This window comes from Rhizobium sp. J15 (assembly GCF_002531825.1).
Taxonomy (GTDB): Bacteria; Pseudomonadota; Alphaproteobacteria; order Rhizobiales; family Rhizobiaceae; genus Rhizobium.
Genome location: NZ_NWSX01000001.1, coordinates 57,020 through 171,370 on the forward strand (window position 1 = coordinate 57,020; position 114,351 = coordinate 171,370).

The 114,351-nt window shown below is 61.3% G+C and carries 107 protein-coding genes, 3 pseudogenes and 1 riboswitch; of the genes and pseudogenes, 62 read left to right on the forward strand and 48 right to left on the reverse strand.

From position 1 onward, the window contains the following. Positions 1 to 91: 91 nt before the first annotated feature. Together CO670_RS00275 and CO670_RS00280 are read left to right on the forward strand one after the other, a co-directional pair. Positions 92 to 958: a sigma-70 family RNA polymerase sigma factor gene (locus CO670_RS00275; protein ID WP_097588440.1), complete on the forward strand. Its 867-nt coding sequence runs from the start codon at positions 92 to 94 to the stop codon at positions 956 to 958. A gap of 244 nt (positions 959 to 1,202) precedes the next feature. After that, positions 1,203 to 2,411, forward strand: coding sequence for an amidohydrolase/deacetylase family metallohydrolase (locus tag CO670_RS00280; protein WP_088689955.1), 1,209 nt, complete (start codon positions 1,203 to 1,205; stop codon positions 2,409 to 2,411). 20 nt (positions 2,412 to 2,431) lie between these two features. Here the strand turns inward: CO670_RS00280 and CO670_RS00285 are convergent, their stop codons facing one another. Beyond that, complete coding sequence (locus CO670_RS00285) at positions 2,432 to 3,271, reverse strand: IclR family transcriptional regulator (protein WP_245314402.1); 840 nt, start codon at positions 3,269 to 3,271, stop codon at positions 2,432 to 2,434. Between the two features lie 192 nt (positions 3,272 to 3,463). On the opposite strand from CO670_RS00285, the gene CO670_RS00290 reads away from it, so the two are divergent. After that, positions 3,464 to 4,321 carry an SDR family oxidoreductase gene (locus CO670_RS00290; protein ID WP_097588441.1) on the forward strand — a complete coding sequence of 286 codons (858 nt, stop codon included), beginning with the start codon at positions 3,464 to 3,466 and terminating at the stop codon, positions 4,319 to 4,321. Positions 4,322 to 4,411: 90 nt separating this feature from the next. On the opposite strand, the gene CO670_RS00295 is transcribed toward CO670_RS00290, so the two are convergent. Further along, positions 4,412 to 8,023, reverse strand: coding sequence for a hydantoinase B/oxoprolinase family protein (locus tag CO670_RS00295; RefSeq protein WP_097588442.1), 3,612 nt, complete (start codon positions 8,021 to 8,023; stop codon positions 4,412 to 4,414). Between the two features lie 85 nt (positions 8,024 to 8,108). On the opposite strand from CO670_RS00295, the gene CO670_RS00300 reads away from it, so the two are divergent. Continuing rightward, positions 8,109 to 8,636, forward strand: coding sequence for a winged helix DNA-binding protein (locus tag CO670_RS00300; RefSeq protein ID WP_097588443.1), 528 nt, complete (start codon positions 8,109 to 8,111; stop codon positions 8,634 to 8,636). A gap of 52 nt (positions 8,637 to 8,688) precedes the next feature. Here the strand turns inward: CO670_RS00300 and CO670_RS00305 are convergent, their stop codons facing one another. After that, positions 8,689 to 8,904: a hypothetical protein gene (locus tag CO670_RS00305; RefSeq protein ID WP_097588444.1), complete on the reverse strand. Its 216-nt coding sequence runs from the start codon at positions 8,902 to 8,904 to the stop codon at positions 8,689 to 8,691. Between the two features lie 128 nt (positions 8,905 to 9,032). Here CO670_RS00305 and CO670_RS00310 point away from each other — a divergent pair, with 128 nt between their 5' ends. Both CO670_RS00310 and CO670_RS00315 read left to right on the forward strand, forming a co-directional pair. Next, entirely contained in the window at positions 9,033 to 9,656 is a 624-nt protein-coding gene (locus tag CO670_RS00310; RefSeq protein ID WP_097588445.1) for a TetR/AcrR family transcriptional regulator, read from the forward strand. Between the two features lie 73 nt (positions 9,657 to 9,729). Further along, entirely contained in the window at positions 9,730 to 9,927 is a 198-nt protein-coding gene (locus CO670_RS00315; RefSeq protein ID WP_097588446.1) for a hypothetical protein, read from the forward strand. A 32-nt stretch (positions 9,928 to 9,959) separates the two neighbouring features. Here CO670_RS00315 and CO670_RS00320 read toward each other — a convergent pair whose 3' ends face one another. Together CO670_RS00320 and CO670_RS00325 are read right to left on the reverse strand one after the other, a co-directional pair. Beyond that, entirely contained in the window at positions 9,960 to 10,397 is a 438-nt protein-coding gene (locus CO670_RS00320) for a DUF1810 domain-containing protein (protein WP_097588447.1), read from the reverse strand. 91 nt (positions 10,398 to 10,488) lie between these two features. Beyond that, positions 10,489 to 10,767 (reverse strand): hypothetical protein, encoded by a 279-nt coding sequence (locus tag CO670_RS00325; protein WP_088689948.1) that lies wholly within the window; start codon positions 10,765 to 10,767, stop codon positions 10,489 to 10,491. A gap of 273 nt (positions 10,768 to 11,040) precedes the next feature. Between CO670_RS00325 and CO670_RS00330 the strand changes: the two genes are divergently transcribed. Beyond that, positions 11,041 to 12,411 carry an amidase gene (locus CO670_RS00330; RefSeq protein WP_097588448.1) on the forward strand — a complete coding sequence of 457 codons (1,371 nt, stop codon included), beginning with the start codon at positions 11,041 to 11,043 and terminating at the stop codon, positions 12,409 to 12,411. Positions 12,412 to 12,477: 66 nt separating this feature from the next. Continuing rightward, entirely contained in the window at positions 12,478 to 13,338 is an 861-nt protein-coding gene (locus CO670_RS00335; protein WP_097588449.1) for a TIM barrel protein, read from the forward strand. A 15-nt stretch (positions 13,339 to 13,353) separates the two neighbouring features. Here CO670_RS00335 and betC read toward each other — a convergent pair whose 3' ends face one another. Next, complete coding sequence (betC, locus tag CO670_RS00340) at positions 13,354 to 14,868, reverse strand: choline-sulfatase (protein ID WP_097588450.1); 1,515 nt, start codon at positions 14,866 to 14,868, stop codon at positions 13,354 to 13,356. 115 nt (positions 14,869 to 14,983) lie between these two features. Here betC and CO670_RS00345 point away from each other — a divergent pair. The 3 genes and pseudogenes from CO670_RS00345 to CO670_RS00355 form a co-directional block, all read left to right on the forward strand. Continuing rightward, positions 14,984 to 15,235, forward strand: a pseudogene (locus CO670_RS00345) (LysR family transcriptional regulator); the annotation flags it as partial. Between the two features lie 104 nt (positions 15,236 to 15,339). Then, on the forward strand, positions 15,340 to 15,540 hold the full coding sequence (locus CO670_RS00350) for a hypothetical protein (RefSeq protein ID WP_097588451.1): 201 nt from the start codon (positions 15,340 to 15,342) through the stop codon (positions 15,538 to 15,540). 61 nt (positions 15,541 to 15,601) lie between these two features. Next, positions 15,602 to 16,396, forward strand: coding sequence for an aldolase/citrate lyase family protein (locus CO670_RS00355; RefSeq protein WP_097588452.1), 795 nt, complete (start codon positions 15,602 to 15,604; stop codon positions 16,394 to 16,396). 6 nt (positions 16,397 to 16,402) lie between these two features. Here the strand turns inward: CO670_RS00355 and CO670_RS00360 are convergent, their stop codons facing one another. Then, positions 16,403 to 17,080 (reverse strand): hypothetical protein, encoded by a 678-nt coding sequence (locus CO670_RS00360; protein ID WP_097588453.1) that lies wholly within the window; start codon positions 17,078 to 17,080, stop codon positions 16,403 to 16,405. Positions 17,081 to 17,320: 240 nt separating this feature from the next. Between CO670_RS00360 and CO670_RS00365 the strand changes: the two genes are divergently transcribed. Continuing rightward, complete coding sequence (locus CO670_RS00365; protein ID WP_097588454.1) at positions 17,321 to 17,758, forward strand: VOC family protein; 438 nt, start codon at positions 17,321 to 17,323, stop codon at positions 17,756 to 17,758. Positions 17,759 to 17,776: 18 nt separating this feature from the next. Here the strand turns inward: CO670_RS00365 and CO670_RS00370 are convergent, their stop codons facing one another. The 12 genes from CO670_RS00370 to CO670_RS00425 all read right to left on the reverse strand — a co-directional run bounded on the left by CO670_RS00370 (position 17,777) and on the right by CO670_RS00425 (position 30,242). Beyond that, a complete protein-coding gene (locus tag CO670_RS00370; protein WP_097588455.1) occupies positions 17,777 to 18,676 on the reverse strand; it encodes an ATP-binding cassette domain-containing protein in 900 nt (299 codons plus the stop codon). After that, positions 18,673 to 19,476: an ABC transporter ATP-binding protein gene (locus CO670_RS00375; RefSeq protein ID WP_097588456.1), complete on the reverse strand. Its 804-nt coding sequence runs from the start codon at positions 19,474 to 19,476 to the stop codon at positions 18,673 to 18,675. The genes CO670_RS00370 and CO670_RS00375 overlap by 4 nt, the downstream gene beginning before the upstream one ends. Beyond that, on the reverse strand, positions 19,473 to 20,351 hold the full coding sequence (locus CO670_RS00380) for an ABC transporter permease (RefSeq protein ID WP_097588457.1): 879 nt from the start codon (positions 20,349 to 20,351) through the stop codon (positions 19,473 to 19,475). The genes CO670_RS00375 and CO670_RS00380 overlap by 4 nt, the downstream gene beginning before the upstream one ends. A gap of 1 nt (position 20,352) precedes the next feature. Then, positions 20,353 to 21,330 carry an ABC transporter permease gene (locus CO670_RS00385; RefSeq protein ID WP_097588458.1) on the reverse strand — a complete coding sequence of 326 codons (978 nt, stop codon included), beginning with the start codon at positions 21,328 to 21,330 and terminating at the stop codon, positions 20,353 to 20,355. A gap of 57 nt (positions 21,331 to 21,387) precedes the next feature. Continuing rightward, complete coding sequence (locus tag CO670_RS00390; protein ID WP_097588459.1) at positions 21,388 to 23,034, reverse strand: ABC transporter substrate-binding protein; 1,647 nt, start codon at positions 23,032 to 23,034, stop codon at positions 21,388 to 21,390. A 44-nt stretch (positions 23,035 to 23,078) separates the two neighbouring features. Further along, positions 23,079 to 24,101, reverse strand: a complete 1,023-nt coding sequence (locus CO670_RS00395) for a glycoside hydrolase family 3 N-terminal domain-containing protein (protein ID WP_097588460.1) — start codon at positions 24,099 to 24,101, stop codon at positions 23,079 to 23,081. Between the two features lie 24 nt (positions 24,102 to 24,125). Then, complete coding sequence (locus CO670_RS00400; protein ID WP_097588461.1) at positions 24,126 to 24,605, reverse strand: GNAT family N-acetyltransferase; 480 nt, start codon at positions 24,603 to 24,605, stop codon at positions 24,126 to 24,128. A gap of 227 nt (positions 24,606 to 24,832) precedes the next feature. Then, the gene (thiD, locus tag CO670_RS00405; protein ID WP_097588462.1) at positions 24,833 to 25,642 is read right to left on the reverse strand and encodes a bifunctional hydroxymethylpyrimidine kinase/phosphomethylpyrimidine kinase; all 810 of its coding nucleotides are present in this window, start codon (positions 25,640 to 25,642) and stop codon (positions 24,833 to 24,835) included. Further along, a complete protein-coding gene (gene thiE / locus CO670_RS00410) occupies positions 25,639 to 26,274 on the reverse strand; it encodes a thiamine phosphate synthase (protein WP_097588463.1) in 636 nt (211 codons plus the stop codon). Before thiE ends, thiD begins: the two co-directional genes overlap by 4 nt. Continuing rightward, positions 26,271 to 27,047 (reverse strand): hydroxyethylthiazole kinase, encoded by a 777-nt coding sequence (gene thiM / locus CO670_RS00415; protein WP_176538852.1) that lies wholly within the window; start codon positions 27,045 to 27,047, stop codon positions 26,271 to 26,273. The genes thiE and thiM overlap by 4 nt, the downstream gene beginning before the upstream one ends. 76 nt (positions 27,048 to 27,123) lie before the next feature. Next, a riboswitch (TPP riboswitch) is annotated at positions 27,124 to 27,220 on the reverse strand. Between the two features lie 86 nt (positions 27,221 to 27,306). Further along, complete coding sequence (locus CO670_RS00420) at positions 27,307 to 28,632, reverse strand: hypothetical protein (protein WP_097588465.1); 1,326 nt, start codon at positions 28,630 to 28,632, stop codon at positions 27,307 to 27,309. 8 nt (positions 28,633 to 28,640) lie between these two features. Next, entirely contained in the window at positions 28,641 to 30,242 is a 1,602-nt protein-coding gene (locus CO670_RS00425; RefSeq protein ID WP_245425719.1) for a S8 family peptidase, read from the reverse strand. A 580-nt stretch (positions 30,243 to 30,822) separates the two neighbouring features. Between CO670_RS00425 and CO670_RS00430 the strand changes: the two genes are divergently transcribed. From CO670_RS00430 to CO670_RS00480, 12 genes are all read left to right on the forward strand, one after another. After that, complete coding sequence (locus tag CO670_RS00430) at positions 30,823 to 31,446, forward strand: invasion associated locus B family protein (protein WP_097588467.1); 624 nt, start codon at positions 30,823 to 30,825, stop codon at positions 31,444 to 31,446. A gap of 13 nt (positions 31,447 to 31,459) precedes the next feature. After that, positions 31,460 to 33,181 (forward strand): ShlB/FhaC/HecB family hemolysin secretion/activation protein, encoded by a 1,722-nt coding sequence (locus tag CO670_RS00435; RefSeq protein WP_097588468.1) that lies wholly within the window; start codon positions 31,460 to 31,462, stop codon positions 33,179 to 33,181. A 13-nt stretch (positions 33,182 to 33,194) separates the two neighbouring features. After that, positions 33,195 to 33,662, forward strand: a complete 468-nt coding sequence (locus CO670_RS00440; RefSeq protein WP_097588469.1) for a hypothetical protein — start codon at positions 33,195 to 33,197, stop codon at positions 33,660 to 33,662. 45 nt (positions 33,663 to 33,707) lie between these two features. Beyond that, the gene (locus tag CO670_RS00445) at positions 33,708 to 34,259 is read left to right on the forward strand and encodes a hypothetical protein (RefSeq protein ID WP_097588470.1); all 552 of its coding nucleotides are present in this window, start codon (positions 33,708 to 33,710) and stop codon (positions 34,257 to 34,259) included. A gap of 97 nt (positions 34,260 to 34,356) precedes the next feature. Next, the gene (locus tag CO670_RS00450; RefSeq protein WP_245425720.1) at positions 34,357 to 43,200 is read left to right on the forward strand and encodes a hemagglutinin repeat-containing protein; all 8,844 of its coding nucleotides are present in this window, start codon (positions 34,357 to 34,359) and stop codon (positions 43,198 to 43,200) included. A gap of 10 nt (positions 43,201 to 43,210) precedes the next feature. Next, entirely contained in the window at positions 43,211 to 43,618 is a 408-nt protein-coding gene (locus tag CO670_RS33220; protein ID WP_097588471.1) for a hypothetical protein, read from the forward strand. Positions 43,619 to 43,727: 109 nt separating this feature from the next. Further along, positions 43,728 to 44,195: a hypothetical protein gene (locus CO670_RS32420; RefSeq protein WP_141502205.1), complete on the forward strand. Its 468-nt coding sequence runs from the start codon at positions 43,728 to 43,730 to the stop codon at positions 44,193 to 44,195. Beyond that, positions 44,189 to 44,323 (forward strand): hypothetical protein, encoded by a 135-nt coding sequence (locus CO670_RS33605; protein WP_280951309.1) that lies wholly within the window; start codon positions 44,189 to 44,191, stop codon positions 44,321 to 44,323. The genes CO670_RS32420 and CO670_RS33605 overlap by 7 nt, the downstream gene beginning before the upstream one ends. A gap of 59 nt (positions 44,324 to 44,382) precedes the next feature. After that, positions 44,383 to 45,039, forward strand: coding sequence for a hypothetical protein (locus CO670_RS00465; protein WP_210202679.1), 657 nt, complete (start codon positions 44,383 to 44,385; stop codon positions 45,037 to 45,039). A gap of 155 nt (positions 45,040 to 45,194) precedes the next feature. Beyond that, complete coding sequence (locus CO670_RS00470) at positions 45,195 to 45,599, forward strand: hypothetical protein (protein WP_141502207.1); 405 nt, start codon at positions 45,195 to 45,197, stop codon at positions 45,597 to 45,599. Between the two features lie 9 nt (positions 45,600 to 45,608). Continuing rightward, positions 45,609 to 46,283 (forward strand): hypothetical protein, encoded by a 675-nt coding sequence (locus CO670_RS00475; protein ID WP_176538840.1) that lies wholly within the window; start codon positions 45,609 to 45,611, stop codon positions 46,281 to 46,283. 140 nt (positions 46,284 to 46,423) lie between these two features. Then, positions 46,424 to 46,888 carry a hypothetical protein gene (locus CO670_RS00480; protein WP_097588474.1) on the forward strand — a complete coding sequence of 155 codons (465 nt, stop codon included), beginning with the start codon at positions 46,424 to 46,426 and terminating at the stop codon, positions 46,886 to 46,888. A gap of 64 nt (positions 46,889 to 46,952) precedes the next feature. On the opposite strand, the pseudogene CO670_RS00485 reads toward CO670_RS00480, so the two are convergent. Next, positions 46,953 to 47,093, reverse strand: a pseudogene (locus CO670_RS00485) (DUF1349 domain-containing protein); the annotation flags it as partial. Between the two features lie 20 nt (positions 47,094 to 47,113). Here CO670_RS00485 and CO670_RS00490 point away from each other — a divergent pair. From CO670_RS00490 to CO670_RS00500, 3 genes are all read left to right on the forward strand, one after another. Continuing rightward, complete coding sequence (locus CO670_RS00490; protein WP_245425722.1) at positions 47,114 to 48,052, forward strand: hypothetical protein; 939 nt, start codon at positions 47,114 to 47,116, stop codon at positions 48,050 to 48,052. 166 nt (positions 48,053 to 48,218) lie between these two features. Further along, positions 48,219 to 48,470, forward strand: coding sequence for a MafI family immunity protein (locus CO670_RS00495; protein ID WP_097588475.1), 252 nt, complete (start codon positions 48,219 to 48,221; stop codon positions 48,468 to 48,470). Between the two features lie 22 nt (positions 48,471 to 48,492). Next, entirely contained in the window at positions 48,493 to 48,807 is a 315-nt protein-coding gene (locus tag CO670_RS00500) for a colicin (protein WP_097588476.1), read from the forward strand. A gap of 68 nt (positions 48,808 to 48,875) precedes the next feature. Here the strand turns inward: CO670_RS00500 and CO670_RS00505 are convergent, their stop codons facing one another. Next, positions 48,876 to 49,460 carry a DUF1349 domain-containing protein gene (locus tag CO670_RS00505; protein WP_097588477.1) on the reverse strand — a complete coding sequence of 195 codons (585 nt, stop codon included), beginning with the start codon at positions 49,458 to 49,460 and terminating at the stop codon, positions 48,876 to 48,878. 230 nt (positions 49,461 to 49,690) lie between these two features. Between CO670_RS00505 and CO670_RS00510 the strand changes: the two genes are divergently transcribed. From CO670_RS00510 to aspA, 12 genes are all read left to right on the forward strand, one after another. Next, positions 49,691 to 51,217 carry an ABC transporter substrate-binding protein gene (locus CO670_RS00510; protein WP_097588478.1) on the forward strand — a complete coding sequence of 509 codons (1,527 nt, stop codon included), beginning with the start codon at positions 49,691 to 49,693 and terminating at the stop codon, positions 51,215 to 51,217. Between the two features lie 83 nt (positions 51,218 to 51,300). After that, positions 51,301 to 52,242: an ABC transporter permease gene (locus CO670_RS00515; protein WP_176538841.1), complete on the forward strand. Its 942-nt coding sequence runs from the start codon at positions 51,301 to 51,303 to the stop codon at positions 52,240 to 52,242. Further along, the gene (locus CO670_RS00520; RefSeq protein WP_088683663.1) at positions 52,242 to 53,111 is read left to right on the forward strand and encodes an ABC transporter permease; all 870 of its coding nucleotides are present in this window, start codon (positions 52,242 to 52,244) and stop codon (positions 53,109 to 53,111) included. The genes CO670_RS00515 and CO670_RS00520 overlap by 1 nt, the downstream gene beginning before the upstream one ends. A 48-nt stretch (positions 53,112 to 53,159) precedes the next feature. Next, positions 53,160 to 53,675: a RidA family protein gene (locus tag CO670_RS00525; protein WP_097588479.1), complete on the forward strand. Its 516-nt coding sequence runs from the start codon at positions 53,160 to 53,162 to the stop codon at positions 53,673 to 53,675. Positions 53,676 to 53,746: 71 nt separating this feature from the next. Beyond that, positions 53,747 to 54,943 (forward strand): aminotransferase class V-fold PLP-dependent enzyme, encoded by a 1,197-nt coding sequence (locus tag CO670_RS00530; protein WP_097588480.1) that lies wholly within the window; start codon positions 53,747 to 53,749, stop codon positions 54,941 to 54,943. 18 nt (positions 54,944 to 54,961) lie between these two features. Continuing rightward, a complete protein-coding gene (locus tag CO670_RS00535; protein ID WP_097588481.1) occupies positions 54,962 to 56,800 on the forward strand; it encodes an ABC transporter ATP-binding protein in 1,839 nt (612 codons plus the stop codon). 79 nt (positions 56,801 to 56,879) lie between these two features. Then, positions 56,880 to 57,701, forward strand: coding sequence for a bifunctional allantoicase/(S)-ureidoglycine aminohydrolase (locus CO670_RS00540; protein ID WP_097588482.1), 822 nt, complete (start codon positions 56,880 to 56,882; stop codon positions 57,699 to 57,701). 85 nt (positions 57,702 to 57,786) lie between these two features. Continuing rightward, positions 57,787 to 58,497, forward strand: coding sequence for an FCD domain-containing protein (locus tag CO670_RS00545; protein WP_097588728.1), 711 nt, complete (start codon positions 57,787 to 57,789; stop codon positions 58,495 to 58,497). Between the two features lie 60 nt (positions 58,498 to 58,557). Then, positions 58,558 to 59,265 carry a FadR/GntR family transcriptional regulator gene (locus tag CO670_RS00550; protein ID WP_097588483.1) on the forward strand — a complete coding sequence of 236 codons (708 nt, stop codon included), beginning with the start codon at positions 58,558 to 58,560 and terminating at the stop codon, positions 59,263 to 59,265. A 276-nt stretch (positions 59,266 to 59,541) separates the two neighbouring features. Next, entirely contained in the window at positions 59,542 to 61,014 is a 1,473-nt protein-coding gene (locus CO670_RS00555) for an amino acid permease (protein ID WP_176538842.1), read from the forward strand. 70 nt (positions 61,015 to 61,084) lie between these two features. Continuing rightward, the gene (locus tag CO670_RS00560) at positions 61,085 to 62,185 is read left to right on the forward strand and encodes an asparaginase (protein ID WP_097588485.1); all 1,101 of its coding nucleotides are present in this window, start codon (positions 61,085 to 61,087) and stop codon (positions 62,183 to 62,185) included. Positions 62,186 to 62,286: 101 nt separating this feature from the next. Then, positions 62,287 to 63,714 carry an aspartate ammonia-lyase gene (gene aspA / locus CO670_RS00565; protein WP_097588486.1) on the forward strand — a complete coding sequence of 476 codons (1,428 nt, stop codon included), beginning with the start codon at positions 62,287 to 62,289 and terminating at the stop codon, positions 63,712 to 63,714. A 46-nt stretch (positions 63,715 to 63,760) separates the two neighbouring features. Here aspA and CO670_RS00570 read toward each other — a convergent pair whose 3' ends face one another. Then, positions 63,761 to 64,690 carry a TauD/TfdA family dioxygenase gene (locus CO670_RS00570; RefSeq protein ID WP_097588487.1) on the reverse strand — a complete coding sequence of 310 codons (930 nt, stop codon included), beginning with the start codon at positions 64,688 to 64,690 and terminating at the stop codon, positions 63,761 to 63,763. A 298-nt stretch (positions 64,691 to 64,988) separates the two neighbouring features. On the opposite strand from CO670_RS00570, the gene CO670_RS00575 reads away from it, so the two are divergent. Continuing rightward, entirely contained in the window at positions 64,989 to 65,396 is a 408-nt protein-coding gene (locus CO670_RS00575; RefSeq protein ID WP_097588488.1) for a carboxymuconolactone decarboxylase family protein, read from the forward strand. Positions 65,397 to 65,659: 263 nt separating this feature from the next. On the opposite strand, the gene CO670_RS00580 is transcribed toward CO670_RS00575, so the two are convergent. After that, positions 65,660 to 66,259: a TetR/AcrR family transcriptional regulator gene (locus tag CO670_RS00580; protein ID WP_097588489.1), complete on the reverse strand. Its 600-nt coding sequence runs from the start codon at positions 66,257 to 66,259 to the stop codon at positions 65,660 to 65,662. A gap of 103 nt (positions 66,260 to 66,362) precedes the next feature. On the opposite strand from CO670_RS00580, the gene CO670_RS00585 reads away from it, so the two are divergent. Continuing rightward, positions 66,363 to 67,421: a saccharopine dehydrogenase NADP-binding domain-containing protein gene (locus CO670_RS00585; RefSeq protein WP_097588490.1), complete on the forward strand. Its 1,059-nt coding sequence runs from the start codon at positions 66,363 to 66,365 to the stop codon at positions 67,419 to 67,421. Positions 67,422 to 67,602: 181 nt separating this feature from the next. Here the strand turns inward: CO670_RS00585 and yghX are convergent, their stop codons facing one another. Continuing rightward, on the reverse strand, positions 67,603 to 68,490 hold the full coding sequence (gene yghX, locus CO670_RS00590; protein ID WP_097588491.1) for a YghX family hydrolase: 888 nt from the start codon (positions 68,488 to 68,490) through the stop codon (positions 67,603 to 67,605). 320 nt (positions 68,491 to 68,810) lie between these two features. Between yghX and CO670_RS00595 the strand changes: the two genes are divergently transcribed. From CO670_RS00595 to ugpC, 5 genes are all read left to right on the forward strand, one after another. Then, a complete protein-coding gene (locus CO670_RS00595) occupies positions 68,811 to 69,968 on the forward strand; it encodes a Gfo/Idh/MocA family oxidoreductase (protein WP_097588729.1) in 1,158 nt (385 codons plus the stop codon). Between the two features lie 13 nt (positions 69,969 to 69,981). Then, on the forward strand, positions 69,982 to 70,866 hold the full coding sequence (locus tag CO670_RS00600; protein ID WP_011428222.1) for a sugar ABC transporter permease: 885 nt from the start codon (positions 69,982 to 69,984) through the stop codon (positions 70,864 to 70,866). Further along, positions 70,863 to 71,720 (forward strand): carbohydrate ABC transporter permease, encoded by an 858-nt coding sequence (locus CO670_RS00605; protein ID WP_097588492.1) that lies wholly within the window; start codon positions 70,863 to 70,865, stop codon positions 71,718 to 71,720. The genes CO670_RS00600 and CO670_RS00605 overlap by 4 nt, the downstream gene beginning before the upstream one ends. Positions 71,721 to 71,794: 74 nt before the next feature. Further along, the gene (locus CO670_RS00610) at positions 71,795 to 73,000 is read left to right on the forward strand and encodes an extracellular solute-binding protein (protein WP_012490666.1); all 1,206 of its coding nucleotides are present in this window, start codon (positions 71,795 to 71,797) and stop codon (positions 72,998 to 73,000) included. A 91-nt stretch (positions 73,001 to 73,091) separates the two neighbouring features. Continuing rightward, positions 73,092 to 74,225 (forward strand): sn-glycerol-3-phosphate ABC transporter ATP-binding protein UgpC, encoded by a 1,134-nt coding sequence (ugpC, locus tag CO670_RS00615; RefSeq protein ID WP_097588493.1) that lies wholly within the window; start codon positions 73,092 to 73,094, stop codon positions 74,223 to 74,225. 107 nt (positions 74,226 to 74,332) lie between these two features. Here the strand turns inward: ugpC and CO670_RS00620 are convergent, their stop codons facing one another. From CO670_RS00620 to CO670_RS33230, 5 genes are all read right to left on the reverse strand, one after another. After that, the gene (locus CO670_RS00620) at positions 74,333 to 75,241 is read right to left on the reverse strand and encodes an FRG domain-containing protein (RefSeq protein WP_210202680.1); all 909 of its coding nucleotides are present in this window, start codon (positions 75,239 to 75,241) and stop codon (positions 74,333 to 74,335) included. 38 nt (positions 75,242 to 75,279) lie between these two features. Continuing rightward, complete coding sequence (locus CO670_RS33225) at positions 75,280 to 75,702, reverse strand: hypothetical protein (RefSeq protein WP_210202681.1); 423 nt, start codon at positions 75,700 to 75,702, stop codon at positions 75,280 to 75,282. Positions 75,703 to 75,919: 217 nt separating this feature from the next. Then, the gene (locus CO670_RS00625; protein WP_097588494.1) at positions 75,920 to 77,410 is read right to left on the reverse strand and encodes a hypothetical protein; all 1,491 of its coding nucleotides are present in this window, start codon (positions 77,408 to 77,410) and stop codon (positions 75,920 to 75,922) included. Between the two features lie 83 nt (positions 77,411 to 77,493). After that, positions 77,494 to 77,745, reverse strand: coding sequence for a protein L (locus CO670_RS00630; RefSeq protein WP_097588495.1), 252 nt, complete (start codon positions 77,743 to 77,745; stop codon positions 77,494 to 77,496). A gap of 8 nt (positions 77,746 to 77,753) precedes the next feature. Next, positions 77,754 to 77,939 (reverse strand): hypothetical protein, encoded by a 186-nt coding sequence (locus tag CO670_RS33230; RefSeq protein WP_097588496.1) that lies wholly within the window; start codon positions 77,937 to 77,939, stop codon positions 77,754 to 77,756. 269 nt (positions 77,940 to 78,208) lie between these two features. On the opposite strand from CO670_RS33230, the gene CO670_RS00640 reads away from it, so the two are divergent. Beyond that, complete coding sequence (locus CO670_RS00640) at positions 78,209 to 79,267, forward strand: DNA sulfur modification protein DndB (RefSeq protein WP_097588497.1); 1,059 nt, start codon at positions 78,209 to 78,211, stop codon at positions 79,265 to 79,267. Between the two features lie 375 nt (positions 79,268 to 79,642). Here the strand turns inward: CO670_RS00640 and CO670_RS00645 are convergent. After that, positions 79,643 to 79,846: pseudogene (locus CO670_RS00645) on the reverse strand (D-TA family PLP-dependent enzyme); the annotation flags it as partial. Between the two features lie 32 nt (positions 79,847 to 79,878). Continuing rightward, positions 79,879 to 80,778, reverse strand: coding sequence for an AraC family transcriptional regulator (locus CO670_RS00650; protein WP_097588498.1), 900 nt, complete (start codon positions 80,776 to 80,778; stop codon positions 79,879 to 79,881). Between the two features lie 169 nt (positions 80,779 to 80,947). Here CO670_RS00650 and CO670_RS00655 point away from each other — a divergent pair, with 169 nt between their 5' ends. The 3 genes from CO670_RS00655 to CO670_RS00665 are packed head-to-tail and all read left to right on the forward strand — an operon-like array spanning position 80,948 to position 83,100. After that, a complete protein-coding gene (locus CO670_RS00655) occupies positions 80,948 to 81,706 on the forward strand; it encodes an SDR family oxidoreductase (protein ID WP_097588499.1) in 759 nt (252 codons plus the stop codon). A gap of 50 nt (positions 81,707 to 81,756) precedes the next feature. After that, on the forward strand, positions 81,757 to 82,431 hold the full coding sequence (locus CO670_RS00660) for a glutathione S-transferase family protein (RefSeq protein ID WP_097588500.1): 675 nt from the start codon (positions 81,757 to 81,759) through the stop codon (positions 82,429 to 82,431). Positions 82,432 to 82,485: 54 nt separating this feature from the next. Further along, positions 82,486 to 83,100 (forward strand): cysteine hydrolase, encoded by a 615-nt coding sequence (locus CO670_RS00665; RefSeq protein WP_097588501.1) that lies wholly within the window; start codon positions 82,486 to 82,488, stop codon positions 83,098 to 83,100. 47 nt (positions 83,101 to 83,147) lie between these two features. Here CO670_RS00665 and CO670_RS00670 read toward each other — a convergent pair whose 3' ends face one another. The 6 genes from CO670_RS00670 to CO670_RS00695 all read right to left on the reverse strand — a co-directional run bounded on the left by CO670_RS00670 (position 83,148) and on the right by CO670_RS00695 (position 88,295). Further along, complete coding sequence (locus CO670_RS00670) at positions 83,148 to 83,690, reverse strand: hypothetical protein (protein WP_176538843.1); 543 nt, start codon at positions 83,688 to 83,690, stop codon at positions 83,148 to 83,150. Between the two features lie 53 nt (positions 83,691 to 83,743). Continuing rightward, positions 83,744 to 84,202, reverse strand: coding sequence for a cupin domain-containing protein (locus CO670_RS00675; RefSeq protein WP_097588502.1), 459 nt, complete (start codon positions 84,200 to 84,202; stop codon positions 83,744 to 83,746). A 43-nt stretch (positions 84,203 to 84,245) separates the two neighbouring features. Then, positions 84,246 to 84,848: a TetR/AcrR family transcriptional regulator gene (locus CO670_RS00680; RefSeq protein WP_097588503.1), complete on the reverse strand. Its 603-nt coding sequence runs from the start codon at positions 84,846 to 84,848 to the stop codon at positions 84,246 to 84,248. Positions 84,849 to 85,205: 357 nt separating this feature from the next. Next, the gene (locus CO670_RS00685; RefSeq protein WP_097588504.1) at positions 85,206 to 86,306 is read right to left on the reverse strand and encodes a D-TA family PLP-dependent enzyme; all 1,101 of its coding nucleotides are present in this window, start codon (positions 86,304 to 86,306) and stop codon (positions 85,206 to 85,208) included. After that, complete coding sequence (locus CO670_RS00690; protein WP_097588505.1) at positions 86,307 to 87,782, reverse strand: M81 family metallopeptidase; 1,476 nt, start codon at positions 87,780 to 87,782, stop codon at positions 86,307 to 86,309. It abuts the gene before it with no gap. A 30-nt stretch (positions 87,783 to 87,812) separates the two neighbouring features. Next, the gene (locus CO670_RS00695) at positions 87,813 to 88,295 is read right to left on the reverse strand and encodes a hypothetical protein (RefSeq protein ID WP_097588506.1); all 483 of its coding nucleotides are present in this window, start codon (positions 88,293 to 88,295) and stop codon (positions 87,813 to 87,815) included. Between the two features lie 111 nt (positions 88,296 to 88,406). Here CO670_RS00695 and CO670_RS00700 point away from each other — a divergent pair, with 111 nt between their 5' ends. The 5 genes from CO670_RS00700 (at position 88,407) to CO670_RS00720 (ending at position 92,996) form a co-directional block, all read left to right on the forward strand. Beyond that, positions 88,407 to 88,793 carry a RidA family protein gene (locus CO670_RS00700; RefSeq protein ID WP_088683638.1) on the forward strand — a complete coding sequence of 129 codons (387 nt, stop codon included), beginning with the start codon at positions 88,407 to 88,409 and terminating at the stop codon, positions 88,791 to 88,793. A 22-nt stretch (positions 88,794 to 88,815) separates the two neighbouring features. After that, positions 88,816 to 89,679, forward strand: coding sequence for a MurR/RpiR family transcriptional regulator (locus CO670_RS00705; RefSeq protein WP_097588507.1), 864 nt, complete (start codon positions 88,816 to 88,818; stop codon positions 89,677 to 89,679). Between the two features lie 25 nt (positions 89,680 to 89,704). After that, a complete protein-coding gene (locus CO670_RS00710) occupies positions 89,705 to 90,481 on the forward strand; it encodes an SDR family oxidoreductase (protein WP_097588508.1) in 777 nt (258 codons plus the stop codon). A gap of 15 nt (positions 90,482 to 90,496) precedes the next feature. Then, positions 90,497 to 91,717 (forward strand): MFS transporter, encoded by a 1,221-nt coding sequence (locus CO670_RS00715; RefSeq protein ID WP_097588509.1) that lies wholly within the window; start codon positions 90,497 to 90,499, stop codon positions 91,715 to 91,717. Between the two features lie 76 nt (positions 91,718 to 91,793). Next, positions 91,794 to 92,996, forward strand: a complete 1,203-nt coding sequence (locus CO670_RS00720) for an ROK family transcriptional regulator (RefSeq protein ID WP_097588510.1) — start codon at positions 91,794 to 91,796, stop codon at positions 92,994 to 92,996. 56 nt (positions 92,997 to 93,052) lie between these two features. Here CO670_RS00720 and CO670_RS00725 read toward each other — a convergent pair whose 3' ends face one another. Continuing rightward, a complete protein-coding gene (locus CO670_RS00725; protein ID WP_097588511.1) occupies positions 93,053 to 94,192 on the reverse strand; it encodes an aminotransferase class V-fold PLP-dependent enzyme in 1,140 nt (379 codons plus the stop codon). A 116-nt stretch (positions 94,193 to 94,308) separates the two neighbouring features. On the opposite strand from CO670_RS00725, the gene CO670_RS00730 reads away from it, so the two are divergent. After that, a complete protein-coding gene (locus CO670_RS00730) occupies positions 94,309 to 95,271 on the forward strand; it encodes a LysR family transcriptional regulator (RefSeq protein WP_097588512.1) in 963 nt (320 codons plus the stop codon). 207 nt (positions 95,272 to 95,478) lie between these two features. After that, complete coding sequence (locus CO670_RS00735) at positions 95,479 to 96,432, forward strand: DMT family transporter (protein WP_176538844.1); 954 nt, start codon at positions 95,479 to 95,481, stop codon at positions 96,430 to 96,432. 37 nt (positions 96,433 to 96,469) lie between these two features. On the opposite strand, the gene CO670_RS00740 is transcribed toward CO670_RS00735, so the two are convergent. Beyond that, positions 96,470 to 97,384, reverse strand: coding sequence for a DMT family transporter (locus CO670_RS00740; RefSeq protein ID WP_097588514.1), 915 nt, complete (start codon positions 97,382 to 97,384; stop codon positions 96,470 to 96,472). A gap of 277 nt (positions 97,385 to 97,661) precedes the next feature. Between CO670_RS00740 and CO670_RS00745 the strand changes: the two genes are divergently transcribed. After that, positions 97,662 to 98,402: an AraC family transcriptional regulator gene (locus CO670_RS00745; RefSeq protein ID WP_097588730.1), complete on the forward strand. Its 741-nt coding sequence runs from the start codon at positions 97,662 to 97,664 to the stop codon at positions 98,400 to 98,402. Positions 98,403 to 98,442: 40 nt separating this feature from the next. Here the strand turns inward: CO670_RS00745 and CO670_RS00750 are convergent, their stop codons facing one another. Beyond that, a complete protein-coding gene (locus CO670_RS00750) occupies positions 98,443 to 100,464 on the reverse strand; it encodes a beta-N-acetylhexosaminidase (protein WP_097588515.1) in 2,022 nt (673 codons plus the stop codon). A gap of 386 nt (positions 100,465 to 100,850) precedes the next feature. On the opposite strand from CO670_RS00750, the gene CO670_RS00755 reads away from it, so the two are divergent. Beyond that, positions 100,851 to 101,759: a flagellin gene (locus tag CO670_RS00755; protein WP_088674927.1), complete on the forward strand. Its 909-nt coding sequence runs from the start codon at positions 100,851 to 100,853 to the stop codon at positions 101,757 to 101,759. Between the two features lie 262 nt (positions 101,760 to 102,021). After that, positions 102,022 to 105,309, forward strand: coding sequence for a cellobiose phosphorylase (locus tag CO670_RS00760; RefSeq protein WP_097588516.1), 3,288 nt, complete (start codon positions 102,022 to 102,024; stop codon positions 105,307 to 105,309). Here the strand turns inward: CO670_RS00760 and CO670_RS00765 are convergent. The 5 genes from CO670_RS00765 to CO670_RS00785 form a co-directional block, all read right to left on the reverse strand. Then, positions 105,306 to 106,052: a FadR/GntR family transcriptional regulator gene (locus CO670_RS00765; RefSeq protein ID WP_097588517.1), complete on the reverse strand. Its 747-nt coding sequence runs from the start codon at positions 106,050 to 106,052 to the stop codon at positions 105,306 to 105,308. The two genes, CO670_RS00760 and CO670_RS00765, sit on opposite strands and share 4 nt — an antisense overlap. Positions 106,053 to 106,179: 127 nt before the next feature. Further along, positions 106,180 to 106,944, reverse strand: a complete 765-nt coding sequence (gene kduD / locus CO670_RS00770; RefSeq protein WP_280951311.1) for a 2-dehydro-3-deoxy-D-gluconate 5-dehydrogenase KduD — start codon at positions 106,942 to 106,944, stop codon at positions 106,180 to 106,182. Continuing rightward, the gene (kduI, locus tag CO670_RS00775; RefSeq protein ID WP_088674930.1) at positions 106,941 to 107,777 is read right to left on the reverse strand and encodes a 5-dehydro-4-deoxy-D-glucuronate isomerase; all 837 of its coding nucleotides are present in this window, start codon (positions 107,775 to 107,777) and stop codon (positions 106,941 to 106,943) included. The genes kduD and kduI overlap by 4 nt, the downstream gene beginning before the upstream one ends. A gap of 567 nt (positions 107,778 to 108,344) precedes the next feature. After that, positions 108,345 to 108,491, reverse strand: a complete 147-nt coding sequence (locus CO670_RS00780; protein ID WP_088392288.1) for a DUF1127 domain-containing protein — start codon at positions 108,489 to 108,491, stop codon at positions 108,345 to 108,347. Between the two features lie 153 nt (positions 108,492 to 108,644). Beyond that, positions 108,645 to 109,625 carry a 3'-5' exonuclease gene (locus CO670_RS00785; RefSeq protein ID WP_097588519.1) on the reverse strand — a complete coding sequence of 327 codons (981 nt, stop codon included), beginning with the start codon at positions 109,623 to 109,625 and terminating at the stop codon, positions 108,645 to 108,647. Positions 109,626 to 109,815: 190 nt separating this feature from the next. Here CO670_RS00785 and CO670_RS00790 point away from each other — a divergent pair, with 190 nt between their 5' ends. Further along, entirely contained in the window at positions 109,816 to 111,081 is a 1,266-nt protein-coding gene (locus CO670_RS00790; protein WP_097588520.1) for an FAD-dependent oxidoreductase, read from the forward strand. A gap of 227 nt (positions 111,082 to 111,308) precedes the next feature. Further along, the gene (locus tag CO670_RS00795) at positions 111,309 to 112,340 is read left to right on the forward strand and encodes an aldo/keto reductase (protein ID WP_097588521.1); all 1,032 of its coding nucleotides are present in this window, start codon (positions 111,309 to 111,311) and stop codon (positions 112,338 to 112,340) included. 99 nt (positions 112,341 to 112,439) lie between these two features. Here CO670_RS00795 and minE read toward each other — a convergent pair whose 3' ends face one another. The 3 genes from minE to minC form a co-directional block, all read right to left on the reverse strand. Next, entirely contained in the window at positions 112,440 to 112,700 is a 261-nt protein-coding gene (minE, locus tag CO670_RS00800) for a cell division topological specificity factor MinE (protein WP_004674690.1), read from the reverse strand. Beyond that, entirely contained in the window at positions 112,697 to 113,512 is an 816-nt protein-coding gene (gene minD, locus CO670_RS00805; protein ID WP_097588522.1) for a septum site-determining protein MinD, read from the reverse strand. Before minD ends, minE begins: the two co-directional genes overlap by 4 nt. Positions 113,513 to 113,593: 81 nt before the next feature. Then, on the reverse strand, positions 113,594 to 114,316 hold the full coding sequence (gene minC, locus CO670_RS00810) for a septum site-determining protein MinC (RefSeq protein ID WP_097588523.1): 723 nt from the start codon (positions 114,314 to 114,316) through the stop codon (positions 113,594 to 113,596). Positions 114,317 to 114,351: the final 35 nt, after the last annotated feature.

A 114,351-nucleotide genomic window follows, 5' to 3' on the forward strand; every position in this document is an offset into this window, starting at 1 on the left:
CGTTTACGGTTCGACGATCCGCCGGCGCTGTCACATCGGCCGGTTTTCATTCGTCATAGCCTTGACGGAACGCAGCGAAGGAATGTGACGGATGAACGAGAAAAAATGGCTGACCGATGAATTCGAGGCGAACAGGGCGCATCTCAGCGCCGCCGCCTATCGCATGCTCGGCTCGCGCAGCGAGGCTGATGATGCCGTTCAGGAGGCCTGGCTGCGGCTGAACCGTGCTGATACGAGCGACGTCGGCAATCTCGGCGGCTGGTTGACGACGGTGGTGGCGCGCATCTGCCTCGACATGCTGCGGGCGCGCAAGACCCGGCGCGAGGAGCCGCTGGATATGCCCGCGCATGCCGGAATTGCCGATCGGGCCAAGGATCCGGAGCGCGAAGCAGCCTTCGCCGATTCCGTGGGGCTGGCGCTGCTTGTGGTATTGCAGACGCTGGCGCCCGCCGAGCGTGTCGCCTTCGTGCTGCACGACATGTTCGACCTGCCCTTCGACGAGATCGCGCCGATCATCGGCCGCTCCTCCGCCGCCACCCGCCAGCTCGCAAGCCGCGCCCGCCGCAGGGTGCAGGGCGTGGACGAGGCGCCTGATGTCGATTTTACCCGGAAGCGGGCGATCGCCGAGGCCTTTCTGGCAGCTTCCCGCAACAGCGATCTGGAGGCGCTGCTTGCGGTGCTCGCCCCCGACGTCGTCTTTCGGCCCGATACGACGGCAGCGCAGTACGGCATCGGCGCAATGCGCGGCGCGGCTGGTGTGGCAGAGGCCTTCAAGGGTCGGGCGCAGGCCGCGGAGCTTGCCATCGTGGGCGGCGAACTTGGATTTGTCGTGGATATTGGCGGCCAGATTCGCGTGGCGGTGACGCTGACGATCGACGATGGCAGGATCGTCGCGATCGACGCCGTCGCCAATCCGGAGCATCTGCAAGGGATAAACTATTCGATTCTGCGGGATTGAAAATGTGTGGATTTCGCGCGCTTCCGCAGGAAACGCGCGCGCTTGCGCGGTGGCCAAGCCGGCGTCATATCCCTTGACAGGGAGGCTTGCGTCTTTATTCTATTATAAAGCCTCATATGTCATAGTTATGTAATCGCGTCGGAGATGAGGCCCCCATCTTCAGGTTCCCCATCACTCTCCATAGCGACCGCAGACGGATGATCGGGAGCGATTCCGTTCCGAGACTTCGAAAGGAAAGCATATCATGCCCGGCGACCAGGCGAAGAAGCCCCTTCTCCTCACCAATGTCAAACCGATAGCTTTCGGGGCCGGCGCAGGCGAGGGCGCTCTGGACATTCTCGTCAATGCCGATGGCAGGATCGCCGAGATCGGTCCGTCGCTCGCGGTCTCTGAGGACGTCACGCGCATCGACGGCAAGGGCGCCTTCATTTCGCCGGGCTGGATCGATCTGCATGTACATATCTGGCACGGCGGCACCGATATTTCGATCCGCCCTTCCGAATGCGGCGTCGAGCGCGGCGTCACCACGCTGGTCGATGCCGGTTCGGCCGGCGAGGCGAATTTCCACGGCTTTCGGGAATATATCATCGAGCCCTCGCGCGAGCGCATCAAGGCCTTCCTCAATCTCGGTTCGATCGGTCTCGTCGCCTGCAACCGTGTGGCCGAACTCAGGGATATAAGAGATATCGATCTCGACCGTATCCTTGAGGTCTATGCCGCAAACAGCGAGCACATCGTCGGTCTCAAGGTGCGTGCCAGCCATGTCATCACCGGCTCCTGGGGCGTCACCCCGGTCAAGCTCGGCAAGAAAATCGCCAAGATCCTGAAAGTGCCGATGATGGTGCATGTCGGCGAGCCGCCGGCGCTTTATGATGAAGTGCTGGAGATTCTCGGCCCGGGCGATGTCGTCACTCACTGCTTCAACGGCAAGGCCGGTTCGAGCATCATGGAGGATGAGGATCTTTTCTATCTCGCCGAGCGCTGCGCTTCCGAGGGCATCCGCCTCGACATCGGCCATGGCGGCGCCTCCTTCTCCTTCAAGGTGGCGGAAGCGGCGATCGCGCGCGGGCTGCTGCCGTTCTCGATCTCGACTGATCTGCACGGCCATTCGATGAACTTCCCGGTCTGGGATCTGGCGACGACGATGTCGAAGCTGCTCAGCGTCGGCATGCCCTTCGACAAGGTGGTGGAGGCCGTCACCCATGCGCCAGCATCCGTCATCAAGCTGCCGATGCAGAACCGGCTTTCCGTCGGCGCAAAAGCCGAATTCACCATCTTCGATCTCGTCGATTCCGAACTCGAAGCGACGGATTCCAACGGTGACGTGTCGATCCTCAACAACCTGTTCGAGCCGCGCCACGCGGTGATCGGCGCCGAGGCCTTCGCTGCCAGCCGCTACGTGCCGCGGGCGCGCAAGCTCGTGCGCCACAGCCACGGTTATTCCTACCGGTAGGATCTACCGACGCAAGACGCTCAGCGGTTTCGCCAGCCCATCAGCTTTTCGATCCGCTCTGCCGAATTGCGCACATGCGCGGTGTAGTGGTTCTCGTCGGAAAAGGCCTTCTGCTCCGGCAGCACGATGGAAATGGTGGCGACGCACTGGCCGTCGCGGTCGCAGATCGGCGAGGCGATGCAGGCCACCGCATAATCCGATTCCCCTGCCTGGATCGACAGGCGCGCCTCGAAGGCCTTGCCGGCGACTTCCGACAGCGTGCCGGGATCGATCTCGGCGCGGCCGGTCGGCGACGAGCGTGCGCAGCGCTTGAAGAGTTCGATGCGCTCCTCCTCCGGCAGATGGCCGACGAGCAGTCGGCCCGACGCCGTCCAGTTCAGCGGCACCCGAGTGCCGACGCGCGACGCCACCTGGAAGTGGCTCGGGCCGTCGGCCATGGCAAGCACCAGCATATAATCCCCGTCGCGGCCGCAGACCTGCACGGTTTCGCCGGCCTGGCGGCAGAGATCGTGCATTTCGTGGGTGGCGATGCTCATGAAATCCAGCGACCGCGCATAAGCGAGGCCGTAATGATAGAGCCGCGCGCCGAGCCAGATCGAACCATCCGCCTGGCGCGTCAGCATGTTCTTCTCGACCAGATCGTCGACGATGACGTAGACGGTGGACAGCGGCGCCTTCACCGCCTTGGCAATGGCGTAGACGCCGGCCGGCGAACCGGTCTCATAGAGATGATCGATCACCTGAAGCGCCCGGTCGATGCCGCTGACACGGGCGCGGCGCGCACCCTTGCCCCCGGCCTCGCTCGCAAGGACCTCATCTTCGGAATAAACTGCGGGTGATGTCTTTCCGTCCAATTCCACGCACCTCATGAACACTGCGATCATGTTACATTACTATGGCATAGAGGTCGCTGTGGCAAATCGCAACATTTTGTAGATTGATCGCGGCAACGGATCGCCTACGGCGCCGTTCGCCTGCTTGGAAAAACGCTACGACAAAACGTGGAACAACAAGCGTCAGCCTGAGTTTGAGCGTGAACCCAGGAGGTCATCATGACAAACTACCCGACACCGCCTTTCCCGTCCCAGAAGCAGCCGATGCCGGGTTTTACCGCGCAGATGGATCCCATTCCCGATCATGGTGAGGAGAGCTATCGCGGCTCCGACCGCTTGAACGGCAAGCGGGCGATCATTACCGGCGGCGATAGCGGCATCGGCCGGGCGGTGGCGATCGCCTATGCCCGGGAAGGCGCCGATCTCGTCATTTCCTATCTCGACGAGGATGAAGATGCCGACGAGACGAAGCGGCTGGTCGAGCAGGCCGGCCGCAAGGCCGTGCTGATCAGCGGCGACATTCAGGATCCGAACCATTGCAGGCAGATCGTCGAGACAGCGGTCAAGGAGCTTGGCGGCATCGACATTCTCGTCAACAACGCCGCGCATCAGGCGAGCTTCAAGAGCATCGACGAGATCAGCGACGAGGAATGGGAACTGACCTTCAAGGTCAATATCCACGCGATGTTCTACCTGACCAAGGCGGCGGTGCCCCATATGAAACCCGGCAGCGCCATCATCAACACGGCTTCGATCAATTCCGACAATCCGAACCCGACGCTGCTTGCCTATGCGACGACCAAGGGCGCGATCCAGAATTTTACCGCCGGCCTCGCCCAGCTTCTGGCCGAGAAGGGCATTCGCGCCAATGCCGTGGCGCCGGGGCCGATCTGGACGCCGCTCATCCCTTCGACGCTGCCCGAGGACAGCGTCAGCAATTTCGGCAAGCAGGTGCCGATGAAGCGGCCCGGCCAGCCGGCCGAACTTGCGACAGCCTATGTGATGCTGGCCGATCCTTTGTCGAGCTATGTCTCCGGCACGACAATCGCGGTCACCGGCGGCAAGCCGATCCTTTGATGCAGGTCGCCCGGGATTGGCGGTTCCGGGGCAAAAACATGCATGACACAAGGAACTGAAGCGTATCTTTAAGATCTGATGCGATGCGCTTCAATGTGGCTTGCCGTAGCCGCCGCCGGTCGGCGTCGTGACGATCACGGCGTCGCCGGCGGCGAGCATTGCCTGGTCGCAGCCTTCCAGCCGTTCCACGTTGCCGTCCGCGCGGCGAATCTCGGTTTTCCCCAATTGCCCATCCTCCCCGCCGAAGAGGCCGAAGGGCCGGATCGTGCGATGCGAGGAGAGAATGCTGCAATCCATCGTCTCCAGGAAACGGATGGTGCGCTCGGTTCCGCCGCCGGAGCTGTATTGCCCCCTGCCGCCGGAGCCGCGGCGGATGTGGAAATCCTCAAGCACGACAGGGAAGCGGAATTCCAGCACTTCCGGATCGGTCAGGCGCGAATTGGTCATGTGCGTGTGCACGCCGTCGGCACCGCCGAAGCCGCTGCCGTCGTTGAGAAGGCCGGCAGGCCCGCCGGCGCAGATCGTCTCGTAATATTGATAGGCGGCATTGCCGAAGGTCAGGTTGTTCATCGAGCCCTGGGCCGCCGCCAGCGTCCCGAGCGCGCCGAACAGCGCATTCGTCACGTGCTGGCTGGTCTCGACATTGCCGGCGACGACGGCGGCCGGATAGGCCGGGCGCAGCATGGAGCCCTCCGGCACGATGATCCGGATCGGCCTCAGGCAGCCGGCATTCATCGGGATCGGCTGCTCGACCATGACGCGGAAGACATAGAGCACGGCGGCGCGCGTCACCGGTTCCGGCGCATTGAAATTGGTCGGCTGCTGCGCGCTCGTGCCGGTGAAATCGACCGTCGCCTCGCGCGCCTGCCTGTCCACGGTGATCTTCACCTTGATGACGGCGCCCTGATCGGTGGGATAGGTGAACTCGCTGTCGCTCAAGCGGGCGATCACCCGGCGGACACTCTCCTCGGCATTGTCCTGCACATGGCCCATATAGGCCTCGACGACATTGAGCCCGAAATGGGCGACCATCTTGCGCAGTTCGTGCACGCCCTTTTCGTTGGCGGCGATCTGCGCCTTGACGTCGGCAAGATTCTGGGCCGGATTGCGGGCGGGATAAGGATGATCCGTCAGCATGGCCGCGAATTCGGCCTCGCGGAAACGGCCTTCGTCGACCAATAGAAAGTTGTCGATCAGCACGCCCTCCTCGTCGACCTTCGTCGCCCGCGGTGTCATAGAGCCCGGCGCCTTGCCGCCGATATCGGCGTGATGGCCGCGCGAGGCGACGTAAAACAGGATGGTCTTTCCCGCGTCGTCGAAGACCGGGGTGACGACGGTGATGTCGGGCAGATGCGTGCCGCCATTGTAAGGCGCGTTCAGCGCGAAGACGTCGCCTGGGCGGATGCGGCCTTCGTTCAAGCGGATGATGGTTTCGACGGAGCGGTCCATGGAGCCGAGATGCACCGGCATATGCGGCGCATTGGCGACGAGCGCGCCGGTGCGGTCGAAGACGGCGCAGGAGAAATCGAGCCGCTCCTTGATATTGACCGAATGGGCGGTGTTCTGCAGCGTCACGCCCATCTGCTCGGCGATCGCCATGAAGAGGTTGTTGAAGACCTCGAGCATGACGGGATCGGCATTCGTGCCGATCGCGGCATTGCGGGCAAGCGCGATTTCGCGGGTGAGGACGATATGATCGAGGCCGGTGAGCCTTGCCTGCCAGCCGGGCTCGACGACGATCGTCTGATGCGGCTCGATGATGAGGGCCGGGCCTTTCAGGACCGCGCCGGGCTTCAGCGCATCGCGCTTGAAGATGCCGGCCTCATGCCATGCGCCGCCGGAAAAGAAGCGGGTCGTGCGGAGCGCTTGCGGTGCGAAGGCTTCTGCCTGTGTCTCTGCTTCCTCGATATCGGCGCCGCCGCCGATGCCCTCGACTTCGATGGAGTCGACGACAACAGGACGGTCTTCGAAGATAAAGCCGAACTGCTTCTTGTGAGCGATGGCGAAGGCTTGCACCATCTCCTCCTGTGGTCCGAAGGCGACGGGCAGGGCCGTGTCGGTGCCCTTATATTGCAGGTGAAGCCGGGTGACGATCTCCATATCGGCGGCCTCGACGCCTTGCAGCGCCAGTTCCTCGCGGACATCTTTCTCCAGTTCGCTCCTGGTGCCGCCGATCGTCGCCAGCGCCTCGGCGATCTCCGTCAGCACCGCGCGCTGGCGGGTGGCGCGGATATCGGCAAGCCCCATGCCATAGGCCGAGAGAATGCCGGAGAAGGGGTGGATCAGCACGGTCTTCATGCCGAGGCTGTCGGCGACGAGGCAGGCATGCTGGCCGCCGGCGCCGCCGAAGCAGGTGAGCGCATAACCGGAAACATCATAGCCGCGCTGGACGGAGATCTTCTTGATGGCGTTCGCCATGTTTTCGACGGCGATGGCGAGGAAGCCGTCGGCGACGTCTTCCGCTGCTCGCCCGCCGCCGATCGTCTCTGCCATCTCGGCAAAGGCGGCGCGCACCGCATCGGCATCGAGCGGCTGATCCTGCTCCGGCCCGAAGATCGCGGGGAAGAATTCCGGCAGCAGCTTGCCGGTCATGATATTGGCGTCGGTGACGGCAAGCGGCCCGTTGCGTCGGTAGGATTTCGGGCCGGGTGTCGCGCCGGCCGATTCCGGGCCGACGCGGAAGCGCGAGCCGTCGTAGCTCAGGATCGAGCCGCCGCCGGCGGCCACCGTGTGGATCTTCATCATCGGCGCGCGCATGCGCACACCGGCGACCTCCGTCTCGAAGGCGCGCTCCAGTTCGCCGTCGTAGTGCGAAACGTCAGTCGATGTCCCGCCCATGTCGAAGCCGATCATCCTGTTGAAACCGGCGATGCGCGAGACCTCGACCGCGCCGACCACGCCGCCGGCCGGGCCGGAAAGGATCGCGTCCTTGCCCTGGAACAGATGCGCATCGGTCAGCCCGCCGGAGGACTGCATGAACATCAGTTTCGGGCCTTCTCCTTCGGTCGCGCCGAGTTCGCCGGCAACCTGGTCGACATAACGCCGGAGAACCGGAGACAGATAGGCATCGACGACGGCGGTGTCGCCGCGTCCGACAAGCTTGATCAGCGGTGAAACGACATGCGAGGGCGAGATCTGCGTAAAGCCGATCGCGCGCGCGATATCGGCGGCCCGTTTTTCGTGCTCGGGATAGCGATAGGCGTGCATGAAGACGATGGCGACGGCGCGCAGGCCCCCGGCATAGGCAGCCTCGAGCGCCTGGCGCAAATTATCCTCGTCGAGCGGGCGTTCCACCGTGCCGTCCGCCAGCACCCGCTCGTCCGCCTCGATGACATCGGCATAGAGCAGCTCAGGCTTGACGATCTTCTTGGCGAAGATATCGGCGCGAGCCTGGTAGCCGATCTCCAGCGCGTCGCGGAAACCCCGCGTCGTCACCAGCAGGGTCGGATCGCCCTTGCGTTCCAGCAGTGCATTGGTGGCGACCGTCGTGCCCATCTTCACCGCGCCGATGAGTTCGGACGGGATCGGATCGCCGGCTTTGCGGCCGAGCAATTCGCGGATGCCGTGAACGGCCGGGTCGCGATAGGCTTCCGGATTTTCCGAAAGCAGCTTGTGGGCGACGAGCGAACCATCATGACGCCGCGCGACGATATCAGTGAAGGTGCCGCCGCGATCGATCCAGAAATCCCACTGACTGCCCATCGTCCGACCTCCTGTTGAACTGAAAATTTATTGACGATTTATCGATAAAATGTCAATGTTTCCTCTGGGGTCATGGAGAACTGGCATGGCGGATCAGCACGCGCGACAGGACATTGGGCCGATCGTCTCTTCCGCACATCTGGCAGACGGCGCGCTTCCCGCCCTTTCGGAGCTGGAATTCGGTCTCATCCTCGCGAGCAATGCCTTCGATCGCTGGATGATACGCTGCATGACGGCAGCGGGCGAGCCCGGATGCGCGGCGATCGACGTGCTGGTGCTGCATTCGGTGGCGCACCGGCAGCGGCCGAAGCGGCTCGGCGATCTCTGCAGCGTGCTCGGCGTCGAGGATACGCATCTGGTAATTTATGCGATCAAGAAACTGGAAAAGCGCGGCCTCGTGAAAAGCGCGCGGGCGGGCAAGGAGAAGCTGATCGCCGCCACCGACAAGGGGCTTGAAACCTGCCTGAAATATCGGGCGGTCCGCGAAGCGCTGCTGGTGGATTCGGTCAAGGGGCTTGGGCTCGATCCCGCGGCGACATCGGCGGTGGCGGCGACACTCAGGGCGCTTTCCGGCCACTATGATCAAGCAGCAAGGGCCGCCGCCTCTTTATGACGACAGCCCTTGTCGGGGGCAGGGAGAGATCCCCCGGTGTTCAGGCGGTTTTTCAGCCGAAGCAGGGCATGGCCGGCAGATTGGCGCGGCTTGCGAGCGCTCCGATCATCTTGCCCACCGGCGTCGGGCGCGGCTCACGGTTGCCGGCGGCCGTCTCAAGGAGTTGCTTGAAATCTTCAAGCTTCACGCCGTCGGCGCGCAATACCATGGCGATCAGGGGGTCGCGAAGGGCTTCGGATATGGTCAGGTCGTCTCTGGTCTTTCTCATGGCTTGTCCTCCTTTCGTGGGCAGTTGCCCGTGTTCCACATTCCCTAGCCATGCCCTCAGCATTGACTTTCGTGGCATGTGGTGTTACCGGTAAGTAACAATACAGTTGTTACCGATCGGTCACATTGATGTCAAGGACTTCGTCCGCAAAAAAATCCGAAACTTTGAATGAAACCGCCACAGCCGCTCCCGAAGATCGCATCCCGCCACGGGAGCGCATCGTCTCGACGGCTCAGGAGCTTTTCCGCGAGCGCGGCATCCGTGGCATCGGTGTCGATGCCATCGCCGACGCGGCTCTGACCAACAAGATGACGCTCTACCGGCATTTCGGCTCGAAGGACGAACTCGTCTGCGAGACGCTGCGCCGCGCTTCCGAAAAGGCTGGTGCCATCTGGCGCGAGCTGGAGGCGGCCCATCCGGGTAATCCGCGCGCCCAGCTCGACGCCTGGGTGGAGATGCGGGCGCAGTGTCTGAACGGCGAGCCCGCCGGTTGCGATCTCGCCAACGCCGCGATTGAATTGAAGGGTGAGGGCCATCCGGCCCACGAAATGATCGAGCGGCACAAGGCCGAACAGCGTGATCGCCTGGCCGCGCTCTGTTCGGCGGCCGGTGCGCGCGAAGCCGAACTGCTTGCCGATACGCTGACGCTGTTGCTCGAAGGCGCGCGCGTCAGCCGTCAGGCCATGGGCGCCGCCGGCTGCTGCGGTCATTTCGCCAAGGCATGCAGGGCTGCGATCGCTTCCTTCACCTGAATGGATCTTTCCGGGAACCTTACCGCTTCCATGCCGTTTTCCCATCACCGGACGGCGATGTGGAGACCGGGAGATGAACTACGTCTATCTCAAACGCCTGTATGCCAAGCGCGCCGAGCTCGAAGCGAAGCTGGAGCTTCATGATGCGCGCTATTGTTTCGGTGAGGAAGAGGTCGATGACGGCACCGACAGCGATCTGCGTCAGCGGCTGAGCGAAATCGCCGATGAAATAGCGGCGCTGGAGAGTGGTCGGGCGGCTAAGGCAAGCTGAATTTAGCTGAAGCGGCCTCGCACAGGCGCAGCCTAATCGCCGGCGCTGAGGATTTCCCGCGTCCGTTCGTCGAATTTTCCCTGGTAGAAATGATCGATTACCTGGTGAAACGGTGAGCCGTGGTCGCTGATCGCAGCGAACAAGGTCATCGACGAGCGCAGCTTCATGTCGTCGGGCGAACCCAGGATCTCGTGCGCCGATCGGCCGTCGACGGACAGAATTGCCTCGATGCAACGCAGCAGCCGGCTGGAGAGAATGGGATCGGCAAGATAAGCGGCGGCTTCTTCGGCCGAGCGGATCGCATATTTTTCTGCCATCGGCGAGGTGCCCAGACCAGCGATCTGGGGGAAGATGAACCACATCCAGTGGGAGGTCTTGCGTCCGGCCTTCAGCTCTGAAAGCGCCCGTTCATAGACGCCGTTCTGGGCGTCGATGAAACGGTGGAGATTATAATCGACATCGCCGGCCATGGTTCTTTTCCCTTATCCTGCATTTGATGCAGCCTGGGCCAAGGTTTCCATGCCCGGCGAACTAGTCCTGCTCGGGCGAGCCGCGCTCGCCTCAGCAAACCCTTTCAGCGTAGGGGCTGCTGTCACGGCAATGGCCGTACGGCTGATGATGCGGCGTGCTGTCGCCTGATGTAGCGGCAATGGCCGATGTCGTCATCGGATCGGTATCGCCGGACGAATATGCGGCAAAACCGGCAAAGCTCAACACAACCAGCGCCCCGACCACGACGAGACGTTCGAAGCCCGAAAGTTTCTGGGCGCTGACATGTTCCACATAGTCGCGCTCGCCCAGGCCGATGGTTTCATCCTCCTTCGCATGGAGGGTCACCATATCCTGGCGGCGGCTCAAAGTTTCACAATCTGACATTTCAGTGTACTCCTGCAACACATGCGGAGCCGGTTCTGAAAGAGCAACTTTCACCCTCATGCCGAATCCCACTCCACACGCGGGCAGCATGTGTGTCTTCGATCGTGGCAATTGAAGGGGCAATCTGCAAACTCAGTGTTCAAAAAATCGTTCTAATAAATGCAAAATATCGTGAACCTCTGGCTCGCCGGAATGATCCGGGGTAGTCGAAAGGATCATCATCTTCTGGACCGTCCCATGAGCAAATCCTTCGGCGCGATGTCCGTCGCCCAGCTTTCCGTCCTCATTCAGGCAGGCGCGGCCGATCCGGTCGATGTGGCCGAGGCGGTCTTCCAATCCATTGCCGATTATGGCGACAAGGCCGTCTTCACCGCGCTGACCGAAAGCCGGGCGATGGAGGAGGCGCGTGCCTCCTCCAGGCGTTTGCAGGAGGGCCGTTCGCTCGGATTGCTGGACGGCATTCCGATCGCCTGGAAGGATCTTTTCGATATCGAAGGCATGCCGACGACGGCGGGCTCCGTCGTGCTCGCCGCCGATGCGCCGGCCAAGCGCGATGCAGCCGTCGTCGGCCTCCTCAGGCAGGCGGGCATGATCGCTGTCGGCCGCACCAATATGAGCGAATTCGCCTTTTCCGGCCTCGGCATCAATCCGCATTACGGCACGCCGGTCAATCCGCGAAGCGCCGATCTCCCGCGCATTCCAGGCGGCTCTTCCTCCGGCGCCGGCGTCGCCGTTGCCGCCGGTCTGGTGCCGGTCGCAATGGGCACGGATACCGGCGGCTCGGTGCGCATTCCTGCCGCCCTCAACGGCGTCGTCGGCTATAAGGCGACCCACGGCCGCTATGCGATGGACGGCGTTTATCCCCTGTCGAAGAGCCTCGATTCGCTGGGGCCGCTCTGCCGCACCGTGAGAGATGCGGTCTGGATCGATGCGGCGATGCGCGGTCTGACTGTGCCTGACGTTGCCGAGCGCTCGCTGCAAGGGCAGGAATTGCTCGTGCCTGAAAATATCGTCTTCGACGGCGCCGAACCAGGCGTGATCGCCGCGTTCGACGCCGCTTTGGAACGCCTTCAAAAGGCCGGCGTGCGTGTCTCGCGCACCACCATCCCCGCCTTCGACGCGATCATCGAGATGCTGACGAAATATGGTCCGCTGGTCACCGCGGAAGCTTTCGCGCTGCATCAGGAGCGGCTGGCGGGACCAGAAGCAGACCGCATGGATCATCGTGTCGTCATGCGCACACGCTTGGGAGCGAAGACGACGGCGCCTCACTATATGGCGATCCTCGAAGCGCGCAGCCGTCTGATCGCCGATGTCGACCGCTTCGTCGGCGACCGCCTCATCGCTTTCCCCACGGTCGCCCATGTCGCCCCGCCGATCGCACCGCTGGAAGCGGATGACGAACTCTTCTTCGCCACGAATAACAAGACGCTGCGCAACACCATGCTCGGCAATTTCCTCGACTGGTGCGGCGTCTCCATCCCCTGCGGCACGGGGGAGGCCGGCATGCCGGTCGGCCTGCTGCTTTCGGCAACCGGCCGCCGCGACGAGTCGCTGCTCGGGACAGGGCTCGCGGCCGAGGCGGTCATCCGCGGTGATTTCGCCTGAATTTGCAATTGAACCGCCGGGCTTTTGTTGCCATTGATGGCATGAGGAGATCCAGGAGGACGGCACGTGCAGGGCTTGCAGAACGGACGCTTCGCGGTTTCGACATGGTCGCTGCATCGGCTGCTCGGAGCCGTTTATGCCTACAGTCCCGATCCCGAGAAAAGTGCGGCACCGAAGGAGCCCTACGGCCCGGGTGCGGCGGCTCTGATCGACATGCCGGCGGCGCTTGCGGCGCGCGGCATCCACCGGCTGGAGGTCTGCTCCTTCCATCTGCCGAGCCTGGACGCCGCTTACCTCCGTGACCTCCGCGACGCCATGGCGGCGTCGAATGTGCTGTTCCAGACGCTGCTCGTCGAGGACGGCGATCCGAGCCATCCCGAAACGGCCGAACGCGACGTCGAATGGATGGCTGAGTGGATCGGCATTGCCGCCGCCCTCGGGGCGCAGAGGATGCGCGTCATTGCGGGCAAGCAGCAGCCGACCGAGGAAAATCTCAGCCGCGCCGCCCGCCACCTCGGCTGGCTGGCGGAAAAGGCGGAAGGCAGCGGTGTGCGTGTCGTGGTCGAAAACTGGTTCGACCTGCTGCCGTCGCCCGTCGAGATGAACTGGCTGCTGGACCGGTTGGACGGCAGGATCGGGCTTAACGGCGACCTCGGCAACTGGGCGGCGCCGGCAAAATATGCGGGCCTTGCCGATATCATGCGCCGGGCGGAAATCTGCCACGCCAAGGCCGATTACAGCGCCGCCGGCCTCGATGCCGAGGATTATCGCAAGTGCCTGGAGATGTGCGAGAAGGCCGGTTATGCCGGTCCTTTCACGCTGATCTACGACTCGCCTTTCTTCCCCGATGAATGGGACGGCGTCCTGCTGCAAAAGCAATTCATCGAGGATTTTCTGCGTGAAGCGCCGGCGCGCCGGACGGCTTGAACCGAAGCGCTGCCGTTATTCCTGGCGCGGGAACCGCTGGTTTTCCTCCAGCACGTTCAGATCCATGTGGTTGCGCATATAACGCTCCGACGCTTTCTGCAGCGGCTGATAATCCCATGGATAATAGGCGCCGTTGCGCAGCGCTGCGTAGACGACCCAGCGCCGCGCCTGGCTTTCGCGCACGGCCGCATCGAAATCGGCAAGGTTCCAGCGTCGGCTGGCCTGTTCGGTGAGCCGCGCCAAGGCTTCGGCATGCGAGGGATCGGTCGCCAGATTGTTGCGTTCTTCAGGATCGGCCTCGAGATCGAACAGCATCGGCGGGTCCTTCTCGCAGAGCGAGAGCTTGTACCGGCCGTCCCTGATGCAGACGAGCGGCGCTTCGGAGCCTTCGGCGGCATATTCCATCGGCACCGGGCTGCGGCTGCCGGTGCCCTTGGCGAGCGCTGCGAGATCCTCGCCCTCGGTCCACGGCTTCAGCGAGGCAATATCGATCCCGACGAGGCCGGCGAGCGTCGGCGTTACGTCGAGGGTGGAGACCGGCTGGTCGATGCGCTTCGGCTTCCAGCCCGGGGCCGCGATCATCAGCGGAACGCGGGACGATCCTTCGAAGAAGTTCATCTTGAACCAAAGGCCGCGATCGCCAAGCATGTCGCCATGGTCGGAAACGAAGAGGATGATGGTGTTCTCGGCCATGCGGCTGCGTTCCAGGACGTCGAGAATCTCGCCGATCTTCTCGTCGACATAGGAGATATTGGCGAAATAGCCGCGCCTTGCCCGCCTGATCTGCTCGCTGCTGATGTCGAACGCATCGTGCTCACAGGCTTTCATCAAGCGCTGAGAATGAGGATCCTGCTGCTCGAAAGGAATCGGAGCTACGGCAGGGTCGAGGGCCGGGCAATCCTCATAGAGATCCCAGAACTTGCGGCGCGCGACGTAAGGATCGTGCGGATGGGTGAAGCTGACGGTCAGGCACCAGGGACGCCCATCATGGCCGCGCGCGAGGTCGAAGAGCTTGCGGGTGGCGTGGTAGGCGACCTCGTCGTCATATTCCATCTGGTTGGTGATCTCGGCAATGCCGGCGCCGGTGACCGAGCCGAGATTGTGGTACCACCAGTCGATGCGCTCGCCGGGCTTGGTATAGTCGGGTGTCCAGCCGAAATCGGCGGGGTAGATGTCGGTTGTCAGGCGCTCCTCGAAACCGTGAAGCTGGTCGGGCCCGACGAAGTGCATCTTGCCCGACAGCGCCGTCTGGTAACCGGCTGCGCGCAGATGATGCGCATAGGTCGGGATATCGGAGGCGAATTCCGCCGCATTGTCGTAGACGCGCGTTCGGCTCGGCAATTGCCCGGACATGAAGGAGGCCCGCGCCGGCGCGCAGAGCGGGCTTGCCGTATAGGTGTTAGCAAAACGCACGGAGCGCTCGGCCAGTGATTTCAGATGCGGCGCGTGAAGAAAATCGGCGGGACCATCGGGAAAGAAGGTTCCGTTCAACTGGTCCACCATCAGGATGAGGATGTTCGGGCGCGCCATGTGAATACCTTTTGCTATTTGAGGATTTTATTGAAACGCCTATTATTGCGCCTGTAAAGACAGCTTTTTTCGATAGCTGCCCAAAGGTAATTTTATGTAACCCATTGATGGATGAATCCGGTTGTTCGTCGAGGTCGCGCGGCTCAGGAGCTTTTCGGCGGCTGCAACGCTTCTTGGGCTGACCCAGCCGGCCGTTAGCTACCAGATCTGCCGGCTGGAAGAGCAGTTCGGCATCAGCCTGCTGCCCCGCCGGCATCGTGACGTCGAATTGACCGCGGAAGGCGAGCGGATTCTGGAGGTCGCCGCCAAGGCGGTGGGCGACATCGATGCGCTCGCGGCCCAAAAACCTGGCTATCGGATGAGGTCGAGAGAAATGTTTAGCAGGGGTTGCATTTCTCCTCGCCAGAAGCCTTGTCATCGGCGATGACGACCGACATTGTGGGCCGAATCCATAGTGGAGGTGACTGGAACATGCGAACGATCGGATATGTCATCGGACTGCTTATGGTCGTGCTCGGCCTGGTCTGGATCGGACAGGGAAGCGGTTATTTCCCCTATCCTGCGTCGAGTTTCATGATCGCCCAGCCGATCTGGATGCTTTGGGGAGCCATTTTGGCGGCGGCAGGCATTGTCGTGATGGCCGTGGTGTCGCGGCTGCGCCGAAGAGGATGACCATTGCTGTCCCTTGGCAGCAATCCGGCGCTTGATGGTCTGTCGAACTGAGGAGAATGGCATGAGCGCAGCTGAAATCGAAGGTTTTGCCGACCGCATCCGGAAGCATCAGGGCGGCATGATCTCCGCCTGGGTCGGCATTCCCGATGCCATGCTCGTCAACCATTTGGCGCAGGAGGCGTTCGACGCCGTCGTCCTGGATATGCAGCACGGCATGTGGGACATGCCGTCGGCGGCGAATGCCGTTGCTCAGGCGCGCCTTGCCGGCAAGCCGGCCATTGCGCGCATTCCGGTCGGCGATTTCGCCTCCGCCTCGCGGCTGCTCGATGCCGGCGCCTCCGGCATCATCGCGCCGATGATCAATTCGGCCGAGGACGCGCGAGCGCTGGTCAGGACGACGAAATACCCGCCGCTCGGCGAGCGCAGCTGGGGACCGTCATTGGCGCTGAACCACACCGGATTGTCGGCAGATGACTATCTCAAGAACGCGAACGAGCTCACCGTCGCCATTGCCATGGTCGAGACCCGCGCCGCTCTCGATGCCATCGACGGCATTCTCGGCGTGACCGGCATCGACGGTATTTTCGTCGGCCCCGCCGACCTTTCGATCGCGCTGTCGAACGGCGATCAGGTGGCGCCGAACGCAGCCGAGATCGACAGCGCCATGCAGCATGCCGTTGCGCGCTGCCGCGCCCACGGCAAATTCGCTTGTGCCTATGCCGGCGATGGCGAGCGGGCCGGCGAGCTGCTGAAGTTCGGTTTCGATCTGGTCATCGCCGGAGCCGAGACCATACAGCTGCGCTCCGGCGCCCGCCACGCCATCAATGCCGCCCGCAGGATCGCTTCGGGCAGCTGATCTTCGTCAGCCGGTCGATTTGACGGCAAGCCAGATCACGTGGCGGGCGCCGCGTTTGCGGCCGGCGCGGGTATTGACGACATCGACGGAAAAGCCGCTCTCTCCGAGACGTCGCGTGAAAGCGGGATCCTGGCCTGATGACCAGACGGCGAGCACGCCGCCTCGGCGTAGCGCATCGCGGGCGGCGCGAAGGCCAGCGAAATCATAGAGCCGATCGTTGGATTTGCGGGTCAGCCCATCCGGACCATTGTCGACATCGAGCAGGATGGCGTCATAGCCGCCCTTGCCGGCGCGGATCGCCTCGCCGACATCGCCTTCATGGATGCCGACGCGCGGATCGTCGAGGCAGCCCTTGAAAACCTCGGCCATCGGCCCGCGCGCCCAAGCGACGACGGCGGGCACCAGTTCAGCGACGGTGACGGACGCATCACCGGGAAGGACGGCAAGAGCCGCGCGCAGAGTAAAACCCATGCCGAGCCCGCCGATCAGGACCCTCGGCTTTGGATGCGCCTTGATCCGCTCCCAGGAAAGTGTCGCGAGCGCCTCTTCCGAACCGCTGAGGCGGCTGTTCATCAGCTCGTTGGCGCCGAGCATGATCGAGAATTCGCCGCCGCGCTGCTTCAGCCGGAGTTCGCCGCCTTCGCCGGGAATGGTCGCGGAATCGAGCTGGATCCAGGGCAGCATGATGGTTTCGCCTCACATGAAAAGCCGTCCCTAGCATAGGGCGATGAGCGGAGCCAGCAAGCCGGCCTCCGAGACCGTTTGAAAACGGGGCGGCGGTTTGAGGCGATGCAGATTCGGGCTTCTGATGTGGGCAGCAGCGAACTGGGCTTGGAGGGTTGTCGGTGTTGAGGTGCCTCGAACGTCCTTTGTGAGACGAGGCGAGACCTCGTAGTTTGCAACGACATCTTGGAGATTGGAAACATGGCGCTCAAGCGGATGGACAATGTCGGCATCGTCGTCGAAGACCTTGGACGGGCGATTGATTTCTTTGGTGAACTCGGCCTCGAGTTGGAAGGACGGGCGACGATCGAGGGAGAATGGGCCGGGCGTATCACCGGACTCGGCGATCAGCGGGTCGAGATTGCCATGATGCGCACACCGGACGGACACAGCCGGCTCGAGCTCTCCCGCTTCCTCATGCCTGGTGTCGTTTCAGATCACCGGAACGCTCCGGTCAACGCGCTCGGCTATCTCCGCGTGATGTTCACCATCGATGACATCGATGAAACGCTTGAAAGGCTCAGCACGCGCGGCGCCGAGCTCGTCGGCGAAGTCGTCCAGTATAAGGACGCGTATCGGCTCTGCTATATCCGTGGACCCGAAGGGCTTCTTCTCGGGCTTGCCCAGGAACTCGGCTGAGCGCAGTCACACGGACTGTCAGATCATCCGCATGAAATGCTCCGGCTCCACTTCGACGATATCGTCCTGCGGCGCGGCGGAACGGCGGCGGATGTCGTCCACCTCCTCAGGCCTTAGCCGGGCTTTCGGATCCTCGAAGCGGACATCCGGATCGGGCACGGCCGAAAGCAGCAGCCTTGTATAGGGATGCAGCGGATTGTCGATCACCTTGGCGACGCTGCCCCATTCGACGATCTGGCCGGCATACATCACGGCGATATCTTCCGCGACGTAACGGGCGGTGGCGATGTCATGGGTGATATAGAGCAGGCCGAGATTCATCTCCCGCTTCATCTCGTTCAACAGGTTCAGCACGCCGAGCCGTACCGAGACATCGAGCATCGAGGTCGGCTCGTCCGCCACGATCACTTCCGGCTTGACGGCAAGCGCGCGGGCGATGTTGACGCGCTGGCGCTGGCCGCCGGAGAGCTCATGCGGATATTTCGGTGCGACGAGATCGGGATCGAGCCTGACGCGCTGCAGCAGTTCTCGGACCGTCGCATCGATCTCGGTCCCCTTGATGTGGGGGCGATGCAGCTTCAGCGGCCGCCTGAGATGATGGGCGATGGTGTGGGCGGGGTTCAGCGAAGCGAAGGGATCCTGGAAGATCATCTGCACCGAGCGGCGGTAGCGGGCGATCTCGGCGGAATTCGCCGCTTCGACCGGCCGGCCCTTGTAGAGGATGCGCCCGGATGTCGGCAGATATTCGCGCATCGCCATGCGGGCGCAGGTGGTCTTGCCGCTGCCGGATTCGCCGACCAGCGCCAGCGCCCGGCCGGCATGCAGCGAAAACGAGATGGCGCGGGCCGCATGCACGGCCGCGGACCCATGGCCGAACGTCTTCGTCACCATGTCGAGCGCGAGAATGGCGTCGCTCATAGCAGCACTCCTCCGTGAAGCGAGGGGAAGGAGGCCCAGAGCTTTTTCGTGTAATCGTGCGCCGGTGCCCTGTAGATCGCTTCGGCGGCGTTCTGCTCCACCAGCCTGCCCGACAGCATGATGCCGATGCGGTCGCAGAATTGCACCATCAGCCCGAGATCATGGGTGATGAAGAGAACCGAGAAGCCGAAGCGGCGGCGCAGCTCGTTGATGCGCTGCAGGATCTCGCGCTGGACGACTACGTCGAGCGCGGTCGTCGGCTCGTCCATGACGACGAGTTTCGGATCGAGCGACATGCAGATGGCGATGACGATGCGCTGGCGCATGCCGCCGGAAAACTGGTGCGGATAGTCGCGCATGCGATCCGGCGCGATGTCGACGAGCTTCAGCATCTCGGCGGTGCGCTCGCGGGCTTGCACGCGGCTCATGTTCTTATGCGTGCGCAGCACGTCATAAAATTGCGTCTCGATGCGCAGCACCGGATTCAGCGAATTCATGGCGCTCTGGAAGACCATGGCGACCTCGCGCCAGCGGAAGGCGGCGAGCGCCTGCCGGTCGAGGCCGAGCACGTCGCGGCCGTCGAGCAGGATGCGGCTCTCCTTGCGGATCAGCGCCGGCGGCTTGTGCAGCCGGCTGATGGCGAAGGCGATGGTGCTCTTGCCGCAGCCGGATTCGCCGGCAAGGCCGAAAACCTCGCCCGGCGCCACGTCGAAGCTGACATCGTCGACGGCGCGGAAATCCTTCTGCTCGCCGATGTAATCGATGGTGAGATTCCTCACCGAAAGCAGCGGCTGGGTCACAGGCGGCCCTCCCCGGAACGGACGAGCAGGGACCAGCGCTTCAGGTGATTGCCGGTGCGCAGCCGCGGATTGGCGATCTCGTCGACGGCGAAATTCAGGAGCGACATGCCGATGCCGAGGAGAGCGAGCGCGAAACAGGGTGTGAGGATATCCCACCATGCGCCGACCGAAAGGGCGGAAGCCTTCTGCGCGTTATAGAGCATCGTGCCCCAGGAAATCGCTTTCGGATCGCCGAGGCCGAGAAATTCCAGCGTCGCCTCGGTAATAATCGCGAAGATGACGCTGCCGATGAAATTGATGCCGACGATGGAGATCACGTTGGGGAAGATCTCGAATGTCATGATGCGCCATTGCGGCTCACCCATCATCTCGGCCGATTTGACGAAATCCTTCTGTTTGACGGAGAGCGTCTCGGCGCGGGTGACGCGGGCTCCCCAGGCCCAGGAGGTGGCGCCGAGGATGAGCGCGATGACGAGCGGGCTCGCCTGACCGATGAAGGCGGCGAGCACCAGCAGCAGCGGCAGGTTGGGAACGACGAGCACCATATTGGTGAAGAAGCTGATGATCTCGTCCGTCTTGCCGCCGCGATAGCCGGAGATGATGCCGAGCGCAGTACCAACCAGCGTGATCAGCAGGCCGGCGCCGAAGCCGACGGCGAGTGAGGTACGGGCGCCGTAGAGCAGGCGGGCGAAGACATCCTGGCCGATGCGGGTCGTGCCGAGCAGATGGTCGAGTGACGGCGGCTGGTGCGGCCTGCCGGTGCGGGCGGCGGGATCGTATTGCGTCAGCAGCGGGGCTGCGATCGCGACCACGATGATGAAGGCGATGATCAGCAGGCCGGCCAGCGCCTTGCGGTTTCGAAGCAGGCTCTTCATCTCATGCTCCCTTCAGCCTGGGATCGAGCAGGACATAACTGACGTCGACGATGAAATTGGCGATCAGCATGGTCGCGGTCATAATCAGGAGCTGGCCCTGGATGACGGGATAGTCGCGGGCGAGGATCGCCTGGTAGAGAATGTTGCCGAGGCCGGGATAGTTGTAGACGACCTCCGTCACCAGCGAGCCGCCGAGGATGGTGCCGATGGCGATGGCAAGGCTGGAGACGGTCGGCAGCAGGGCGTTGCGCGCCGCATACCAGAGCATCACATGCCGGTCGGAAAGGCCCTTGGCGCGGGCCATGACGATATAGTCCTCGCCGAGCAGGTTGATCATGTTGTTGCGCATGGTGACGGTGAAGCCGCCGATCAGCACGGTGCAGAGGGTCACCATCGGCAGGATGCCGTGATAGGCGACGCTGCCGATATATTGCAGGCTGAAGGCCGGATCGAGCGACGGGTCGGCGGCATAGCCGTTCGGGAACCAGCCGAGCGTGAAACCGAAGATGAAGAGCACGATCAGCGAGGTAACGACTGCTGGTACCGAGGTTGCGAAGATCGCGCCGACGGAGACGACGACATCGAACCTGCTGCCGCGGCGCCAGGCGGCGAGGATGCCGAGGAAAGTGCCGAGTGCGAAACTGACGATCGTCGCCGTTCCCATCAGGGCGACGGTCCAGACGAGGGCGTGGCCGAGCACGGAGGTGACCGGCAGCGGGAAATATTTGATCGAGCGGCCGAGATCGCCGGTGAAGATGCTGCCGAGATAGGTGAGATATTGCTGCCAGAGCGGGCCGTCGACGAAGCCGAAGGTGAGCTTCAGCGCCTGTAGGCTTTCCGGCGGCAATTCGGCGCCGGCGCTCGAAAACATGATCTGCACGGGATCGCCCGGCATCAGGCGGGGCAGGAAGAAGTTGATCGTCGCTGCCGCGATGAAGGCTGCCATGTAGAAGACGAGGCGGCGAAGCAGGAAAGCCATGGGAACTCCGTCGTGACCGGAGCGGCGTTGAAAGCACCGCTCCCGAGATCAATGCCTTTACTTGACCGGCTCGAGTGCGAGCAGGTTCAAGAGACGCGCCGGGTTCGTTCGCGAGATCGACGGATTGACGAAGGGGTTTTCCTTGGTCGACCAGCCGGTGAAGCGCTTGGTGTTGTACTGATACCAGTTCGGATTGTTGAAGACCGGAATCATCGGCATGTTCTCAGCGACGATCCGCTGCGCCTTGTTCATCGCTTCCTTCTGCTTGGCGAGATCCGCGGTATGCGTGAACTCGGTGACGAGTTTCTCGACATCAGGATTGAACCAGCGCTGCGCGGTGAAGCGGGTCTTGCCCTTGTCCGAAGAGCTGAAGGCGCGCTTGTAAGGGTAATAGGGCGAGGCCGATGCCGGCAGGCTGTTGATCGCCGCATCGAAGCTGCCGTTGATGAGGTTGCCGGTCCACACGGCCTCCTCGGGCGTTTCGATCTTGGCGTCGATGCCGACCGCCTGCATGCCTTCGACGGCGATGTTGACGGTGTCGACCCAGTCCGTCCAGGAGTTCGGGACGATGATCGAGAAGGAGATCTTGCTGCCGTCGGGATTGTCGCGGAAGCCGTCGCCATCCTTGTCCTTGTAGCCCGCCTCATCGAGCAGGGCTTTGGCGGCATCGGCGTCATAGGTCGCGAACTTGCCGAAATCGGCCTTGACGGACGGGTCCGCCCAGCTCTTGTAAAGCTCGCCCATCAGGCCGGGATCTTCGTTCAGCGTCGGATAGCCGTAGCCGGCGACGTCGATCATCGTCTTGCGGTCGAGCGCCATGCCGAGGGCACGGCGGAATTTTACGTCATTGAAGGCCTTCTTGTTGTTCTCGTTTGCCGTTTCCAGGTTGAACAGGAAGGCGACCATGCTGCTCGGCGAATACCAGTAGTGGAAGTGCTCCGGATCCTTGGAGACATAGACATTGTCGATATCGGGAATGAAGGAGACGCCCCAGTCGAGCGTGCCGTCGGCCGTTGCCGTCAGGATCTGGTTGTTGTCGGCGAGCTGCGGGAAGCGGATGCAATCGACCTTCAGATGGTCGTTGTCCCAATAATGCGGGTTGCGGCACTGATCGTAGGTCTGACCGGTGAAACGCGGCACTTCCGTCAGCGGGCCGCTGCCGACCGGGTTTTCGTTGGCGAAGGTGACAGGATCGGCGACGTCCTTCCAGACATGTTCGGGAACGATCGGCAGCTGCGAGATCTGCTCGGCGGCGAGCGAGCTCGGATTGGCGAGCGTGAAGCGCACCGTCTGGCCGTCGACGGCTTGGACTTCGGTAACGAAGGTCCAGATGCTGACGAAGTCGAGCGCCGGGAATTTCTTCAGGTAGTCATAGGTGAACTTGACGTCGGCTGCGGTCAGCGGCTTGCCGTCCGACCATTTCAGGTCCGGGCGCAGCTTGAATTCGATGCTCTTCAGGTCGTCGGAGAGTTTGAAGCTTTCGGCGAGACGATAGACCGGCTTGTTGCTGTCGAAGCGATTGAAAATGACCAGCGGCTCATAGATGAAATCGAGCGTCGACTGGCGCGCCGAGGTCTGGTTGAACGGATTGAAGTTGCGCACCCAGGTCGTCGCGGGTTCGATATTCGCCGTCAGGATCGTTTGCGCCATGGCGGAGCCGGATAGCAGTGTCAGGGCAGCGGCTGCTAGAAGATATTTTTTCATGTTCTATTCCCCTTTTTCTTATGCGGTGAGAGATGGCGCGCCGGTCAGGAGACCGATGCGCTGGCAAACATGTCTTCGACTTGGCGGTGGGCAGCGCGGACATCGATCTTGAGATTGCCGAGGCGAGCCTTGCCGGCGGCGATCCGCTTCAGGGCCGCGTCCGTCAGCGGGCGGGCGGCTTTCGCGGCAGCTTCGCTTTCGGGAATGTCGCCATGGCTGTGGAGCGCGATGTCGAAACCTGCGTCTAGCACTTGGCTGACGCGTTCCGGCAGCGTGCCGGAGAGCGACTCCATGAAAATGCAGTCGGAAATCAGCACGCCCTCATAACCCAGATCCTTGCGGATCACGTCGTGCATGACGGGCGAGACGGAGGCCGGAAGTTCTGCGTCATAGGCCGAATAGACGACGTGGGCGACCATGGCCCAGGGCGTGTCCTTCAGGGCGACGAAGGGCTTGAAATCGGTAGCGGTCAGTGTCTCGCGGGAGGCGTCGACCACCGGACGCTCCTTGTGGGAGTCGAGCGTTGCGCGGCCATGCCCGGGAATATGTTTCATCACGGGCATGTTGCCGGTTTCCAGCAGGCCGTCGACCACCTCGCGGCCGAGGGCGGCGATGACATCGGGATCCGGGCCGAATGAGCGGGCGCCGATGACCGCGCTCGTCGTCTCGAAGACGAGGTCGAGAACGGGTGAGCAGCCGCTGGAAAGACCGAGTTCCGTCATCATCGCGCCCATGGCCTGGGAGGAAAGGCGGAGCGCCTTTCTGCCGAGATCGAAATCGCGGCGGGCAAGTTCGGCGAACTGGCCGAAGCTGCGAAAGAGCGGCCAGGGGCCGGCATCGAGGTGCTGGACGCGCCCGCCTTCCTGGTCGGTGAAGACGGGCGCGTCGTCGCGGCCGACGGCTTCGCGGAAGCGTTCGATCAGCCGCCTCGTCTGTTCCGGCTCGCGCTGATTGCGCCGGCCGACGAAGAGGCCGAACGGATTGGTCTCCCGGAAGAGGGCGAATTCATCGTCTGAAATGACGGGACTGGGAAGGCCGACGAAGAGGGCGAGCGGGGTCGAGGACAATTCTGGTGCTCCGGTATCAGATGATCATTTCGGCTTGCTTTTCAGCATGCCTTCGTAAATGCCCTTGTCGGGCGCGGGGATGGCGATCGCGCCTGCGGTCCTGGCGTAGAAATCGACCGGGCCGGCGTCGCCGATGACGGCATAGACATGGCCGAGCGCCTTCATGGTCTGAAGGCAGGCGGAAAACAGGGCGAGCCCGATGCCCTTGCCGCGCGCTTCCGGGGCGACGCCGGTCGGACCGAAGAAGCCGCGTGCGGTGGTGTCGTAGCAGGCAAAGCCGAGCAGCTTGCCGTCTTCGACGGCGATCAGGCAGGCAACAGGCTGGCGGCAAAAGGCGACGGCGACTTCGCTCGCCCAGTTCTCGCTGAACTGTTCGCGAACCCAGCCGACGACGAGATGCAGTTCCGGAGGAAGAGCCGGACGGAGCGAGGCGCCGACGATATCGGCCCGTTCTTTCAGTTCGGCGAGCTTGGCGGAATATAAGCTCACAAGCAGGTCCGGCACCTGTCTCTCCTCCAATTATTCCGTTATTACGGAACTTATCCCCTTTTAGTGTTATAGACTTGGCCATCTGGTCGGGCTTGTCAACAGGGATTTTCAGATAGGCAGTGCGCTCGGTCCCGGCAGCTTCGCTTCAGCACCGTCCGAGCGCACGAACGAAAACGGCCCGGGGAGGCCGGGCCGTTTTTCTCGCGTAATCCTGATGCCTGCGCCGCTTTCGGCGAGATCGGTTATTCCCCGTGCTTCCAAAGCGCGTGAAAATGCTGCACCGGGCCGTGGCCGGAGCCGACGGTGAGGCTGCCGGCGGCGGCGACCGCATCGGCGAGATAATCCTTCGCAATGGCGACGGCCTGCTCGGCCGAGGCGCCCTTGGCAAGCTCGGCCGCCAGCGCACTGGAGAGCGTGCAGCCGGTGCCGTGCGTATTCTTGGTCGGCACGCGCCTCGCCTCGAACCAGTGCAGGCCGCCGGCCGTGGCAAGCACGTCGGGGCTCTCATCGCTGTCGAGATGGCCCCCTTTGACCAGCACGGCGGCGGGGCCGAGCGCGCGCAGCTGCTCGGCCTGTGCCGCCATCTCTTCGCGACTGCTTGCGACCGGCTGGTGCAGCAGCGCTGCGGCTTCGGGCAGGTTCGGCGTGAGGAGGGTTGCGAGCGGCAGCAGCCGGCGGGTCAGCACGTCGACCGCTTCGGGCGCAAGCAGGGCGGCACCGCCCTTGGCGATCATGACGGGATCGATAACGATGGGAATGCCGCGCCGGTCTGCGAGGGCTGCTGCGACGGCTTCGGCGATCCCGGCATTGGCGATCATGCCGATCTTGACCGCGTCGACGCGCACATCGGCAAAGACGGCATCGATCTGGTCTGCGACGAATTGCGGCGGCACCAGATGCACGCCGCTCACCCCTTGCGTGTTCTGCGCCGTCAGCGCCGTCAACACCGCCATGCCATAGACGCCGCGGGCGGAAAAGGCCTTGAGGTCGGCCTGGATGCCGGCCCCGCCCGAGGGATCGGAGCCGGCGATGGAAAGAACGTTGCGGATCATGGGCGGACCTTTCGGATTTCTGCGGCGATGCGGCGCGTTGCCGCTTCAGGGTCGGGCGCGCCGCAGATTGCGGAAACGACGGCAAGCCCCTTGGCGCCTGCGGCAAACACATCTGCCACATGTTCCGCCTTGAGCCCGCCGATGGCGACCGACGGCACCGGTGAGGACTGTACCAGCCTGGCAAGCCCGTCAAAACCGATCGGCTGCTTGTGGTCGGCCTTGGTCGGTGTCGCAAACACCGGTCCGACGCCGGCATAATCGACGATATCGTGATCGACGGCGCCGGCGAGCTGCGCGGTCTCGACCGACAGGCCGAGGATCATGCCGGGGCCGATCATCTGCCGCGCCGTGCGCGCATCCATGTCGTCCTGGCCGATATGCAGGCCGTCGGCACCGATGGCGATTGCCGCTTCGACGTCATCATTGACGATGAGGAGGGCGCCTGTGCCGTCGAGCACTTGTTTCAAGGCCCGGCCGGTTTCGATCATTCTCGTTGTGCCCGCATGTTTGTCACGCAGCTGCACCATCGTCGCGCCGCCGGCAGCGGCAAGGCGCGCCGTCTCGACCATGCCGATCCCGGCGCAGAGATCGGGATCGAGGACGAGATAGAGCGAGAGGTCGAAGCGCTTCATACGACCGATACCCTTGCCCTGGCGTCGAGCGTTTCGGCATCGATCGCGGCGAGCGCATCGAGGAAGCGCCAGGAGAAGGAGCCCGGGCCGGCAGCGCCCAGCGCCGCATCTTCGCCGGCGACGGCAAAGGTTGCGAGGGCGGCGACCGTCGCGCCGAAGAGATCCTCGGGCGCGGTCGCGGCGAAGGCGCCGACGAGGCAGGTGAGCGAGCAGCCGAGCGCGGTGACCTGCGGCATCAGGGCAGAGCCGCCTGCGATCCGCACGGCCCTTTGACCGTCGGTGACGAAATCCACCGCGCCGGTGACGGCAACGATCGACTGCTGCCGTTCCGCCAGCCGCCGCGCCGAATCCTCCGCCTGCTCGACCGGATCACGGCTGTCGACGCCCTGGCCGCGGCTCTCTCCGCCGGCAAGCGCGATGATCTCGGACGCATTGCCGCGAATGATCGTGGGCTTGAGCGCGAGGAGATCGGCGGCCGCATTGCGGCGGAAGGCGGTGGCGTAATGCGCGACCGGATCGAGCACCCAGGGTTTTCCGGCTGCGTTCGCCGCCTTGGCAGCCGCCTGCATGCCTTCGATCCATTGGGGCGAAAGCGTGCCGATATTGATGGTCAATGCGTTTGCAATGGCGGCGAATTCGCCGGCTTCTTCCGCAGCATGCACCATGGCCGGCGAGGCGCCGGCGGCGAGCAGGACGTTTGCCGCAATGTTCATGGCAACGTAATTGGTGATGCACTGAACGAGCGGCGGCTTTTCGCGCATCGCCTTCAGCATTGCTCCCGACGTGGTCTTCATCTGCTGTTGCCCCTTTCAGGCGGGGGCAGGGCACGGGGCGGTTCATGCGGGCAAGGCCCAACCCCGAGCGACTCCCTCCGCCGGCATGATCCGGTTCAGGTTCGAAGGGTGCTTCTCAGCCCGCCTGCCGGCGGACGCCCCTGTCTCTCATCGGGTTTGTTTTTGCAGAGAACGGGGCGCATGTCACCCCGAAAACGACAATTCTGCGAAGCGCGCGGTGCGGTCAGATCGAAGACGATCAGCCGACGATGTTTGCCAGCAGCCGGCCGACCTCCTCATTCGCGACATTGTTATGGGCATCCGACGCCGCAGTCTTGATGATGTATTTGTCCGCCAGGAAGGTGTTCACCTTGCCGGCTTTCGGCGCGAAGACGGCATCCGCATCGTCCTCGACCGCCTGCCCAGCCTTCAGGTGCTGAGGACCGTTCGCCCCCATCGCGCCGAATTCGTCGTTGGCATCGCCAATGCTCTTGGCGATGTCGCGCGACAGGCGCGAGGCCAGCGCATAGGCAAGCGTGCAGGCGAGATCGTTATGGGTATGGGTGACGCAGATCGGGCCGGTCGGCTTGCCGACCACATCCGGAAAGGCGCCGGCGAGGCCCGGCTTGATCTCCTTGGCGAAACCATTGTGCGAGAAGGCGCCCTGCAGCAAGGTGAGCGAGAAGAATTCCAGCTTCGGAACGGGGGCGAGCTTGTTCGCCGCCGCCGAAACCAGCCGGGCGCCGAAGCTGTGCCCGACGAGATGCAGCCGGATCGGCTGCTGCAGCACGAGTTTCGACAGCACGTTCTTGGTCAGTGCCTCACCGACGACGCCGGCGCGTTTCTTCATTTCGTAATAGGTGAGCTGGTTCAGGAAACGCGCTACCGCCGCTCTCGGGCCGGAGATCAGGCCCGAGACGAAGTCGCCGAGACCCTGCGCCTTGCCGACCGAGCTTTCGAGACTGAAGGTCGGCGGCGGGACGAGACCTTCCATCAGCACCTTGGCGCTATTGGCATCTTCCGTCGCAAGCGCGATCGGTTCGGCATCCGCCTTGAGTTCCGTATCGGATCGGGAAGAGCCGATCGCCGCCTTGCCTTGTCTGACGAGGAAAAGCGACGTCGTTTCATCGAGCGTTTCGGCTGCGGCTCGCGCCTTTTCGGCCGTGGCGGTGCCGTCCGCGCCGAAGAGATCCTCGAAATCGGCCAGCACCTCCTTAAAAGCCTCGTCGTCGAGATCCTCGACCGGTGCCGCTGCCCCGTCGGCCGCCTGGGCGCCGCCGCCTGAGGCCACCAGCGTTTCCGTGTCGAAATCCGTCCGATAGGCCTTGGCCGGCCAGACGATGCCGGCAACGACGGTGCGGCGCGCCTTGTCGGGCGTCAGTTTCTTGCAGGCGTTGGCCCAGAGCGTTCCATAGAGCGTGCGGGCATCGTCCTTGGTGTTCTTCCAGCCGTGCGAGATGACCACGAGATCGGTCATGCCGGGCTGGTTCAGCAGGGCGGCGAGTTTCTCCGTCAGCGCGGGATCGATCGCGCCGTCCTTGTCGAATTCGAGCCATAGGAGTGGCGAGGGTCCAAGCGTGTCCATGTGTCCTCCTACACAGCTTGCAGTGTTCGCATCAGATCGAGCAGGCCGGCGCCCTGAAACTCCGGCCGGCGCTTGAGGTCGGTCGCAGCGCCGACGAAGATTTCCTTGACGCGCTCCGGCTGGCCGAGAAACTCACGCCGGACGGACAGGAAGGCGGCGATCGCGCCGGAAACATGCGGTGTCGCCATGCTCGTGCCGGTATCCTCCCGGAACGGCGCTTCATTCGGTTTGTCGCGGTCTGGGAGCGCGCAGGAGACGATGCGCTCGCCGGGGGCGACGAGATCCGGCTTCATGCGCCCGTCGGCCGTCGGTCCCTTCGAGGAGAAATAGGAGACGCCATAGGTGTGCGGCATGTCGCGATGCGTCGAGCCGACAGTGATGGCAAGCGCGGCATTGCCGGGATCCATGATCGTGCCGACATGGGCGGCGCGCTCCGGCGCTCCGGAAAATTGTGTCACCGTGCCGTAGCCGGCATTGCCGGCCGCGACCACCACACAGACGCCCGAGCGGACGAGCCTGTTGACCTCGACGCAAAGCGGGCTTTGCCCGGCGGCGAACCACACCGGGTTGAAGGGATAGCCGAGGCTCAGATTGAGCCCATGGATCTTGATGTTGCGGCCGTAATCATTCGAGCGCTGGACGTAATTGATCGCGGCGAGCAGATTGCTGAGCTTGCCCTGCTTGTCGTTGACCAGCACCTTCAGGCTCATCAGCTTGCAATGCGGCGCCATGCCTGAAATTACGCCCTCATGCTCCTCGGTGATCTTGGACTTCGTATCGTCCTCCTTGCGTATTTCCGAGGTGACCGAGATCTTCTTTATTCCGCTTGTCTTCGGGACTTCCTTCAGGGACGTCCGGCCCGCGATGATGCCGGCGACATGGGTCCCATGGCCGGCGGCGTCGGTCAGCGCGGTCTTCGGCGCCGATGCCGGATCGGGATTGTCCGAGGTAAAATCCCAGTGGCTGAGGCCATCCGGCAGCTCGAGCGTCTTCAACGTCGAGAAATGCGGATGCGTCTCGTCGATGCCGGTATCGGCCACGGCCCAGACGATGCCTTTTCCGCTGGCCGCGAAGGAGGCCTGCGCCGCGTCGCCCTTGATCGTCCGGACCGATTCATAGACGCAGCGATAGATCTCGTGGTCGTGCCAGATCTTGTAGACGAGCGGGATCTGTTTCCGCTTCTCGCCGCCCTTGGTCTTTTCATCACCGCTGCCGGGCATCGCCCAGGTGGACAGCCGTCCGATGGCTTGCCGGGTGAGGGTCGCGAAAACATAGCTGTCGGTCCAGAGCGACTTGGCGGCGATCCGGCTGCCGTTCGAGAATATCTGCGAGAGATCGAGCTTGATATCATCAGAGATCGCAGGCATGCCGAGCGGCGGCGCCATGCCGAAGCGGCGTAGATTGTTGCTCTCGTCCGTCGCGCCGATCCTATCGAGATGCAACAGATAGGCCTCGAACAAGAGCTGCCGCGCCGCCGTCACGCCGCCCGGAAAATCGCGGTTGAACTCGATAACGACATCGAAGCTTTCCGGCGCCTTGCCGGCCCTCTTCGGCTGATCCGGATCGCCTTTCATAAAGGACGAGAGATCGCCGCCGATTCGGGTCTTCACCAGGTTTTCCCGGATGCTGTCGTCGGGTTCTGTCGGGGGCTCGGGCGGTCGTTGCCGTTTCGCCATGCGGCTGTCCTCTCCTTTTTAGAGAAGAATAACAGCAGCAACCGTGGGTGCAATGTATTTCTGGAATACACCTTTATATTTGAGCGCTTGCCTGCCTACATGCATGGTTTGCGGCATTTGCCACGTCTAGCCAAGGAAGGCGCCACGCCGAAGAGGTCTTCTTCTTGGAGAAGGCAGGGCTGATCTTCCCGAGAGCCATTCTATATTCTGGATTGCGCGAATTATTCGTCTTATCCGTTTATGTATGGAATTTTCAATGTAAGAGAGTATCGCGACAGCTTCGCATAAGTTGCGTGTCGTTTTATTGTCTTAAGCGTTCAACTCTATTCGGATGTCAGAAATCACAGACGATTTCTTGCTGAAAGGCTTGGGTTGAGAGGATTTCGTATCTTGGAACGCGAAGTAAATGTCTAACACAAACTTTACCGTCCTGACACGTTAAGGTTGACCGTCCGATCGATTGCAGCGATATGGCTTTACAGCTGAATAAAATCTTCCTGAAGTTGCATTTTCAATGAACAAATTTTCAAAAAGCGGCATGAAGCGAGACCTCCGGATCATCGCCCCCGCTCTGATATTCATGGCCAGTATCAACTCATCCCTCGCGCAATCTCCCGATCCGGCGGGGCAAGGGCCGGAACAGACGCAGGCAGCAACGAAGCCGGCGCCAGCCATGAAGTCCCGGAAGTTCGATGAGTGGTATTATCGCTGCACGAGTTCCGAGGGCGCCGATGCTTGCGAAGTCGCCCAGGTTGCGCAGGTCACAAGAGACGGTGAGAACGTCAACATTTTGACATTGGCGATTGCCGCTTCGCCGGCCCTTTCGCAGGGCAAGGGTGAGAAGGGCAAGCCGCGGCTGATGCTGACCGCGCTTCTGCCGCTCAACGTCTTCCTGCCTGCCGGATTGTCGATCAAGGCGGACGGCAAGCCGGTCGCCAAACTCGCTTACCGCAACTGCAACCAATCCGGATGCTGGGCGCAGCAGGCATTGGATACGAAGATGACGGCGGCGCTGAAGAAGGGATCGGCGGCCGAAGGGCTGGTGCGGCTGATGAACGGCCAGAACGTCAATATCCGCTTTTCGCTGAAAGGGCTGAAGCCGGCCCTCGACGAACTTCAGTCCACGGCAGCCAGGTAATCGAATTTCAGAAATGACGATAGAAATTCGATATTGCCTGGCCGTTGGCGCCATTCTCGTGATTGGCGCCGTTCCCGCCTACGCGCAATCGCCTGCCGATGATTTTACGCGCCGGCAGGAAGAACAGTCGCAAACGCAGCGGCTGGACGCCCTGCGGCGCGCGACACCGGGCGGCAGCGCAGATGCGGAAAACGGGGCTTTGCCCGCCAGCCAGGGAAATGGCGCCTGTTTCGACATCACGCGCGTCGAGATCGAGGGGGCGACGCTGCTCTCGCCGGGAGAGCTTGGTAAAGTGACGGCGCCTTACGGCAACCGATGTGTCGGCCTCGCCGAGATCAATGCGGTCCTCAAGGATGTCACGCACCTCTATATCGATCATGGCTATGTGACCTCGCGCGCCTACGTGCCGCAGCAGGATATCCGCAAGACCAGGATTCTTCGTCTGCTCGTTGTCGAAGGCACGCTGTCGGACATCTATCTCAACGGCAAGAAATTGGTGGGCAGCGGTGCACTGGCGACAGCCTTTCCAGGCCTGATCGGCCGAGTCGTCAATATCCGCGATATCGAGCAGGGGCTCGATCAGATGAACCGGCTGCAGGCCAACGACGCCAAGTCGGCCATGCTGCCGGGTCCCAAGGACGGAACCTCCATCCTGAACATCGAAAACCGGCAGGGCCGGCCCTGGCATGTCTCCCTCGGCAATAACAATATGGGGCAGGAAAGCACCGGTTTTTCCAGAAGCTCGGCCTCGCTCGGCTACGACGATCTGCTCGGCATCAACGACCAGTGGAACTTTTCCTACGAGCACAGCGGCCCCGATTATCCGTGGAGCGATGACGGAAACGGCTATGGCAACAGCTATTCCGGCAGCGTCAGCGTCCCCTACGGTTACTCCACCGTTTCGCTGAACGGCTCCTGGTACCAATATGAAAGCACGGTCGAAGGAAACTTCAATTCGCTCGACACCTCCGGCAATTCGGGGCAGGCCGGTCTCGGCGTCGATCGCGTCGTCCTCCGCGACAAGGATTCGATCACGACGGTCCGCAGCAGCCTGACCTATAAGCAGACCAACAATTTCCTGCTCGGCAATCTGATCGAGGTCGGCAGCCGCCGCTATACGGTCGGCGATATCGGCATTTCCCATTCCCGGCGTATGTTCGGCGGCATCTGGGTATTCGACGTCAGCTATGACAAGGGGCTCGGCCTTTTCGATGCGGTCGATCCGGGAGAGCCCGGCGCCGGAGACGCGGATCCGCGGTTTTCGAAATTCAATGCCACCATCAGCGTGACGCAGCCGTTCAAGCTGGCCGGCCAGCAAGTCGAGCTGACATCGCTCATCAGCGGTCAGTATTCCCCGGACAATCTCCTCGGCGCCGAGCAGATCTCTCTGGGCGGCTACAGCAATGTCCGCGGCACCCGCGAAAGCATGCTCTTCGGCAATAACGGCGTCTTCAGCCACAACGAGATCGTCTGGAGAACGCAATCGAACCAGAGCGGCGGCCCGGCGGCCAAGGCTTTCGGCGAACTGCGCCCCTATCTCGGCTTCGACTATGGCCACATCTACGGGCAGAAGCGGTTCGACATAATCGGCGGCGATCTCGCCGGCTGGACGGCCGGCATCCGCGCCGTCGGCGGCAATATCAGCGCCGATCTCGGCTATTCCGCGATCCTTGCAAGCAGCGTCGACGGCGTCGATGGCGGCCTCTTCTATTTCAGCGCATCCACTCATTGGTAACGAAAGCAAGAAAATGACCATCCCCGGACTCTCGATGAACAAGCCCGCCAAAAACCTTTCGCGGTCGACGGCGCTACTCCTCGCCTTTTCCATCTCTCTTGCCGGCTGCGCCGGACGAGAGGCACGGCCGGTCGCCTCGACCAATCCGACAGACAGCGCTTTCGACTGCGCCGGCATCACGCGTGAATTCGAGGCGAACGAACGGCAGATCACGTCGACGGTGAAGGAGCGTACCGATGCGCAAGGCAAGAACATCGTGCTCGGGGCGACCGGTGTGCTTCTGTTTCTGCCGGCACTGTTTTTCATGGACCCGAAATCGCCTGAGAAGGTCGAGATCGATGCATTGCGCAACAGGAACAATGTCCTGACCAGCATCGCCAAATCGAAGGGATGCCCTGCGCCCAAGTCGCAGTTGACCGAACTCTATAAGCATCTCGACAGCAAGCCAAAACCGGCATCGTCGTCGAGCAACCGGGACTGAGTTTTGCAAATATTTGAATCTTATAAGTAAATTCTGGAGTTTCGTATGCGTACCGTGCGTTTTCTAACCCTTCTCTTTCTGGCGGCGACGCTTGCGTCCTGCGTCACGGCGACCGATCCTCGGCTGATCGCCGCCCTTCAGCGGACATCTGTGCGCGAGATCCGGATCGAACTGGCTCCCGACGTCAAGACATTCGGTTTCGGCGACAAGCCGGACCAGCAGGTCCAGGAGGCGGTTCGCACCCTCCAGGCCACGATGTCGAAGGAACTGATCGGTGTGCCCGGTGGCCCTAATAGGGGCAGGCTGGTCGTGACGCTGCATGTGTTCGACGTCACCACAAAGCAGGCCCGCATTATCGGCGGTCACGACAGCAAGATCGACGGAACCGTTCGGCTGGAGGATGCCAAGACCGGGCAGTTGATCGCGCAAGCGCAAAACATCCATGGCGAAGACCTCTCCATGCGCGGAAGCGGTTATGGGGTCATCATCGCTGTCGCCATCAACGCGGCGACGACGTCAGGAGCGCCTGACATCATGGCGCAGCGCCTGTCCAAGTCCTTCACGCGCAACGTGAAGACCTGGCTCACCCAGAAATAAATACTGCGACGTGGCCCGGCGGTGCCAGCGAAGGCAGCGCCGGGGCGCGATTGATGTCGAGACACAAAACCAGTTGTGCGTTTGGAAAGACAAAACGATGCGTGAAGAAACCGGTCTTGGTTCGAGTGCGATGGATCTTGGCTGCCGGCTCGGCAGGTTCGCCAAGCGATCGCTCGCCATCGCGCTCAGCGCTTTGCTGGTCTTTCAGCCGATGCTGGCCAATGCGCAGTCGGTCTCGGCAAGCACCACGGCGCCCGCCGCCAATCAGCCGGGCGTCGGAACGGCCCCGAACGGCGTGCCGCTCATCGACATCGTCACCCCGAACAGCCAGGGCCTGTCACACAACAAATACGACAGCTTCAACGTCGGCACCCCGGGCCTCATCCTCAACAACTTCAAGGGCGAGATCGGCAACTCCAGTCTCGGCGGCGTCACACCGGGCAATCCCAATCTCAACATATCAGGTCCAGCATCCGTCATCCTCAACGAGGTCACCAGCGGCAACCGCTCGGCACTGAACGGGCCGATAGAGGTGTTCGGCGGGCGGGCCGATGTGATCATCGCCAACCCGAACGGCATCACCTGCGACGGCTGCGGTTTCATCAACACACCGCATGCGACGCTGACGACGGGCGTTCCCGATATCGGCGCCGATGGCGCGCTGAAGGGCTTCACCGTCAATGGTGGCGATATCAGCTTCGGCTCCAAGGGCGCCAACCTTGCCGCCGGTGCCGGCAGCGTTGATCTTTTCGATATCGTCTCCCGTACGGTCACGATCGACGGTCCCGTTTACGGCAACGATATTCGCGTGACCGCCGGGCGCAACAAGTTCGACTACGAGACCGGCAATGCGGCGGCGCTATCGGCGACGTCGGGAACGCCGGAATACGCGATCGATGGCTCGGCGCTCGGCGCCATGCAGGCCGGGCGCATCAAGATGGTCGTCACCGAGAAGGGCGCCGGCGTGCGCATGCGCGGCGACATGGCGGCCAACACCAACGAGCTGTCCCTGTCGGCCGACGGCAAGATCTCGCTGGGCAACGTCTCCGGCCAGCAGGGCGTCTCGATCTCCTCGAAGGCCAAGGTAACGGCGTCCAAGGTCACGTCGAAGGCAAAGGTCGCCGTACAGGCGGATCAGGGCATCACCCTCGATACGGTCGCCGCCGATGGCGACATCGTGCTTTCGAGCGGCAGCGGTCTGTTGAGTGCCAGCGGCGAGGTCAACAGCGCCGCCAACGTGGTGATGTCGTCATCGAACGGCATTTCGGCCGGCAGCGTCGTCGCCGGCAATGCGCTCACTTTGTCCAGCACGTCAGGCGACATCCAGATTGCAGGTGCGGTCAAGAGCACCGATGCGCTGGCGATCACCGCGACATCGGGCGCGATCGCCGCAGCCTCGCTCGTCAGCGGCAGCGGCCTCACGCTGTCCGCAGGCGCCGATATCGGCATCTCCGGCGACATGCTGGCGCAGGGGAACGTGACGGCTTCAGGCGGTTCGATCTCGGCCGGAACGATCGTCTCCGGCCTCGATATTTCTGCGACGGATGCCGCAAACGGCAGTACGGTTCTCGGCAGCGCCGGTGACATCCGGCTGGTTGCCGGCAGCGGCGCGGTCAATGTCGACGGGCTTCTGTCGGCCGGCGATACGTCGGTTACGGCGGCTGCCCTGACCGCCGAATCCATCACCGCGCATGGCGCTGTTGCCATTGAGGCCGCCACGGATGTGAATGGCCAGATCCTCGGCGCTGGCAACGTGTCCATCACCGGCAGCTCAATTTCGGCCGATGCAATCGTCGCAGGCCTCGATTTTGCCGCCACAGCCGCCGCGTCGGGCGGCGCAGCCGTCCTCGGCCCGTCGGGCGATCTTACGCTTGATGCCGGTAGCAGCGGAAGCGTCGATGTCGACACGCTCATCGCCGCTGGCGCGCTGCTCGTAGATGCCGGCCGTTTCCAGGCCGACAACGTCAGCGGCCATGGAAACGTTTCGGTCAACGCCGATACCTCGATCACCGGCCAGCTTCTTGCTGCGGGCGACATTTCGGTCAGGGGTCCGTCCATACAGGCCGGAGGCCTCGCTTCCGGCGTCGATTTCGCCGCCACCGCCCAGTCCGCAAATGGCGCGCTGGTGCTGCAGCAGGCGGGCGCCATGAGCCTTGCCGCCACGAATGGTTCAATCGCCGTCAGCGACGCGCTGCTGAGCAGCGGCGCTCTTTCGGCCGATGCGAGCCAGAACATCGCCTATGCCAAGCTGCAGAGCCTCAGCAGCGCGGCACTGACGGCCTCAGGTCAGATCAGCTACGGCAATCCCACCAGCACCGCCGGCAAGCTGACGCTGACCACCACGAATATCGATCTCTCGAATGGCGCGGCCAGCAATATCGCCGTCGGCGGCACGCTGACGCTCAATGCCGATAGCGCCAATCTCAGCAACAACAGCCTCACGCTCGGCGGCCTTGCCCTCAATCTCTCCGGTACGGCCGATCTCAGCGGCGCCACCATCAATGCCGTCACGAGTGCCGGCGGCACGGGCGACATCACCATCAATGCCGGCGGTCTCTCCACCTCGGCCAGCACAGCACTGCTCGCCGCCGACGACCTGGCGCTGACGCTGCAGTCGCTGACCAATGCCGGACAATTGGCGGCCAAAGATGATCTGACGCTCAACATTTCCGGCAATTTCACCAACAGTGCCACCGGCCTTGCCTATGCCGGCCACGACGCCGACCTGTTCATCGGCGGAACGCTCACCAACAATCAGGGCGCCATCATAGCCGGCAACGACCTCGAGATTGCCGGGCTGACATCGGGACAGAGAAACACCGCGGTCACCAACATATCCGGTCTGATCCAGGCCGGAAACGACATGTCGATCCTGACCGACAACCTGACCAACAAGCGGGCCACCACGCCGCAATGGACGACCGGGAACCTGGTGTCATCAGGCGTCGTCAGCGGCTTCACGCTCAATCCCGCCGCCGCCGGCCTGCCTTTCGGCTACCTCGAGACCGCAGATCAGAACATGTACCAGCTCTATGCCGGCGTTGATCCGGGGCTGTGGCAGGATTATCAGCCGCTGCTCTGGTCGAAGGCGACGCTCGCCGACGGCACGACCTATCGTGCATGGACGTGGATCTCGGCCGACGGACCGGAGAAAGTCGGGCCGATCATCGACTGGATCAGGGCCCGCGTGCCGCGGGATGCCAACGGCAATCCGGTGGCCGATCCCAACAATCCGTCGCGTTATTTCATCGTCGACGAGGTCAATTTCAGCGGCTCGGACGAAAGCACCACCTATTCATGGGATTGGTCGTCCCACCTCAGCCAGTCGGTCTACGAGGACCGCCTGACCGGGACGCTGAGCCCGGAAGCAACGATCCGGGCGAGCCGCAATCTCACCATCGACGCCACCAATCTCACCAACTCCTACAGCTCGATCGAGGCCGGCGGCGACGCGACGCTGAAGGGTTCGACACTGAAGAATGAAGGCGTCACCCTCTTCCGCACGACGACGACGACCTGCAGCGCGCAGGGCGCCTGCACCGCCTATGATGCCAACGGCCACGCCAATCCCTCGAAGAACATCGCCAACGGCTCGACGATCGTCAGCTCCGTCCAGGCGATCGGCGGCGTCTCGGCCAATATCAAGGCCGGCGGCGCGCTCTCGGTCGATTTCGGCAGCGTCAACAACACGTCGGCGGCCGGCTCGATGGCCGGCGGCGCCAGCGTCACGGCAGCAAGCAATCCCGGCGATCCATTGTCGGCGCTCACCGGCCTGACCGCCGGCGGCGCGCTGTTCAACGTCAGCGCCGGCCTCGGCGGCGGCAACCCGCTTTCCGGCCTCGGTGACATTGCCGAACGCATCCGCCTCGACGGCGCAGCCCTTGAGGCCGCCGCCAAACCGCAATCGGGCGGCGTCGGCGGGAACATACCCCACCAGATATTCCTGTTCGAAACCCGCGGCGACTTCCTTGATGTCAGCAAGTTCTACGGCTCCGGCTATTTCATGGACCGCATCGGCTATCAGCCGAACACCACGGTTCCGTTCCTGGGAGACGCCTATTTCGAGAACCAACTGATCGACACGCAGTTGCGCCAGCTCGTCGGCGAAGGCCTCGGCAGAAGCACCTTCATCGCCGGCAACAGCGCGATCGAGCAGATGAAGACGCTGCTCGACAACGGTGCCGACTATGCCAACGATCACCACCTGGCCGTCGGCCAGGGCCTCACGCCTGAGCAGGCGGCAGCTCTCACCGAGTCGATCGTCCTCTACCAATGGCAGACCGTCAACGGCGTCCAGGTGCTGGCACCAGTCGTTTATGTCGCCGCCGCCGACCGGCAGAAGCTCACCGGCGCCGGTGCCGCCATGGCGGGCGGCTCGGTCGATATGGATGTCGGCAATCTCGACAATTCCGGCCTGATCGCCTCCGCCGGCGGGCTTACCGTCACCGGCAAGACCATTCAGGGCAGCGGAACGTTCCTGTCGCGCGGCGACACGGTGCTCAACGCCACCAACGGCATCACGCTCGCCGCCCAGACCATGACGCTCGGCGGCCAGAACATGGTCAACACCAATGCCGGTGTGACGGCGGGCGGCGGTCTGCAGCTTGCCGGCGGCAGCGGCGATCTGGCACTCAAGGGCGTCAAGGTCAATGCAACAGGCGACGCCACGCTATCCGGCAAAAACGTGACGCTGGATGCCGCCAAGGTCGAAAACGATGGCCAGCAGAATGCCACCGGCAGCCAGGTCGCCAGCGGCAAGGCCCTGACGATCAAGGCCACCGACAATGTCAACGTCATCGGCAGTTCCGCCAAGGCGGGCACGACGCTCGATGTGATCGCCGACAACGGCTCGGTGGCCGTGGTCTCGACCGATGTCGCCCGCAACAACCAGTCCGGCTACACCAGGACCCTCTCCACCGACCAGCAGCAATCGCAGCTTTCCGCCGGCACGAATGCGACCATCAAGGCCGACGACGACATCCTGCTCTCCGGCTCCTCCGTCAAGGCCGGCGGCAATGTCGCGCTCACCGCCGGCGACGATATCAACATCACGGCCGCGCAGGAGCATTCCGCATCCACCTTCGGCAAGAAGTCCGCCTCGTCGATCACCCATGTCGGCTCTGAGATATCGGCCGGCGGCGACCTCTCGGTGACCGCAGGCAGCGGCAGCGGCGATCACGACCTCAACATCGTCGGCAGCAAGCTTGCAGCCGACGGCAAGCTCGCTCTCAAGGCCGACGGCGACGTGACGATCGCCGAAGCCACCGACACCGCGACCCTCGACACCAGGCTCAGCACCAAAGGCGGTTTCCTCGGCAAGAGCGAGAAGACGACCACCCATCTCGAAACGACGACAGCCGTCGGCTCCGCCATCACAGGCGGCGGCGGTGTGGACATCACCTCGGGCAAGGACACGGTCATCTCGGCCTCGAAGATCGAGGCCGGCAAGGAGGGCGGCGCCGCGGCAGACCTGAGCATCACCGCCAGCGGCGACCTCATCATCGCCTCCGGCAAGGACACCAGTGCCAAGGATGACAAGGGCTCGCGTAGCGGCTTCCTGTCCAAGGGGTCGTCCAGCCACAAGAGCTATGACGAGACCACCGTTGGCTCTGAACTCGGCGCATCCGGCAACATCAGCCTGAACGCTGGTGGCGCGGCAGTGATCGCGGGTTCCAGCGCCAATGCCGACGGCTCGATTTCCGTCGAGGGCGACAGCGTTTCGATCGTCGGGGCGCAGGAAACCCACGAGTTCGAAGAGCAGCGCAAGAAATCCGGCTTCGGCATCGGCGGCGGTGGCGGCTTCATTTCGATCTACGGCAGCCAGCAGAACAAGGGCGCCCAGGCGTCGACGCTGAATGTCGGCTCGGCACTTTCGGCGGGCCAGGATGTCAATCTGACGGCCCGAGACACCGATTTGAACATTATGGGCTCGTCCGTCGACGCCGAGAACGACATCAATCTGTCAGCCAAGCGTGATGTCAACGTCACGCCTGGCGCAGAGAGCTTCTCGCAGTCCGAGCAGGAGAAGAAGTCCGGCTTCGGCATTTCTTTCGGTTCGAGCGGGGGCGGCTTCTCGGTAGGCATCGGCGCGCAGACGAGCAAGGACAGCTCGGCGCAGCAATCCAACACCAACGCAGCCTCGATGCTGTCTGCCGGCCGCGACCTCAACATCTCCGCCGGTAACAATGTCAATCTGCAGGCTGCGGGGGCCTCAGCCGAGCGCGATGTCAACCTCTTCGCCGGCAAGGACATCAACCTTCTCTCGGCAGCGGATAAGACCAATTACGAGGAGATTCACGAAAAGACCTTCGCTGGCGTGACGCTCTCCGTTTCCAGTCAGTTGGGAAGTGCAGCCCAGAGCATCATGAACTCGGCCGAGCGGTTGACCGGCGACACTCGCGTCAACGCAGTCACCAACACCACCATCGCAGCCCTTGGCTTCTATCAGGGCTACCAGGGTCTGAAGGAAGCCTATAAGCAATTGACGGACACGTCGCCCGAGGCGAAAGGTCTCAGTTTCTCGGTCTCGCTGTCGGCTGGTATCAACCATCAGGAAAGCAGTTCGTCTTCGTCATCTTCGACGCCAGTCGTGACCGGCATCCGTGCCGGCCGCTCGATCACCCTGGAGGCTGAGAACGGCTCGATCACCAGCGAAGGCGCGCAAATCGCTGCCGGTTATGACAAATTCGGCCTGCCGACGCTCTCTGATGATCCGCTGGCCGGCGATATTTTCCTGTCGGCGCAGAACGGAAATATCAATCTCAACGCCCCGATTGGCTCGTCGGATACATCTAGCCAGAACTCGTCCTACAGCGTCGGTGTCGGCGTCAGTTGGAAGTGCGGCACGAAGTCCGGTTGCGGCACACCCGGCGTCAACGTCAGCGGATCTTACGGCAAGGGCAATGACGGCACGACGGGGCTCACGCATTATAATACTCATGTCAATGGCACCGGCGACGTTACCATCCTCACCAACGACCTCACTCTGAGAGGCGCTACCGTTACCGGAAATTCGGTGACCGCCGCCGTCCGCAACCTGACGGTCGAAAGCTTGGTGGACACGGCGACTGCTGAGGCCCGTCAGCTCAATCTCTCCGGTTCGATCGGCTCCGACGGCTTCAGCGCATCCGGTGCGACGCAGAAGGCGACGGGCGACGCTGCCATCGTCGCGGAGCAATCCGGCATCCATGCCGGCACCGGCGGTCTTGATCTGACCATCGACAAGAAGACGACGCTCGTGGGCGGGCTGATCACCAGCCAAGCTTCGAAGGAGCTGAATCATCTCGAAACAGGCACGCTTGAAGTTACCGACGTCGATACCCATTCGCGCTGGAAGGCCGACACCTACGGCGTCTCGATCGGCTCCGGCGGCCTGAGCCTTGCAAAGGTCAATGATGGGGAGAGCGAAACCGGCAAAGCCTATTCGGCCATCGGTGGCAATATCGGCATCACTATCACCGATCCAGAGCATCAGACGCAGGACATCGGCACGATCCGCCGGGACACTGATAACACCAATACTTCGCTGCCCGGCCTGCCGGATCTGCAGAACATCCTGCGCGACCAATACAAGACGCAGGCCGATCTGCAGGAAGCACAGAAGACGATGGCTGGGCTCGTCGGTGACATTGCCAACGAGCTCTACAAACAAGCTACTCTGAACCAAGACCAGACCGGAATGGACTACTGGAAGGAAGGTGGGGTCGGCCGCGCGGCACTCCATGCGGTCGGTGGCGGTATCCTTGGTGGCGTCAACGGTTGGGAGGGAGCGATTAAGGCCGCTCTAGGCGGCGCTGTTACGACCTTGATGGCGCCGGCCATCGCCGAACTCGTCAAGGGTATGCTCAAGGGCACTAAATATGAGGGAACACCGGAAGGCGACGCACTCGCCAAGTTGATCGGAGCAAGTCTGACGGCTGGTATCGGCGGAATCATTGGCGGCGGTGAAGGGGCTGGCTATGGGGCGGCCAACTACCAAAACAATTATCTCAAACACAAAGAGCTGCAGGAACTCTACGAGAAATTCGCCGCGTGCGAAAAAGTGGCTAATCCAGTTTCATGTCGCCAGAGTGCCTGGAATACCGCGATTGTCCAATCGCGGGCGAACCTCACCGCTCTCAAATTGTGCGGCAGTAATCTGAGCTGTGTTAGTGAAAAACTGCAGGAAATTAAAGACGGTGACCAGTTGCGCGTCCTTATCGGGAATACCGATTGGACGCTGGATCCGAACGCATCGCCTATGGCAATCGCAAACACGCTCTACGGGTGGCAAAGCGACGTAGAAGGCGAGACTTGGCAATATCTTGCTCAGGTGACTGCGGGCACCCCTCTCTTTGGCGAGTTCGAGGGCTTGCTTGCCCGTTCCATTACGACGACCCTGGGCGCCTGCGATTTCCTGTGCATGGATGATATCCGGACTGCCGAAGGTTTGGCTGGAGTCAGGCCAAAGGTAAAAACTGACTTCGATCCTTCTGATCCAGCACTGAGCGTCAAAGGCGATCAGCTCCTCGAAACTACGCCTGTTACGGCTGATGGCAGGACGACCCGCCAGAAGGCTGACAGTTATGAAGAAAATGTGCGAGCAGAATACGATAACGCCACAGCTGATGAGCGTAGATACCAGACTGTGGTTGACGGCGAGGTGGTCAACGGTATTGCAGATGACGTCACACGAATAGATGGAAAACTCACTGCGGTTGAAGCAAAATATGTCGCCGACTGGACGAAGTCGATCCGAAACCCATTCGGCACGATCGGATCTTGGTCATGGTCGAAAACGGAGCAAGCGACGGTGGTGGCGCAGGCAAAGAAATATTCTCAGGCATTCGCAGGCGGGGTAATTTACCATACCAACAGTGTCGAGTTTGCAAACTACTACTCGAAAGTGTTTCTCGCGAACGGAATAACAAATGTGAAATTCCTGCTAACCCCTGTCAAATGAAGGAAAAGACATGGCGAGCCAACTAGACAGATTGGAGAGAGTACTCGGCGGGAAATTTGAGCGGCGTGACGCGCGGGTCATTCCTGGCACTCAGTCAGTCGATGGCGTCGAGTTTGCATATTTCTCGGATGATGGAAAAAACCAGTTCGCCAAGCAGTTTAAAAGTCTCACACGCGACGTTAAGCCTCGGGCGGCGACGCGTGGTGGCCTTAATGAAAGCGGGTGCAGGATTACACCACCGGATGGGCCAATGTTCCACGCGATTGAGTATCACGGGGACGTCGAAGGTTGGAGAAAAGACGTTAATGCCGGTGCCATGGGGCTTGGCCTACTGTTGGCCCGAATTGAAGATGGAAACTTCGTAATTTCAGACGGCCGGCGGTTTCCACTGTCTACGTGCCAAGTTGATTTTAAGTGAGCAACAACACCCTCATTCTTGGGTGGATCGAGATAAAACGAGACTGCGGATATTGCGAAGCGCATGATGCAGCATCGGTGAATTTCCCTGCGCCAGATTGGTGGAAGTAATGATTATCAGAATAGATGGCAATGTTATCAAATGTTCTCGTATTACAGGGCCGACACATCACTTTGCCGCTCTGGAGTTCTCTCGTATTCCTGTGGATCCGGAATTTAGGTTCATCGCAAGTGGTGAATCGGTCCCAAATGGACGCTGGCTTGATAGCGCAAGAGAAGCTTTAAAGGCAGCAGACCCTATTCATCCGGTTAACGGAAATATGCATGTAAAAACCGTGTTTCTTCATGAGAAATATATTCCTAACATTTTGGCATATCAGGAGATATTTCGGGAAATATTCTTGGAAGCAAAAAACATTTTCGTTAAAAAATCTATTTATTCTTGGGGTATGTCTTTGCCGAAAGCTCGCCGGACATGCTGTTTCTTCAGAGGGCCACGCATCGCGAATATGTCGGCGGCACCGAGAAAATCGAAAACGCGTCAACCTATTATTTCAAGGAGGATGGTAGTTTGGTGATCAGCCGCCAGTACTTCAATCCGCCCAGAGCGGAAAAGGCTACCGGAACGGCAGACGTGACAGCGAACTACGCCCGCAAGCCGGATTTCGGACATTATGAGGATCTTATTCGTATCGAGCGTAACTGACTGCTTCCGACAATGGCGCATTCCCTTCTGCGGTGGCGCCCATGTTGAAGGAGGCCATCATGAAGCAATCAGCATTGGATCCAGAGTTGCTTCAAGCAAATCTTCTCCGCAATGATGGGGCCATGCTTAGGTTTTACTTAGGCGCCGAATATGACAACAAGCTTCCCATGGGAAACGTCGCTCGATCGCACTTGAATTTTGCAATTGAACTTCAGCTGGTCGGCTTTCGCTCCGAAAGCGACACGATTGTTCATAGAGCAAATCGTTGGCTGGATAATGCACTTGCCCATGACGAGAAGCTAGGTGCAAATCAGGATCTCCATCGCACGCTTTTGCATTGGGCCTGTGCCATCGGAACCTGGTTGGAGAACGGGTCGAATGACGAAGGCCATTGGAATCAGGCCCGCGTTCATGCGGAATCTGCTTGGCGCTTTGAAGCTCGTCCCTGGCCGCGAAACGAGATCATCAAATCGGGATTGGACGATTATATGGCCTTCGCTTACCGGGGTGGTGCGCATGAGGCTGGCATCGACATGTACGAGCACTGGATCGGCGAAAAACCTCTTTCTTTGAAGAAGGCGCTGAAACCACGTGAGTTCGGCTACGCTCTCTGCCTACATCGCGCCCGCGGCCGGTTTGGCGAGGATGAGTTGTTCGAAGCCGGACGCCGTATGTTGCAAGCCAATCTTGAACAAATCTGGTTGGGCGGCGGCTAATATCTACGCGCAGCCACTTGGTTGAAGATTGTCTATTGGGATCGTGACCAGGCGCTCACTCCATTGGAGACCATCATAAAGGCCTACGACAACATGCCTAATGTACCACGCCCGGATTTCGTTTAGCGAATGATAGATCAACAGGTTTTCTTTAAATGGCTATAAATCTGAGAAATCAGGCAGGAAAAACAATCAAGCTGACCACACGTCATTGGACCGTAATGCTGACGCTCGCCGAAACCTTTGGATGGTCGCCGGCGGGCACGATAGCCCCGGTCGGCTGGATTGGTCCCGGCGAATGGGGCGGTGCATACGATACAAATGACGGCCAGGCCGTGTCGGACGACGACGCTAAAGCACTTGCGCGACATCTTCATGGGGCGGCCGTGAGTCCACAGCTTCCGGTCGCGCTCACCGATGTCATCAATTATCTTGAGAAAGCCGCAGAGGCACGTGGGATTACAATCCTCGATGCCATGAGAATGGAACCCAACGAGTTCTCGAATATTTTCTCACCTTTGCTGATGTTCCTTTACGACGGCTCGTTTTACATTGAATAGGATTTCAGAATGAATGCAAAATTCGTTGCCGCGGTCGGATTCGGCTTAATGGCGGGCCTCTTGGCGGGATGCGCCGGGACCCCGGAACCGGCCAAAATTGCTGCCCAGCAACATGAAGGGTCTTCACAAATCTTGGCAAACAAGAACAAAAAGGGCTCGCTCCTTCTTGTTCGAATGGTGGACTCACCGCTGTTGGGCGATGTGAATTGTGGCGGTTACATCACTCTGCGCAGGGTTGATGCGGGAAAACCAGACGAGACAGAGCCACCTATCTCTGTCGGTTCCGCGGTTGCGTATCGCTTGCAAAACCCAAACAAACTGGTCCTCGGTCAGTTGTTCTCCGCGACCGCACAAAAGTATGCGAGATGGTTCGTGCCCGTCGCCCCCGGTCGCTACGTCATCACCTACGCGAACTGCAGCTACGGAGATATCACCATCGAAGCGGGAGGTGACGAGGACGGACTCTTCGGCAGAGCATTCAGCTACGTCCACCCATTTGAGGGTGATGGTGCCATTACGATTGGCGAGGGGAAGATTATTGACGCTGGGTACATCCGTCTCGCAGGAACGCGCAGCAACCCACGCGTGGTGGGATCGGAAGCCACACCTGCCGAACGCGAACTTATGAGGAGCGTCATGCCGGATGTCTATCCTTCGATTACTTTCACAAAATTCAGCCCGTGAATATCGGAAAGACAGTGTTGGGGGCTTTTGCGGGAGGGGCGATAGAATGCCGCATTGTCGCGGTGCTTGATCATGCCCCTCGTCGCTAGAGATAGAGCCTCACCTCTGCGGCTTCGGATAAGAAAGATGGCGGATTCTTCATGTTTAAGCGCACAAAAATCGGCGACGTCGTACAAATTTTAACGTCGAAGGGAGTTTCCTACGCCCAGGTCACTCATAAGCATGTGCGCTATGGGCACCTGCTCCGTGTGTTTGATGGCTTTTACGCCGACAGTCTTGATAATTTTAGCGAAGTGGTTGCCTCTCCGGTGTTGTTTTCTACCTTTTTTCCTGTCCAAAAAGCAGTTGACGAAGGCTTAGTGGCAAATGTCGGAAACAGTAGCGTCACTGATGCAAATTCCGTCTTTCCCATCTTTCGGACCAGTGCGCGGGATAGGGGTGGGCGGCGGGGGCCCTGGTGGTTATGGAATGGCGAAACCGAAATGATGCTGAGTCGAGGCCTTTCTGATCAGGAAAAGAGATATCCGGTCCACGGTATCATCAGTGCACCCTTGCTGGTTGAACGAATTGAGAAGGGTTATCGAGCGGAGACTCATGATTTATAGTTTGCCGTTGCCGGATTATTATTGTTGGTGCCTCTGAGTGCAACTTAACCGCATTCCGGACCCCTCACGTTAAATCATGAAGCCCCGTCGTAATCGCCGGCCCAATCGAAAACTCAGAAAACCGCACCATCAAACCGCTCCGCTCCTGCGTGCATGCCATAGGCCCGACCTGGTAACCGCCGGCAACCGGGAAGGGCGCTAGTCTAGCTCAAGGAAGCGATCTAATTGACCATTGAAGAATGCAACCCCGCCTCAAGCGAGGGTCCTCAGAAGAATAAACTGCCCGCAACGCGGCTATATGCGATCCTCGCGCGGGGAGCGAGAACGGGTGTCATATTCCGTCGCGGACCGAGCAAACAGGTGCAGCTAATTCGTTGGGACCTGCGCAACGATACTTTTGAACATGGGCAATGGTTCAAAGGACGCATCTACGAGCGACGCTGCGATCTTTCACCGTCCGGCCGACTGCTCGTCTATTTCGCGGCGACAAACCGCGCGCCATACGGAAGCTGGACAGCAATATCAAAGCCTCCTTTCTTCACAGCTTTGGCCCTTTGGCCGAAAGGAGACGCCTGGGGCGGCGGCGGTATTTTCGAGGATGAAGAAACACTGCTTTTGAATCATTCCCCAGAGTGGGAGGCCAGCTTCAAACTCGCCGATGGATTCCGGCTAAGGCCGGGAATGCATGTCAAGCCGTGCGGGAACAGGCCGGGCCGCGGTGAGGACGAACCCATCAATGGCCTCCTGCGCGAGCGCGATGGTTGGCGGGTGATCGAGAGTGGTGAAGAGCAGTACTGCGGTTTGGATGCGACTGCGATTTTTCGCTTTAGTCAGCCGCACGTTGAGGAAAAGGTCGGTTCTAACGGTCGGCGGCTGCAGATGATCCTCCACGCGATCGGTCGTAGGCAAAAGGCGTGGTACGGCCTCGATTATCGCGTGATTGATCGCGACGGAACCCTGCTCATCGATCTCCCTGAGAGCGATTGGGCGGATTGGGACGGCGGCGACCTTGTGTTCGCCCGGGGTGGTTGCATCTACCGATTGTCGAAAAGCCAATTCCGATATTATGCCGACAAGCGCGAAGATGCCTTTCAGCGCCTGTATGATTTCAGCGACGCACGCTTTACCGCTGTAGCTCCCACGCGCACTGCACTCCATTATTGATGGAGCAGGCGGTTCAAAAAAGCCGAGATACTCGTTACCGGATGAAAGTTGAGTGGGTGGACAGCCGGTAAACGGTTTGTGTTTCGTGCAATGCCGAATTCCTCATGGATAGGTGAGTTGCTCGGATTATTTCATAGATTTAGCGCTCAAGCCCCATGAGGTGCGTATGGAAGTTGAGAAACAGCTGATCAAGCTCATAGGTGATTTCAGCGGACGCCTGCCCGAGGAATATATCGGCGAATACATATCCCTTGCGAAGCACAATGAGTGCGCAGTCGCATTGGAAAATCTATGCACGCAATTGTATGAGCATGACGTGGTGCCGGCTCCAGGGGAACTGATCACCATTCGGGAGCTAGCCGAGGAAATGAACCTGGAGGAGGATACATGGCACTTCCTCGGGCATTCGAATTCGTGAGCTCAGTGCAAGGGCGACAACAGTGAACAAACTTCCAAACTGGCTTGTCCTCAATATCTGGCGAAATCTACTGGGAGAGATTTACCCAGCGATTAGGGCCATCGCCGTCGAATTCGATGAAAAGGCTCTTCTCATAAGATATTACCTTGAGCGTGAGCCAACTGAGTTTGATATCGAAAGCGCGGAAGTATTATCCACAAACGTTTTCGCCTCTGCCGGACCGGAACTGATCGAACGTATCGATACGGAATGTTCCTACGCAACGCGGCTTTTCAAAGATTTAGACGCATTGTCTGGATTTGTATATTGCCGTCGAGAATACGACATGCCCGAGTGAGGATGGCTGTGTCTCCTGTTCCAGGTGGTGCAGTCGGCATGAGGCGCTTGAATGCGTCACAGCGTTCCTCAACTCAAATCATGCAGATCCGTCGTAATCGCCGGCCCGATCGAAAATTCCGAAAACCGCACCGTTAATCCACTCCGCTCCGGCGTACAGGCGGTGGGCCCGACCTGGTATCTGTCGGCGGTTGGGAAGGGCGCTAGCCGCAAGAGCGGCCAGAAGCTCCCGTCGTGCGAAGCCTGGATGCGCAGGGCGCCGGCCGCCAGGGTGACGCGGATGTGGAAGTCCTCGAGTTCCTTGAAGGGTTGCGACACCGACCAGTCGGATTGGCCGTTGGTGACGACGGTGCTGAGGAAGGCTTCGCCGTCGGTGAATTCGACGCCTGTTTTGACCCAGCGGTTTTCGTCGAGGCGCACCATCAGGCCGGCCTGGTCGTAGAGGGTGCGGAATTCGCCTTGCACGCGGATCTGGGCGGTGAAGCTGTCTGCGGTGGGGAAGGCGAGGAAGTGGCCGCTGTCGCGGGTGAAGCCGTAATAGGTATCCCGCCAGAAGTCGGTCTTGTCGCCTGTTGTCAGCGTCAGGCCGGTTGCGTCGGCCTGCCAGCTTTCTGGTTCGTTCAGCCATGTTCCGTGGTTGAAATCGATGCGCATTCCATCCTCGCTTTGTTGAAGCTCTGCCGCTGCCGATTCTTCGCGCCCGCATAATGCGCAACCTTCTCGCAGACGGCTAGCCGCGGCCGACGGTGCGGCGTTGTCTCCGCCGTTCCGGCCTTCGTCTCACGATATAATCCGCGGCCTCCGCTTGACACGATCACTTCATCTCTTATTCTGTTGTAAAAAGATGAATTACATAATTGTGGAACTTAACCGGGAGCCCTCATATGAAAACGCTTGTCGCATTCCTGCTCGGCACTGCGCTCGTCGCCCTGCCTTCGACCCTCTTTGCCCAGGAAAAGGGCGGCGTCATCAATGTTGCGACGATCGGCGAGCCGCCGACGCTCGATCCGATGTCGTCGACGGCCGATCTCGTCGGCATCGTCACGCAGCATATTTTCGAAACGCTCTATACTTTCGACAAGAGCTGGAGCGTCACGCCGCTTCTGGCCGAAAGCCTGCCCGAGATCAGCGCCGACGGCAAAACCTATACGATCAAGCTCCGGACCGGCATCAAGTTCCACGACAATAGCGACATGACCTCGGAGGATGTCGTCGCCTCGCTGAACCGCTGGATGAAGATCGCCTCGCGCGGCAAGCAGGTGGCCGGCTTCATCGACAAGATCGCGGCGACCGATCCGGCGACTGTGACGATTACGCTGAAGCAGCCCTATGCGCCCCTGACCTCGCTGCTCGCCTTCAACAATTCGGCCGCGATCATCATTCCCTCGGAAAAGCAGGACGAGCCGATGAAGGAGTTCATCGGCACCGGCCCCTATATGCTGAAGGAGCGCAAGGCCGACCAGTATATCCAGCTCGTCCGCTTCGACGGCTACAAGTCACGCGAAGGCGAGGGCGATGGTTATGGCGGCGCTCGCCATCAATATCTCGATGAAATCCGCTTCGTGCCGGTGCCGGATCCGAATACCCGCGTCGAGGCCGCCGTTTCCGGCCAGTATGATTATGTCGACTCGATCCCGGTCGAATCCTACGACAAGCTGAAGGCTTCGACCGCCTCGCAGCCGATCATGCTGAAGCCCTTCGGCTATCCGGTCTTCGTCTTCAACACGAAGGAAGGCGCTGCTGCGAATATCGAGGTTCGCAAAGCGATCCGCCAGGCGCTCAGCATGGAAGACATGCTGGCCGCAGCTTTCGGTGGCACGGATTTCTATGCGCTCGATGGCTCGATCTATCCGAAGACCTTTGCCTGGTCGACGGATGCCGGCGTCGAAGGCGCCTATAATGTCGCCGATCCGGAAGGGGCGGCCGCTGCCGCCAAGAAGGCCGGCTATAATGGCGAGCCAATCCGCATCCTGACCAGCCGCCAGTATGAGTTCCATTACAAGATGGCGCAGGTCGCCGCCGAATATCTGAAGCTTGCCGGCTTCACCGTCGATATGCAGGTGGTCGACTGGGCGACGCTGACGCAGCGCCGCACCGATCCGAAGCTCTGGGATATCTACATCACCCACAGCCCCTTCCTGCCGGAACCGGCGCTGATCGGTTCGCTCTCGACGAGCTCGCCCGGCTGGTGGGATACGCCGGCCCGCAAGGCTGCCGTCGATGCCTTCACCTCCGAGGTCGATCCGAAGAAGCGCGTCGCGCTCTGGGCCGATGTTCAGAAGGCGATCTATGCCGACGCGCCCTTCATGAAGATCGGCGATTTCAATGCCGTCTCGGCGAAATCGGTCAAGCTCGAAGGTGTCGATCCGGCTCCGTGGCCGTATTTCTGGAACGCTTCGATCAAGAAGTAAGCACCACCGCCGGTGCCGGTCCCTCGCGGCCGGTGCCGGTCTTCTTTTCTGCCGCATCCGCAAAGGCTTGAAGGCCAGCATTCATGATCCGCTACATCCTCCAGCGCCTGTTTGGCATGATCGTCGTGATGTTTCTCGTCGTCACGATCGTCTTCGTCATCGTGCGCGTGACCCCGGGTGATCCGGCTGCCGTCATGCTCGGGCCGGATGCGACGCCGCAGGATATTGCCGATCTGAGAAGCAGGCTCGGCCTCGATCAGTCGCTCGGCCTGCAATATGTCTATTATATCGGCCAGCTGCTGAGGGGCGATCTCGGCCAGTCGATCTTTCTCAATATGCCGGTCACGTCGGCGCTGCTCGACCGCGCCGAGCCGACCTTCTTCCTGACGCTGTTTTCGCTCGCCATCGCCAGCGTCATTGCGCTGCCGATCGGCATCTATGCCGCCTATCGGCGCGGCTCCTTCGTCGACCAGGCGGCAACGACGCTCGCCATGTTCGCCGCCAGCATTCCGAGCTTCTGGCTCGGCCTCATCCTAATGCAGTTCTTCGCCGTCCGGCTCAACCTTTTCCCGGTCTCGGGCTATGGCGGCCCGGGCTCGACCTTCGCGGACCGCATGTATCATCTGACGCTGCCGGCCTTCGCGCTCGGCATCGTCTCTTCGGCGCTGATACTGCGCTTCACCCGCGCCTCTATGCTCGATGTGCTCGGCGACGATTATATCCGCACGGCGCGCGCCAAGGGGCTGGTCGAACGCAAGGTCATCCTCAAGCACGCGCTGAAGAATGCGCTGATCCCGATCCTGACGGTCATTGGCCTGACGGCGGCGGTGCTGATTTCGGGCGCGGTCGTCACCGAAACCGTCTTCGGCCTGCCGGGTGTCGGCAATCTCGTCGTTTCGGCGGTTCTGCGCCGCGACTATCCCGTCATCCAGGGCGCGCTGCTCGTCATCGCCGCCCTTTACGTGCTGATCAATTTTGCGATCGACATGCTCTACCTGCTGGTCGATCCGAGGGTGCGCTACTGATGGCCGATATCGCAATCAAGCCCGTCGAAAGCGAAGGCAGCAAATTCGCCAGGCGCCTGCTGAAGCGCAAGACGGTTGCCTTCGGCCTGCTGATCCTGACGATTTTCGTGCTGCTCGCGGCCTTCGCGCCTGTCGTGGCGCCGTATTCCCCGTCCAAGCTTTCCATTGTCAACCGGCTGAAGCCGCCGAGCGAGATTTTCTTCTTCGGCACGGACGAATTCGGCCGCGACGTCTTCTCGCGAACGATCTTCGCCGGGCGTCTGTCGCTGCTGGTCGGTGCCGCGGTCGTCGCTCTTTCGGCGCTGATCGGCGTCACCCTCGGCCTGCTTGCCGGCTTCTTCCAGAAGCTCGATACGCCGATCGCCCGGCTGATCGATGCGATGATGGCATTTCCCGATATTCTGCTGGCGATCGCGCTCGTCGCCGCCCTCGGTCCGTCGCTGACGACCGTCATCATCGCGCTGTCGATCGTCTATGCGCCGCGCCTTGCCCGCATCGTGCGCGCCTCGACGCTCGTCATTCGCGAGCTGCCCTATGTCGAGGCGGCGAGGGCGCTCGGGATTTCGACCTTCCACATCATGACGCGGCATGTGCTGCGCAATCTGCTGTCGCCGATCCTGGTGCAGGGCACATTCCTCTTCGCCAGCGCCATGCTCGCCGAAGCCGGGCTGTCTTTCCTCGGCCTCGGCGTCAGCCCCGAGATTCCGACCTGGGGAACGATGATCGCCGCCGGCCGGCAATATATCGGCCAGGCCGACTGGATGACGCTGTTTCCGGGCGTTGCGATCATTCTCTCCGTGTTGTCGCTGCAGATGGTCGGCGACGGCCTCAGGGACATGCTCGATCCTAGACTTCGCAAGGACCTTTAATCCGCCGGCCGACTGCCGGTCGTCTCCAATTCGCCAGATCAAAATTGCATGACAGGAGTTTGCGTGAATCAGTTTCCCACCGCCGCCGGCAAGGTCGAGAACTCGCCTTACGAACGGCTTTCAGCTCTCGGTATTACGCTTCCGCCGCCGCCGCCGCCGATCGCCAATTTCGTGACACATGTGCTGGAAGGCAACATGCTCTATCTCTCCGGCCAGGGACCGCGCGAGGCCGATGGCTTCCTGCATGCCGGCAAGGTCGGCGCGGGCGGCGTCGGTGTCGATGAAGCTTACGGCCATGCCCGGCTGACCGGCATCAACCTGCTGTCGGTCATGCATGATGCACTGGGTGATCTTTCCCGGGTCAAGCGGGTGGTCAAGCTGCTCGGCATGGTCAATGCCGTGCCTGACTTCGAGGATCATCCGAGCGTCATCAACGGCTGCTCGGATCTGCTGATCGAAGTCTTCGGGCCGGCCGGCGAACACGCCCGTTCGGCGGTGGGCTTCGGCTCGCTGCCGGGCAACATCACCGTCGAGATCGAGGCGATCGTCGCCTTGCATGGCTGACGGGAATTTTCATACTTGGGAGCAGCGTTTCCCCATATCCTGCTCCCCGACCCAGAATTCTGGAGAACTTCATGTCCACTGATATGAGACCATCGATCGGCCTCCGCCCCGTCATCAACGTATCGGGCACGATGACCAGTCTTGGCGCGTCGATCGTCGTGCCGGAAGCGATCGAGGCGATGGCGTCGATCCTGCCGCACTTCGTCGAGATCAACGACCTGCAGCGCAAGGCAAGTGCAGTCATCGCCCGGCTGACCGGTGGTGAGGCGGGCTTCGTCACCGCCTCCTGCTCTGCCGGTATTTCGCTCGCCGTCGCCGGCGCGATCACCGGCGACAATCTGCTGGCGATCGAGAAGCTGCCGGATGCCGTGTCCGAGAAGAACGAGGTGCTGGTACAGATGGGCCATGTGGTGAGCTATGGCGCACCCGTCGACCAGGCGATCCGGCTGGCCGGCGGCAAGGTCGTGCTGATCGGCCAGGCGACCTCGACGCACCGCTTCCACATGGAAAAGGCAATCACCGAGAAGACTGCCGCCGCCGTCTATGTCGTCTCCCACCATGTCGTCGATTACGGCCTGCTGAATCTCAAGGAATTCGTTGAGATCGCCCATGCCAGGGGCGTGCCTGTCATCGTTGATGCGGCCTCGGAATACGAGCTCAGGATTTTCCTGGAGCAGGGCGCCGATATCGCGCTCTATTCCGGCCACAAGTTCCTCGGCGGCCCGACCTCGGGCATCGTCGCCGGCCGGAAAGAGCTGGTGCGTCACGCCTTCCTGCAGAACATGGGCATCGGCCGCGGCATGAAGGTCGGCAAGGAGAGCATCTTCGGCGTCATGGCGGCGCTCGAGGCCTGGGAAAAACGCGATCATGCCGGCATCCGCGAGCGCGAGACCGGCTATCTCAATCTGTGGAAGCGTACGCTCGACGGTCGTCCTGGCGTTACCGCGCTGATCGAGCCCGATCCCACCAACAATCCGCTCGACCGGCTGCGCCTTATCGTCGATGCCGAGCAGGCCCATATCACCGCCTGGGATCTGGCCGATGCGCTGGCCAAGGGCAGCCCGCCGATCATCGTGCGCGATCACGAGGTCGAGCACCGCTATTTCTATCTCGACCCGTGCAACCTGCATCCGGGCCAGGAAATCATCGTCGCGAACCGCCTGGCCGAGGAACTCGACAAGGCGCGTGCCTCCAACGAGATCATCGCAACGCCGATCGAAAACCGCAGCCGGCACCGCTTCGACGGCTTGCTGCGCTGGCCGGATTGAGCCGTAGGAGGAGCCGACATGGCGAAGGTCCAAGCGCAGTTGATCGAGACAGCCACCCCCGTTCTTTCCGTTGAGGGGCTGACGACTTCCTTTCGGGTCGACGGCGCTTGGAAACCCGTGGTGCGCAACGTCTCCTTCACCGTCGCGCCCGGCGAGACGGTGGCGATCGTCGGCGAATCCGGCTCGGGCAAGAGCGTCACCTCGCTGTCGATCATGCGGCTGCTGCAGGCGGACGTCAGCCGCATCGAGGGCCGCGTCATGCTCGGCGGCCGCGATCTCCTGGCCTTGCCGGAACATGCCATGCGGCAGGTGCGCGGCAATGAGGTGGCGATGATCTTCCAGGAGCCGATGACCTCGCTCAATCCGCTCTTCACCATCGGCGATCAGATTTCCGAAGCGCTGCTTTGCCATTCCGCTATGAGCAAGGCCGATGCCCGGGCCGAGACGATCAGGCTCTTGGAGAAGGTCCGCATCCCCTCTGCCGCCTCGCGCTTCGACGAATATCCGCATCGCTTTTCCGGCGGCATGCGCCAGCGGGTGATGATCGCCATGGCGCTTGCCAGCCGGCCGAAGCTTTTGATCGCCGACGAGCCGACGACGGCGCTCGACGTGACAATCCAGGGCCAGATCCTCGATCTCATCAAGATGCTGCAGGACGAGGAGGGGACCTCCGTTCTCTTCATCACCCACGACATGGGCGTCGTCGCCGAGATCGCCGACAGGACGGTGGTGATGTATCGCGGCGAACAGGTCGAAAGCGGCGCCACGGCCGATATCTTCCACCGCGGCAAACATCCCTATACCAGGGCGCTGCTATCAGCCGTGCCCGTGCTCGGCTCGATGCAGGGCCGGCAGCGGCCGCTGCGTTTTCCGGTCGTCAATACGGCGACAGGCGAATCGGACATTCCCGCCGAGGCTGCCGATACGGTCGCGGCGAAGCCGGTGCTGCAGGTGAAGAACCTGACCAAGCGTTTCGACATTCATTCCGGCCTCTTCAACAGGCTGACCAGCCGGGTGCATGCGGTCGAAAACGTCTCCTTCGATCTTCATGCCGGCGAGACGCTGTCGCTCGTCGGCGAATCCGGCTGCGGCAAATCGACGACGGGGCGCGCCATCATGCGTCTCATCGAGCCGCAGGCGGGTTCCGTTCTGGTCGAGGGCAGGGAAGTGCTCGGCCTCCTCGACAGGAAGGATCTGCGCGAGATGCGCAAATCCGTGCAGATGATCTTCCAGGATCCCTTTGCCAGCCTCAATCCGCGCATGACGGTCGGGGCGTCGATCGCCGAACCCTATCTCGAACACGGCATGGGTAATGCGAAACAGGCGAGGGAGGTCGTTGCCGACCTGCTGGTGAAGGTCGGCCTCTCCCCCGATATGGCTTCGCGCTATCCGCATGAATTTTCCGGCGGCCAGCGCCAGCGCATCTGCATCGCCCGGGCGCTTGCCCTGCAGCCGAAGGTCATCGTCGCCGATGAGAGCGTTTCGGCGCTCGATGTTTCGATCAAGGCGCAGGTCATCAACCTGATGCTCGACCTGCAGCAGAGCCTCAATCTCGCTTTCCTGTTCATTTCGCATGACATGGCGGTGGTCGAACGCGTCAGCCACCGGGTGGCGGTGATGTATCTCGGCGAGATCGTCGAGATCGGCCCGCGCGCCGCGGTCTTCGAAAATCCGCAGCATCCCTACACGAAGAAGCTGATTTCGGCCGTGCCTGTGCCCGATCCGGACCGCCGCCATGAAAAGCGCATGGTGGCGAATGACGAGATCAAGAGCCCGATGCGATCAGTCGACTATCAACCGCCGAGCGCCTCCTATCGCGAGGTGGGTCCGGGCCATCTGGTGATGGCTGGCCGGTAGCGAAAGCCGTTGGCAGTTGCCTAACGGGCCGGCGGCGCATAAAGCAGATGCAGAGACACCTGCCTGGAAAGCTGCACCAATGAACAAGACAGAGTATTTTTCGAAGCTCGGCGGCCTGCCGCCGCAGACTCAGCTGCTTTCCGGCCGGGCCGTTTTCACCACGGCTTACGCGGTCATCCCCCGCGGTGTCATGAGCGATATCGTCACCAGCCTGCTTCCGCATTGGACGGGAACGCGGGCATGGGTTCTTTCGCGTCCGCTTTCCGGTTTCTCCGAAACCTTTTCGCAATATATCATGGAAGTTCAGCCGGGCGGCGGCAGCGATCGGCCGGAGCCCGAGAAGCGGGCGGAAGCCGTGCTGTTCGTCGTCGAAGGCGGCATGACGGTGGAGCTCGAAGGCGTCAGCCACGCGCTGCGGACCGGCTCCTTCGTCTATATTCCCGCCGGTTCTGCATGGCGCGTGAAAAACGACAGCTCGGCCGCGGCGATCTTTCACTGGGTCAGAAAAGCCTTTCAGGAGGTCGAGGGGCTGGAGCCGCCGCCGGCGATTGTCACCCATGAGGACGACCATCCGATCCGCGCCATGCCCGACACCGACGGGCGGTGGGGCACGACCCGCTTCATCGATCCGGCCGATGTGCGCTACGACATGCATGTCAACATCGTGACCCTGGAGCCGGGTGCGGTGATCCCCTTCATGGAAACCCATGTCATGGAGCACGGTCTCTATGTGCTGGAAGGCAAGGCCGTCTATCGCCTGAACCAGGATTGGGTCGAGGTCGAGGCCGGCGACTTCATGTGGCTGCGCGCATTCTGCCCGCAGGCCTGTTATGCCGGCGGGCCCGGCCGCTTCCGCTACCTGCTCTACAAGGACGTCAACCGCCACATGAAGCTCTGGTAGGCCCCGCGCCGGATGCGACGGGTACGCTGCCGAAGAGCCTGTCCGGTTGCTTGACAGCTCTGCCGATTGCCCGCATCGTCCTTCGATGCGGGATATGGATTCATGGCTGTCGGAAAAGAAGGAAATAAGCCGGAGAAACGCTGCCGAAGCGGTCTTCGAAGATATCCGCACGGCCATCGTGGATCGGAAGTTGGCGCTCGGGATCCGTCTTCCCTCGGAGGTGCAACTCGCCGAACGGTACGGCATCAGCCGGGCGATCGTGCGTGAAGCGCTCCGCTCGCTTCAGACGCTGGGATTCACGCAGACCAGAACCGGCCGCGGCACCTTCGTCGTTTCGGAAAGCCCGGCGCGGCAGCTCGGCGGCGGCGCCTATTCTGCCCGTGATCTCATGGAAGCGCGTCCCTGCATCGAGATCCCGGCTGCGGGTTGGGCGGCCCTGCGGCGCTCGGACGAGCAGCTGGCTTCGCTCTCATCCTTGTGCGACCGGATGGATGAGGAGGACGACGTCCAGAAATGGGTGCGGATGGACGCTGAGTTTCATGGAGAGATTGCCGAAGCCTCAGGCAATGCGATCTTCAGGAAGGTTGTCGCCGATGTTCGCGGCGCGCTTTCGACGCAATCGGAACTGGTGGAGCATGTTCGCGGACGGCGCAAAGCCTCCAACGCCGAACATCGCCGTATTCTGGAGGCCGTTGCCGCGGGCAGGGAGGAGGAGGCGCGTGCCGCCATGGCGGAGCACCTGCTGGAGGTAAAGCGCTCCATTATCGGGATTGGCGATAAAAATGAATCGCACTGAAGGTATGATTTCAAATTTGGCGCCCGGACATCCGGGGCGCTGCCGATCGAATGCAATGCGATGAACGATCTAGAAAGCTGGCTTTCCGACTCCGCGATTCTCAGTCGAAAAAGCGCCTCGGAACTGGTTTTCGAGGAGTTGCGCAATCTCATTCTCTCCGGCCGGTTTGCCGCCGGTTCCAAGCTGCCGTCAGAAGCCAAGCTCGCCGGAAAATATGGCGTGAGCCGCCCGATCGTGCGCGAAGCGCTGCGCTCGCTGCAGATTTTGGGGCTGACGGAGACGCGAACGGGAAGCGGAACATATGTGCTCGCGACCGCCGGCGATGGAGATATCCGTTACGGCGATTATTCCGCGCGTGATCTGATGGAGGCGCGTCCCTTCGTCGAGGTATCCGCCGCTGGTTGGGCGGCGCTGCGTCGAAACGATGACGAGCTGTCGCGGTTGCTGAAATTTTGCGACAAGATGGAGCAGGAAGAAGATACCGAGGCCTGGGTGCGGCTGGATTCGGATTTTCACGGGCTGATCGCGGAGGCATCGAAGAACGCTGTCTTCCGCGATATCGTCGATGACGTTCGCGAGGCGATGGCGCAGCAATCCGGGCTGCTGACCGTCTTGGGGCCGCGGCGTCAGGCGTCGAACGAAGAGCATCGAGCAATTGTCGAAGCCATCCGGAAAGGGTCGGAGGCCGAGGCGAGGGCCGCAATGGAAATCCATCTTAAAAAGGTCGAGGCGGCGGTCAATCGCATCATCGGAGCCGAACCGCGATAAGCTTCCCCGAAGCCTTGCACGCGATCTTTCATCCGCTCCTTCCCTTCGGTTTTTGTTTCCGCGCATATCGTTGCCGCGTGATGCCTTGTCGTGGCCAGGCGTCAGCAACTGCTGATGGGCTGCCTGGCTCCCGTATACATGATCGAACGAAAGCCCCTTGACGGAGGCGCGCCTTTCCATCTATTCCCAAAGCTGTCAGACCGCATGGCAGATTAACATGTTGTGATAGCTGTGTGGAGGGGCGGCCGGGAGGTTGCCGAACCCATAGGGAGGAGAATGACAGTCATGGAATCCACCAGAACCGAGGCCGATGGCCAAGTTTTCGCCGAGGAGGATCTCGGCTACCACAAGGCACTGAAGCCGCGGCAGATACAGATGATCGCCATCGGCGGCGCCATCGGCACGGGGCTGTTTCTCGGCGCCGGCGGCCGGCTTGCCGCTGCCGGTCCGGCGCTCGTGCTGGTCTATGCCCTGTGCGGCTTTTTCGCTTTTCTCGTTCTCAGGGCTCTGGGCGAACTGATCGTCCATCGCCCGACCTCGGGCTCCTTCGTCTCCTATGCCCGGGAGTTTTACGGTGAAAAGCTCGCCTTCGCGGTCGGCTGGATGTATTGGCTGACCTGGGCGATGACGGCGGTCGCCGACGTCACAGCGGTCGCCCTCTACATGAATTTCTTCAAGGCCTATGTCCCGTGGATCGCGATGATCGATCAGTGGGTGTTTGCGCTGGCGGCGCTCGTCCTCGTCCTCTCGATGAACCTGTTGTCGGTGAAAGTCTTCGGTGAACTGGAATTCTGGTTCAGCCTCGTCAAAGTTCTCGCCCTCGTCGTCTTCCTGATCGTCGGCGTCTACTTCGTCGTCACCGGCACGCCGATCGACGGCCATGTTCCGGGCCTCAACACGATCACCGATTTCGGCGGCATGTTCCCGAACAGCGTCTTGCCGGCGCTGGTGGTGATACAGGGCGTGGTTTTTGCCTATGCCTCGATCGAGCTGATCGGCACCGCCGCCGGTGAAACCGAAAATGCCCGCAAGGTCATGCCGCGGGCGATCCGGACGGTCGTGCTGCGCCTGGTGATCTTCTATGTCGGCTCGGTCCTGTTGCTGTCTCTGCTGCTGCCCTATACCGCCTATAAGGGCGGCGAGAGCCCGTTCGTGACCTTCTTCGGCAAGATCGGCATCCAGGGCGCCGATGTCGTCATGAACCTCGTCGTGCTGACCGCCGTCCTGTCGTCGCTCAATGCCGGCCTCTATTCGACGGGCCGCATCCTGCATTCCATGGCGATATCAGGTTCGGCCCCGGCCGCACTGGCAAAGATGAACAGGTCCGGCGTGCCCTATGGCGGCATTGCGGTGACGGCTGTCGTGACCGCCTTCGGCGTCGTGCTGAACGCCGTCGTTCCGGCGGAGGCCTTCGAAATCGGCCTGAATGTCGCCGCCCTCGGCATCATCGCCGCATGGGGCGTGATCGTCCTGTGCCAGCTCAAGCTGTGGCGGCTGTCGCGTCAGGGTAAGATGGCGCGGCCTGAATTCCGCATGTTCGGCGCGCCCTACACCGGCCTGCTGACGCTGGGCTTCCTTGCGGTCGTCGTGATCCTGATGGCGCTCGACTATCCCGTCGGCACCTACACGGTTGCCTCTCTGGCCCTGATCATTCCGGCGCTGGTGGTTGGCTGGCTGCTGATGCGTGAGCGCATCTACACGATTGCCGCCGAACAGGCTGAGGATCGCGGCGGTTTCGATCTGGCCTGACAGCGCTCGATAGCCGGGCTTGCCCGGCGGCGAATGTCGCCGGGGGGATACGGCATGAATGGAGAGAGAAATGACCCCGAGTGAGGATTTCGTCGTCACCGATCGTGGCGGGATCGTCGAGAACAGCCATCGTGTCCACGCGGCAGTCGTCGATGCAAAGGGCAGGCTGCTTTACGCGCTGGGTGATCCGGCACGCATGACGCTTGCCCGCTCCGCCGCCAAGCCGGCCCAGGCGCTTGCCATCCTGGAGACGGAGGGCGTCGAGCGTTTCGGCTTCGATGATGCGGATGTTGCGCTGATGTGCGCTTCCCACAGCAGCGAAGAGCGGCATATCGCGCGCACGCGGGCCATGCTGTCGAAGATCAAGGCCGAGGAGGCTGACCTTCGCTGCGGCGGCCATCCTTCGCTGTCGGAAACGGTGAACCGCGCCTGGATCAGGCGGGACTTTGCCCCGACGGCGGTTTGCAGCAATTGCTCGGGCAAGCATGTCGGCATGCTTGCCGGCGCCCGGGCGATCGGAGCCGGCATGGAAGACTACCATCTGCCGGACCATCCGATGCAGGGGAGGGTCAAGCGCACCGTCGCCGAACTCTGCGATCTGGACGCCCAGGACGTCGAATGGGGGATCGACGGATGCAATCTTCCGACCCCTGCTTTTCCGTTGGATCGGCTCGCACGCCTCTACGCCAAGCTTGCGGCGGCGGATGGGGACGATGCGCGCACGGACCTGCCGGCGCGAGACGCAGCGCTGGCTCGCATTTTCCGGGCGATGGTGCGCTACCCCGAAATGGTCGCGGGCGAGGGGCGCTACTGCACGGCGCTGATGCGCGCATATAACGGTGCCCTCATCGGCAAGCTCGGCGCCGATGCCAGCTACGCGATCGGCGTACGGGCTTCGGACGAAACCCGGCGATTGGGGGCGGACGGTGCGCTCGGCATCTCGGTCAAGATCGAGGACGGCAACGTCGAAATCCTCTACGCCGTCGTGACGGAGATCCTTGAGCGGCTCGGCATCGCTTCGCCTGATATCCGCAGCCAGCTTGCGGCGTTCCATCATCCCCAGCGTGTGAACACCATGGGTGTTACGACAGGCGGCGTGTCCTTTCCGTTCAAGCTGCGTGGATCCGTGCCGGGCGAGGGTGCTTCCCGTCTTGTTGCTCCGGCCCGATGACATAGTCCGGACGCGGCAATTCTGCCGCGTTTTCACCCATCATCTTTTCCGGCCTGCCGCTGCTGTTCAGGCCTGCGGCGCCGCTTCTCGAAAGTCCCGCCATGACTATCTCCGATATTGCCAAAATCCGTGTCGAGCATGATCTGATCGGCAATCGCGACGTGCCAGCCTCGGCCTATTACGGCGTGCATACGCTGCGCGCGGTCGAAAATTTTCCGATTACCGGCCAGACGCTGAAGGAATCGGCCGATCTGATCGCGTCGCTCGCGGCGATCAAGCAGGCGGCGGCTGAGGCCAATACGAGCCTCGGCCTTCTGGATCGGGAGCGCGCCGACGCCATCATCGCGGCCTGCGTCGAAATCCGCGATGGCGCATTGCACGACCACTTCGTAGTCGATCTGATCCAGGGCGGAGCGGGAACCTCGACCAACATGAACGCCAACGAGGTGATCGCCAACAGGGCGCTCGAAATCCTGGGGCATGACCGGGGCGAGTATCAGCACCTGCATCCGAACGAGCACGTCAATCTCTCGCAATCCACCAACGACGTCTATCCGACGGCGCTGAAGCTTGCCGCATGGATCGGCGTTCATCGTCTGGTTGACGCAATGGCGATCCTGCGCCGGGCATTCGAGGCCAAGGCGGTCGAGTTCGCCGATGTGTTGAAGATGGGTCGCACTCAGTTGCAGGACGCCGTGCCGATGACGCTCGGCCAGGAGTTCGGAACCTATGCGCTGATGCTGGCGGAAGACGAGGCGCGCCTCTCCGAAGCCGTCTCGCTGATCCGCGAGATCAATCTCGGCGCGACGGCGATCGGCACCGGCATCACCGCCCATCCTCGCTACGCGGCGCTGGTGCGCGAGCGCCTGTCCGAAATCGTCGGCGTCGATCTGGTGACGTCACCTGATCTGGTGGAGGCGACGCAGGATTGCGGCTCCTTCGTGCAGCTTTCTGGCGTCCTCAAGCGCGTCGCGGTCAAGCTGTCCAAGACCTGCAACGACCTGAGGCTTCTGTCCTCGGGACCACGCGCCGGCTTGAACGAGATCAACCTGCCGGCACGCCAGGCGGGCTCCTCGATCATGCCCGGCAAGGTGAACCCGGTTATCCCCGAGGTCGTCAACCAGGTTGCCTTCGAGGTGATCGGCAATGACGTGACGATCACCATGGCGGCGGAAGCCGGCCAGCTTCAGCTGAACGCCTTCGAGCCGGTGATCTTCTACAGCCTCTATCGGAGTCTCAGCCATCTGACCAATGCCTGCCTGACGCTCGAGGCGAATTGCATTCAAGGCATCACCGCCAACCGCGAGAGGTTGCGGCAGACGGTCGAGCAATCGATCGGCATCGTCACGGCGCTCAACCCCTATATCGGCTATCGCAACGCCACGGAGGTTGCGCTGGAGGCGCATCATTCGGGACGGGGTGTCTATGAAATCCTTCTCGAACGCGGCCTGATGCAGAAGGAGCATCTCGATGCGGTGCTGCGCCCGGAAACGCTGACCCGGCCAAGCGAGAAGCTGTCCTTCTCGTAAGGCATGCGGCGCATTTTGCTTCCGGGCGACACTCATATGTGGGCGATCACGCCGCCTTTGCTTGCGGCTTGGCAGCCTTGACATGGGTTACGCTGCGGCGGCCGTCGATGCTGACGGGAACATCACCGTCAACCGTGGCGCGGCGCACGACCCGATGCTGGTCGCCATAATCGTTGACGGCATAGTGCTGGGTGGCGCGGTTGTCCCAGATCGCAACATCTCCGGCCCGCCAGCGCCAGCGCACGGTATTTTCCGGGGCGGTGACGTAGGACTGGAACACCTCGTAGAGTTTCGCGGAGTCGCTCTTCGAAACGCCGACCAGGCGCTGAACGAAATTGCCGAGCAGAAGCGATCTTTCGCCGGTTTCCGGATGGACACGCACGACCGGATGCTCGGTCTCGTAGATGGTCGAGGTGAAAATCTCTTCGAAATGCTTCTTCTCTTCGGCGGTGGCGCGAGGGCGCACGGCAGCATAGTCATAGGCATTGCTGTGGATGGCCCACAGATTGTCCGCCAGCAATTTGAGCGATGCCGGCAGGCTTTCATATGCGGCATGGGTGTTGGACCAGATCGTGTCGCCGCCGGCTGCCGGAATGACGACGCCGCGCAGCACGGAGAATTTGGGATAGGCATCGACGAAGGTGACGTCGGTGTGCCACTGGTCCGCCCTGCCGCCGCCACGGCTGGAATCGAGGTTGAGGATGGAAGCCGTGCCGGCCACCGGTCCCTGGGTCGGATGCGGCACGAGATCGCCGAGGCGCCGTGCGAAGGCTTCCTGTTCGGAATCGTCGAGATGTCCCTGATCGCGGAAGAAGATCACCTTGTGCTTCAAGAGAAGCTGGTTGATCGCTGCCACCGCTGCATCCGAAAGGTCGCCGCCGAGGCGGATACCCCTGATTTCGGCTCCGACACGGCCGGTCAGCGGCACGACGTCGGACTCTGGAATGATCTGATTGACGAGAACCGGATTGCTCATGGAAATCTCCTGTTGATTTGGAAGAAGTCGGCAGGTCACCTGCGCCCAAGGATGCATCCGTTGGGCGTTCGAAATCTCAGCGTTGAAGTCGACAGGGCTATGGAACCGTATAATCTATAAAATCAGTAGACAATAATTTCTAATTTTGGCTGTTTTCCTGAAATAGCCGTCTTCGATTTCCTCGCCGGCAGGGAGGCTGGCGGCCGTTATCATTTCTTCGTATCTTCCGCCGGCAGCGTGGGATCGCCGAGCCAACCATGCTTGAGGCCTGAGATCGGCGCCCGGAAAGGAACTTTCGATGGCAACAGTCAAACTTCTGTCGGACCAAGAGGCCGCAGCCATTCCGGCCGTGCAAGCCGTGTTCGGCGACATCAGGGCGACCCGCAAGACTGATTTCATCAACAATTTCTGGCGGGCTCTCGCCAACGATCCCGCAAATCTCAAGCGGGTATGGGAGACGCTGAAATCGGTCATGACGGTCGAAGGCGCGCTCGATCCGCTGACGCGCGAGATGATCTACATAGCGGTATCGACGGCCAATGCCTGCCAATACTGCATCCAATCCCACACCGCCGCCGCCCGAGCGCGGGGGATGACCGATGCCCAGCACGGCGAACTCCTGACGATCATCGGCCTTGCCGCACAGACAAACCATCTCGCTCTCGCCATGCAGGTTCCGTCCGATCCGGAATTCGAGGTGCGATAGGAAACGACGGGCTCGGCGCGCGCATCCGGCATATTGTTTCCATCGCGGTGAATGCGAAGTGCAGGCAGTCAGCACAACTTAGAGAGTAAAAAGTAGCAATCTAAGATTGTAAAAGTGGCATAATACATGTTATGGAACATACCGGTATCAAGCAGACGCGTGGCGGTACACGGCTGAGCCCGCAAACCGACAAATGTCGGGAACTGTTGAGCCCGATGTATGCCAATTCCTGTCGCCCCATTTCGTCACTCTAGGAATGTGCCTTAGATGTCGCGGCCAGCGGCGATCAGCGCGTGCGCGGCATCGCGGAGCAAACCCGTCGCCTCGCCGGGTTCGAAGACCTGCATGCTGACAAAGGCGCCGTTGATCAGGACCGCGAGCTGCCCGGCAAGCCGGTCGGGCGCAGCAACCGCCAGTTTGCCGGCGATGGTCTTTAGGCGGCGCCGCATTTCGCGCATATGGGCATCGGCGACCTTGCGGGCCGGGTGACCGGCTTCCGGAAACTCGGCAGCGGTGTTGATCTGCGGGCAGCCTCGGTAATTGTCGCGCCCGACCCGTTCGCCGATCCACTCGAAATGGGCGTCGAGTTCGGCCGAAGCGTCATCCGCATGTTGCGTGCTCACCCGGTCCCAAGTGCTCCAGAAATCCAGATCCTCGCGCTTGAGAAAGGCGGCAATCAAATCGTCCTTTGTGCCGAAATGGCGGTAAAGACTGGTCTTGGCGACACCGGATTTTTCCACCACCAGATCGACACCAACGGCGCGGACGCCGCGCCGGTAGAAGAGCTCCGATGCCGTCTCGAGAATTCTGTCCCGGACTTCGTTCACGACAGGGGCCGATGCGTTCGCTGTGCTTTTCGTCATTCGCTTATCTCCAATTCAGGCACACTAGCAGAAAGTTTGTTGACACGCTACAGACCTGTCTGTTTTATAGAAGACAGACAGGTCTGTAGCGCAAGAGGAAGCAATGACCATGGATCACGCCGACATCATCAGAACATCCCAAGCCGTCGCGGTCTTCGGCGCCAACGGCCATACCGGCCGGTTTGTCGTCGCCGAGCTGTTGCGGCGCGGGCTGAAACCGATTGCCATCGGACGGAGTATCGAGCGGCTGGCGGAAGCGGGTTTTCCGGACCGTGGCGTCGAATGCCGCGAAGCAGCGATAGAGGATGACGCGGCGCTCGACAGGGCTCTCGCCGAAGCTGCGGTGGTCATCAACTGCGCCGGCCCGTTCATGGAGACGGCCGATGCGGTCATAGGTGCCGCGTTGCGGGCCGGCATCCACTATCTCGACGTGACCGCTGAGCAGCCGAGCGCGCAGGCCACGTTCGACCGGCATGGTGCTGCTGCCGAAACAGCGGGCGTAGTCGTCATCCCGGCCATGGGATTTTACGGCGGCCTGGCCGATCTGCTGGTGTCAGCGCTGATGGACGAATGGCAGGACGCAGACACTGTCGAAATTCGCGTCGCGCTCGACAGCTGGTTGCCCACAAAGGGCACGCGCGTGACGGGGGAGAAGAACAAGGCACAGCGCCTGGCCGTCAACGGCGGGCAGCTTGGGCCTGTGCCTCAGCCGGCGGCCGAGATAGTGTCTGTTTTACCAGCCCCGTTCGGCCGGCAGACATTCGTCGAGCTTCCATTTTCCGAAGTGCCGCTCATCGCCCGCCACATCAGGACAAGGGAGTTGCATACCTTCCTCAGCACGACAGCGCTGCGAGATGTTCGCGATCCATCAACGCCCCCGCCCCAGGCCATCGATGAAACCGGGCGTTCGGCGCAGCGCTTCGTCGTTGAAGCGATCGTCACGCGAGGCGACCTGCGCCGCCGAATTCTCGCCCAGGGACAGGACATCTATGCCGTCACGGCGCCGATCATCTGCGAAGCAGTCCAGCGCATCCTGTCGGGCGACGTCCGCGATACCGGCGCGAAACCACCGGCTGCGGTCTTTGATGCTGCGGGTTTCCTGCGGGCGCTCGGCTCGAACCTGCTGGTTGAGACATCGGAAACCTCAAATCTTCGCGCATAACTCGGGGAGACCTTTACTCGGCGAAACCTCCGCATTCCGTGAGAAACCACGGACCTTGATCTTACGGGGCGTCGCAAGGTCGCGCGTTCGCAATAGCCCGATATGACAATTGCCAGTCAAATCGCCGGGCCGATGCGGCCCGGCGGGGAGGCCTCCCCGCCGCATCAGGTCACTGCCTTTCTCAAACGAGATATTTCTTGAACCAGTCGACCGTCCGCTGCCATGCGAGCGTGGCGGCCGCTTCGTCGTAGCGCGGCGTGGAATCGTTGTGGAAACCGTGGTTGACGTCGGGATAGACATAGGCCTCGTAGGTCGTCCCTGCTGATTTCAGCGCCGCTTCATAGGCCGGCCAGCCTTCGTTGATCCCCTTGTCCAGCCCGGCATAATGAAGAAGCAAGGGAGCCTTGATCTTCGGCACGTCCTCGGCGCGCGGCTGACGGCCGTAGAAGGGCACGGCGGCGGCAAGCTCGGGATAGGCGACCGCCGCAGCGTTGGAAACGCCGCCGCCATAGCAGAAGCCGGTGATGCCGACCTTGCCGGTGGTGAGATCGCTCTGCATCAGGAACTCGACCGCAGCGAAGAAGTCGTTCATCAGCTTTTCTGGGTCCACCTTCTGCTGAAGTTCTCGTCCCTTTTCGTCATTGCCGGGATAGCCGCCGACCGAAGTCAGTCCATCCGGCGCAAGGGCGATGAAGCCGGCCTTGGCCACGCGCCGCGCCACATCTTCGATATAGGGGTTGAGGCCTCTGTTCTCGTGAACGACGACCACGCCGGCAACCTTGCCCTCCGCTTTTGCGGGGCGCACGAGATAGGCGCGGACGTCTCCGTTTCCTTTGGGCGAGGGATAGGTGATGTATTCGGCAACGATGTCGGGATCGGTGAACTCGACTTGGGTCGCCAGCGCATAATTGGGGCTGAGCGATGCCAGAATGGCGGCGGCCGTCACGCCGCCGACCGCAAACTTGGCGGCCCGGTCGAGAAACTCGCGTTTGGTGATCTTCCCGTGCGCATAATAATCGTAGAGTTCGAGAAGTTCCTGCGGGAAATCCTTGGCTGTCATACGGGTCATGATGGCTCCTCCTTGCCTCGGGTTCTCACCGCATCCTACACGCGCGGGATCACGAGTCCTTTCAACCTTTCGCGAGCACTTGCGTGATCTTTCCCGGCTGTAATCGCGGCTTGCGGTGGCAGACGTTTGCATCCGCCGTCCGGCTTCGAGGCGCGGCCCTGTTCGCACGCGGCCCCTCGCGGCCCGGAATCGACAGCCGCCTATCGATCTATGAAAATTAATTTCATGCTTGTGCTTGGAGGCCCGTTTTCTATTGACGCCTCCTGTTTTTTGTCCCAACTTAAAGAAAATAAATTACTTAAACTGGGAACATGATCGGCATGAAAGTAGGAATCATCGGGCTCGGATTCCGGCTGGGCTATCTCGGCTATGTCTTCAAGGCGATCGACAGCAGCTTCGACATCGTCGGCTATGTGGATCCGGATCCCGCCGGCCTTCCCGGATTGACGGAAAAGGGCATTTCGGTCGGCAAGGCCTATGGTTCGCCGGAAGAGCTCCTCGCCTCCGAAAAGCTCGATCTGCTGATGATCGGCTCTCCCAATCACATGCATCTCGATCACATCAGGCTCGGGCTTCAGGCCGGTCTGAAAGTCTTCTGCGAAAAGCCGATCGTCACGACGATCGCGGAAAGCATCGAGCTTGCCCATCTGATGGCGAAATTCGGCCATGAGCGGCTGATGGTCGGCCTCGTGCTGCGCTATTCCCCTCTTTACAAGGATCTGCGCGCCATACAGGCCGCGGGCAAGCTTGGTCAGATCGTCTCGATCGAGGCATCCGAACATATCGAGCCCTATCACGGCGCCTTCTTCATGCGCGACTGGCGCCGCTATGAGCGCTATTCCGGAAGCTTCATGCTGGAGAAATGCTGCCACGACCTCGACCTTTATAATGGCGTCGTCGGCGCACGGCCGGAGCGGGTCGCCAGTTTCGGCGGCCGCAAGAGCTTCATCCCGGCCAACGACCCGGCCCGCGAGGGCATCAACGACCTCGAGCTCTTCCACCGCAAGCCGAGCGGCTGGATGGGATCGGACAAGGTCTTCGACAGCGACGCCGACATCATCGATTACCAGGTGGCGATCGTCGAATATGAAAACGGCGTCGGCATGAACTTCCATACCAATCTGAATGTGCCCGACCAGTTCCGCCGCTTCGCCATCATGGGCTCGCGCGGCATGGCCGAGGGCGATTTCGTCCGCGGCTATCTCGACGTGCACGAGCAGCTGACCGGCAACAAGATCGTCGAAAACAAATATGCCGCCACCGAGCTCTCCCAGCATTACGGCGCCGATGAACAGATGGCGAGCGACCTCTTGGAGAGCGTGCGCACCGGCCTCGAACTGCCCGTTTCCACGCTCAACGCGCTCGAGGCCGGCATCCTGGCGCTCGCCATGGACGAAGCGAGGATGAAGAAAACCGTCGTCGACCTGCGTCCCATCTGGGACCGCTTCGACGAGGCCCTTCACGCAAGAGCGGCTTGAGGACGGCGGCAAGATGAGTGTTCAAAGAAGCGCCTTCATCTTCGCCTGGATCCTTCTTCTTCCGGCCGTTCTCTATGTTCTCGCCATCGTCGCCTATCCCCTCGTCGATACCTTCATTCTCTCTTTCACCGACGCGTCGCTGAAGAAGACCACCAATTGGGTCGGCTGGATCAATTACGAGAAGATCTTCAACGCCACCTTTGCCGAGGTCATCCTGCGCACCTTCGTCTGGACCTTCTTCTCGGTCGCCCTGAAAATGGTGATCGGCACCTTCGGCGCCTGCATGCTGAACGCCGCCGTTCCCGGCCGCTCGCTGTTCCGGCTCCTGACCATGCCGCCCTGGATCGTGCCGATGGCGATCGGCATCTTCATGTGGGGCTGGATGTATAACGGCCAGTTCGGGATGATCTCCGGCCTTTTGCAGCGCTTCGGCCTCGTCGATGGCCCGGTCGCCTTCCTCGCCTATGGCAGCACCGCCTTCTGGGCGACGATCGTCACCGATGTCTGGATCGGCGTACCGCTGGTGACGATCTATTTTCTGGCGGCGATCCAGTCGATTCCGAAGGATCTTTACGAGGCCGCCTGGACCGACGGCGCCGGCCGCTGGTACCGCTTCCGCCGCATCACCCTGCCGCTGATGGTGCCGGCCATCATCACCATGTCGATGCTGTCCCTGATCGCCACCTTCAACTCGTTCGACATCATCTGGATCCTGACGCAGGGCGGCCCGAGCGGCGAGACGACGACGATGATCATCGATACCTACCAGACGGCGATCGGCTCGAAGAAATACGGCGAAGGTGCTGCGCGCGCCGTCTTGATCTGCATCTTCCTGTCGCTCTTCTGCTTCGCCTATTTCCGCGTCACCCGCCGCCTCAACCCGGAGAAGCGCGCATGAGCAGTGCTGCCATGATCGACCGTTACCGCTGGTGGGAGATCGTCCTGATCTATTGCGGCATCGCGGTCTTCCTGTTCTTCGTGCTGGCGCCCTTTGTCGAGGGCTTCCTGGTGTCGCTGAAGCCGCTCGCCCAGCTCTTCTCCTCGCCCTATCGTTTCTGGCCGGAGAACGGTTCGTTCGAAGCCTACCGGACGATGTGGATCAGCGTGCCGGGCTTCGGGCGCTATATCTTCAACTCCTTCTTCATCTCGATCATCGTCACGCTGATCGTGCTCTGCCTCGTCATTCCGGCGGCCTACGCCTTCGCCAAGTTCGAATTCAAGGGCATGGGCATCCTGCTCGGCGCCTTCCTGACGGTGAACATGTTCTCCGGCGCCGTGCTTCTGATCCCGCTCTTCCGGCTGATGCGCAGCATGGGCGTGCTCAACACCTATCTCGCCATGATCGTGCCGGGTGTCGCCTTCCTCATCCCGTCGGCGATCTGGCTGCTGCGCACTTATATGATCCGCATTCCCCAGGAGCTCAACGAAGCCGCCTTCATGGATGGCGCCAGCCACTTCTACACGCTTCGCCGCGTCATCCTGCCCATTGCGATGCCGGGAATCATCGTCGTCGCCATCACCACCTTCATCGGCGCTTACGCCCAGCAATTCATCTTCGCGCTGACCTTCAACTCGAAGAGTGAATACATGCCCTTGCCGGTGGGGCTCTTTGCTTACTTCGGCAAGCAGGAGGTCATCTGGAACGAACTGATGGCGGCTTCCTTCGTCGGCATTGCGCCGGCGATGGTCGTCATCTTCTTCCTTCAGCGTTATCTCGTCGGCGGTCTGACCGCCGGTGCGGTGAAACAATAAGATTATAAAAACGAGTGAACAGCTAACAACCAAACGGGAGTCACGACGTGAGCATAACAATCAAGACAGGCCTTATGGCGCTCGCCTTGCTCGGTTCGACGGCACTGACCGCAGTCACTGCCCATGCCGCCGACAAGGAAATCAGCTGGATCTATTGCGGCGACACGATCGACCCGGTCCACACCAAATACATCAAGCAGTGGGAAGAAAAGAACGCCGGCTGGAAGGTCACGCCCGAAGTCGTCGGCTGGGCTCAGTGCCAGGACAAGGCAACGACGCTTGCCGCCGCCGGCACGCCGGTTGCCATGGCCTATGTCGGCTCGCGCACGCTGAAGGAGTTCGCCCAGAACGATCTCATCGTCAAGGTGCCGATGACCGATGAGGAAAAGAAGGCTTACTATCCCCACATCGTCGACACGGTGACCTTCGAGGGCACGCAGTGGGGCGTTCCGATCGCCTTCTCCACCAAGGCGCTCTATTGGAACAAGGACCTCTTCAAGCAGGCCGGCCTCGATCCCGAAAAGCCGCCGAAGACCTGGGCCGAAGAAATCGAGATGGCCAAAACCATCAAGGAAAAGACCGGCATTCCGGGCTTCGGTCTGTCGGCCAAGACCTTCGACAACACCATGCACCAGTTCATGCATTGGGTTTACACCAACAATGGCAGCGTGATCGATGCCGATGGCAAGATCACCCTCGACAGCCCGCAGATTCTCGCCGCGCTGAAGGCTTACAAGGATATCGTCCCCTACTCCGAAGAAGGCCCGACGGCCTATGAGCAGAACGAAGTCCGCGCCATCTTCCTCGACGGCAAGGTCGCCATGATCCAGGCCGGCTCGGGTGCGGCCTCCCGCCTGAAGGAGACGAAGATCAGCTGGGGCATCACCACGCTGCCGCTCGGCCCCGATGCCAAGGGCCCCGGCACGCTTCTGATCACCGACAGCCTGGCAATCTTCAAGGGTTCCGGCGTCGAGGACAAGGCGACCGAATTCGCCAAGTTCATCACCTCGCCTGACGTTCAGGCGGAATATGAGCTGCAGGGCGGCGCCGGCCTCACGCCGCTGCGTCCCTCGAAGAAGGTCGACGACTTCGTCGCCAAGGACCCCTCCTGGAAGCCGCTCATCGAAGGCATCAGCTATGGTGGTCCCGAGCCGCTCTTCACCGACTATAAGGGCTTCCAGAACTCGATGATCGAGATGATCCAGTCGGTCGTCACGGGCAAGGCCGAACCGGAAGCAGCGCTGAAGAAGGCTGCCGGCGAAATCGAAGCCTTCAAGTAAGCCCTGCTGAAGCTCCCTGGGGTCGCGGCGCAAGCTGCGGCCCCTCCCCTCTATCGAATGTGCGACGAAGACCGCCGGCGGAGACAGATTTTTGGGACAGCTCCTTCTCAACAACGTTCAGAAATTCTACGGCGACTACGAAGTTCTGAAGGGCGTGCAGCTCGAGGTGAAGAATGGCGAATTCGTCGTCTTCGTCGGGCCGTCAGGCTGCGGCAAGTCCACGCTCTTGCGCATGATCGCCGGCCTCGATGCCACGACGGCGGGCGATATCGTCATCAACGGCGTCAGGGTCAATGACCTGCCGCCGGTCAAGCGCGGCATCGCCATGGTGTTCCAGTCCTACGCGCTCTATCCGCACATGACTGTATTCGAGAACATCGCCTTTCCGCTGCGCGTCGAGAAGATGGAAGAGTCAAAGCTCAAGGCCAAGGTCGAAAACGCCGCGCGCATCCTGCATCTCGACCAGCGGCTGCAGCAGAAGCCCGGCATGCTCTCCGGCGGCCAGCGCCAGCGCGTCGCGATCGGTCGCGCCATCGTCCGCGAACCGAAGATCTTCCTGTTCGACGAGCCGCTGTCCAACCTCGATGCGGCGCTGCGCGCCGACATGCGCATCGAGCTTGCCAAGCTGCACCGGCAGCTGAAGGCGACGATGATCTATGTGACGCATGACCAGGTCGAAGCCATGACCATGGCCGATCGCATCGTCGTGCTCGATGCCGGCAACATCTCGCAGACCGGCGCGCCGCTGGAGCTCTATCACAAGCCGGCAAACAAGTTCGTCGCCGGTTTCATCGGCAACCCGAAAATGAATTTTCTACCCGTCACCTGCAAGGGTGTCAGCGCCGCTGGCGTCGAAGTCGATTATCTCGGCCAGTCCGCCGTCCTGCCGGTGACGCCGCGCGACGGCATATCAGGCAAGACCCTGACGCTCGGCATCCGCCCGGAACATATCCAGCTGAACGGCGGCGACATCGTCTTCACCGTCACCCCGACCGTCATCGAGCGCCTCGGCGCCAATACGGTCGCCTACGCCTCGCTCAACGGCGAGGCCGAAAATTTCTGCGCCATGCTCCCCGGCAGCGTCGGCATCCGCCCCGATACGCCGGTCGCGACCGGCATCAATGCCGCCGATTGCCATCTCTTCGACGAGGCCGGCATCGCGTTTGAGCGACGGGTGGAGCTGACGGAAATCGATATGAACGTGATCAATCCGACAGCGGCTTGAAGTGGCTGGCCCTGTGTCGGCGGCCCGTTCTGCCGGGTGTCGGGGCGAAATGATATGCTGGGGAATTACGGCTGCCCGCCGGCGTTCGATGCATCGACTGCATGTTATTACTCGACCGCTGCGGGCTGACGATAGCGCTCCCGCAGGTGGACCGCTGTCTGATCGATGCTTGGATACACCGAAGTGGCATTGATATTGATCGCATCTAACTGGTCGAGAATGTGCTGTTTCTCGATAACCGTTACGCGCGCGATCTCTATCCCTTCCTGGCCAAACTCCGGCAGTGTGGCTTCATGGCCAAAAAGAAGAAATGCTCCTGCCTGAGACTTGATCCGGGTGTTCGTACGTTTCGCCTTCACGCATACGATGGAACCCAGATCATCCGGAGCGATCTTCGGTTCGAAGAAGCCTTTCTCGGACTTGATATGGTGCAGCAACTTTCCGGCTACCCCGGTCTCATTGAATGCCTCAACATTCTGCGTAAGGTTGATTTCGTTTTTCTGCGGGTAGGTGAGATTGGACAGATTGGCGATGCAGCTCACGGTATCTGAATCGTAGTATTTCACAGCATCGCTTGAGATGCGGAAAATGATGACTTCTCCTTCAACCTCCATAAACTCCGGCGGACAATAGCAAGCGAAGAACAATGCCACCAGCGGATTGCTGGAGATGTCGAGCAATCGCGTGGGAAGGCCATAGTGCTGCATGCGGACAAGCCGGTCGAAGCAATATTGATCGCCTTGGAATTCGTCGTAATGCGCGATGAGCAGTTCTTTGCAGAGTCGATCCTCATTCGGCATAAACTGCCATCTCCCGTCCGGCCATTTCCGAAGAAGTGATGGCGTGAGCTCGAAGATCGCGTTCTCGTGGCCACGATAGAAGGTTTCCATGTCGCTTCTTGCCGGCAACTCTTGAAGGATTTTCAAGAAAGCTTCTACGCTATCCACCGTGCCGATGATATTCTTCTTCTGGAGCGGAGGTTGCAGGTTTGCCGCATCCTCCCCGGCGCCGTTCAAGTCTTCTAGGGCGTTGGCAAACTCGGGTTTCCGCGCGACTAGTCCATCCAGGATCTGCTGGATGTCTCCTTTTCGAACCGCCCAATGGGTCCGGTAGAGTTGAAAACCATCGGCTGCGAACAGCTCTTGCGCTTGGTCGACGTTGTCGAATTCAACTTCGCCGAATCAATGAGGGTTTCGAAGCGTGTAGTGACCTCCTTGCGGCCAGCCTCGATATCGAAAATCCGACCGTAACGAATGACCATCGACGCTCTGCCCCTCTCACGAGAAATCTCGCTGCATAGGAAGGTGGGCAATTTTTCTAGAAACGCGATTGATGTTGGGTCCAGCTCTTCCAGGCCCTTCGCAACTTCGGTCGGCGTGTATTCGAACATGCGCCCACGGTTCATGCCAATCCGTTCGACCTCGGCCTCGACATAGTCGCGATTGCCGAAGGCGATGTAATTGAAGTTCTCTGGCATCTGTTTGGGCACCGGTTATACTCTGATTGGCCGATCGGGAGGACGTGAAGCAAAAATGGTGGTCACAACGTATAGGTGAACGAGCACTTGCTCACAAGCCTGCAGCCGGGACACCTAAGGGCGAGATCGAGGTCGCTAGCCGCCGTGACCTGGAGCCACGGCGATTCGGGTTACTCTTGCGGGATGCGGAGGGGCTGGTTCCTACGCTTGCACCTTATCAGGCCGCTTTGGACGCGGAGGGTTTGTTATCCCGCCGTGCATCGATCAGGACGACATCCGGACTATCGACCAGCTTCAGGTCTTTCAGTATTTTCCTAACTTTTGTCAGCTCGGCGGCTGTGAAATAGATTATCGCCTTGATGCCTGTCTCGGCGTCACTGGCTTTCTGGTAGATCTCAACCTGCTTTTCGAGGTTTTTGGCTAGTTTGGAGTTCTTCGCCAGCTTCATCTCTACCAGCGTCTTCTCGGTTCCCCGGCTGATCTTGAAATCAACGGGACCACGACCGTCGTTGGCTTCGGCGCCGAAATCGGACGGCGTCCCGAACCAGACCAATCGGTAGAGTACGTGGAGATCCTTCTCACGCTCGATTGGCATGCCATTGTCATCATAGAAGAACCGGTGGCCGCCCTTGTTCTCGATCACGTCTTTCAAATACGCGAGCCGGGCATGGGCTTCCTTGTAAGTGGATTTGCCAACCTCGTAGAATTTGGTGTCCGCAGCCAGCAAAGCCTGCAGCGATCGCAGCTGCTCGATGAACATGTATTCGATGGCAAGAACCTTCTCGGCGCTTACATCCGAGGCTTCATCGCCGTGTTCTTCCTTCAACTTGATATAATAGTCGATGATTTCAGGAAACTTCCGCATCGTGGCGACTGCGGCCTTGGCACGTTCCTTCTTCGTAGGCTCGTGCTGCCTTTTGCCTGGTTGCTTCGGACGGCGCTTCAGCTCTGTTTCAAAGTAGTTGAACACGGATGCGCGCAACTGCATGTCGGGGATCGCGGAGGGGATGTTCTCAAACCCGTCGATAAGATCCTCCTTGTTGATCCAGTTCTCGTCACGGGTGAGCATGTCCTTGGGCGATAGGATCACATAGTCCCCGTTGATCCATGGAAGCTTGTATTTTGCCCGCGCCCAGGCTTGGGTCTGATAGTTGAAGCGCGCCCGCTCGACCCATACCTCTCGCACCGCCGACGGCGGCAGGTGCGCTGCGGCGAACGCCTCTGTATATTTGCAGAGGAAATCCTTGATCAGATTGGTAGTGAAATCGCTGATGTTGTCGCGCCCGACGCCGTCTGACACGAGACAAACCTTCTCGATATGGCTGCTCTCAGTAATCTGCTCGTCGCCGAAATTTGCGAAGATTACATTGAGGTTTGCGTGCAGGTTTCTTGCAAAATCCATGCCCAGGCCGGCACCACCGTTTCCGGAAACAGAAAAGCCCAACCAGTTCTGTTTCACCTCCTTGAAACAGTACCAGTTCCGGAGGTCGCCATCGTTCACGGCTCCGGCAGCTGCGCGATCGCGGAGGAAAATCAGGTAGTTGATGATTGCTTCATGCAGCTCGACATATTCCGGCTTGTCGCTGTGGAACAAGAGGAAAGGGTCAATAAAAAGGGGCAGGTCATTCACGATCGAGATATTGAGAGCCCCGTACTCCTCAAATACGTCCGCATCCACTCCGAAATAGTCGCTAATGAATGTTGCCACGGAAAACCTCTACAATTCGACCATTGCTCTTTGCACTGCCAAAAAACTGCGCGAGCACCATATCGGTGCTCACGCAGCTTTCATCATGATGTTTTACCAGTCGTATTAGTACGAATATTCAGGCGCCAGCGGATTTTGCCTTGAACACCGGTATGTTGGTGATGGTTCTGAGGCGGGAAGTGATCGGGATCATTACAGGTCACTTCGCGTTCACAACCTAGGCAGCGGTAGATACCCGAGACCGGCACTTCATCGCCTGGGCTATAGGTAGTCTTCCACCAATCCTTGTTTCCGTCACTCTTTGTTAGGACGGAATCCGTCGTATACCAAGCCATTCTAGCTCCTAACGCTTGCTGTCCGGAGTAGTCTTGACCGGCTTCCACGTGGATCCCGGCGAGGTCGTCGGCGGCAAGCGCGTGTTATCGGCAACGGTGGCGAAATTGTCCTTTTTGCCGCCTCGAGGCCCGACTTCCTGAAAAATTCCGCCGTGCTTTCCGGTGTCCGAGCCCGGCTTCTTGGTCGTAGTCATACTGCTCTCCATTCAGAGCTCGCTTATGCCAGAGCAGCCAATCCGCTCATCAATGCACCGAGCTCTCGCAGGAAGGTCACCGATGTCGAGAGCTGTGTCAAGCGAGCTCTATAACAAATTTTTCGGAGCTCGTAGATTCAAGACCAAGAGCTCGGCATTTGAGTCATCGGAGCTCTTGACAATTTGATCCTGAACCGGCAAATACGGGCCAGGAGTTCGGCAGCTGAAGTCGCCTCGCATGCTGGCTCTAATGAAGAAGGAGATGTGTTATGATGGAAGTGCGCGTTCCCGCTATGCGTGGAAAAATGGGCTCAAGGACCTACTACTCTTGCTTGATGCCCCTGAACGCGGTTCCACAGTTCTTTAAATTTACTGACTGGAGCGGCATGCTGCCAGAGGATCGGGAGCAACGAGTGCTTGTCGAAAAACGCGTGCCGGAGCTTGCGACCTACATTACGGAAAACGAAGAGGATTATTTGTTCTCCTCTATCACGGCTTCGTACAAGTCAGAGCCCAGGTTTGAACCCTATTCGCCAGACGCCAATATCGGAGTTTTGATTCTTCAGCTGGGTGACGAGCTGATTATCAATGATGGGCAGCACCGGTGCGCTGGCATTGTTCGCGCCCTGAAGACTGGAAGCGAGGCTCTAAAGCATCATACGCTTTCCGTGTTGCTCTTCCCTTGGGAAAGTACCGATCGCGTGCAACAGATGTTCTCCGACCTAAACCGGTTCGTTCAGAAAACCTCAAAGTCACTTGATATTCTGTATGACAAGCGGGACGACGTGGCCGCGGCGACCTTAATGATGATCGAGAAAATTCCGGTCTTCAAAGAGCTGACAGAGAAGGAAAAGGTTTCCCTGGAAAACAAGTCCACCAAGCTATTCACCCTGGCGGCACTTTACGATGCGAATGTGGAGCTTCTAAAGAAGTATGACCACCATGACATCGAAACCAACGCAGGTCTTTTGATCGACTATTGGACTGAAATCGCCAAGCACATGCCTGATTGGGGTAAGGTGTTGAACGGGCAAAAGAAGGCGCTCGAACTGCGCCAGGAAAAGATCTCCTCCCACTCGACAGTACTTCGGGCATTTGGTGGCCTTGGCGTCGATCTTCTCGAAGCGGGCGACTGGAAAGATCGCCTTACCGCACTGGAAGATATCGATTGGGCAAAAAAGAATCGGGAATGGGAAAACATATGCATAGTCGCCGGTTCGGTGGTTTCAAACCGTCAGGCGCGTGCAGCCACGAAAGCCTTTATCAAATCGAAGCTCAATCTTGACCTCAGCGACAGCGAAAAAAATAGCCTGAGCAAAGCAGCGTAGCTTTATTGAGGGAGGTTAGGATGCCGCCTTTATTCTCCTGGCGCTCCCTTCCGACCGTGTAACGGCATCGTACGAAACGGCGATCGTACCAGCGAGGGCTGTCTCGCCAGCATGGCGAGCGCCGAGCTTGCTTGAGCGGGGTCTAGGGGGCGGCCAAGAGTTGCATGCGGAACTGCCACCCCCAGCACAAAATCATCAACTTTTACCAGAAGCCGCGATCCGATTTCGGCCCCAAAGCCGACACTCGCCCGTAGAGCCTATGTCCGCCATTGGTGCAACAAAGCCATCCACCGCGCATGTCTTGCGATTTAGGGACTTGAGTGCGAGGCCTTCCGGGATCAGGGCCCATTTCGCCCTCAACCGCAACGCCCTCTATCAGACAAGACCGCGGGCCGCGACTTCCCCGACGTGGGTCACCACGCCGCCCCGATGAAACACCATCGTATCGAACAGGTTGGAGACCACGCAGGTGTGGTTCGGGATGACGAAGAGCTTTTCGCCGATTTGTGGCCGGGGGAAGCCCTGGAGGTCCGAGGTCAGCGCTTTCGAGCCGGCATCGATGACGGCGCGGTCGCCGGATTTGGGGGCGAATGACGGTGCAAGATGGCCGATTACGCCGCTGCCGGGCTGCCGATCGTCTGCCGGAGCTGACGTATGTCACGCACCGGGGGCGCGCCGAACTGCCTGAGATATTCCCGACTGAATTGCGAAGCACTTTCGTAACCGACTGCGAAGGCGACATCTGAAGCAGTTCGGTCACCGGAAAGGAGCAGTTGTCGCGCCTCCTGCAATCGGAGCTGTTTCTGATACTGGATCGGGCTTAGCCCGGTCAGTGCCACGAAGTGGCGGTGCAGGCTGGCGCGGCTCATGCCGCTTGCGTCGCACAGGGCTTCGATCCGCAGCCGCCCGTTCTGGTGATCGCGAATCCATTCGACCGCACGCCGGATCCGGCCGAGCGCCCCCTCGGGCTGGGCGATATGGCGTAGCAGGCGTCCCTGCGGGCCTTGCAGGAGACGATAAAGCAATTCGCGTTCCGCCATCGGCGCCAGAACCGGGATGTCAGCCGGGGTGTCGAGCAACGCCAGCAGACGCAGCAGCGTGTCGCGCAGCGGCGGGGTCATCGGATTGATCGCGATGCCGATGCCAGGCGCATCGGCGTCGCGCACCGGCGGCATGGTGGACGCGACCTCGGCCAGCAATGCGGGGTCGAGGACGAGCGATACAGCGACATAGGGTCGGCCGCCATCGGCATCGTGGATCTGACCGCTCAGCGGCAGATCCAGCGCGCTGACGAGATACTGCGCCGAGTCATAGCGCAACAGCGTGTCGTGGATCACCACATCCTTCGACCCCTGCAGAATGAAGCAGATCATCGAGCGGTACAGGCAAGGCGCCGTGCCTGATGTCGCTTGTCCCACGCCGATCTCCAGTCGCTGGATCGGCGTAACGGTCATCCCCGATCGCGCGTGGCGCAGGGCAAGGTCGATATGCGGTTGGAGATGCTCGATCATCAGCCTTCTATGACATTGTTTTTCGGGTAAGCAAAGAGCTTGAGACAATCAGGCAAGAGATTGAGAGCATTGGGCGGGCGGGCGCGGCGCGCTCTGCTTATCTGGTTGGCATCGGAACGACGCCGCAGCGGTGCGGCATTCCGGAAAAACCATCCACGAAGGACAGACCATGACCAAAAAGATCGCACTCATCACCGGCGCCAGCCGCGGCCTCGGCCGCAGCATGGCGCTGCATCTTGCCAAGCGCGGCGTCGCTATTATCGGCACCTATCGCAACGCCGCCGCAGAGGCCAATACGCTGCGCCAGGAGATCGAAGCGCTGGGCGGCCAGGCGGCGATGATCGCGCTCGACGTCAGCAATTCGGCGAGCTTTCCGGCATTTGCCGAGGCGGTGGCCGAGACGCTGAAGACCCGGTTCGGCCGCCAGCAGTTCGATTTCCTGGTCAACAATGCCGGCCAGGGCCTGTACGCGCTGCTGACCGACGCGACCGAAGAACAGTTCGACCAGCTGATCGACACGCATCTGCGCGGCCCGGTCTTCCTGACGCAGAAGCTGCTGCCGCTGATCGCCGATGGCGGGCGCATCCTGAACGTCTCGTCGGGCTTCGTGCGTGTGACGATGGCGGGCTACGGCCTCTATGCGGCGGCGAAGGCGGCGATCCAGACGCTGACCAAGTTCATGGCGGTCGAGCTGGGCGCGCGGCAGATCCGCGTGAACACGATCGCGCCGGGCGCTATCGCGACCGACTTCGGCGGCGGCGTGGTTCGCGACGATGCGAACGTCAACGCTTATGTCGCCGGGACCATCGCGCTCGGCCGTGTCGGCGAGCCCGACGACATCGGCGGCGCGGTCGCGGCCATCCTGTCCGATGACATGGGCTGGGCGAACGGCACCACCTTCGACATCTCGGGCGGCCAGGCGATCTGACCGTCGCGCCGCTCCCTCATCCGGAATTGCCGCCACATGGAGAGGCCATCATGCCCGACCCCCGCCTGACACTCATCAGCCACCCGCTCTGCCCGTTCGTTCAACGCGCCGCGATCGTCCTTCTCGAGAAGAACGTGCCGTTCGAGCGGATCAACGTCGACCTCTCGGCCAAGCCCGACTGGTTTCTGGCGCTGTCGCCGACCGGCAAGGTGCCGCTGCTCAAGGTGCACCAGACCGAGGAGGAGGACGCCATCCTCTTCGAAAGCATGGTGATCTGCGAGTATCTGGAGGAAACGCAGGGCGGCGCGGCGATGTATCCCGACGATGCGCTGCTGCGCGCCCAGCAGCGCGCGTGGATCGAGTTCGCCACGCAGACCCTGGCCGATGGCTGGCAGTTTCTCAACGCCACCGATCCGGCGACCGCGGACGCCAAGCGGGCCGCGTTCCGCGACCGGCTCCGGAAGCTGGAGGCCGAGCTCGGCGCGGGGCCGTATTTCGCCGGCGCCGACTTCGGCATGGTCGATGCGGTCTACGCCCCGCTCTTCCGCTATTTCACGATCATCGATCCCGCCGTGTCGCAGGCGATCTTCGAAGGCTTCCCGCGTGTCTCGGCGTGGCGGGCGGCATTGGCGGCGCGCCCGAGCGTCAGGAATGCGGTGGTCGCAGACTATGCCGACCGTTTCCGCGCGCATCTGCGCCAGCATCAGGCTCTCCTCGCGGCCTGACGCCGACCGCAGGGGCGAGCGCCCCGAACATCATCCAAACAAAGGAACAACATCATGACCGACCACGCATCCCACGAAGCCGGCGCCAGGAGCGCGCTGATCCTCATCGAATATCAGAACGACTGGCTGGCCCCCACCGGCGGCATCAACGGCCAGTTCCAGGACCGCGAGCAGATCGACTCCGCGATTGCCAATTCGAAGAAGGTCCTCGAAGACGCCCGGCGCCGCAACATCGAGGTCATCCATGTCAGGATGGTGCTCGAACCCAACTACCGGGTGCTGGGCGAAGGGAAGTACGGGCTGCGCAAGATGGTGCGCGACTATGGCTCGTTCCTCGGCGAGCAGACCGATTTCTTCCCGGGGTTCGAGCCTCGCGACGGCGAATATGTCATCAGCGAGCGCACCGGCGGCAGCAGCGCCTTTGCCGCCACCACGCTCGACAGCTATCTGCGCAATCACCGGATTTTCGACATCTACGTCATGGGCTTCGCCCTGCGGCAGTGCGTCGAGTCGACCGTGCGCAACGCCCACGACCTCGGCTACCACACCAACGTCATCTACGATGCGTCGGCGGCCTTCACCAGGGAGCAGCAGACCTCGTTCCTGAGCGACATCGCACCTTTCTACGCAAATGCGATCACGACGCAGGCATTCATGACGCAAGCTTAAGCCGGTGCGATGCCCGGCGCCACGGAGGTGGCGCTGGGCATCGTCGTTCAGTCAGCGGGCGACACGGGTTGCGACGCCGCAGTCTTGGATGACCATCGTGTCAAACAAGAATGCGCGGCGAGTCCGTCTCCCGTCACCTGCTGTCGGCGACCACTTTGGAAGCAGGGAATGCCTGCTTCCGCCCTATCCATGGTGGGCCGGTCGGTGATCCGGCGGGAATGCGGGGCTGGCTTCGATCGAAACACCACCACGACAAAGAGCGCCATCGCTGCAATTGTGAGGATTGATCCGAGTGCTGCCATGAGTTCGCCGAACGGATAGCCGAGGAGTACGCCGGCAAGGCCGGGCGCGAGGATGAGCAACCCGGCGACGGTGAAGGCAAGGTGGGCACGGGCAAGCTTGCCGCCTGCAGCATCAGGTCGTTGGGCGTAAAACAGCCCTGCGAGGAACATGCCGACCCAACCAATAAGGTTCACGTGGGCATGAACAGGCGCGAGAACGTGATCGTGGGATGCCGCCATGTAGACGCCAAGCGCCATGCCGACCAGCCCGCAACTCGCGCCGAGCCTCAGAAAAATACGCGAAAGCATTTGTTTCACCTTTGAGAAAGAGGGGCAACCGGGTTTCCGGTTGCTGCACTCCATCATATGTTCAGGATTTCGATGCCATGGCGCTGGCAGGCGGCCATCACAGCCTCGATTTCTTCGTTCGAGGGCGGGCCGGCGGGCGGAACCTCCGTGTGGCCGAGGTCGCGGAAAAATCGGCTCATGGAATTTTCGACGATCGACAGCATCTGTGCAGGCAGGGTGCCGGTATTGACGTAATTGTGCGGCTGGTAGGAGCGTAGTGTGAGAACGTCGCCTGCATGTGCGACGATCTGGGTAGGCGGCGCTGAATCAAAGAGTGTGAAGGTGATTTCGCCACTCAAAACACGGAATATCTCTATCGACTGATGTTTGTGCGGCGGCGTTCCGGAACCGGGAGGCACTGTCACCTCAAGGACGCTCAAGCCCATTTCGGGAACTTCGCCCATAAACTGCACCTTGTCGCGGATAACCCACAGGGCTTCCGCGCTTTCTTGTGTCTTGTATGCCATGCCCATGTCACTCTCCATTTGAATAGGTTTAACTCGATCACTTATTCGATCACTGGGGGTCGGGCTTTGCGGCTTTCAAAATGACCTGCATTGCCCATGACGCCGCCTCTCCGGCCTCCTGACCGGTTAAGCCGGCGTAGTCTTTGAGGATTTCCCATGCCCCTGCGCTGTACAGGAGGTGGAAAAGAGCCTCGGCCTTCTTCCCGTTTTCTGAAGCCGGTTCCATATCGGCGGCGCCAAAGCGCTCCTTGAATGCCTTCCGGCGTGCTGCAATCGAACGCATACGCATGGCGTATCCCGCCGGAGTGTGAATGCTTGCGCGTATGACGCCCTGGTTTTTGTCGAACTGCTGAAACGTATCGATCGGCGCGTGAACGAGTTCGTCGAGCGTTGATGGCAAAGTCTGCGCGTTCATGCCTTCGTTGATGAAAATCCAGAATGCGTCGAACAAGGCTTCCTTCGTTGCGAAATGCCGGAAAACCGTCCGCCTCTCGACGCCTGCGGATTTGGCAACGTCATCCATCGAGATGTCGCCGAATGGATTGACGTTCAGGAGGTCGAGGGTTGCGCGCAGAATCCTCTCGCGCGTCTCGAGCGCCTGCTGCTCTCTCAGCGGAGAGGAATATTTTCGTGTATCAGCCGATCCTGACATTATGTCTCTCTTGGTGTATTCATGTCATCACTAGTGACATCATTTCGGATGCAGGTCAATGCCTTTCTCGCGGACTCATGACGCCGCGCTTGCTAAAGCGGCTTTCCCGCGACCGATATCGTTGAAAGTGAAGGATTATCGCCACGGCATCAGAGTGGCGCCCAAGGTCCGAGCCCCGGCCATAAACCAATGGGAAGAGTATTGTCCCATGGAAAAGCTCTAATCCTCGGGCCACGAAGGCATCCGCTGCGCGGCGCGTCTCGCAATATCAGCGACCGCATTCCTGCCAAAAGCCAGCAATTCACCAATGCGCTCTTCGGCGATCAGGGCAGTTTCGCCCTCAACCAGTACCGGTTCCTACCAGACGAGACCGCGGGCCGCGACCTCCTCGACGCGGGTCACCACCCCGCCCCGATGAAACACCATCGTATCGAACAGGTTGGACACCACGCAGGTGTGGTTCGGAATGATGAAGAGTTTTTCGCCGATCTGCGGCCGCGGGCCGGTGCAGTTGGAAAGATCGATCACGCCGTGTTCTTCCGAGAGGCTGGTGATCCGCGCCTGGGGATAGCCGACGATCAGGCCGTAATCGCTGAAGCCCTGGAGATCCGAGGTCAGCGCCTTCGAGCCGGCATCGATGACGGCGCGGTCGGCGGTTGGGCGGGAGACGACGGTGGCCAGCACGTGCATGGCGCAATCGTCCTCGCTGCAATGGCCCATGCGCACCATCTGGCGGTCGTTGTAGATATAGGTGCCGGCGCGGTGTTCGGTGGCGGATTTGACGAGATGCGCCTCGAACAGGCTCGGCGTTCCGCCATTGCTGACGATCGGGCAGGTTATGCCGTCGGATTGCAGGCGTTGCAGCGTCTCAGTGATGAAGGCTTCGACGGCGGCTGCTGCTTGCGGTTTGGGATAGGTGACGATGCCGCCGAAGGTGAGGCCGTCGGCAGCAGTGATGCGCCTGGCGAGCGAGGCCGCCTCCTCCGGCGTCTGCACGCCGCAGCGGCCGGCGCCGGTATCGCATTCCACAAGCACCATGAGCGGCTTATGGCCGGAGAAATAGGCGGCGAGCCCGTCGACCGTCACTTCGCTGTCGGCGACGACTTTCAAGGCCGGAATTTTGTCGTTCAGCCTGGCCAGGCGTTCGAGCTTCTGCTGACCGAGAATGTTGAAGGTGATCAGAATGTCGCCGAAGCCGGCTTCGGCGAAGACTTCCGCTTCCGTGACCTTCTGGCAATTGATGCCCTTGGCGCCTGCGGCGACCTGCGCGACGGCCAAGGCCGGGATCTTGTGTGTCTTGATATGCGGGCGGAAGTTCAGGCCGTGCTCATCCATATAGGATTGAACGCGGTTGATGTTCGCAGCCAGCCGGTCCTCGTCGATGACAGGGCGCGGCGTCGAGAGATCGGCGATCCTGTCACCTGCCTTGGCAACGACGGCGAAGCTGGCATCAGGCATTTAGGCGGCTCCGCGTTCTATCCCATGTGGATCGGCCACGATCGGCCAGATGGTCTTCGGCGCCCGCCGGTATGGCGTCGTCGCCGGATTATTGGGATAGGGCGTTCCGGCGGAGCAGTAAAGGATCTCCGCCGCAATCTTCGAGAAGGACGCGAAGAAGTGATTGGTGGATTTGATCACCAGGATCTTCTGCCTGGTGGGATCGAGGCCCATCACCGAAAAGAGGCTCGGATCGAAGCTCTGGGCGCGCGTGGAATTGAGAATGACGTCGATGCCGTCGAGGACGATATGCGCGGCATCGCCGAAGGGTGCCAGGCTTTCGCCGAACTGCATCTCGGCATTCTTTACGAGTTTGACGATCTTCACTGTGCCGTCGATGGGGTTGCCGGTGCCGGGGGCTGACTTGGCGCCGAAGCGCAGCGGAATCTCCGCTCCCTCACCCGCCGCAAAACAAATCTGCACAGCCATCGGATCCCAGATGGTGCCGATCGCGGCACTTTTGACGCCGCGGGCCAGGAGTTCCCCGAGAACGACCGTCGCATCGCCTGCGGTGCCGCCGCCGGGATTGTCCCAGACGTCGGCGATGACGACGGGCCATGCGGTCGCGGCAAGCGCGCGAGAAACGGCTTGCCTCTCGTCGATCTGCGGAACCATGAAGGTGCCGCGCTTGGAAAACAGTTCGAGGCCGAGTTCGCGCGCCAGAGCCGCGCCCTTTTCCGGCTTGTCGTCGGTGACGATGAGCAGTTTCGTTCCCATTTCGGGAACGTCGCCGACCATGAAGCCGTGGATCACGGAGATCGACAGAATATCCGGATCATCCTTCTCGATCTGCATGATCTTGTCGACGAAGGAGCGCATCGGCTCGCGCGATGTCGGGAAGACGTCGATCATGCGGCAGTCGAACACCGAGATGCGAGGCTTGACCCGACCCTCCAGCGCGTCGACCGCGATGCGCCAGAGATCCTCGGCGCGGTCGACGAAGTCGGTATGCGGGAATTCCTTGAAATAGACGGCGAAATCGAGTGCCGCGACGCGTTTTGCCGTGAGGTGGCTGTGCGGATCGAGCTCGGCGCAGATGAGGACGTCAGGGCCGACGATCTCGCGCATGCGCTGGAGAAGATCGCCTTCCGTATCCTCGTATCCGGCGGCCACCATGGCGCCGTGCAGACCCATGACGACGGCATCGACAGGCATTGCCGCACGGAGCTGGCCGAGGATTTCGTCACGCAGTTCCTCGTAGGTCGTCCGGTTGACGAGGCCTGCCGGGTCGGCCCAGGTGGCCGTTCCCTCGATCAGTTCCCATCCCTTTTCTTTTGCGACGCGCCTGCCGACGGTGATCGGCGCGGTGCAGAGCGTCGGCGTTTCGGGATGCTGGCCGGGCGGCGCATAGAGCGAAGCTTCGAATGCGCGGCGATCCACGCAGATCGGGGAGAATGTGTTGGTTTCGGTCGCCAGTGCTGCCGTGAAAATGCGCAAGAAAGTGGCCTTCTTCTGATCGGCTCCGCGTCAACCCATGGGGTTCGGCAGGTAGCCGGTGAAACCTGAGATCTTCCAGCGTCCTTGGTGAAGCCTGCAATAATAGAGCGTCTGCCATTGCAGGACGTCCCGGGTGCCGTCGGATTTGGTAATGCCGCCGTCGAATTTCTTGCGGACGAGCGCCATGTCACCTTCGATCTCGATATCCTCAAGCGTCGTCGTGGTGAAGATCGCGGTGCGCGGATCTTCCGCGAAACTCTGTTCGGCGAAATCCTTAGCCTGCCTCAGCCACTCCTGGCGATAGGCCGAGAGCGTCGGGAAGGCCAGGCGCCACTTGTCGGGGCTGACTTCCTTCCGGCCGTCGATGCCGATGAAGCCCTCTTCCACGAAGTCATGCTCCACCATCGACCAATCGGCGGCCAGAAAGGCATCGATATCGCGGGGAACGAGCATTTCCCAGATGGCGTGGCGGGCGCTGTCGGACGGGAAGGGATTCTGGAAAGGATCGCGCATGCTGGCCCCGGATTGAAATTCTTTTCATAAAATACGTTTTTCACTGGTCAAATTCCGCTTTCTATGGTCATTTGTCAACTTCTCAAGAAAATAATTTGCAAGGACTTGGAAATGCCTATCAAGCGCTATGGCTCTGTTCAAACCGGCGCCGGCGGCAAGGCGCTGCCTTTCGCGCGCGCGGTCGAAGCCGACGGATGGCTTTATGTTTCCGGACAGGTTGCAATGGAAGATGGCGAGATCATCGACGGCAACATCATCGCCCAGACCCACAAGACGATCGCCAATGTTCTTGATATCCTCGAAGAGGCCGGATACGGCGTCGAGGACGTCGTGCGCGTCGGCGTCTGGCTGGACGATCCGCGCGATTTCTGGACTTTCAACAAGATCTATCAGGAGTATTTCGGCGAGCATCCGCCGGCGCGTGCCTGTGTGCAATCGTCGATGATGGTCGATTGCAAGGTTGAGATCGACTGCGTGGCCTATAAGAAGAAGGATTGACGGAGCCATCGGGGGAGCGACTTTGGATATTTTTTCGACATTGCAGGAAGACAAAGGCCGGCTCTCCCCCTCCGAAAGCCGCATCGCGGAGATCATCGTCAACGACTTCGAATTTGCCGTGAATGCCTCGATCATCGAGCTTGCGGAACGTGCCGAGGTCTCGCCGCCGACCGTCACGCGCTTTTGCCGGCGGCTCGGCTGCGAAAGCTTTTCCGACTTCAAGGTGCAGCTCGCCCGGACCGCCCATATCGGCGTGCGCTATCTGAAACCGGAATCGAAAAGCACCGATCCGGCCGATGTCGCCCAGGATATCATCACCAAGGCTCAGAACGCGCTCTTCCTCCTGCATCGGTCGCTCGATCTTGCCGCGATCCAGGCCGCCGTTTCCCATATTGCCAAGGCCGATATGATCTATGCCTTCGGCTCCGGCGGCAATTCGTCGATGATCGCCGACGAGCTGCAGAACCGCCTCTTCCGCCTCGGGCTGCGCATCACCGCAAGTTCCGACCACAGCATGCAGCTGATGATGGCGGCCGCGGCAAAGCCGGGCGACGTGCTGATCGGCTCATCCTTCTCCGGGCGCAATATGGAGCTGGTGCGGGCTTTCGAGCTTGCCCGCGACACCAAGGTGAAGACGATCGCCCTGACCCAGACGGAGAGCCCGGTCGCCAAGGCGGCCGAAATCGTCGTGCCGATCGATCTTCCCGAGGGCAACAATATCTATCGCCCGACTTCCACGCGCATCGCCTACATCGCGATGGTTGATATCCTGTCGAGCCTGGTCGCATACGCCGTCCAGCCAAAGGCGACCGTGACGCTGCGGCGCATCAAGCAACAGCTCGTCCTTCATCGGGACGGCGATGACCGGCAATTGCTTGGAGATTGATGTCCATGAACGGGAGCGACAATAAATGACCCAATCGATCGCCATCGTGACGGGTGCCGCGGGCGACATCGGCGCGGCGATTGCCGCGCGGCTTTCCGATGACCATGATGTCGTGCTGCTTGCCGACATCGATGCGGCTGCCGCCGCCGCCGTGGCTTCGAAGCTCGGTCCGGAAAATCGTTTCGTGGCCGTCGGATGCGACGTGACCAGCGAGGCGAGCATTGCCGAATTGGCAGAACGCGCTGCCGGCAGCGGCGTGGTCCGAACTCTCGTCAACAATGCTGGTGCCGCCCGCGCGACCAGCCTGCACGATACGACGCCCGAGATCTGGCGGGCCGACAATGCGCTCAATCTCGAAGCGGCATTCTTATGTTTCCGCGCCTTCGAGCCGATGCTGAAGGCTTCCAAGGGCTCCGTCGTCAACATCGCCTCGGTCAACGGCATGAATGTCTTCGGACATCCCGCCTATAGCGCCGCCAAGGCCGGCCTTCTGCACTTCACCCGGCTGGTCGCCGTGGAATACGGCAAGTTCGGCATCCGCTCCAACGCCGTCGCACCCGGCACGGTGAAGACGCAGGCCTGGGAAGCGCGCGCGAGTGCCAATCCGAACGTGTTCGAGGAGGCGCGCCGCTGGTATCCGCTGCAGCGCGTCGTCGATCCCAAGGATGTCGCCAACGCCGTAGCCTTCCTTTCTGGCCCGCTCGCCGCAGCCATCACGGGCGTCTGCCTGCCCGTCGATTGCGGCCTCACGGCTGGCCAGGCCGAGCTTGCGCGGACTTTCTCCCAATCGGAACACTACTGAAACTCACATGACCGCATGAGCCGCCTTTTTCCCGACGTCTTCCGCAATCCGGCGATCCGCGCCAGTATGATCGCCATTTTCACCTTCGGAATGGCGGGGGCGATGACCGCGCCCTATCGGTCGATCGTGGGTATCCGCGAACTGGGGCTGAGCGACGGTCTCTATTCCGTCCTGAGCTTTGCCTCGGCGGCGGTGAATGTCGTCGTCAGCGTCCTGCTCGGCAATCTCGCTGACCGGCTCGGCGAATACCGTTCGGCGATGATCGGCGCCTGCGTCTTCGGCATCGTCGGTTACGGCATGGTCTACGCCTTTCCCACAGCGGCAGTCTTCATCGTCAGCGGGCTGCTGCCGCTGCCGATCTACGGGGCGCTGAATTCGCTGCTGTTTGCCAATGCGCGTGCGGCGATGCAGGGCATGAACCGAAGCGACATGGTGACGGCCAATTCAGGCGTGCGCGCGATGATTTCGCTTTCCTGGGTGCTGATCCCAGGCGTTACCGGCCTTGTGCTCTCCGGTGCGTCGAGCATGCTGCCGGCCTATCTTTTCGCCGCCATCTCGTGCCTGATATGCCAGGGCATCATCCTCTTCGCCCTGCCGAGACGCGCGGGAACGGAGATGGCCGCCACCCATCATCTCACCTATCTCGGCGCGCTTCGCCAGGTGGTTTCGCCGCGAATTTCGGCGCATATCCTCGGGGTGGCGCTCATCACCAGCACGCTCCATCTCAACGATGCCCTCCTGCCGCTGATCGCCACCGGCGCGGCGCATGGGGCGCTCAGCGATGTCGGCATTCTCGTCGGCATCGTCGCATTGCTGGAAGTGGTCTTCATCATCGTCTGGTCGCGGATTGCCCGCAAGACCGGCCAGATGACGGCGCTTGCCGCCGGCACCATCGTCTATGCCGTGTTCCTCAGCCTTCTCGGCTTCGCCTCCGAGCCGTGGCACCTCTATACGCTGACCCTGCTCGCCGGTATCGGTGCGGCGGCGATCATCAGCATTCCGATCACCTATCTGCAGGATCTCATTGCCGATCGGCCGGGGCTCGGCAGCGCGCTGATCTCCGTCAATATCTTTGCGAGTGCGGGGATCGGCGCGCTGGTCTTTGCCGCCGGCACTTCTGTGACAGGCTATTCCGGCACCGCCGTCCTCAGCGCCGTCACCGGCCTGTCGGGGATCACGATCCTCGGCTTCCTGCAGAGACGCAAGACCCATCGAGCCGAGGTCGCCGGCAAATAGGACGTGACGCAGAATGTGGCTTTCATCCATGTTCGTCTTGTGACAAGGGTGAGACTGCATTTCCTTTGAAGGCGACATGAAGGCGATCTCCGGCACGAATCTCGAGCAGGCCAAGTCTCACAACCGCCGTGTGGTGATCGAGGCCGTGCGCACGAACGGTCCTCTGTCGCGCGCCGCGATTGCCCGGATGACGGCGCTGACCGCCCAGACCGTGTCCAATATCGTCGAGGAGCTGGAGAGGTCGCACCTTCTGGTTCCCGCCGAGGCACAGAAGCTGGCGCGGGGCCAGCCGATCATTCCCTACAGCATCAATCCGCGCGGCGCCTATTCGATCGGTCTCGAACTCGGCCGGCAGCGCGCCAGCGGTGTTCTGACGGATCTGTCGGGCGCCGTTTGCGCGCGCATCGAGCGCCATGTCGATCATCCCGATCCGCAACGGGCGATGCCGGTGCTGCAAGCGATTGTCGAAGAGCTGCACCATGCCTTCGTCTTCGACCGCAACAGGCTGCTCGGCGTCGGCATGGCCCTGCCCGGCCGCTACGGCGATGGCGGCACCACCTCGCTCAGCCCCCACAGCCTGCCCGGCTGGCAAGGCTTTCCCGTCGGGCACGAGCTGGAGCAGCGGGCAAAGGTGCCGGTGCTCGTGGAGAACGATGCGACGGCGGCGGCGATCGGTGAGCGCCTTCACGGCGTCGCCCGCGGTTTCGCCAGCTTCGTCTATCTTTTTCTCGCCGGCGGAGGCGGTATCGGCGCCGGCATGTTCCTCGACGGCCACCTCTACAAGGGCAGCCGCAACAATGCCGGCGAGATCGGGCATATCATCGTCGAGCCGCATGGCAAGCTCTGCAGCTGCGGCAAGCGCGGCTGCCTGGATCGTTATCTCTCGCCGAGCGTCGCTTACGAATGCATGGGCATTGCGAATGCGCGGGAGCTCTCGCCCGACGATCTCGACGCACTGATCGCCAAAGGCGGCGAAGGCCTGGATGCCTGGCTGGATCAGGCCGTCGAGCCGCTGCGCCAGACCGTCGACTTTCTCGAACTTGCCTTCGATCCGCAGACCGTGGTGCTCGGCGGCAGTGTATCGACATCGCTGATGGCCCGGCTTGCCGAGCGGCTGGAACCGCTGCACGTGCCGATCGATCCCGACCGGAAGCGGACGCTGCCCCGCGTCATGATCGGCATGACCGGCAAGGATACGGCGATCCTGGGTGCTGCGGCCCTGCCGATCTTTTCCGAAACCAATCCGCGCTTCGACGTGCTGCAAAAGCCGGTTGGCTAGCGCACCCCGCCCGGAAGTGCGTGCGGTTCCGGGATCGTGGGCCTGCGAAAGATGGTTCAATCTGCTGACGCAATGATGGAGATGATCCGTTCCATCTCCTCAAAACTGTTGTAGTAGTGCGGAGATATTCTAACAGCGCCATTGCGAATGCTCGCATAGACACCGTTTTCTACCAGCGATGCATGCATGTCGGCGGCGACTGTTCCCGGCTTGTGCAAGAGCGTGATGCCCGACCGCGATCGGTGTTCGAACTGATAGACGGGCTGAATTCCATGTTGCAGCGCACGTTCGCAGAGCAGTTCATTTAACGTAAGGATCCTGTTTTCGATCCAACCGATCCCCAATTCGTCGATCTGAGCCAGCCGCTCCGCGAGCCCAAGGATGCCGCATCCATTTGGCGTTCCCGGCTCGAACCGCCGCGCGTCGGGCAGAAAATCAAGCCTGCGATTGAACGCATAGGGATCATCTACACTCAGCCAACCCACGATCCTGGGGGTAATCTCGTTGAGTGCCCTGTCGGAAAAGCTGGCGAAACCGATGCCACGCGGTCCCATAAGCCATTTATGCGCGCTGACCACGAGGACGTCGACGCCGGCGGCGCCCACATCGAGATTGAGAGCCCCGATCGACTGCGTGCCATCGACGACCAGCAGTGCGCCGTATCGGGAGCAAAGCTCGCCCACTGCAGACACGTCGACCCGGAAGCCGCTGTAGAATTGGACATGACTTACCGCGACGACGCGGGTGCGCTCATCCAGCGCCTCTTGAACAAGCTCCGGTTCCAGCCTGCCGTCAGGAGAAAGAATCTTGCGAACCTCCACGCCCATCGCGGCCAGCTGGACCCAGCAGAGATAGTTCGATGGGAATTCATGCGCGCACACGACCAGATTGTCTCCCGGCCGCCAGTCGATGCCGAGGGCGACAAGCGAGAGACCATGGGCAGTATTTTGAACATAAGCGATGTTTTGCGATGACGAGCCCACAAGTTTTGCGGCAAGCGCACGACCTTTATCGAAATACGGCTTCGAAATTTCCTTGGCGTCGCGGAGTTGCTCGGCAATGATTGTGTTGTAATGCTCGCTGGCCGACCGAACCCGTCCCGGGACCGGCGATACGGCTGCGTTGTCGACATAGATGCCATTCTTCAGGAGCGGGATATCGCTGCGTATCGCGTCAAGTTTCTGATCGTCCATCATATCGCTTCAGAACTCCATCCATCTGATCTGTCGCCCATTTTACGAACCGTGAATGGATGAATCAAATTCGATATGATAATGAAAAAAATGAATTTGATTCATAGTGGAATGGGTATGTGAATTTCAGCGCGATCGATCTGAATCTTCTCCGCGTATTCGACGTGCTGATGCGCGAAGGCAACGTGACGATTGCGGCGGAGCGCCTCGGGCGCACGCAGTCCGCGGTCAGCCATTCGCTTGGCAAGCTGCGCGCCTTGTTCAACGACAAGCTGTTTTTCCGCGACGGCGGATCGATGAAGCCTACGCCGCGCGCGATTGAATTGTCAGCCGAAATCTCGGACGCACTTGCAAATATCCGGGCGACGATAGATCGCTATCAGCGGTTCGTACCGGCTCAAACCAGGCGCGTCTTTCGGGTGGGGCTTCTCGACTATCACGGAGCGATGGTCATCCCGCATCTGATAAAACGCTTTCGGGCCGAAGCTCCGCATGCCGCTCTCAATGTCATACCGACGTCGAAGGAGGAGGTCGGTCGACTGATCCTCACCCGAAAATTGGATTGCGCGACAATCGTCAATTTCGACCGGCACGATCAAAACCTGCTGGTATCTGAAGTCGGTCGAGACGAACTGGCCTGTGCGATATGGAGCGGCAGCGAACTGCTCCGCCGACCCCTCACGCTGGAGAGATACCTGGAAGCCGCGCACGTCCAGATTTCCGCCGACGGCTCATCGGAAGGTCTCGCCGACAAAGTGCTCCGCGACATGGGGTTTCAACGGAACGTCGTGGCGACGATTCCCAACTATATGGTTATTCCCTGGGTTCTGCGAGGATCGGACCTCATTATCCATTGCGCCGATAGCGTTCTCTCGCTTCTGGACGAAACCAGCGAAGTGAGCATGGTAAAGGCGCCTCTCACTCTCCCATCGATGCCCATATCTCTCATCATCCATTGGCAGATGGCCACCGACCCGGCAACGATCTGGTTCAAGGGTTTGATTGAGGAAATCTATGCCGATCGGCAAATTCGAAAGGACGCCGCCGGAGGGAAAAGTCCTGGTGAAGAGAGCCGGCAATAATCCGGGCATTCGCTATGAATGCTGCTCATTCAAATTATTGCGATATTGATTTGGTGTCATGCTCTCAGCCGGGCTAAGACCGCTTCGGCTCCTTCGCGCGCTTCACGAAACACAGAACCCCACGATCCCTGCGAACATATTCGCGCGGGCTCGCGGTCCCATCGCTGCACAGGAGCGGGCAACGGCTTCAACCATTGGCTACAGGCGATGAAACCAGATCAGTCGACAGGAAGCAGCATATTCCTCCTCGGAGTTTTCGCTCTTTGCAGAGGCAGCGCCTACAGTCTGACGACTGTGGCGCTGGCAACGATGTCTGCCGGCACCGTTACCTTCCTGCGGCTCGGCATTGGAGCGCTGGCGCTCCTTGCCTGGGCCGCTTTTGCAGTGAGAGGGTATCGCTGGCTATTGCGCGACTGGAAGCCAATTCTGGTTTTTGCGCTGATCGGGAATTCGCTTCCGAACGGCCTCATTACGCTCGGACAGAAAACTGTCCCGAGCGGCCTTGCTTCGGTTATGATGGCTCTTACGCCGCTGTTTGCGGCAATCGTCGCGCATATGTGCCTGGAGAACGAAAAGCTGACGTCGCGCGCCGTCCTTGGTATGGCGAGCGGCTTTGGCGGGGTTTTTGTAATCGTCTATACGCGTGGAACCATCAGTCTAGACGCAGGTATGGTCTATGGCTTGGGCGCGTTGACGCTCGCCTCCATATGCATTGCCATCAGCATCGTCGCCGTTCGCTTTTTCCGCCCGGCGAACCAGCTTGGCACCGCGGCCTTGAGCTTGCTTGTTGCGGCGGTTTCCCTGATCCCATTTATCAATTTGCCGGATTTCGCCACGCAGATGCCTTTGGACGTGATCTATTCCTGCGTTGCGCTCGGAATCATCTGTACCGCGCTGGGCTGGATATCGATGCTGGAGTTGTCGAAGCGGGCGAATGCTGCATTCATGTCGGCGGTCAATTATCTGATCCCCGTCGTCGGAATGACGATTGGCGCGATCCTCCTCAATGAGGATGTCTTTTGGACTGACATCCCGGCGGTCATTTTGATCGTCGGTGGCACTATGCTGATGAGGGCTGGCGGCACATGTTCGGCATCGGGCGGGCGTGTTGGTGAGGCTAGGGAAAATGCCCTGCGTAGTATTCCGGCGCGATCCATCTGAGAGATAGCGACGCGCTTTAGCGCACTTCACCCGTCCTTCAGCCACGTGCCGGCAGGCTCGCATCTGACTGCAACGGGCGGCGCGCCGGAGGCCGCGCAAAGATGATCACGTTGCCGAGAAGCGTCAGCGCCAGTCCGATCAGGCCCAGGCCGCTCCAGTGGTAGCCCTCGACGACCGTCGATAGCGACAGGGCGACGATCGGGAACAGCACGGTGGCGTAGGCCGCGCGCGAGGAGCCGATGCGGGATACCAGCATCAGATAGGTGGTGAAGCCGATCACCGATCCGATGGCCGCGAGATAGAGCAGCGCGGCAAGATAGGTGATGCCGGATGGCGCCACGATCGGCGTCTGCGTCACGGCAATCAGGACGAGGAGGACGATCGTGCCATAAGCCATGCCCCAGGCATTGGCGGTCAGCGGTGAGATTCCGGCCGCGCTGTTGCGGCGCGATGCCATATTGCCGAGCGAAAAGAACAGCGTGCCGAGCGCTGCGAGCCCGATCCCTTTCACCGTGCCCATATCGAAATCGACGGTAACCTCTTCTGCGAACAGCAGGAGGAGGCCGGTTGCGCCGAGTGCTGCGGCAAGCAGCGTGCGGCCCGTAATGCGGTCGCCGAAGAAGAGCCGTGCATTGACGGCATTGTAGATCGTCGCGAGCGAGAAGATCACCGAGATCAGTCCGGAAGGAATCGAGGCGGCGGCGTTGTAGAAACAGATGAAATTGAGGCTGAACAGGCAGAGCGCCTGCGCCAGGATGAAAGGTTGATCGCGCAAGGCAGGAACCTTGAGCCGCCGCATGACAGCCAGGACGGCGATGAGGATCACGGCTGCGAGCGCAAATCTGTAAAACACCGAGACCAGGACCGGCACGGGACCGACCTGCATTGCAATGGCGATCCAGGTCGTTCCCCATATGAGGACGGTCGCGATGAAAAGAACGGCATTTGCCATGGAGTAATCCTCGTTTTCTCCAAGAATAGGCGAAGCGCGAGCCGGTCTCTTGCAGATTCTTGCTATGAAATAGATCTGCCCGGACTTCCCCCTCGCCATGGCGGGCGTCCCCCCGTATTGTTCGCAGCGCGTTGCCAGCTGTGGGAAAGAATTGGTGAAAGATAGCCGCCTCTCGGTTTTCAGGTTTTTGTCAGCCTCTCCCAATGCGCGGATGTCGCAGTCCATCGATCTGGGTTTCGGGCGGTCGGCTGCCATCTGGAGCAACGCGCATGACAGGATGAGCTATGAGCGGCCGAACGGTCATACGTTCAGTCTTTATCTGAGCGGCGGCGCCGGAACGCGTCGGCTGGATGGCGGCCCCGACGCGCGCGGCCGTCCGGGCGTGCTGTGCATCATGCCGCAGGGGCATTCGTCCGAATGGGAAATCACCGACTTCTTCGAATTCGTCCATCTGTATGTTCCCGATGACCAGATGCGCCGGATGTTTGCCGAGACCTTCGACCGCGATGCGCGGCTCATGGCGCTTCCCGAAGTGACCTTCGCGGATGCACCCGCCTTGGCGCTGAGGCTTCGGCAGATGACAGAAGCGATGTTGGCGGGCGGTCATCTGCTGGCCGAAGAAGCGATGACGCAGGCGATCGTCGATCTTTTCGTTGATCCGCGTTATGGAGGCATGCGTGCCTGCGCGATGAGCGGCGGGCTGGCGCCTCATGTGCGGCGCCGAAGTCTGGACTATATCGAGGCTCATCTTGGCGAGACGATCCGCTTGCAGGATCTGGCTGATATCGGGCAGCTCAGCGCCTTTCATTTTCAGCGGATGTTCCGGGCAAGCTTTGGCGTGTCCCCGAATGGCTGGGTGGCGCACCGTCGTGTCGAGCGCGCCAAAGCGATGTTATCAGGCATGGAGCCGATCGCGCAGATCGCTTCGGCCTGCGGCTTCAGCAGCCAGAGCCACATGACGCGGGCATTCAAGCTGGGCACAGGCGTCACACCCTCTGCCTACCGGCAGCGACAGTGAAGCCGGCCCAACAGCCCATAGCCGGCTGCGGGCCTTACCCTCAAGACTCCTGCAGCCCGTAAAGCAGCGGCATCAATCCCGCCAAGGCTCTGAAGCGCTCCCACGACTTGGCGGACGGCTTCGTCCAGCCCGTTTCGGCCAGCGCGGAAATACGTGGGAAGACGAGACGGTCGAACACGGCGCGATCGGTCATCGGTTCGGACCAGATGCAGGCCTGGATGCCGAGAAGTCTTTGTTTCTGCGCTGCCGTCCAGCCGCCGACCGGATCGAAATTATAGAGCTTTTCGGCATCCGAGGTTCCTGCCCAGCTGGCGCCGGGCTCGTCCCAGTCGGGCCTCAGCGCCATGTCGAGGTAATAGACCTGTCCGGGGCAGACGACCATCTGATAGCCGCGTTCGGCGAGTTCGGCCGAGACCTCGACATTGCGCCAGCTGCAGAGATAGCTCTTCGATTTGTCGATGACATCGCCGTGCGCCGCCTCTTCCCAGCCGCCGGTGATGCAGCCCTTGCTCGCCAGGAAGCGCTGCACCCGCTCCAGGAACTCCGCCTGCAGGATGGCCGCACCCGAGCCGTGAATATCGTCGGCGCCGTGAGTGTTGGTGACGACGTTCAGCCGTTTGGCGTGGGCATCGGCAACCTCATTGCCGGCGACGGCGCGCAGACGCGCAAGCGCTTCCGGCGAGCCCGACCAGGCGCCGAGGGGAACTTCGTCGGCGCCGAGATGGATCGTCTTGAACGGAAAGAGTTCGATAAGCTCGGAAAGGATCGTCTCGACGATCTGGTAGGTCTGCTCGCGGGCCGGGTTAATGCAATTGTCGGGAAAGCCTTGGACCGAGTAGTAGCTGCCGGTTTCATCCGGATCACGCAGCTCCGGTATCGCCTGCTGCATGGCGTAGCAATGGCCGGGCATGTCGATCTCCGGCACGATTTCCACGCCAAGGCCTTTTGCATAGGCGACGATATCGCGGATGACTGATTTGGTGTAATAGCCGCCCGTTCGCGCCGGGCTTGACCCCAGCAGCGGCGGCACCGCAAGGCCGTGGCCGCGCCAGGCGCCGATCTCGGTCAGAGCGGGATAGGCATCGATTTCCACGCGCCAGGCTTCGTCGTCGGACAGGTGCCAGTGGAAACGGTTGAGCTTGTTCCAGGCCAGAACCGCAATCAGCTTCTTGACCTCGGCCGCGCCATAGAACTGGCGGGCGACATCGAGATGCAGGCCGCGCCAGCCCATCGACGGCTCGTCGGCGATCTCGCCGGATGCAGGAAACTGGAAAACGCCGGGATGCAGCCTCGCACCGCGCCAGATCTGACCGAGTGTCACGAGGCCGTAGAGGAAGCCGGTCCGGCTGCGCGCCTCGATGGCGATCGTTTCGCCGTCGAAGCTCAGCCGATAAGCCTCCGCTCCCATGCCGGCTGCGTCCCTCAGGGCAACCGGAACGGCGCCTTCCGCTTCACTGCGCACGATGCCTTCCACCGCGAAGAGATGGTCCACCAGCGCTGCGAAGCTCCGGGCGGCCGCTTCCCCTTCGGCGCTCTGCGCCTGCGGCGCAAAACCGGCGGGCAGCGGCCGGCGTGAGCTGACCGCCACGCGGTTCGGCCAGGGAATGATCGACACCTGGACGGGCGCATTGGCGGGAACGGGATAGATCTCGGCGCCGCGCTTCAGCGGCGCATTGCTGACGGAGGACCGCGTCGGCTCGATGGACAGCACGACGGTGCCGCCGTCGGAGAGCGCGAGATAGCCGCTCGTCGCGCCGTCCGTCCAGTGGCGGAACTGCCAGCTCAGCGCATAGACCGATATCGTCCACGTCTCGCCCGCGCCGAGAACGAAATTGGCCGGCGGTTTGAATTCGGTGAAATTCGACAGCCGCTGCGAGACGGTGGCGCCTTCGACGCGTCCGGCCGGATCGACGCGGCCCGGGCCGCTCACGCAGAGAGAAAAATCCGAAAGCGGCTCGGTGCCGAGGTTCCTGAGGCGCAGGACATAGGAAAATTCCTTGCCGTCGGCCGGCGGGTTCCAGAGGGTTTCGAGCCGCAGGGCTTTCGGGCGCGGTATGGACATGGTCACTGGTTCCTCGTGAAAATCAGGCTTGAACATTCCGCGCGAGTGCGGGAGCTGAATTTGATGTCAATCAAATTGATTTAATATTGATAGTCAGTTTCCCGCCGGGGCGTCAACCGTCGATCGCGAATTTGCGACGGCCTGCTTCCATAACTTTCGCCTTGAGGCGGCAGCCGGAACAGCCCTGACACCGAGCATCCGATTTTCGTACAAATTACGCGTCGTCGCCGCCATGTTAACGATTAAGGTACCTTTAAGTACCATAATTTGCTCAACGATGGCGAATTGACCTACCCGAACACGGGTCGATAAGCATGAGGCTGCTCGCCATGGCCCGGATGTCCCGGGATGCACCACATCCAACTTCCGAAACAGGCGAATTTCCAATGACGAGCATCAATACGAACAATTCGGCGATGGCAGCCCTTCAGACGCTGCGCAGCATCAATTCCAACCTCGAATCGACGCAGAACAGTGTTTCCACCGGTTATCGCGTCGATACCGCATCCGACAACGCTGCCTACTGGTCGATCGCCACCACGATGCGGTCCGATAACAAGGCCCTTTCTGCTGTGTCCGACGCCCTTGGCCTCGGTGCAGCAAAGGTCGATACGGCTTACACGGCAATGGAAAGTGCGATCGACGTCGTCGACGAGATCAAGGCCAAGCTGGTGGCCGCAACGGAAGACGGTGTCGACAAATCCAAGGTCCAGGAAGAAATCAGCCAGTTGCAGGAACAGCTGATGAGTATCGCCCAGTCGGCGTCGTTCTCCGGCGAGAACTGGGTCGCCGGCGAGAGCAGCACGAAGAGCGTGGTATCGTCCTTCGTTCGCGACGGCTCCGGCGCCGTTTCCGTTAAAATGACCGATTATGCTCTGGATACCGGCTCCATGGGCAACGTCCTGTTTGGCATGAGCGGCGGTTCGATCGAAACCTCCTCGGGTATCCTCGGCACTTCGTCGGGCGCGACCGGTTCGGTCTATTCGATGGATATCACCGACTTCACGCTCGGCCAGATCCAGTCGGCGCTGACGACAGTCGAATCCGCGCTGTCGGCGATGACCTCTGCCGGTGCGCAGCTGGGTTCGATTTCGACGCGTATCGAACTGCAGGAAGATTTCGTCAGCGCGCTGTCCGACTCGATCGACTCGGGCGTGGGCCGGCTGGTCGATGCCGACATGGAGGAAGAGTCGAGCAGGCTTTCCGCGCTGCAAACCCAGCAGCAGCTTGCGATCCAGTCTCTGTCGATCGCGAATTCGTCGTCCCAGAACATCCTGTCGCTCTTCCGCGGCTAATCGTACTGGTCGAGGCAAAGGGAGCCGGGCGCATAGCACGCCCGGACCACATTCGCTGATCGAGCACCGAGTCTGGCCCTCCCGGCCAGGCTCGGTCGCATTGTCGGCGAAAATGCCGCTGCCGGCATTTTTCTCCGCAAGCCAATACGGCTGCCCGGGCCTTCCAAGACCGGTTGCCCCTCCCCCGATTGTCGGTAAGATTTCTCTCAATCTTTTTGCGTCATCCTTCGATTCCCCTCTGATGCCAATCGATGAGATCCCGATGTCCCCGGATTTTACCCGCAGTTTGCAGATGCCCCGACGTGAAGAGCTTGGCCTCTCCACGATCGGCAACGGTTCCGGCCTGTCGATATCGGCGCTGCCGAACGGCACGCTGTTTGCCATCGAATATGCCGACGACAAGGGATCGGTGCAGATCAATCAGATCCAGGGATCGCCGCTCATCGGCGGCATCGGCCGCCTCTATCTGCGTATCGGCGGTCCTGCGCCCGATGTCGTCGAGATCGTCGGCCCTCGCGCCGCCGGCAGCTTCGGGTCCGATGCGACGAGTTTTTCCTGGAGCGGCAAAACAGGCGACATCGGCTACAAGGTTCGCCTCGAGCTTCACCCCTCCGAAACCGCCTGGTTCTGGCGCGTGTCCCTTCGGCATCTGAAGCGTGGAAACGTTCCGGTGGATCTGGTGCTGGTTCAGGACCTTGGCCTCGGCGATCGCGGCTTCCTGATGAACAGCGAAGCCTATGCCTCGCAATATGTCGATCACCATATCGCCGAGCACGAGACATTCGGCCCCGTCCTGATGAACCGGCAAAACCTCAAGCAGTCGGGTGCGCGCAATCCCTGGATCGTGCAGGGCTGCCTTGAGGGCGCGGCCGCCTATGCCACCGATGCGATCCAGCTGGTGCAGGCGAAAGAGCGCCGCGGCGACATGCTGGTCGGTCCCTTCGGCACCAGCCTGCCGAGCGAACGGCGGCAGCAGGAGACGGCATGTCCGGCCATCCAATCGAAATCCTTCCCGGTGCCGGCAAGCGGCGCGAGCGCGACTTTCTTCGCCCTGTTTGCTGCTGATCATCCCGAAGCATCGAGCGATGCCGATCTTTCGCGGCTCGATGGGCTCGCAGCGACGGAAGGTGCTGTAACCGATATTGCGGAAACCGAACCGGTCCGCAGCCTGCTGCAGGATGCAGCCCTGCTCAAGGCCGAGCCGCTCGACAAAAAGGCGATTGAGCGGCTCTATCCGGAACGGAGCCTGGAAGAACGCGCCGGCGGAAAGCTTCTTTCATTTTTCGTGCCGAACGGCGTCCTGAACCGCCACGTTGTCCTCAGCGAAAAGGAGCGCCTGGTGGCGCGCCGCCACGGCGCGATCGTCCGCAGCGGCCAGAACATGCTGCTCGACGATTCCACGCTTGCCGCCACGTGCTGGATGCAGGGCATCTTCGCCGCGCAGCTGACGATCGGCAATACCTCCTTCCACAAGCTCTTTTCCGTGTCCCGCGACCCCTACAATCTGACGCGCGCCAGCGGGCTGCGCATCATGGCCGATCTCGGCGCCGGCTGGCAGCTTCTGGGGGTGCCCTCGGCTTTCGAAATGGGGCTCAGCGATTGCCGCTGGATCTATCGTTGCGCCGGCCGCACCATCACCGTCGCGGCAGCCGTCTCCGGCGAGGATGCGGCCATGCAGTGGACGATTTCGGTGGAGGGCAAGCCGTGCCGCTTCCTGGTGTTCGGCCATGTCGTTCTGGGCGAGCGCGAATATGACGCGGGCGGGCGGATCGAGTTCGATCCATCCGGGAAACGTATCCGTTTCCTGCCGGATCCGGCCTGGCTCTGGGGTGATCGATACCCCGATGCCAGCTATTGGATGGTGAGTTCGACGCCCGATGCCATCGAGGAGATCGGCGGCGACGAACTGCTCTATACCGACGGCGTTGCCCGCAACGGCGCCTTCGTCGCGTTGCGCTCCCGGTCAACGCAGGCGCTGTCCTTCGCCGTCGTCGGTTCGATGACCGATGCTGAAGAAGCCGAGCGCCTGGCGCAGCGGTATGAGGCCGGCATCGCCGACCAAGCCATGCTTGCGCCGGCATCGAAATTCTGGCGGAAGACCGTGCATGGCCTGACGACCGGCGGCACATCGCCCGACCTCGCCGCACAAACGACCCTTCTGCCCTGGCTCGCCCATGATGCCATCGTGCATCTGAGCGTGCCGCACGGCCTCGAGCAATATACGGGTGCGGCCTGGGGTACGCGCGACGCCTGCCAGGGGCCGATCGAATTCCTGCTCGCCTATGAACATGACCGCGAAGCCAAGGAGGTGGTGAAAACCGTCTTCAGCGAACAGTACCTGGAAAAAGGCGATTGGCCGCAATGGTTCATGCTGGAGCCCTATTCCAACATTCGGGCGGGTGACAGCCACGGTGATATCGTCGTCTGGCCGCTGAAGGCGCTCTGCGATTATATCGAAGCGACCGGCGATCTCGCTATCCTCGACGAGAAGGTCACCTGGCGCGACGAAAAGACCATGCAGAAAGCGGCGGAGATCGACACCATCGCGATCCATGTCGAGAAACTGCTCGATACCGTCCGCGAAGCTTTCATTCCGGGGACGCATCTGATCCGTTACGGCGAAGGAGACTGGAACGATTCCCTGCAGCCAGCCGACCCGCATCTGCGCGACTGGATGGTCAGCAGCTGGACGGTTGCTCTGCTCTACGAGCAGGTCGTCCGCTATTCCGCGATCCTGCGTCGTCATGGGTCCGGCGAAAAGGCCAAGGCGCTCAGGAAGATCGCGACGGCGATGCGCCGGGATTTCAATCGCCATCTCATCCGCGACGGCGTGGTTGCCGGCTATGGTATCTTCGATCCCGAACATGACGGCGTCGAATTGCTTCTGCACCCGAGCGACCGGCGCACCGGCCTCTCCTACTCGCTGATCTCGATGACGCAGGCGATGCTCGGCGGCCTGTTCACGCCGGTTCAGAGGCACGATCATATGAAGCTGATCGAGAAGCATCTGCTTTATCCCGATGGCGTGCGGCTGATGGAGAAACCTGCAACCTATGCCGGCGGGCCTGAGACGCTGTTTCGGCGGGCGGAATCCTCTTCCTTCTTCGGCCGCGAGATCGGGCTGATGTATGTGCATGCGCATTTGCGCTATTGCGAAACGCTCGCCCTGGAAGCCGAGGCGGACGAACTCTGGAAGGCAATCGCCGTCGTCAATCCGATCGCCGTCACATCGGCGCTGCCGCACGCTTCGCTGCGCCAGCGCAATACCTATTTCAGCAGCAGCGATGCGGCCTTCCATGACCGCTATCAAGCGGCGGCCGACTGGGCGCGGGTCAAGGCGGGCAAGATCGCCGTCGACGGCGGCTGGCGCATCTATTCGAGCGGCCCGGGCCTCTACACAAGGAGCTTCGTCGAGAACATCCTCGGCTTCAAACGGCGCTTCGGTCGGCGCAGACGCAAGCCGCTTCTGCCCGCCGCCCATGCCTCCGTCGCTCTGCAAACGGATCACGCCGCCTGGCGGCGGCTGATGAAGCCTCAGCGCAAAGATTAAGACGAGGTGCTGGCGCCGCGCAGCTCTTCGAAGCGCGCGGTGCTTTTCGACAAGTGAGTCCGGATGGCGCGGCGTGCGGCGGATTCGTTGCCGTCGCGGATCGCCGCGAAGATGGCGTGGTGTTCCCTGCGCATGCGCGCCGCATGGCGCTTGCGCTCGGCGGCCGTCATCTTGTCCAAGCGCGCCCACTGCCGCGGCACCATGATGTTGCCGAACGTATCGAAGAGACGGCCGTAATAGGAATTCTGCGTCGCGACCAGAATGGACCGGTGGAAGGCATAGTCCTCTTGCGCGCCATATCCGCCTTCTTCCAGCGCCCTGTCGAGGGCGTCGAGGCGATCCTGCATGCGATCTATATCTTCCTGCGTGCGCCGCAAAGCGGCAAGGCCGGCGGCTTCATATTCCACCCCCATGCGCAGTTCCAGCACGCGCAGGACCTCGTCGATCGACTGCAGGTCGTTGGGAATGATCGAGAAGGATCGCGGCTTGGGATCATCAGAGACGAAAGCTCCGAGGCCCTGATGCGTGGTGATCAGCCCCTTGGCACGCAGCGTGGCGAGCGCCTCGCGCACGATTGTCCGGCTGACGCCGGTCGCCGCCATGATCGCCTGTTCGGTCGGCAGACGCTGCCCGGGTTTCAGGTCACCGGACTCAATCTGCGCCGTCAGCGTATCCGCGAGGCTGCTGCGCAGGTTCGGCGGTTGGCGAGTGGCATCGAAGACCGTTTTGTCCCTGTCCGTCATCCCTTGTCCAAGTCCTGCGTGTCGATACGGCTGCGCCGGCCGCGCTGCTGTTGCTAGCGCATGGCGGCAGGAAAGGCAAAACGATGCGAGCCACTGCGGAAGCGCCGTGGCTCGCCATTTGAGGCGGTCAGCGTGCGAGCCAGCCGCCGTCGACGGGCAGCACCGTCCCGTGCACGTAGTCCGATGCCGGCGATGCCAGGAAGACGGCGGCACCGCCGAGTTCGGACGGGGCTCCCCAGCGCCCGGCCGGAATGCGGGCGAGGATCGCGGCATTGCGGTCAGGATCTTCGCGCAGCGCCGTCGTGTTGTTGGTGACGAAATAGCCCGGAGCAATGGCGTTGACGTTGACGCCCTTGGCCGCCCATTCGCAGGCAAGCAGCTTGGTCAATCCGGCAAGCCCGCTTTTCGAAGCGGTATAGGATGGGATGCGGATGCCGCCCTGGAAGGAGAGCAGCGAGGCGATGTTGATGATCTTACCCCTGCCCTTTTCGACCATGTGGCGTCCGGCCGCCTGCGACAGGAAGAAAGCGGTCTTCAAATTGACGTCGATCACCGCGTCCCAGTCTTCTTCGGTGAAGTCGAGCGCATCGGCGCGGCGAATGATGCCGGCATTGTTGACGAGAATGTCGAGGCCGCCGAAGGTGCGGATCGTCTCGTCGACGATCCCCTTGACCGGTTCGATGGTGGAGAGGTCGGCCTTGACCACGTGGAAGCGGCTGCCCGCTTCCTTCACCAATGCTTCGGTTTCGTCCATCGAGGAACGCCCGACGGCGACGATGGAGGCGCCCGCTTCGGCGAGCGCGGCCGCGATGGCCTGGCCGATACCGGTGTTGGCGCCGGTGACGACGGCAGTCCTGCCGGAAAGGTCGAAGGGGCTTGCCACAGCGCTCACCTCAGATCCGCAACGGCGATGTGGTCCATGTCGGTGAAGCTCTTGTTGTCGCCGGCCATCGCCCAGATGAAGCTGTAATTGCGGGTGCCGGCGCCGGAGTGGATCGACCAGGGCGGCGAAATGACCGCCTGCTCGCTGGCCACCACCATATGGCGGGTCTGCTGCGGCTCGCCCATGAAATGGAAGACGCGCTGGTCGGCTTCGAGATCGAAATAGAGATAGGCTTCCATGCGCCGGTCGTGCGTGTGCGCGGGCATGGTATTCCAGACACTGCCGGTCTCGAGCATCGTCAGGCCCATGGTCAGCTGGCAGGACTGGCAGATTTCGGGATGGACATACTGGTAGATCGACCGCTTGTTGGAGGTCGCCGGGTCGCCGGGGCTGAGATGCCTCGCCTTGTCGCGCGTGAGCAGCACGGTCGGATGCGTGGCATGGGCCGGCGTCGAGACGAGGTAGAATTTTGCCGGATCGGCGGCATCGACGCTTTCGAAGCGGATGTCGCGCGCACCCTTGCCGACATAGAGGCAATCATACTTGGCGAGATCGTAGCTCGCGCCGTCGACGACGATGCGGCCGGCGCCGCCGATGTTCAGGGCGCCGAGTTCACGTTCGGCAAGGAAGGTTTCCTGCCCGATCGCCGTCGGCGCCGTCAGCGTCAGCCCAGGAGCGAGCGGCGTGGCGCCGCCGATGACCATGCGGTCGTAATGGGAATAGGTGAGCCGGATCTCGCCGCCTTCGAAGATGGTTTCCACCAGAAAGTGACGCCGCAGCGTCTCCGTGTCGAAATTGCGCACGGCCTCGGGGTGGGAGGCGTGCCTCACGTCGATCTGCATGTCCATTTTCCTTCAGCTTCGTTGTCGTCTGGCATTGTCGGTATCGCGGAAGCCGGGTTTCGCCCGTCGTCTTCTGCTGCCGTGGTATCCGGCTAGTTACATAGTTGTACGACAAGTTTGGTGTCAACAGGTTTGTCCGGGCGCTCGCCTGATGAGATGCCTGGCTGGAAAAGCACGGAAGAAAATTTGAGACCGAACAGGGGGCGAGAAGGAGGCGGTCAAAACGAAAAAGCCTGCCGCGGGAGGAGGTGCGGCAGGCTTTCGAGAAAAACCGAACGACAGCTGGGAGGAGGAGTGCCGTCGTTCCCGCAAGCGACCCTGGGAGGAGGATGGGGCGCCTGCATTCTCGAAGGGATGCGGGAGGAGGTGCATCGCTTCGATAGAAATAATCATACTTATTTCCTGCTCAGTTGATAGGCATTTCTTTGCAGGGCAGCTATGCGCTATGCGAAGGGCGGGAGGCTTGATCGCGGCAGAGTGCCGTCGGGCGGCGGCACAAAAGCAAAGCGCCCGCTTGGGAGGAAGCAGGCGCTGGCAAGTTTCGAAGATGCTTGGTCTAAGCGGCCGTTAGCGGGCGATGGCTGCACGGGCGATGTTGCGGATGTCGCCGCGGCCGATGCCGAGGTCGTCCAGTTCGCGCGTGGACATACGGCCCAGTTCAGCGACCGTCTGACGGTACTTGCGCCAATTGTTGAAAGAGCGTGCTACGTTCATGATGATCCCTTTCCGTGGGCTTTCGAAGCTTAGCTGCCAGTCCTTGGCGCTTCGTTCGCTTCGATGAGCTTCATATAGTACGAGACCCTCGATTGTTGCAGCGCCAATGCATCACTGCACCTATGCAGGGAATGCATGGATTGCTGGGGAGGCTCAGAGTTTGAAGCGGTCGAAAGCCGTCAGGCGCAGGATCGGCGGATCCGCCTCGGTCCAGCGGTAGATTTCCGAGCGAAGGTAGGAAAGCTCTTCGGGAAGATCCTCTTCGCCGATCTCGATCCACCAGGATTTCAGACGGCCGTCGCTGCCGTCCGACCAGCGGTAGCCTCGCGCCTTCAGATGGTCCTTCATCTCGAAGGGGCTATGTTCCGCAAAGATGCGGATGCGGGAACGCTGGCTGGCGCGGTAAAGCTCCGCGAAGGGCCTTTCGCCGTCGACCTGCGCCTGGTCGAGGATTTCGAGCAGCGCGTGGCAGTCGTCTACTGCGCGATGGCCCTCGTGGAAGTAACCGGCCTGGCCGACGAGATAGCCGAGCTTGGTGCCCTCGAAACCGCGGGCGCTCCAATCGATCTCCGACACCGAGCATGCCCAGGCCTTGTTGGCGAAGATCTTCGAGAAGGCCTCGCAGAACGGCCGGTCGAAACCGGCATTGTGGGCAATGATTAGATCCGCCGGTTCGATCAGTTCGCTGAGCGCCCGGATGTCGATCACCTGCCCTTCGACCATGGCATCGGTGATCCCGGTCAGCCGGGTGATCTCGGCCGGGATCGGCCGGGACGGTTGCTGCAGGCCGCCATAGACGCCGACGACGTCGCCGACCGCGCCGTCCTCATCGAACGTGAAGGCGACCGCGCCGATTTCGATGATCTCTTCGCTGCGGTGGTTGAGACCTGTCGTCTCCGTATCGAGAATGACGCCGAGCCGTGAAAATTCCGGCCGCCTGACTGCCGCAATCGGCCGCGGCGCGAGCTTTCTGAGGATGCGATAATTGCCGCTCTCTTCCAGCACCCGCGCCATGTCTTCATCGGAACGGACGGCAGCTTGCGGCGGCCTCCGGCGCGACGGACCATGCGCCTTGGCCGTCGCGGGCGATGCCTTGGCAAACATGTCGAGTTGCGAATCTCTGTGCACGCTCATCGGACCTGTATGTCATGGCAGCGCGGTTTAATCCATTGCAGCCGGGTTTATCCAATGGAGAGTTCCGCCTCGTTTGCCGGTGTCGGTGGCGCGCGGGGCTCCCTTGCCTTTCGTGGGCTTGGAGCTTAGCCCTTTGATCCCAGGCTCAAGCGTCCGGCGCTCGGTACTGAATGGACGTGAAGGAGAACGCATGCCCGGTGATACCAGCAGGAACGCGGATAAGGATGTCGTCATCATCGGCGCCGGTGCTGCCGGCATTGCCGCTGCCCGCAGGCTGCAGGCAATCCGCCCGGATCTTTCCATTCTCCTGCTCGAAGCGGGAGATCGTCTCGGCGGCAGAGCCTGGACGGTCGGGCTGCCGGGCGTTGCCGATGTGGGGCTCGACCTTGGCTGCGGCTGGCTGCACGGCGCGCGCGGCAATGCCTGGACCGAAATAGCCGGCGACGTCGGCTTGACGGTCGACCGCACCCCGGCCCCCTGGAATGGCGGTCGGCGGCTTGAGCGGGACGATGCGGAGGTTCGCGCCTCGCAAGCAGCGGTCAGCGCCTATTTCGAACGGCTGGAGAGCCATGAAGGCGAGGATGCCGACATGGCCGGAGCACTGGAGCCCGGCAATCCCTGGAATGGTCAGATCCGGGCGATCGGCACCTACATCACCGGCGCCGAACTGGAGAGGTCTTCGATCGCCGATTACAACAGATACGACCCCGGCGCCGGACCTGACTGGCGGGTGCGCGAGGGCTACGGAACCCTTATCTCCCGCTATGGCGAGCCGGTTCCGGCAAGGCTCGGCGTCGAAGTCACGCGCATCGACCATCGCCATGCCGACCGCATCGGCATCGAGACGAACAAGGGGTTGCTCAGCGCCCGCGCCGTGCTCGTTACCGTTTCGACGAATGTGCTTGCCACCGAAAAGATCGCCTTCGATCCTCCCCTTCCCGAGAAGATCGAGGCGGCCGCGCGTTTGCCGCTCGGGCTCGCCGACAAGCTGTTCCTCAGGCTCGCCAATCCGGAGGTCCTGCCGGCAGACACGCATATGCTCGGCTCCAACAGTCGCGGCGCGACCGGCACCTATCAGCTCCGGCCGTTCGGCGCGCCCGTCGTCGAGGCTTATTTTGCCGGCGACCTCTCGCATGATCTGGAGCGGGAGGGCAAAGAGGCCGCTTTCGCCTTCGCCGCCGATGAACTGGCGGCGCATTTCGGTGCGGATATCCGCAAGGAGCTGTCGGTGGCGGCGATCTCGGCCTGGGCCGCGGCACCTCATATCGGCGGCTCCTATTCCTACGCCGAGCCCGGCGCCTCCGATCTGCGCGGGGTTCTCGCGGCACCGCGTGATGAGCGGATCTTCTTTGCCGGCGAAGCCTGTTCGCGCTCGCGTTATTCGACCGCGCACGGCGCTTACGAGACCGGCGTCGCCGCCGCCGAGCTGATCGCCGGCTCGTTTCCGCGACCCTGACCGCCTCCGCCGCGACGGCAGGGAAATATTTTTTCCCACTTGTGGCCCGGGCGGGATTGGTTATGCTGCCCTTGCCCCTCGCGCTACCCAAGCCCAGGGCGCTGTACCTCATCACCCCGGCGGCAAGCGGCCGCCTCAAGCACGATACTGTCATTGATTGCAGAAGCCCCGGCTTCTACCCCGACGCTTTTGCGCGCCGGCTGCGGGTTTCCGCATGAGGAGGAAAAATGGATTATCGCAAGCTCGGCCCCAGCGGGGCCGTCGTCACCGCCTATTGCCTGGGCACCATGACCTTCGGGGCGGAGGCCGACGAGACGGCCTCGCACAAGCTGCTCGACGATTATTTCGCCTGGGGCGGCAATTTCATCGATATCGCCGATGTCTACAGCGCCGGCAAGTCTGAGGAGATCATCGGGCGCTGGCTGAAGGCGCGTCCGACCGAATCCCGCCAGGCGATCGTCGCCACCAAGGGCCGTTTTCCGATGGGCAACGGGCCCAACGATATCGGCCTGTCGCGCCGGCATCTCGGTCAGGCGCTCGACGATTCGCTGCGCCGCCTCGGCATCGAGCAGATCGACCTCTATCAGATGCACGCCTGGGACGCGCTGACGCCGATCGAAGAGACGTTGCGCTTCCTCGATGATGCGGTTTCATCGGGCAAGATCGGCTATTACGGCTTCTCCAACTATGTCGGCTGGCATATCGCCAAGGCATCGGAGATTGCCAAAGCGCGCGGCTATACGCGTCCGGTGACGCTGCAGCCGCAATACAGCCTGCTGGCGCGCGACATCGAACTCGAAATTGTCGCCGCCTGCCAGGATGCCGGCATGGGCCTCTTGCCATGGTCGCCCCTCGGCGGCGGCTGGCTGACCGGCAAGTACAAGCGTGACGAGATGCCGACGGGCGCGACCCGCCTCGGCGAGAATCCCAATCGCGGCAGCGAATCCTATGCGCCGCGCAATGCGCAGGAACGCACCTGGGCGATCATCGGCGCCGTCGAGGACGTCGCCAAGGCCCGCGGCGTCAGCATGGCGCAGGTGGCGCTCGCCTGGACGGCGGCGCAGCCGGCCGTCACCTCGGTCATTCTCGGTGCCCGCACGCCCGAACAGCTCGCCGACAATCTCGGCGCCATGAAGGTCGAGCTTTCCAACGAGGAGATGGCAAGGCTCAACGAGGTCAGCGCGCCGCAGCCTCTCGATTATCCCTATGGCAAGGGCGGGATTGCCCAGCGCCACCGCAAGATCGAGGGTGGCCGCTGAGGCTTCCGACCTCGGGCGTGACCAGGCTGTAGAATACGAAAAGCCGCCATGGTTCCATGGCGGCTTTTCGAGAGATTGACCGGCGCTTCGCGGCTGCCGTCAAGCGGCCTGTACGGCCGCGTTCAGCGGGATTTCGACGTCGATTTCCAGCGTCGAGACATATTCGTTGCGATCGATCGTCACCTGCACCTTGTCGTGGTCGAGCTCGACATGCTTGGCGATCACTGCAAGGATTTCCTCGCGCAGCAAGGTGACCAGGTCCGATCCCGCCGAGGCGCGCTCGTGGGCGAGAAGCACCTGAAGGCGTTCGCGGGCGGCGGGCGCGGTTCTCTGCTTGTTGAAGAGACGGAAAATATTCATGCCGCCCTCCGTCCGAAGATCTTGCCGAAAATATTGCGCTTTTCCTCGGGGATCGCGATCGGCAGGGTCTCGCCGGCGAGCCGGCGGGCGGCATCGAAATAGGCCATGGCGGCCGGGCTGCGGCTTTCGGCCAGGGTGACCGGTGCACCGACGTTGGAGGCGCGCAGCACATCCATGCTTTCCGGCACGATGCCGAGCAGTGGGATGGACAGGATCTCCAGCACGTCGTCGACCTTCAGCATGTCGCCGCGTTCGGCGCGGTTGGCGTCGTAGCGGGTCAGCAGCAGGTGCTTTTCCATCCGCTCGCCGCGTTCGGCCTTGGCCGTCTTGGCATCGAGCAGGCCGATGATGCGATCGGAATCGCGGACCGAGGAAACTTCCGGATTGGTGACGACGACGGCAACATCGGCATGACGCATGGCAAGTGTTGCGCCGCGCTCGATGCCGGCGGGGCTGTCGCAGATGATCCAGTCGAAATAGCGCTTCAGGTCGTTGATGACCCGCTCGACGCCCTCGGGCGTCAGATTGTCCTTGTCGCGCGTCTGCGAGGCGGGCAGCAGGAACAGCGTCTCCAGCCGCTTGTCGCGGATCAGCGCCTGGGTGAGCTTGGCATCGCCCTGGATGACATTGATCAGGTCGTAGACGACCCGGCGCTCCGCGCCCATCACCAGATCGAGATTGCGCAGGCCGACGTCGAAATCGACGACGACGACCTTTTCATTGCGTTGCGCCAGCGCCGCTCCCAATGCGGCGGTCGAGGTCGTCTTTCCGACCCCGCCCTTGCCTGACGTGACGACGATCACTTTCCCCATTTCTCTCTCCTTTGCCGTAGCTGCGACAAGTCAATGTGTGACGGCGTCCTTTGCGCGTCTCGACGACGCGCTACGCCCTAATCAGATCAGTTTTTCCGCCATGATCGCATCCTCTTCGAGCCAGAGCTGAACAGCCTGTCCGCGAAGATTGGGCGCCATGTCTTCCGCCATCTTGTAGATGCCGTCGATTGCAACGAGCTCGGCCTCGAGCTTCCGGCAAAAGATCCGCGCCGATGCGTTTCCGACGGACCCCGCCATGGCTCGGCCGCGCAGTGCCCCGTAGATATGGACGGAACCGCCGGCGATGACCTCGGCGCCGGAAGCGACCGATCCGACGATGGTGACGTCGCCTTCCGGGAAGATCACCGACTGCCCCGAGCGCACCGGCTCCCGGATGACGATCGATTGCGTTGTTGCCGGACGGGTCTCAATGATCGCAGGTTTGCCGGCCGGCTCGGCCGGCTCATTCGCCTGAACCTCGATGTCGGAAGCCGAGCGGCCGCCCTTCAGCGCCGGCGGCATGCCCGCGCCGAGAATGGAAGGCCGCGCGCCCTCGATGCCCATGATGCTGACATTGCGCTTGGCAAGCTCGGCGATGAGCTCCTTCAGCTGCGGCTTGTCGATTTGCAGGTCCGTCAGATCGAGGACGACAGGCCGTCCCAGGAAGAAACCGGCCGAACGTGCGGCCAGATCGTCCAGTCTGGCCAGCCAATCATCGAAAGGAAGGTCCGGGGACAGCATGACCGCCAGGAAAGAGCGGCCCTTGATGCGGATAGAGCGAGCGTCTGTTAGCACTTTGGTCATCTATGTGAATAATTCGTTGACCATCTCTACCGCCG

Coding starts and splice junctions, on each gene's coding strand:
- thiM (WP_176538852.1), bottom strand. CDS start 27,047: ATGCTGAAGGCGATGCGCGAAAAGCCGCCGCTCGTTCAGTGCATCACC.
- CO670_RS32420 (WP_141502205.1), top strand. CDS start 43,728: ATGATTATCAGAATAGATGGCAATGTTATCAAATGTTCTCGTATTACA.
- CO670_RS00720 (WP_097588510.1), top strand. CDS start 91,794: ATGAAGGCGATCTCCGGCACGAATCTCGAGCAGGCCAAGTCTCACAAC.
- CO670_RS00790 (WP_097588520.1), top strand. CDS start 109,816: ATGCCCGGTGATACCAGCAGGAACGCGGATAAGGATGTCGTCATCATC.
- CO670_RS00480 (WP_097588474.1), top strand. CDS start 46,424: ATGTTTAAGCGCACAAAAATCGGCGACGTCGTACAAATTTTAACGTCG.
- CO670_RS00665 (WP_097588501.1), top strand. CDS start 82,486: ATGACCGACCACGCATCCCACGAAGCCGGCGCCAGGAGCGCGCTGATC.
- CO670_RS00295 (WP_097588442.1), bottom strand. CDS start 8,023: ATGGGCAGTCAGTGGGATTTCTGGATCGATCGCGGCGGCACCTTCACT.
- CO670_RS00755 (WP_088674927.1), top strand. CDS start 100,851: ATGACGAGCATCAATACGAACAATTCGGCGATGGCAGCCCTTCAGACG.
- CO670_RS00655 (WP_097588499.1), top strand. CDS start 80,948: ATGACCAAAAAGATCGCACTCATCACCGGCGCCAGCCGCGGCCTCGGC.
- CO670_RS00540 (WP_097588482.1), top strand. CDS start 56,880: ATGAACAAGACAGAGTATTTTTCGAAGCTCGGCGGCCTGCCGCCGCAG.
- minC (WP_097588523.1), bottom strand. CDS start 114,316: ATGACCAAAGTGCTAACAGACGCTCGCTCTATCCGCATCAAGGGCCGC.
- CO670_RS00280 (WP_088689955.1), top strand. CDS start 1,203: ATGCCCGGCGACCAGGCGAAGAAGCCCCTTCTCCTCACCAATGTCAAA.
- CO670_RS00420 (WP_097588465.1), bottom strand. CDS start 28,632: ATGGACACGCTTGGACCCTCGCCACTCCTATGGCTCGAATTCGACAAG.
- CO670_RS00695 (WP_097588506.1), bottom strand. CDS start 88,295: ATGCGCGATCCTTTCCAGAATCCCTTCCCGTCCGACAGCGCCCGCCAC.
- CO670_RS00300 (WP_097588443.1), top strand. CDS start 8,109: ATGGCGGATCAGCACGCGCGACAGGACATTGGGCCGATCGTCTCTTCC.
- CO670_RS00325 (WP_088689948.1), bottom strand. CDS start 10,767: ATGGTGACCCTCCATGCGAAGGAGGATGAAACCATCGGCCTGGGCGAG.
- CO670_RS00520 (WP_088683663.1), top strand. CDS start 52,242: ATGGCCGATATCGCAATCAAGCCCGTCGAAAGCGAAGGCAGCAAATTC.
- CO670_RS00780 (WP_088392288.1), bottom strand. CDS start 108,491: ATGAACGTAGCACGCTCTTTCAACAATTGGCGCAAGTACCGTCAGACG.
- yghX (WP_097588491.1), bottom strand. CDS start 68,490: ATGACCCGTATGACAGCCAAGGATTTCCCGCAGGAACTTCTCGAACTC.
- CO670_RS00510 (WP_097588478.1), top strand. CDS start 49,691: ATGAAAACGCTTGTCGCATTCCTGCTCGGCACTGCGCTCGTCGCCCTG.
- thiD (WP_097588462.1), bottom strand. CDS start 25,642: ATGATCCGCAACGTTCTTTCCATCGCCGGCTCCGATCCCTCGGGCGGG.
- CO670_RS00745 (WP_097588730.1), top strand. CDS start 97,662: ATGAGCTATGAGCGGCCGAACGGTCATACGTTCAGTCTTTATCTGAGC.
- CO670_RS00355 (WP_097588452.1), top strand. CDS start 15,602: ATGAGCGCAGCTGAAATCGAAGGTTTTGCCGACCGCATCCGGAAGCAT.
- CO670_RS00430 (WP_097588467.1), top strand. CDS start 30,823: ATGAACAAATTTTCAAAAAGCGGCATGAAGCGAGACCTCCGGATCATC.
- CO670_RS00610 (WP_012490666.1), top strand. CDS start 71,795: ATGGCGCTCGCCTTGCTCGGTTCGACGGCACTGACCGCAGTCACTGCC.
- CO670_RS33230 (WP_097588496.1), bottom strand. CDS start 77,939: ATGACTACGACCAAGAAGCCGGGCTCGGACACCGGAAAGCACGGCGGA.
- CO670_RS00750 (WP_097588515.1), bottom strand. CDS start 100,464: ATGTCCATACCGCGCCCGAAAGCCCTGCGGCTCGAAACCCTCTGGAAC.
- CO670_RS00275 (WP_097588440.1), top strand. CDS start 92: ATGAACGAGAAAAAATGGCTGACCGATGAATTCGAGGCGAACAGGGCG.
- CO670_RS00735 (WP_176538844.1), top strand. CDS start 95,479: ATGAAACCAGATCAGTCGACAGGAAGCAGCATATTCCTCCTCGGAGTT.
- betC (WP_097588450.1), bottom strand. CDS start 14,868: ATGGCGCGCCCGAACATCCTCATCCTGATGGTGGACCAGTTGAACGGA.
- CO670_RS33225 (WP_210202681.1), bottom strand. CDS start 75,702: ATGCCAGAGAACTTCAATTACATCGCCTTCGGCAATCGCGACTATGTC.
- CO670_RS00365 (WP_097588454.1), top strand. CDS start 17,321: ATGGCGCTCAAGCGGATGGACAATGTCGGCATCGTCGTCGAAGACCTT.
- CO670_RS00320 (WP_097588447.1), bottom strand. CDS start 10,397: ATGGCCGGCGATGTCGATTATAATCTCCACCGTTTCATCGACGCCCAG.
- CO670_RS00630 (WP_097588495.1), bottom strand. CDS start 77,745: ATGGCTTGGTATACGACGGATTCCGTCCTAACAAAGAGTGACGGAAAC.
- CO670_RS00685 (WP_097588504.1), bottom strand. CDS start 86,306: ATGCCTGATGCCAGCTTCGCCGTCGTTGCCAAGGCAGGTGACAGGATC.
- CO670_RS00560 (WP_097588485.1), top strand. CDS start 61,085: ATGACCCCGAGTGAGGATTTCGTCGTCACCGATCGTGGCGGGATCGTC.
- CO670_RS00545 (WP_097588728.1), top strand. CDS start 57,787: ATGCGGGATATGGATTCATGGCTGTCGGAAAAGAAGGAAATAAGCCGG.
- CO670_RS00525 (WP_097588479.1), top strand. CDS start 53,160: ATGACAGGAGTTTGCGTGAATCAGTTTCCCACCGCCGCCGGCAAGGTC.
- CO670_RS00450 (WP_245425720.1), top strand. CDS start 34,357: ATGCGTGAAGAAACCGGTCTTGGTTCGAGTGCGATGGATCTTGGCTGC.
- CO670_RS00725 (WP_097588511.1), bottom strand. CDS start 94,192: ATGATGGACGATCAGAAACTTGACGCGATACGCAGCGATATCCCGCTC.
- CO670_RS00380 (WP_097588457.1), bottom strand. CDS start 20,351: ATGAAGAGCCTGCTTCGAAACCGCAAGGCGCTGGCCGGCCTGCTGATC.
- CO670_RS00390 (WP_097588459.1), bottom strand. CDS start 23,034: ATGAAAAAATATCTTCTAGCAGCCGCTGCCCTGACACTGCTATCCGGC.
- CO670_RS00575 (WP_097588488.1), top strand. CDS start 64,989: ATGGCAACAGTCAAACTTCTGTCGGACCAAGAGGCCGCAGCCATTCCG.
- CO670_RS00290 (WP_097588441.1), top strand. CDS start 3,464: ATGACAAACTACCCGACACCGCCTTTCCCGTCCCAGAAGCAGCCGATG.
- CO670_RS00640 (WP_097588497.1), top strand. CDS start 78,209: ATGATGGAAGTGCGCGTTCCCGCTATGCGTGGAAAAATGGGCTCAAGG.
- CO670_RS00570 (WP_097588487.1), bottom strand. CDS start 64,690: ATGAGCAATCCGGTTCTCGTCAATCAGATCATTCCAGAGTCCGACGTC.
- CO670_RS00305 (WP_097588444.1), bottom strand. CDS start 8,904: ATGAGAAAGACCAGAGACGACCTGACCATATCCGAAGCCCTTCGCGAC.
- CO670_RS00465 (WP_210202679.1), top strand. CDS start 44,383: ATGAAGCAATCAGCATTGGATCCAGAGTTGCTTCAAGCAAATCTTCTC.
- CO670_RS00715 (WP_097588509.1), top strand. CDS start 90,497: ATGAGCCGCCTTTTTCCCGACGTCTTCCGCAATCCGGCGATCCGCGCC.
- aspA (WP_097588486.1), top strand. CDS start 62,287: ATGACTATCTCCGATATTGCCAAAATCCGTGTCGAGCATGATCTGATC.
- CO670_RS00660 (WP_097588500.1), top strand. CDS start 81,757: ATGCCCGACCCCCGCCTGACACTCATCAGCCACCCGCTCTGCCCGTTC.
- CO670_RS00595 (WP_097588729.1), top strand. CDS start 68,811: ATGAAAGTAGGAATCATCGGGCTCGGATTCCGGCTGGGCTATCTCGGC.
- CO670_RS00785 (WP_097588519.1), bottom strand. CDS start 109,625: ATGAGCGTGCACAGAGATTCGCAACTCGACATGTTTGCCAAGGCATCG.
- CO670_RS00605 (WP_097588492.1), top strand. CDS start 70,863: ATGAGCAGTGCTGCCATGATCGACCGTTACCGCTGGTGGGAGATCGTC.
- CO670_RS00765 (WP_097588517.1), bottom strand. CDS start 106,052: ATGACGGACAGGGACAAAACGGTCTTCGATGCCACTCGCCAACCGCCG.
- CO670_RS00315 (WP_097588446.1), top strand. CDS start 9,730: ATGAACTACGTCTATCTCAAACGCCTGTATGCCAAGCGCGCCGAGCTC.
- CO670_RS00440 (WP_097588469.1), top strand. CDS start 33,195: ATGACCATCCCCGGACTCTCGATGAACAAGCCCGCCAAAAACCTTTCG.
- CO670_RS00580 (WP_097588489.1), bottom strand. CDS start 66,259: ATGACGAAAAGCACAGCGAACGCATCGGCCCCTGTCGTGAACGAAGTC.
- CO670_RS00600 (WP_011428222.1), top strand. CDS start 69,982: ATGAGTGTTCAAAGAAGCGCCTTCATCTTCGCCTGGATCCTTCTTCTT.
- CO670_RS00535 (WP_097588481.1), top strand. CDS start 54,962: ATGGCGAAGGTCCAAGCGCAGTTGATCGAGACAGCCACCCCCGTTCTT.
- CO670_RS33220 (WP_097588471.1), top strand. CDS start 43,211: ATGGCGAGCCAACTAGACAGATTGGAGAGAGTACTCGGCGGGAAATTT.
- CO670_RS00710 (WP_097588508.1), top strand. CDS start 89,705: ATGACCCAATCGATCGCCATCGTGACGGGTGCCGCGGGCGACATCGGC.
- CO670_RS00585 (WP_097588490.1), top strand. CDS start 66,363: ATGACCATGGATCACGCCGACATCATCAGAACATCCCAAGCCGTCGCG.
- CO670_RS00505 (WP_097588477.1), bottom strand. CDS start 49,460: ATGCGCATCGATTTCAACCACGGAACATGGCTGAACGAACCAGAAAGC.
- CO670_RS00555 (WP_176538842.1), top strand. CDS start 59,542: ATGACAGTCATGGAATCCACCAGAACCGAGGCCGATGGCCAAGTTTTC.
- minE (WP_004674690.1), bottom strand. CDS start 112,700: ATGAATATTTTCCGTCTCTTCAACAAGCAGAGAACCGCGCCCGCCGCC.
- CO670_RS00360 (WP_097588453.1), bottom strand. CDS start 17,080: ATGCTGCCCTGGATCCAGCTCGATTCCGCGACCATTCCCGGCGAAGGC.
- CO670_RS00475 (WP_176538840.1), top strand. CDS start 45,609: ATGAATGCAAAATTCGTTGCCGCGGTCGGATTCGGCTTAATGGCGGGC.
- CO670_RS00435 (WP_097588468.1), top strand. CDS start 31,460: ATGACGATAGAAATTCGATATTGCCTGGCCGTTGGCGCCATTCTCGTG.
- CO670_RS00515 (WP_176538841.1), top strand. CDS start 51,301: ATGATCCGCTACATCCTCCAGCGCCTGTTTGGCATGATCGTCGTGATG.
- CO670_RS00760 (WP_097588516.1), top strand. CDS start 102,022: ATGTCCCCGGATTTTACCCGCAGTTTGCAGATGCCCCGACGTGAAGAG.
- CO670_RS00740 (WP_097588514.1), bottom strand. CDS start 97,384: ATGGCAAATGCCGTTCTTTTCATCGCGACCGTCCTCATATGGGGAACG.
- CO670_RS00385 (WP_097588458.1), bottom strand. CDS start 21,330: ATGGCTTTCCTGCTTCGCCGCCTCGTCTTCTACATGGCAGCCTTCATC.
- CO670_RS00530 (WP_097588480.1), top strand. CDS start 53,747: ATGTCCACTGATATGAGACCATCGATCGGCCTCCGCCCCGTCATCAAC.
- CO670_RS00470 (WP_141502207.1), top strand. CDS start 45,195: ATGGCTATAAATCTGAGAAATCAGGCAGGAAAAACAATCAAGCTGACC.
- CO670_RS00795 (WP_097588521.1), top strand. CDS start 111,309: ATGGATTATCGCAAGCTCGGCCCCAGCGGGGCCGTCGTCACCGCCTAT.
- CO670_RS00350 (WP_097588451.1), top strand. CDS start 15,340: ATGCGAACGATCGGATATGTCATCGGACTGCTTATGGTCGTGCTCGGC.
- thiE (WP_097588463.1), bottom strand. CDS start 26,274: ATGAAGCGCTTCGACCTCTCGCTCTATCTCGTCCTCGATCCCGATCTC.
- kduI (WP_088674930.1), bottom strand. CDS start 107,777: ATGCAGATCGACGTGAGGCACGCCTCCCACCCCGAGGCCGTGCGCAAT.
- CO670_RS00670 (WP_176538843.1), bottom strand. CDS start 83,690: ATGCTTTCGCGTATTTTTCTGAGGCTCGGCGCGAGTTGCGGGCTGGTC.
- CO670_RS00445 (WP_097588470.1), top strand. CDS start 33,708: ATGCGTACCGTGCGTTTTCTAACCCTTCTCTTTCTGGCGGCGACGCTT.
- CO670_RS00700 (WP_088683638.1), top strand. CDS start 88,407: ATGCCTATCAAGCGCTATGGCTCTGTTCAAACCGGCGCCGGCGGCAAG.
- CO670_RS00650 (WP_097588498.1), bottom strand. CDS start 80,778: ATGATCGAGCATCTCCAACCGCATATCGACCTTGCCCTGCGCCACGCG.
- CO670_RS00310 (WP_097588445.1), top strand. CDS start 9,033: ATGTCAAGGACTTCGTCCGCAAAAAAATCCGAAACTTTGAATGAAACC.
- minD (WP_097588522.1), bottom strand. CDS start 113,512: ATGGGGAAAGTGATCGTCGTCACGTCAGGCAAGGGCGGGGTCGGAAAG.
- CO670_RS00330 (WP_097588448.1), top strand. CDS start 11,041: ATGAGCAAATCCTTCGGCGCGATGTCCGTCGCCCAGCTTTCCGTCCTC.
- CO670_RS00370 (WP_097588455.1), bottom strand. CDS start 18,676: ATGAGCGACGCCATTCTCGCGCTCGACATGGTGACGAAGACGTTCGGC.
- CO670_RS00550 (WP_097588483.1), top strand. CDS start 58,558: ATGAACGATCTAGAAAGCTGGCTTTCCGACTCCGCGATTCTCAGTCGA.
- CO670_RS00680 (WP_097588503.1), bottom strand. CDS start 84,848: ATGTCAGGATCGGCTGATACACGAAAATATTCCTCTCCGCTGAGAGAG.
- CO670_RS00675 (WP_097588502.1), bottom strand. CDS start 84,202: ATGGGCATGGCATACAAGACACAAGAAAGCGCGGAAGCCCTGTGGGTT.
- CO670_RS00495 (WP_097588475.1), top strand. CDS start 48,219: ATGGAAGTTGAGAAACAGCTGATCAAGCTCATAGGTGATTTCAGCGGA.